77 protein-coding genes (1 of these 77 running past the window's edge) are annotated in these 115,343 nt (G+C 68.6%); 43 read left to right on the top strand and 34 right to left on the bottom strand.

Annotation, left to right across the window (positions count from 1 at the left end; all coding sequences use genetic code 11):
• Nucleotides 1-785, bottom strand: partial view of a formate/nitrite transporter family protein gene (locus ACFULV_RS20010; protein WP_378658668.1) — the 5' portion only. 55 nt of this gene lie to the left of the window's left edge; 785 of the gene's 840 nt are visible here — the first part of the coding sequence; its start codon is at nucleotides 783-785; its stop codon lies off the left edge, out of view.
• Between the two features lie 158 nt (nucleotides 786-943).
• Here ACFULV_RS20010 and cynS point away from each other — a divergent pair, with 158 nt between their 5' ends.
• Complete coding sequence (cynS, locus tag ACFULV_RS20005) at nucleotides 944-1,393, top strand: cyanase (protein WP_378634279.1); 450 nt, start codon at nucleotides 944-946, stop codon at nucleotides 1,391-1,393.
• An 18-nt stretch (nucleotides 1,394-1,411) separates the two neighbouring features.
• Here the strand turns inward: cynS and ACFULV_RS20000 are convergent, their stop codons facing one another.
• Complete coding sequence (locus ACFULV_RS20000) at nucleotides 1,412-2,413, bottom strand: DMT family transporter (RefSeq protein ID WP_378634281.1); 1,002 nt, start codon at nucleotides 2,411-2,413, stop codon at nucleotides 1,412-1,414.
• A 38-nt stretch (nucleotides 2,414-2,451) separates the two neighbouring features.
• Between ACFULV_RS20000 and ACFULV_RS19995 the strand changes: the two genes are divergently transcribed.
• Nucleotides 2,452-2,982, top strand: a complete 531-nt coding sequence (locus ACFULV_RS19995) for a CGNR zinc finger domain-containing protein (RefSeq protein ID WP_378658665.1) — start codon at nucleotides 2,452-2,454, stop codon at nucleotides 2,980-2,982.
• A 57-nt stretch (nucleotides 2,983-3,039) separates the two neighbouring features.
• Here ACFULV_RS19995 and ACFULV_RS19990 read toward each other — a convergent pair whose 3' ends face one another.
• A complete protein-coding gene (locus tag ACFULV_RS19990) occupies nucleotides 3,040-3,753 on the bottom strand; it encodes a hypothetical protein (RefSeq protein WP_378634287.1) in 714 nt (237 codons plus the stop codon).
• 55 nt (nucleotides 3,754-3,808) lie between these two features.
• Nucleotides 3,809-4,819: an aldo/keto reductase gene (locus ACFULV_RS19985; protein ID WP_378658662.1), complete on the bottom strand. Its 1,011-nt coding sequence runs from the start codon at nucleotides 4,817-4,819 to the stop codon at nucleotides 3,809-3,811.
• 100 nt (nucleotides 4,820-4,919) lie between these two features.
• Between ACFULV_RS19985 and ACFULV_RS19980 the strand changes: the two genes are divergently transcribed.
• Nucleotides 4,920-5,765 carry a helix-turn-helix transcriptional regulator gene (locus tag ACFULV_RS19980; protein ID WP_378658660.1) on the top strand — a complete coding sequence of 282 codons (846 nt, stop codon included), beginning with the start codon at nucleotides 4,920-4,922 and terminating at the stop codon, nucleotides 5,763-5,765.
• Between the two features lies 1 nt (nucleotide 5,766).
• On the opposite strand, the gene ACFULV_RS19975 is transcribed toward ACFULV_RS19980, so the two are convergent.
• Both ACFULV_RS19975 and ACFULV_RS19970 read right to left on the bottom strand, forming a co-directional pair.
• Nucleotides 5,767-6,408 (bottom strand): hypothetical protein, encoded by a 642-nt coding sequence (locus ACFULV_RS19975; RefSeq protein ID WP_378658657.1) that lies wholly within the window; start codon nucleotides 6,406-6,408, stop codon nucleotides 5,767-5,769.
• Between the two features lie 111 nt (nucleotides 6,409-6,519).
• Complete coding sequence (locus tag ACFULV_RS19970) at nucleotides 6,520-7,776, bottom strand: FAD-dependent oxidoreductase (protein ID WP_378658654.1); 1,257 nt, start codon at nucleotides 7,774-7,776, stop codon at nucleotides 6,520-6,522.
• A 124-nt stretch (nucleotides 7,777-7,900) separates the two neighbouring features.
• On the opposite strand from ACFULV_RS19970, the gene ACFULV_RS19965 reads away from it, so the two are divergent.
• Together ACFULV_RS19965 and ACFULV_RS19960 are read left to right on the top strand one after the other, a co-directional pair.
• A complete protein-coding gene (locus tag ACFULV_RS19965) occupies nucleotides 7,901-8,233 on the top strand; it encodes an ArsR/SmtB family transcription factor (protein ID WP_378634300.1) in 333 nt (110 codons plus the stop codon).
• Nucleotides 8,230-8,709 carry an SRPBCC family protein gene (locus tag ACFULV_RS19960; protein ID WP_378658652.1) on the top strand — a complete coding sequence of 160 codons (480 nt, stop codon included), beginning with the start codon at nucleotides 8,230-8,232 and terminating at the stop codon, nucleotides 8,707-8,709. The genes ACFULV_RS19965 and ACFULV_RS19960 overlap by 4 nt, the downstream gene beginning before the upstream one ends.
• A gap of 102 nt (nucleotides 8,710-8,811) precedes the next feature.
• On the opposite strand, the gene ACFULV_RS19955 is transcribed toward ACFULV_RS19960, so the two are convergent.
• The 5 genes from ACFULV_RS19955 to ACFULV_RS19935 all read right to left on the bottom strand — a co-directional run bounded on the left by ACFULV_RS19955 (nucleotide 8,812) and on the right by ACFULV_RS19935 (nucleotide 12,178).
• A complete protein-coding gene (locus ACFULV_RS19955; protein ID WP_378658649.1) occupies nucleotides 8,812-9,801 on the bottom strand; it encodes a pirin family protein in 990 nt (329 codons plus the stop codon).
• The gene (locus ACFULV_RS19950; RefSeq protein ID WP_378634307.1) at nucleotides 9,798-10,112 is read right to left on the bottom strand and encodes a GNAT family N-acetyltransferase; all 315 of its coding nucleotides are present in this window, start codon (nucleotides 10,110-10,112) and stop codon (nucleotides 9,798-9,800) included. The genes ACFULV_RS19955 and ACFULV_RS19950 overlap by 4 nt, the downstream gene beginning before the upstream one ends.
• 97 nt (nucleotides 10,113-10,209) lie before the next feature.
• Nucleotides 10,210-11,259 carry an aldo/keto reductase gene (locus tag ACFULV_RS19945; RefSeq protein ID WP_378658647.1) on the bottom strand — a complete coding sequence of 350 codons (1,050 nt, stop codon included), beginning with the start codon at nucleotides 11,257-11,259 and terminating at the stop codon, nucleotides 10,210-10,212.
• Nucleotides 11,256-11,720: a MerR family transcriptional regulator gene (locus ACFULV_RS19940; protein WP_378634312.1), complete on the bottom strand. Its 465-nt coding sequence runs from the start codon at nucleotides 11,718-11,720 to the stop codon at nucleotides 11,256-11,258. Before ACFULV_RS19940 ends, ACFULV_RS19945 begins: the two co-directional genes overlap by 4 nt.
• 89 nt (nucleotides 11,721-11,809) lie before the next feature.
• Nucleotides 11,810-12,178 carry a VOC family protein gene (locus ACFULV_RS19935; protein ID WP_378634314.1) on the bottom strand — a complete coding sequence of 123 codons (369 nt, stop codon included), beginning with the start codon at nucleotides 12,176-12,178 and terminating at the stop codon, nucleotides 11,810-11,812.
• 48 nt (nucleotides 12,179-12,226) lie between these two features.
• Between ACFULV_RS19935 and ACFULV_RS19930 the strand changes: the two genes are divergently transcribed.
• A complete protein-coding gene (locus ACFULV_RS19930; protein WP_056816178.1) occupies nucleotides 12,227-12,430 on the top strand; it encodes a hypothetical protein in 204 nt (67 codons plus the stop codon).
• 16 nt (nucleotides 12,431-12,446) lie between these two features.
• Here the strand turns inward: ACFULV_RS19930 and ACFULV_RS19925 are convergent, their stop codons facing one another.
• A complete protein-coding gene (locus tag ACFULV_RS19925; protein ID WP_378634316.1) occupies nucleotides 12,447-12,938 on the bottom strand; it encodes a SixA phosphatase family protein in 492 nt (163 codons plus the stop codon).
• A 155-nt stretch (nucleotides 12,939-13,093) separates the two neighbouring features.
• Between ACFULV_RS19925 and ACFULV_RS19920 the strand changes: the two genes are divergently transcribed.
• Nucleotides 13,094-14,761 carry an FAD-dependent oxidoreductase gene (locus ACFULV_RS19920; protein ID WP_378658644.1) on the top strand — a complete coding sequence of 556 codons (1,668 nt, stop codon included), beginning with the start codon at nucleotides 13,094-13,096 and terminating at the stop codon, nucleotides 14,759-14,761.
• 103 nt (nucleotides 14,762-14,864) lie between these two features.
• Here the strand turns inward: ACFULV_RS19920 and ACFULV_RS19915 are convergent, their stop codons facing one another.
• Entirely contained in the window at nucleotides 14,865-15,635 is a 771-nt protein-coding gene (locus ACFULV_RS19915) for an acyl-[acyl-carrier-protein] thioesterase (protein ID WP_378634320.1), read from the bottom strand.
• Nucleotides 15,636-15,822: 187 nt separating this feature from the next.
• On the opposite strand from ACFULV_RS19915, the gene ACFULV_RS19910 reads away from it, so the two are divergent.
• From ACFULV_RS19910 to ACFULV_RS19870, 9 genes are all read left to right on the top strand, one after another.
• The gene (locus tag ACFULV_RS19910; protein ID WP_378658641.1) at nucleotides 15,823-17,673 is read left to right on the top strand and encodes a protein kinase; all 1,851 of its coding nucleotides are present in this window, start codon (nucleotides 15,823-15,825) and stop codon (nucleotides 17,671-17,673) included.
• A 53-nt stretch (nucleotides 17,674-17,726) separates the two neighbouring features.
• Nucleotides 17,727-18,701 carry an NADPH:quinone oxidoreductase family protein gene (locus ACFULV_RS19905; RefSeq protein ID WP_378634324.1) on the top strand — a complete coding sequence of 325 codons (975 nt, stop codon included), beginning with the start codon at nucleotides 17,727-17,729 and terminating at the stop codon, nucleotides 18,699-18,701.
• Nucleotides 18,702-18,767: 66 nt separating this feature from the next.
• Nucleotides 18,768-19,880: a winged helix DNA-binding domain-containing protein gene (locus tag ACFULV_RS19900; RefSeq protein WP_378658638.1), complete on the top strand. Its 1,113-nt coding sequence runs from the start codon at nucleotides 18,768-18,770 to the stop codon at nucleotides 19,878-19,880.
• 127 nt (nucleotides 19,881-20,007) lie between these two features.
• Nucleotides 20,008-21,321 (top strand): amidohydrolase family protein, encoded by a 1,314-nt coding sequence (locus tag ACFULV_RS19895; protein ID WP_378658636.1) that lies wholly within the window; start codon nucleotides 20,008-20,010, stop codon nucleotides 21,319-21,321.
• Nucleotides 21,322-21,433: 112 nt separating this feature from the next.
• Nucleotides 21,434-22,219, top strand: coding sequence for an ABC transporter ATP-binding protein (locus ACFULV_RS19890; RefSeq protein ID WP_378658633.1), 786 nt, complete (start codon nucleotides 21,434-21,436; stop codon nucleotides 22,217-22,219).
• The gene (locus ACFULV_RS19885) at nucleotides 22,219-23,061 is read left to right on the top strand and encodes an ABC transporter permease (RefSeq protein ID WP_378634334.1); all 843 of its coding nucleotides are present in this window, start codon (nucleotides 22,219-22,221) and stop codon (nucleotides 23,059-23,061) included. The genes ACFULV_RS19890 and ACFULV_RS19885 overlap by 1 nt, the downstream gene beginning before the upstream one ends.
• 16 nt (nucleotides 23,062-23,077) lie before the next feature.
• Nucleotides 23,078-24,247, top strand: coding sequence for an ABC transporter substrate-binding protein (locus tag ACFULV_RS19880; RefSeq protein WP_378658631.1), 1,170 nt, complete (start codon nucleotides 23,078-23,080; stop codon nucleotides 24,245-24,247).
• A 10-nt stretch (nucleotides 24,248-24,257) separates the two neighbouring features.
• Entirely contained in the window at nucleotides 24,258-25,250 is a 993-nt protein-coding gene (locus ACFULV_RS19875; RefSeq protein ID WP_378658629.1) for an isopenicillin N synthase family dioxygenase, read from the top strand.
• Between the two features lie 29 nt (nucleotides 25,251-25,279).
• Nucleotides 25,280-25,918: a GntR family transcriptional regulator gene (locus tag ACFULV_RS19870; protein ID WP_378634342.1), complete on the top strand. Its 639-nt coding sequence runs from the start codon at nucleotides 25,280-25,282 to the stop codon at nucleotides 25,916-25,918.
• 34 nt (nucleotides 25,919-25,952) lie between these two features.
• On the opposite strand, the gene ACFULV_RS19865 is transcribed toward ACFULV_RS19870, so the two are convergent.
• Nucleotides 25,953-26,468 carry an Lrp/AsnC ligand binding domain-containing protein gene (locus tag ACFULV_RS19865; protein WP_364408533.1) on the bottom strand — a complete coding sequence of 172 codons (516 nt, stop codon included), beginning with the start codon at nucleotides 26,466-26,468 and terminating at the stop codon, nucleotides 25,953-25,955.
• Between the two features lie 132 nt (nucleotides 26,469-26,600).
• On the opposite strand from ACFULV_RS19865, the gene hppD reads away from it, so the two are divergent.
• The 7 genes from hppD to tuf all read left to right on the top strand — a co-directional run bounded on the left by hppD (nucleotide 26,601) and on the right by tuf (nucleotide 33,429).
• Nucleotides 26,601-27,743, top strand: coding sequence for a 4-hydroxyphenylpyruvate dioxygenase (hppD, locus tag ACFULV_RS19860; RefSeq protein ID WP_378634347.1), 1,143 nt, complete (start codon nucleotides 26,601-26,603; stop codon nucleotides 27,741-27,743).
• 31 nt (nucleotides 27,744-27,774) lie between these two features.
• Entirely contained in the window at nucleotides 27,775-28,305 is a 531-nt protein-coding gene (locus ACFULV_RS19855) for a DUF3558 domain-containing protein (RefSeq protein WP_378658625.1), read from the top strand.
• Nucleotides 28,302-28,847, top strand: a complete 546-nt coding sequence (locus ACFULV_RS19850) for a DUF3558 domain-containing protein (protein WP_378634352.1) — start codon at nucleotides 28,302-28,304, stop codon at nucleotides 28,845-28,847. The genes ACFULV_RS19855 and ACFULV_RS19850 overlap by 4 nt, the downstream gene beginning before the upstream one ends.
• A gap of 272 nt (nucleotides 28,848-29,119) precedes the next feature.
• The gene (gene rpsL, locus ACFULV_RS19845) at nucleotides 29,120-29,494 is read left to right on the top strand and encodes a 30S ribosomal protein S12 (protein WP_056814220.1); all 375 of its coding nucleotides are present in this window, start codon (nucleotides 29,120-29,122) and stop codon (nucleotides 29,492-29,494) included.
• 1 nt (nucleotide 29,495) lies between these two features.
• Complete coding sequence (gene rpsG / locus ACFULV_RS19840) at nucleotides 29,496-29,966, top strand: 30S ribosomal protein S7 (protein ID WP_056814216.1); 471 nt, start codon at nucleotides 29,496-29,498, stop codon at nucleotides 29,964-29,966.
• 33 nt (nucleotides 29,967-29,999) lie between these two features.
• Complete coding sequence (gene fusA, locus ACFULV_RS19835; RefSeq protein WP_301903670.1) at nucleotides 30,000-32,102, top strand: elongation factor G; 2,103 nt, start codon at nucleotides 30,000-30,002, stop codon at nucleotides 32,100-32,102.
• A 136-nt stretch (nucleotides 32,103-32,238) separates the two neighbouring features.
• Complete coding sequence (gene tuf, locus ACFULV_RS19830; RefSeq protein WP_358109020.1) at nucleotides 32,239-33,429, top strand: elongation factor Tu; 1,191 nt, start codon at nucleotides 32,239-32,241, stop codon at nucleotides 33,427-33,429.
• 75 nt (nucleotides 33,430-33,504) lie between these two features.
• Here tuf and ACFULV_RS19825 read toward each other — a convergent pair whose 3' ends face one another.
• Together ACFULV_RS19825 and ACFULV_RS19820 are read right to left on the bottom strand one after the other, a co-directional pair.
• A complete protein-coding gene (locus ACFULV_RS19825) occupies nucleotides 33,505-33,861 on the bottom strand; it encodes a nitroreductase/quinone reductase family protein (RefSeq protein ID WP_378634355.1) in 357 nt (118 codons plus the stop codon).
• Nucleotides 33,862-34,070: 209 nt separating this feature from the next.
• Nucleotides 34,071-34,502 (bottom strand): PPOX class F420-dependent oxidoreductase, encoded by a 432-nt coding sequence (locus ACFULV_RS19820; RefSeq protein WP_378634358.1) that lies wholly within the window; start codon nucleotides 34,500-34,502, stop codon nucleotides 34,071-34,073.
• Between the two features lie 271 nt (nucleotides 34,503-34,773).
• Between ACFULV_RS19820 and fusA (ACFULV_RS19815) the strand changes: the two genes are divergently transcribed.
• On the top strand, nucleotides 34,774-36,852 hold the full coding sequence (gene fusA / locus ACFULV_RS19815; RefSeq protein WP_378658622.1) for an elongation factor G: 2,079 nt from the start codon (nucleotides 34,774-34,776) through the stop codon (nucleotides 36,850-36,852).
• 53 nt (nucleotides 36,853-36,905) lie between these two features.
• Here fusA (ACFULV_RS19815) and ACFULV_RS19810 read toward each other — a convergent pair whose 3' ends face one another.
• Nucleotides 36,906-37,808: a helix-turn-helix transcriptional regulator gene (locus tag ACFULV_RS19810; RefSeq protein ID WP_378634363.1), complete on the bottom strand. Its 903-nt coding sequence runs from the start codon at nucleotides 37,806-37,808 to the stop codon at nucleotides 36,906-36,908.
• Nucleotides 37,809-37,910: 102 nt separating this feature from the next.
• Between ACFULV_RS19810 and ACFULV_RS19805 the strand changes: the two genes are divergently transcribed.
• On the top strand, nucleotides 37,911-39,425 hold the full coding sequence (locus ACFULV_RS19805; protein ID WP_378658619.1) for an MFS transporter: 1,515 nt from the start codon (nucleotides 37,911-37,913) through the stop codon (nucleotides 39,423-39,425).
• A 13-nt stretch (nucleotides 39,426-39,438) separates the two neighbouring features.
• On the opposite strand, the gene ACFULV_RS19800 is transcribed toward ACFULV_RS19805, so the two are convergent.
• Nucleotides 39,439-40,056 carry a TetR/AcrR family transcriptional regulator gene (locus tag ACFULV_RS19800; protein ID WP_378658616.1) on the bottom strand — a complete coding sequence of 206 codons (618 nt, stop codon included), beginning with the start codon at nucleotides 40,054-40,056 and terminating at the stop codon, nucleotides 39,439-39,441.
• A complete protein-coding gene (locus ACFULV_RS19795) occupies nucleotides 40,056-40,412 on the bottom strand; it encodes an SPW repeat protein (protein ID WP_378634370.1) in 357 nt (118 codons plus the stop codon). Before ACFULV_RS19795 ends, ACFULV_RS19800 begins: the two co-directional genes overlap by 1 nt.
• A 218-nt stretch (nucleotides 40,413-40,630) precedes the next feature.
• On the opposite strand from ACFULV_RS19795, the gene ACFULV_RS19790 reads away from it, so the two are divergent.
• From ACFULV_RS19790 to ACFULV_RS19780, 3 genes are all read left to right on the top strand, one after another.
• The gene (locus tag ACFULV_RS19790) at nucleotides 40,631-41,830 is read left to right on the top strand and encodes an NAD(P)/FAD-dependent oxidoreductase (protein ID WP_378634373.1); all 1,200 of its coding nucleotides are present in this window, start codon (nucleotides 40,631-40,633) and stop codon (nucleotides 41,828-41,830) included.
• A gap of 66 nt (nucleotides 41,831-41,896) precedes the next feature.
• Nucleotides 41,897-42,667 (top strand): glutamate racemase, encoded by a 771-nt coding sequence (locus tag ACFULV_RS19785; RefSeq protein WP_378658614.1) that lies wholly within the window; start codon nucleotides 41,897-41,899, stop codon nucleotides 42,665-42,667.
• A gap of 80 nt (nucleotides 42,668-42,747) precedes the next feature.
• The gene (locus ACFULV_RS19780; protein WP_378658611.1) at nucleotides 42,748-43,488 is read left to right on the top strand and encodes a DNA alkylation repair protein; all 741 of its coding nucleotides are present in this window, start codon (nucleotides 42,748-42,750) and stop codon (nucleotides 43,486-43,488) included.
• Here the strand turns inward: ACFULV_RS19780 and ACFULV_RS19775 are convergent.
• Both ACFULV_RS19775 and mftR2 read right to left on the bottom strand, forming a co-directional pair.
• Complete coding sequence (locus ACFULV_RS19775; protein WP_378634380.1) at nucleotides 43,485-44,540, bottom strand: 2Fe-2S iron-sulfur cluster-binding protein; 1,056 nt, start codon at nucleotides 44,538-44,540, stop codon at nucleotides 43,485-43,487. The two genes, ACFULV_RS19780 and ACFULV_RS19775, sit on opposite strands and share 4 nt — an antisense overlap.
• Nucleotides 44,541-44,571: 31 nt before the next feature.
• The gene (mftR2, locus tag ACFULV_RS19770) at nucleotides 44,572-45,210 is read right to left on the bottom strand and encodes a mycofactocin system transcriptional regulator MftR2 (RefSeq protein WP_378658608.1); all 639 of its coding nucleotides are present in this window, start codon (nucleotides 45,208-45,210) and stop codon (nucleotides 44,572-44,574) included.
• A 185-nt stretch (nucleotides 45,211-45,395) separates the two neighbouring features.
• Between mftR2 and mftA the strand changes: the two genes are divergently transcribed.
• The 9 genes from mftA to ACFULV_RS19725 all read left to right on the top strand — a co-directional run bounded on the left by mftA (nucleotide 45,396) and on the right by ACFULV_RS19725 (nucleotide 72,826).
• Nucleotides 45,396-45,500: a mycofactocin precursor MftA gene (gene mftA, locus ACFULV_RS19765; protein ID WP_101468422.1), complete on the top strand. Its 105-nt coding sequence runs from the start codon at nucleotides 45,396-45,398 to the stop codon at nucleotides 45,498-45,500.
• Between the two features lie 2 nt (nucleotides 45,501-45,502).
• Nucleotides 45,503-46,978: a mycofactocin radical SAM maturase gene (gene mftC, locus ACFULV_RS19760; protein WP_378658714.1), complete on the top strand. Its 1,476-nt coding sequence runs from the start codon at nucleotides 45,503-45,505 to the stop codon at nucleotides 46,976-46,978.
• A 141-nt stretch (nucleotides 46,979-47,119) separates the two neighbouring features.
• Nucleotides 47,120-48,517, top strand: a complete 1,398-nt coding sequence (gene mftF / locus ACFULV_RS19755) for a mycofactocin biosynthesis glycosyltransferase MftF (RefSeq protein ID WP_358060798.1) — start codon at nucleotides 47,120-47,122, stop codon at nucleotides 48,515-48,517.
• A 10-nt stretch (nucleotides 48,518-48,527) separates the two neighbouring features.
• On the top strand, nucleotides 48,528-49,919 hold the full coding sequence (gene mftG / locus ACFULV_RS19750; protein ID WP_378658604.1) for a mycofactocin system GMC family oxidoreductase MftG: 1,392 nt from the start codon (nucleotides 48,528-48,530) through the stop codon (nucleotides 49,917-49,919).
• Nucleotides 49,920-50,024: 105 nt separating this feature from the next.
• Nucleotides 50,025-51,389 carry a GAF domain-containing protein gene (locus ACFULV_RS19745; RefSeq protein ID WP_378634389.1) on the top strand — a complete coding sequence of 455 codons (1,365 nt, stop codon included), beginning with the start codon at nucleotides 50,025-50,027 and terminating at the stop codon, nucleotides 51,387-51,389.
• 424 nt (nucleotides 51,390-51,813) lie between these two features.
• Nucleotides 51,814-69,786 (top strand): non-ribosomal peptide synthase/polyketide synthase, encoded by a 17,973-nt coding sequence (locus ACFULV_RS19740; RefSeq protein ID WP_378658602.1) that lies wholly within the window; start codon nucleotides 51,814-51,816, stop codon nucleotides 69,784-69,786.
• Nucleotides 69,786-71,912 (top strand): AMP-binding protein, encoded by a 2,127-nt coding sequence (locus ACFULV_RS19735; protein ID WP_378658600.1) that lies wholly within the window; start codon nucleotides 69,786-69,788, stop codon nucleotides 71,910-71,912. The genes ACFULV_RS19740 and ACFULV_RS19735 overlap by 1 nt, the downstream gene beginning before the upstream one ends.
• Nucleotides 71,909-72,124 carry an MbtH family protein gene (locus tag ACFULV_RS19730; protein WP_056814159.1) on the top strand — a complete coding sequence of 72 codons (216 nt, stop codon included), beginning with the start codon at nucleotides 71,909-71,911 and terminating at the stop codon, nucleotides 72,122-72,124. The genes ACFULV_RS19735 and ACFULV_RS19730 overlap by 4 nt, the downstream gene beginning before the upstream one ends.
• Nucleotides 72,125-72,172: 48 nt before the next feature.
• The gene (locus tag ACFULV_RS19725) at nucleotides 72,173-72,826 is read left to right on the top strand and encodes a hypothetical protein (RefSeq protein WP_378658598.1); all 654 of its coding nucleotides are present in this window, start codon (nucleotides 72,173-72,175) and stop codon (nucleotides 72,824-72,826) included.
• A 19-nt stretch (nucleotides 72,827-72,845) separates the two neighbouring features.
• Here ACFULV_RS19725 and ACFULV_RS19720 read toward each other — a convergent pair whose 3' ends face one another.
• The 8 genes from ACFULV_RS19720 to ACFULV_RS19685 all read right to left on the bottom strand — a co-directional run bounded on the left by ACFULV_RS19720 (nucleotide 72,846) and on the right by ACFULV_RS19685 (nucleotide 83,786).
• Nucleotides 72,846-74,261 carry a DUF1254 domain-containing protein gene (locus ACFULV_RS19720; protein ID WP_378658597.1) on the bottom strand — a complete coding sequence of 472 codons (1,416 nt, stop codon included), beginning with the start codon at nucleotides 74,259-74,261 and terminating at the stop codon, nucleotides 72,846-72,848.
• Nucleotides 74,262-74,342: 81 nt separating this feature from the next.
• Nucleotides 74,343-75,458, bottom strand: coding sequence for a TetR/AcrR family transcriptional regulator (locus ACFULV_RS19715; RefSeq protein ID WP_378658595.1), 1,116 nt, complete (start codon nucleotides 75,456-75,458; stop codon nucleotides 74,343-74,345).
• Between the two features lie 111 nt (nucleotides 75,459-75,569).
• Nucleotides 75,570-77,513: an acetoacetate--CoA ligase gene (locus tag ACFULV_RS19710; RefSeq protein WP_378658594.1), complete on the bottom strand. Its 1,944-nt coding sequence runs from the start codon at nucleotides 77,511-77,513 to the stop codon at nucleotides 75,570-75,572.
• Nucleotides 77,514-77,569: 56 nt separating this feature from the next.
• A complete protein-coding gene (locus tag ACFULV_RS19705; protein ID WP_378658592.1) occupies nucleotides 77,570-78,385 on the bottom strand; it encodes an HpcH/HpaI aldolase/citrate lyase family protein in 816 nt (271 codons plus the stop codon).
• A gap of 43 nt (nucleotides 78,386-78,428) precedes the next feature.
• Nucleotides 78,429-78,911, bottom strand: coding sequence for a MaoC family dehydratase (locus tag ACFULV_RS19700; protein ID WP_378634408.1), 483 nt, complete (start codon nucleotides 78,909-78,911; stop codon nucleotides 78,429-78,431).
• Nucleotides 78,908-80,068 (bottom strand): acyl-CoA dehydrogenase family protein, encoded by a 1,161-nt coding sequence (locus tag ACFULV_RS19695; protein ID WP_266293533.1) that lies wholly within the window; start codon nucleotides 80,066-80,068, stop codon nucleotides 78,908-78,910. Before ACFULV_RS19695 ends, ACFULV_RS19700 begins: the two co-directional genes overlap by 4 nt.
• Nucleotides 80,065-82,173 (bottom strand): biotin carboxylase N-terminal domain-containing protein, encoded by a 2,109-nt coding sequence (locus ACFULV_RS19690; protein WP_378658590.1) that lies wholly within the window; start codon nucleotides 82,171-82,173, stop codon nucleotides 80,065-80,067. Before ACFULV_RS19690 ends, ACFULV_RS19695 begins: the two co-directional genes overlap by 4 nt.
• 5 nt (nucleotides 82,174-82,178) lie before the next feature.
• On the bottom strand, nucleotides 82,179-83,786 hold the full coding sequence (locus tag ACFULV_RS19685) for a carboxyl transferase domain-containing protein (RefSeq protein WP_378658588.1): 1,608 nt from the start codon (nucleotides 83,784-83,786) through the stop codon (nucleotides 82,179-82,181).
• 87 nt (nucleotides 83,787-83,873) lie between these two features.
• On the opposite strand from ACFULV_RS19685, the gene ACFULV_RS19680 reads away from it, so the two are divergent.
• On the top strand, nucleotides 83,874-84,473 hold the full coding sequence (locus ACFULV_RS19680) for a TetR/AcrR family transcriptional regulator (RefSeq protein ID WP_378658585.1): 600 nt from the start codon (nucleotides 83,874-83,876) through the stop codon (nucleotides 84,471-84,473).
• A 20-nt stretch (nucleotides 84,474-84,493) separates the two neighbouring features.
• Here the strand turns inward: ACFULV_RS19680 and ACFULV_RS19675 are convergent, their stop codons facing one another.
• The 4 genes from ACFULV_RS19675 to ACFULV_RS19660 form a co-directional block, all read right to left on the bottom strand.
• Nucleotides 84,494-85,804 carry a chloride channel protein gene (locus tag ACFULV_RS19675; protein ID WP_378658582.1) on the bottom strand — a complete coding sequence of 437 codons (1,311 nt, stop codon included), beginning with the start codon at nucleotides 85,802-85,804 and terminating at the stop codon, nucleotides 84,494-84,496.
• Between the two features lie 47 nt (nucleotides 85,805-85,851).
• A complete protein-coding gene (locus tag ACFULV_RS19670) occupies nucleotides 85,852-86,283 on the bottom strand; it encodes an NYN domain-containing protein (protein WP_378658579.1) in 432 nt (143 codons plus the stop codon).
• A 29-nt stretch (nucleotides 86,284-86,312) separates the two neighbouring features.
• Entirely contained in the window at nucleotides 86,313-87,023 is a 711-nt protein-coding gene (locus ACFULV_RS19665; RefSeq protein ID WP_378658576.1) for an ABC transporter ATP-binding protein, read from the bottom strand.
• An 85-nt stretch (nucleotides 87,024-87,108) separates the two neighbouring features.
• A complete protein-coding gene (locus ACFULV_RS19660) occupies nucleotides 87,109-88,149 on the bottom strand; it encodes an ABC transporter permease (RefSeq protein ID WP_378658573.1) in 1,041 nt (346 codons plus the stop codon).
• A gap of 130 nt (nucleotides 88,150-88,279) precedes the next feature.
• Here ACFULV_RS19660 and ACFULV_RS19655 point away from each other — a divergent pair, with 130 nt between their 5' ends.
• The 3 genes from ACFULV_RS19655 to ACFULV_RS19645 are packed head-to-tail and all read left to right on the top strand — an operon-like array spanning nucleotide 88,280 to nucleotide 90,560.
• Nucleotides 88,280-89,461 (top strand): histidine kinase, encoded by a 1,182-nt coding sequence (locus tag ACFULV_RS19655; protein WP_378658570.1) that lies wholly within the window; start codon nucleotides 88,280-88,282, stop codon nucleotides 89,459-89,461.
• Complete coding sequence (locus ACFULV_RS19650) at nucleotides 89,458-90,075, top strand: LuxR C-terminal-related transcriptional regulator (protein WP_378634431.1); 618 nt, start codon at nucleotides 89,458-89,460, stop codon at nucleotides 90,073-90,075. Before ACFULV_RS19655 ends, ACFULV_RS19650 begins: the two co-directional genes overlap by 4 nt.
• 59 nt (nucleotides 90,076-90,134) lie before the next feature.
• Nucleotides 90,135-90,560, top strand: a complete 426-nt coding sequence (locus ACFULV_RS19645) for a PPOX class F420-dependent oxidoreductase (RefSeq protein ID WP_378634433.1) — start codon at nucleotides 90,135-90,137, stop codon at nucleotides 90,558-90,560.
• Here ACFULV_RS19645 and ACFULV_RS19640 read toward each other — a convergent pair.
• Entirely contained in the window at nucleotides 90,557-91,246 is a 690-nt protein-coding gene (locus ACFULV_RS19640) for a DUF3105 domain-containing protein (protein WP_378658567.1), read from the bottom strand. The genes ACFULV_RS19645 and ACFULV_RS19640 overlap by 4 nt on opposite strands.
• A 92-nt stretch (nucleotides 91,247-91,338) precedes the next feature.
• Here ACFULV_RS19640 and cobM point away from each other — a divergent pair, with 92 nt between their 5' ends.
• Together cobM and ACFULV_RS19630 are read left to right on the top strand one after the other, a co-directional pair.
• The gene (cobM, locus tag ACFULV_RS19635) at nucleotides 91,339-92,082 is read left to right on the top strand and encodes a precorrin-4 C(11)-methyltransferase (protein ID WP_378658564.1); all 744 of its coding nucleotides are present in this window, start codon (nucleotides 91,339-91,341) and stop codon (nucleotides 92,080-92,082) included.
• Nucleotides 92,083-92,499: 417 nt separating this feature from the next.
• A partial coding sequence (locus tag ACFULV_RS19630; RefSeq protein WP_378658562.1) for a non-ribosomal peptide synthase/polyketide synthase occupies nucleotides 92,500-115,343 on the top strand: 22,844 nt, incomplete at its 3' end.

The raw sequence follows: 115,343 nt of genomic DNA, 5'->3' as shown, positions 1-115,343 counted from the left end.
CGGGCGTGGGTGGCGTAGAGGGTCAGGCCGACGAAGGTGAGTCCGCCTACGAGGTTGCCGAGGACGGTGGGGATTTCGTTCCAGATCAGGTAGTCGCCGAGGGAGAAGTCACCGCCCAGGAGCAGGCCGGAAGGGAACAGGAACATGTTGACGATGGAGTGTTCGAAGCCCATGTAGAAGAACAGCATGATGGGCATCCACATCGCGATCACCTTGCCCGACACCGAGGTCGACATCATGGCGGCGACCACGCCGGTGGAGACCATCCAGTTGCACAGCACGGCGCGGATGAACAGCGTGAGCATGCCCGCGGCTCCGTGTTCGGCGTAGCCGAGGGTTCTGGATTCGCCGATCTCGCCGAGCTTCTCGCCGACGGCGCTGGGATCGACGGAGAAGCCCATGGTGAGGATGATGGCCATCATCACCGCGACGGTGAACGCGCCCGCGAAATTGCCGACGAAGACCAGCCCCCAGTTGCGCAGCATCGAGCGGACGGTGACGCCGCGGCGTTTGTCGATCAGGGCCAGCGGAACCAGCGTGAAAACGCCGGTGAGCAAGTCGAATCCGAGCAGGTAGAGCATGCAGAACCCGACCGGGAAGAGCACGGCTCCGAGTAGTGGTTCGCCGGTGTTCACGGTGATGGTCACCGCGAACGCGGCGGCGAGGGCGAGGATCGCGCCCGCCATGTAAGCGCGGATCACGGTGTCGCGGGTGGACATGAAGGCTTTGGCCTCGCCCGCGTCGATCATCTTCTCGACGAAGTCCGCCGGTGTGAGATAGGACATGGAAAACCCTTCGTAGTGCTTCTAGCGCAGGAGTTTTCGCTGTCGAGGTTGCCTCGCGGTCACCGGACGTTGCTCCCACGTAAATAGTGGTATTCCACTATGGCGGCGAGTGCCTCCGACTGGCAGGCTGGCTGCGACCCCGACCCTAGGAGCCCTGCATGCAACCGATCCTGAGCAAGTCCGCCGCCGCCGACCTCATCGTCGCCGCTCGTATCCGCAAGGGTATGACGTGGGCGGGCATCGCGGAATCGATCGGCGCACCCGTGGTCTGGACGACGGCGGCCCTGCTCGGCCAGCACCCGATGACCGAGGAACAGGCCGCCGCCGTCTGCACCCTGCTGGACCTCGACGACACCGTCGCCGAAAGCCTGCGTCTGCAACCCTCCCGCGGCGCCGACCCGGCGAAACTGTCCGACCCCACCATCTACCGCCTCGTCGAAGCCGTCTCGGTCTACGGCCCCGCCCTCAAGGAACTCATCCACGAGGAATTCGGCGACGGCATCATGAGCGCCATCAACTTCAACATCGACATAGCCCGCCGCCCCCACCCCGACGGCGACCGCGTCGTCATCACCCTGGACGGCAAATTCCTCGACTACCGCTGGTGACTCGGGTTCTGTCGACGGTCAGGATCCTTGCTCGGTCCGAGTCCGCGGGATTTCCGTCAGGGTGTCTGCCGGTGTCTCGGGGTCGCCGAGCGCGGGTGAGGTGGGCTCGCCGAGGCGGACGGCGACGACTCCGATGAGGATCAAAGCGCCGCCGAGTAGCTGGATGGGCCGGGGGGCTTCGGCGAGCAGGATCCAGGCGAAGATCAGGGCGGCGAGGACTTCGGTGAGGGCTACGAAGGAGGCCAGGCGGGAGCCGAGGCGGCGGGTGGCGGCGATGCCGGTGACGTAGGCGATGGCGGCGGTGACGATGCCGATGAAGAGGATGGGGATCCACCAGGGGGTGGTGAAGTCGGCGAAGGCGACCCGGTGGGTGGTGGCGTGCAGGGGGACGATGCCGAGGGCGCCCGCCAGGATCAGGGTGAGGCCGCCGATCAGGAGTCCGCCGCAGGCCAGGACGGTGCCGGGGAGGTCGCCGCCCTGGGCGGAGAGGACGAAATAGGCCGCGGCGCCGAGCATCGCGGCCAGGGCCCAGGCGATGCCGATCGGGTCGGTCGACAGGCCGGAGGTCACATCGAGGACGAGCAGCAGGCCGGTGATCCCGAGGGCCGCGCCTGCGATGGTGGCCGCGCCGGGCTGTTGCCGGTGGCGCACCCACAGCCAGCCGACCACGACGATCGGCGCGGTGTATTCGATCAGCAGCGCGGCGCCGACCTCCATGTGCGCGACGGCGTTGAAGTAGGCGAGCTGGGTACCCGCCACGGCGATCAGGCCGTACGCGACGATGAGATTCACGTTGGCGCGCAATAGTTTCCGATTTTCCCGCAGGTGGGGGAGTGCGAGCGGTACGAGAACCACCCCGGCCAGCAGCACGCGCGCGGCGACAACGGCGGCGGCGCTCCAGCCCGCGTTCATCAGCCCACGCGCGAGTGGACCGGACAGCCCGAACGAGGTGGCCGACGCCAGCGCGAGCAGCAGCCCGGACCGCATCCGGATCGCGCTGTCATGAGTCAAAGTCGCCATGACTAATGACGGTAAGCAGCCTGCGGTAATATGTCAATGTGGTTTTTGCTCATGACACCGAGGCGGCCCTGCTGGCGGCGGTCGAACTGGTCAATTCCGCCGAAGACCCCGACACCCTGACCGAGACGGCCCAGCTCGCCGAGTTCTTCGAACGACACGTCTACACGGGCGCGTACACCGGCGACGCGGCCGAACTGACCGCTGTCCGGGCCCTGCGCGCGCCGCTACGCGCGATGCTCACCAGCGACCGCGATGCCGCCGTCACCCTCGTGAACGAGACTCTCGCCGGGCACCGCGCCGTACCGCAGTTGGTCCGTCACGGCGACGTCGACTACCACGTGCACGCGGTCCCGCCGCAAGCCCCACTCCCGGTTCGCATCGCCGTCGAAACCGCGATGGCGATGATCGACCTGATCCGCGCAGACGATCTGAGCAGGCTCTCGATCTGTGCCGACGCGGACTGCGCGGGACTGGTACTCGACCTGTCCCGCAACCGTTCCCGCCGCTATTGCAGCACCGCATGCGGCAACCGCAACGCCGTCGCCGCCTACCGCGCGCGTCAGCGCTGAGTGCCGCAGAGGCGCACGAAAAGCTGCGACGACTGGGCTCGTCGCTTCGGCCGTGCATCAGCCCAAAGTGCGCACCTTAGGGCACTTCTTGCCCGCCAGATGGCACTTGTCCTCGAATCCCGCGGGCAGCCAGGTACCGGTCTTCAGCAGCGGGTGATGCGGGAAGTGCCGCAGGGCGGCGGTGACGAAAAGTAAGACTGCCCAGGGGCTTTGGATCTGGATCTGCTGCAACTTGCCGTCTCGGTCGGGGAATCGGCAGCCGACGCGATCCGGCGCGGTGAGGTCGATGGACTCGAGCGCGGACCAGTACAGCGAGAACGACCGGTCGGGGTTGGTGAGGTGCAAGCGCCGGTCCGAGATCATCACCGACCCCGGCCGTTCCGCCACCCACCGCGGTTGCGCGGCGGCCGCCGCCTGAGTGCGCCGGGTCCGGTTCACGACGGCATTACCCAATTGTGCGGCCGCGACGATCGGGGCCGGACCGGCGACAGGGCCCCGGCTCCGAGTCCAATTGCCGTCGCCGGTCGCCCGCCACGTGTACCAGTTGACGGCTCCCTCGGCGAGACCGACCTCGCCGGGCTCGATCCGCACCCGCGTCGCCGTGTGCGGGATCAGTCCCACCTCGCCGCGCGCCAGCAGATCGGCCACCCCGCAGGTGTACAGCAGGTAGTCGTCGAACCACGTCCACCCGGCCTGTTCGGCCAGGGCGCGTTCGATATCGGCCAGCGGGTCGAACACCACTCTCATCACCACCCACCCGTGCGGACTCACTGGTGTCAACGGTAGCGGAGACCGGCGGCAACGCGCGGTCGGCGGACAGCGAAAATCAGCGTTCGCTGTCCAGCATCGCCATCTGCTCGGCCGCGTACCGCTCGCCCGCGACGGCGTCGGCCGGTGCTGCCGCCTCGATCACGGCCAGCTCGTCCGGCGTGAGCGAGATCGCGAGCGCCCCGAGCGTCTCGTCGAGGCGCGTCCGGCGGCGCGCGCCGATGACCGGCACGATGTCCTCGCCACGGCTCAGTGCCCAGGCGATCGCCAGCTGGGCGACCGAAACCTGTTTCGTGGCAGCGATATCGGCCAGCGCCTCGACCAAGCGCAAGTTCCTGGTGAGGTTTTCGCCCTGGAAGCGCGGGCTGTGAGCACGGAAGTCGCCGGCCGTCGCAGGCCTGCCGTTGCGGAAGGTATCGCTGAGCAGCCCCCGCGAGAGCACGCCGTAGGCGGTGATGCCCGTGCCGAGTTGCCTGGCGACCGGGAGGATTTCCTGTTCGATGCCGCGGGAGATGAGCGAGTACTCGATCTGGAGGTCGGCGATCGGATGCACGGCGGCGGCCCGTCGCAACGTGTCGGCACCGATCTCGGAGAGTCCGATGTGCCGCACGTATCCCGCCTCGACGAGTTCGCCGATCGCGCCGACGGTTTCCTCGATCGGCACTTCGGGATCCAGGCGCGCGGGCCGGTAGATGTCGATGTGATCGACACCGAGTCGAGTGAGTGTGTAGGTGAGGAAGTTGCGGAGGGCGGCCGGTCGCCCGTCGAAGCCGCCCCATGTTCCGCCCGGCCCGCGCAGCGCGCCGAACTTCACGCTGAGTACCACGTCCTCGCGGGCGCGTTCGGCGATGGCCTTGCCGACCAGCATCTCGTTGTGGCCGGCGCCGTAGAAGTCACCGGTGTCGATGAGGTTGATGCCCGCGTCGATGGCGGCGTGGAGGGTCGCGACCGATTCACGGTCGTCGGAGGCGCCGTATATCCCGGACATGCCCATCGCGCCGAGGCCGATGCGGCTGACGCGGGGGCCGGTGTCGCCGAGGACGACGGTGGGGAGCTGTGAGTTCGTCATGCTTCGAGCCTGCGCCGCGAGCGCGGCTCGCGGCAGAGATCGTTCATCGGGGGATCGCCGGTCCCTGGCTGGGCGCCGCCGTGAAGCGCACCATGGAGACATGGACCGATCCGAGCTGGCCGACTTCCTGCGCCGTCACCGGGAACTGCTCACCCCCGCCGACGTGGGCCTGCCGCCCGGCGTGCGCCGGCGCACCCCCGGTCTGCGACGCGACGAGGTAGCTCTGCTCACGGGCATGTCGACCGACTACTACACCCGCCTCGAGCAGGCGCGCGGTCCACGCCCGTCCACCCAGGTCCTCGCCGCGCTGGCTCGCGCGCTGCGCCTGAGTGCCGACGAGCGCGACCACCTGTTCCATCTGTGCGGTCACCCGTCACCGGACCGTGGGCTGCGCGACAAGCACGTCGGTCCCGGGCTGCTGCACATGCTGGACAAACTCGACGACGTCCCCGCCGCCGTGATCACCGATCTCGGCGAGGTCCTCGTCCAGAACCGCATGCACAGTCTGCTGGCCGGTGACCACGGCACCCGCAGGGGCCTCGAGCGCTTCTATTCCTGGCGCTGGTTCACTGATCCGTCGGCGAGAACGCTGTTCCCCGAGTCGGATTGGGCCCGTATGAGCCGCAGCCATGTGGCCGATCTGCGTGCCACCGCGGCACGTCGCGCCGACGATGCCGAAGTCACCGGCTTCATCAACGAGTTACGCCGCAACAGCACGGAATTCGAAGAGCTGTGGAACGAACACGAAGTGGCCGTACGGATCTCCGACACCAAACAGTTCCTGCATCCGGAGATCGGCCTGATCGATACGATCTGCGAAACCCTGCTCACCCCGAACGCCGCCCAGCGACTGCTGGTCTACCTCCCGCGTCCCGGCACCGACGCGGTGGAGAAGATGGCGCTGCTGCGGGTGATCGGCACCCAACTCCTCGGTCCGACACAGTGATTCAGGGCGCTCCGGTGACATAGGCCAGCGCGGTGTCGATCGCGGGCTGACCTCCTGCCAGCGCGTACCCGGCGAGCGCGCCGATCGCCGCCCCTGCCACGGTGGCGACCGGGACGGTGATGAAGTCCAGGATGAACAGGCCGAGCGGGAAGCCGAGTACGAAACCGATGGCAGCCCCGATGGCGGCGCCTTCGATGATCTTCGGTTGCAGGCGTTGGGTTTCGGCGAAGAAGCGTTCCTGTGCGCTGATGTCGCGCACCGGTGTGGTGGATTCGCTGATCGGGGTGAGGGTCAGGCTGGTGCCCCGCTCGTCGATCGACGGCGTGAGCGGCACCGCGTGCGCACCGACGCGCACGACCATCGGCAGCGCCGCGAGGACCGCACCCGATTCGTCGGTGATCGCGACGACTGTCGCGTCGTGTACGAGCTCGAACCGTCCCGTGTCGATGGTGGTGACCACCGCGCGCCGGTCATCGGTGGCGCTCACCTGGTAGTTCACGCCCTTGTCGATGCCGCGCAGCGAGGGCGCCTCGACCGGCTGCTCGGCGACTACCGGGGCGGGCTCGGCGTGCCCGTTCCCGGCTGCCGCCACGATGACCCCGATCGCGAGCAGTGCCGCCCCGACCCCAGTGCCGATCCTCATCCCGCAAGCCTCCCGCTGCCTCACCCGGGACCGATTCGTCCCGTTCGTCGCGGCAAACCTAGCTGTTGCGGCCCCGTTCGGAAAGTCCACAGCCAGTGGGGCCGTAACGGATCAGCGCCGCGCGTTCGACGGTTCGACGCCGGTCTGTGGACGTCGGGCGAAATCCGGCGCGTGCTCGGGGCGCAGCCCGATACCGCCGAGATAGGCGGTGATTCCGGCGAGCGCGGGCACGGCGTCGACAACCCGCAGCGGCAGGGGCGCGGTGTGCAGGGTTCCCCGCAACGCGGGCGCGATGAGCATGTCGTGTTCGCCGCGCTGGGATCGCTGCGTGAAGCTCGCGGGCAACATCCGCCTGCGCTGCACCTTTTCCAGGTCGGCGGTCTGCACGGTGCCGTCGAGCAGCGGCTGGGCCAGGATGCGCGCGGCCGCGACGGCGTCCTGCACCGCGAGGTTGACGCCGACCCCACCGACCGGTGACATGGTGTGCGCGGCATCGCCGATGCACAGCAGGCCGGGGACGTACCACCGGTCGAGCATGCCCACCGTCACCTCGAGCAGCTTGACGTCGTCCCAGGTCCGGATCGCCGCTGTCGCCTCGGTGGACCAGCCGAACAGTTCGCTGACGCGATCGCGCAGCCACCGCACATCGTGGGCGGCGCGAAGCTCTGCGTCACAGCCCTTTTCGATGATGTAGCCGGTCTGGTAGTAGTCGCCGCGGTCGATGGCCACCGCGGAGTTGCCGTTGGTGAAGCGGGCCTGCACGGCACCGCCGTCGGTGTCGTTCTCCGATTTCGGGATGCGGAAGAACCACATGTCCATCGGTACGTCCTCCATGCGCCGGCGCAGGTCCGCGGCCTCGCGTGTCACGGAATCGCGTCCGTCGCAGGCGATCACGAGATCGGCGCGCAGGGCGTGTTCGGCACCGTCGGCATCGAGATAGCGCACGCCTGCCACCCGGCCGGCCTCCTCGATCAGTCCGGTCGCGGTCGAGCGCATGTGCAGGGTGAAGGTCGGTTCCTCGGCGGCGGCGCTGGTGAGCAGGTCGAGCAAGTCCCATTGCGGCACCATGGCGATGTGCCGGTACTTGCCGGGAATTCGGGTGAAATCGGCGGCGACCACCATGCGGTCGCCGGCGTGCATGCACATCCGGGTGAGCTCGGAGCGAGGCAACCGGGCGAAGTCCGCGCCGAGCCCCAGTTCGTCGATCAGTCGCACCGTAGACGGGTGCACCGTATCGCCGCGGAAATCCCGGAGGAAGTCGGCGTGCTTTTCCAGCACGGTCACTTCGACGCCTGCTCTGGCGAGCAGGAGACCGGCCATCGTGCCCGCGGGGCCGCCGCCGACGATGCAACAGGTGGTCTTGTCCATGAGTGTTCCCCCTCGATGATTCCCGCCAAGTTCTACGACAAAGCGTAGTAGTGAATTCGTCGGCCCGTCCAGGGTTTTCCGAAAGGGGTTGACCAGATGACGTCGCCACGCAATACTGAACTAGATGGTTCAGTATGACTTCCTAGACGCCTCGTTCGGGGCGCTCGCGGACCCCACACGGCGGGGCATCCTCGAGCAGCTCGGGCGTGGGCCCGCGAGTATCAGCGAGTTGGCCGAGCGTTTCGAGATGACCTTGACCGGCATCAAGAAGCACATCGGCCTGCTCGAGGACGCGGGCATGGTGGTCACCGAGAAGCGTGGGCGGGTGCGGTACTGCCGGATCTGTGAGCACGTCTTCGATCGTGAGGTGGCCTGGATGCAGGGTTATCGGCAGATGCTCGAAGCCCGGATGGACCGTCTCGGTGAATTCCTGCAACGAACGGAGCCAGAGCAATGAGCACCACCACCAACGACGCCGTCATCACCTCCACCTCGGACCGCGAAGTCCACATCGAACGCGATTTCGACGCCCCACTGGACCGGGTATGGGACGCCTACAGCCGCATCGAGCAGCTCTCGCGCTGGTGGGGTCGCGGCCATGTGGTCGACGTCGAGCGCTGGGAGTTCCGCAAGGGCGGCCACTGGCGTTTCGTCGAACACGACGGCGACGAGTCCTACGGGTTCGAGGGCCGATTCCGCGAGATCACCCCGAAGGAACGCATCGTGCAGTCCTTCGAGTGGGACGGCATGCCCGCCCATATCTCCATCGACTCCACCACCTTCATCGATCTCGGCGACGGCCGCACCCGGGTCGCCACCGACAGCATCTTCCACACTGCCGAGGAATGCGCGGGCATGCTGGCCTCTGGCATGGAGGGCGGTCTCAACGACAGCTACCGCGCCCTCGACGCCCTGCTCGCCGACGGTCGCTGAGCGTGCGAACCCGATGCGGCGCCCGGGAGCCCCGCATCGGGTGACAGCGCGGCCCGTTGCGGCGCAGGCTGTTCGGGAGTGCGATTCGGCCTCGGTGCCGAGTCAGAGGTGAGTGCAGCCGGTCGCTCGTTTGCGCGGCTTCAAGCGCAACGGCGGTAGCGGCGGAGCGGGTATCCGCTCCTCAGGGGCGTGGCCGACGACCAGCGGAAAACGGCTGGTGTCGTGGGCTTCCCACGCCTCGCGCGCGTCGACGATCTCCTCGTGACTGCGGCCGACGAAGTTCCACCACATCACCAGCTCCTCGGCGAAGGGCTCGCCGCCGACCAGCGCGAAATGCGCACCGCCGGTGCTGGACAGGCGCAATTCGGTGCGGTCGGTGCCCAGGTACAGCAGCGGGCCAGGGGTGAGTTCGGTGCCGTCGATCGTCACCGTGCCTTCGATCACCAGCACGGCGTGCTCGAACGCGCGGTCCAGCGGGAGCGACACCTCGGCGCCGGAGTCGAGCACGATGTCGGCCCCGACGATCGGCGTGTAGGCCTTCGCCGGTGACGCGACACCACCCAGCGCGCCGATCAGGACGGTGGCGCGCAGTCCCGGCGCCGCGTAGCTCGGCAGTTCGCGATGCTGCTCGAAATGCGGGTCGATGCCGGTGGCGGAGCCGGGCAGCGCGATCCACAACTGGAGGCCGTGGCCCGCTTCGGCGCCGGGCACGCCGAACTCCGAATGCGCGATACCGCGACCGGAGGTCATCAGATTCAGCTGCCCCGGCTCGATCTCGACGTCGGAGCCCACCGAATCGCGATGCCGGATGCGGCCGTCGAGCGGCCAGGTCACCGTCTGCAAGCCGATGTGGGGGTGGGGCAGGATGTCGGGCGAGGCGCCGGCCTCGGTCGCGGTGGCCGAACCGAACCGGTCGAGGAAGCACCACGCACCGACGGTCGGCAGATCCCGCTGCGGCAGAGTGCGTTCCACGTACACCCCGCGCACCCCGCCGAGTGGGACCTCCCTGGCCGGATACAACTCGGTGATCGGACCCGGGCGGGGCGACGGCTCACACAGCGCCTCGTCCGGGTCGATCTCCATGTCGCTCATCCGGTGATGCCCTTGCCCACCACGTGCGCGTCGTACTCGGGGTGCTTGTCCAGCCAGCCACGAATGAACGGGCAGTGCGCGGTGATGGTGCGCCCGCGCGCGATCACGTCCTCGACGGCCTGGCGGGCGAGGACGCCGCCGAGTCCCTTGCCCGCGAACGCGTCATCGATCTCGGTGTGGATGAAATCGGTGTCGTTGTCGCGCTCGATGTATTCGGCGAAGCCGGCGAGCTCATCGTCGAAGAACACGTCGTAGCGATTCTTCTCGACATTGCGCACGACGCGGCGCTGTGACTCTGCTGTCTCGGTCATCGGCAAACGCTCCTTCCGCACCGACGGCGGTGCGCTGAGGGTCGGCGCGTCGTTGCGTCGACCGTGACGGTAAACAGAACCATTCTTCGGCCGCAGCCTATTCCGCGCGATCGCCGGTCGTCGCGGGACTCTGTTCGCGTCCTGCCGAGGTGAACGTCATATCCGCGTACCGGCTGCCTGCCACCTGTTCGGCGATCGGCTCCAGCGCCGCCAGTTCGTCCACAGACAGGCGTACCGATGCCGCGGCGACGTTCTCGGCCAGTCTGGTCCGCTTGCGGGTGCCGGGAATCGGCACCACGGACAAGTCGTGCACACCCGCCCTCGCGTGTACCCACGCCAGTGCGACCTGGGCCTGGGTGATGTCGTGCGCGGCGGCGATCGCGGCCAGCGGCGTGAGCAACGCGGCGTTGTGCTGAGCGTTGTCGCCGGTGAAGCGGGGCTGGAACTTGCGGAAGTCCTGGTCGCCGAGCTCTGCCGCCGAGGTGAAAGCACCGGTGAGAAAGCCACGGCCCAGCGGCGAGTACGGAACGAACGCCACACCCAGTTCGGCCGCGGCGGGCACCGCGGTGCGTTCCACGTCGCGGGAGAACAGCGACCACTCCGACTGCAACGCCGCGATCGGGTGCACCGCGTGCGCGGCCCGCAGCTCGTCACCGGTCACCTCGGACAATCCGAGCGCCCGCACCTTGCCCGCCGCGACGAGTTCGGCCATGGTGGCGACGGTCTCCTCGATCGGAACCCGCGGGTCGCGCCGGTGCATGTAGTACAGGTCGATCGTGTCGACGCCGAGCCTGCGCAGGCTGGCCTCGACCGACGCGCGAATGTAGGCGGGGGAGTTGTCGAAGCCGCGGAACGACGGATCGTCGGCCTTGCGCACGATGCCGAATTTCGTGGCGATGAGCAGATTTTCGCGGTTGGCGCGGACGAAGTCGGCGAGGAATTCCTCGTTGTGGCCGGATCCGTACACATCGGCGGTGTCGAACAGGGTGACGCCGAGTTCGAGCGCGTGGTCGAGGGTAGCTCGCGATTCGGCCGCGTCGGTATCACCGTAGAACTCGCTGATGCCCATGCAGCCGAGCCCCTGGGTGCCGATCAGCGGCCCGTCGGCGCCCAGAGTCGTGGTCGGCAGTGTCGCGGTGGTGCTCATGTGTCGCTTCCTTCGCTCGTGTGCACGGTGATCGTGGCGGGACGGACCACATCCGATCGGCCTTCGTAGACGGCGATCTTGTAGTCGAGAACGGCCACGGTCTGCTGCAGCTCCGCGATCTTGTCGAGCACGTCGGATCTGGTCTGCCGGAACATCTCCAGCCGATCCGGGTAGGTCTGCTCGCCTGCCCGTACCAGTTCGGCGTAGCGGATCATGTCGGCCACCGGCATGCCGGTGAGCCGCAGCCGCGCGATGAGCGCCAGCCACTCCAGATCGCGGTCGCTGAACCGGCGGTTGCCGGTGTGATCGCGACCGACGTAGCCCATCAGCCCGATCCGCTCGTACCAGCGCAGGGTGTCGCGGCTCAGGCCCGAGCGATCGGCCACCTGGCCGATCGAATACCTCGGGCGTTCGTGCTCGTCGTCGCCGCTCTCGGCGCGCAGCGCCGCGTCCTGATCCATCGTGCTCGTCCCTTCCCGTGGAACTTCCTAGACGGTATCCACCTGGAGTGCACTCCAAGCAAGACCTGTTCGCACGGGGACGAGTGAAGTCAGCTGTAGTTCGGCAGCTCCTGGATCGCCCACTTGTTGCCGTCGGGGTCGGCGAAGAAGGTGAACCGTCCCCAGCCCATGTCCTCGACGGGGGTGGCCGCCACACCCGCGGCGATCAGCTGTTCATAGGCCTTGTCGGCGCTGGCCACGACCATCTGCATGCCCTCGACGCTGCCCGGCGCGGCGCTGGTGAGCCCGCGGCCGATGCAGATCGAACACCCCGAACCCGGCGGTGTGAGCTGGACGAATCGGATCTCCGGCGACGGCGTGTGGTCGTGATCGGCGTTGAAGCCGATGCTGGTGTAGAAATCCTTGGCCCGGTCGACATCGGTGACCGGGATGGCAACGAGTTCGATTTTCCAATCCATGTGGTCGAGCATGACACGGTGGTCCGACGGAAACGTAGTGTGGATCACATGGCTGGTAAGGACATCGACCGCGTCAGGGCCCGCTCGGCTTGGGAAACGGTCAAGGAGAGCCCGGTGATCACCGCGATCGCGGTGGCCCCGGTGGTACTCGTGCTCGGCGTGGTCTGGGCGCTGACGAACGGATTCGTCGCGTTCGTGCTCCTCGTGCTGCTGGGGGTGGGCATCGTCGTCGGCGGCAAGCTGCTCAAGTGAGCGGCATCGAGTGAGATCAGCGCGGGACGTGGAACGTCGTGAGTTCGCCCGTGCCGGGGCCGAGCTGTGCCCATGGCCGATCGAATTCGAGCACGGCCAGCGCCGAGGTGGGGAACTTGCGGCTGAGTTCGGTCGCCTGATCGGATTCGCGGTTGCCCGCCAGCTCCCACGCGGTCCAGGGAATCCCGGGCACATGGCCGACGATGAGCAGCGTCGAGATCGTGTCGTCGGTGAGCCCGATCAGTTCCATGAGGGTGTGCGGGTTCGCGTCGTAGATGTCGTCGGTGTACTCGACGGGCGCGGTGATGCCGGTGGCCGCGAGGGTCTGTCTGGTGCGCTCGGCCGTCGAGCAGCGCACCGCGTCGATCGGCGGCGCGGCGGCGCGCAACCAGTCCCCGGCCAGCGCCGCTTCGCGCTCGCCACGCGGTGCGAGCGGGCGCGCGTGGTCGTCGACGTTGTCGGGATAGGCCGATTTTCCGTGCCGCATCAGGATCAGGGTCGCCACCATGAGACCACCGTAATCCTGGGCAGCGGTGAGGTAGCAGTCACACTCGAGGCACACTGAAAGCTGCGTCACCATCGATGGGTTCGTGGTTCACCCGCCACGGGCCTTGATAGGGGGCGTCTCGAGCCACCGACCACACATTTCGAGGATCTGCACCTATGGCCTACGTCATCACGCAGCGTTGTTGCAACGACGCCAGCTGCGTCACCGAATGCCCGGTCGACTGCATCCGCCCGACTCCGGATCAACCGGAGTTCGCCACGGCGGAGATGCTGTACATCGACCCCGACACCTGCATCGACTGCGGTGCCTGCGTTGACGCGTGCCCGGTGGACGCGATCTTCTCCGAAGATGACCTGCTGGCCTCGCTGTCCAGATATCGCGAGATCAACGCCGCCTACTTCCAGCGTCACCCGCTCGAGTCGAACTTCGACCCGCTGAGCACGCCGGTCCGCCCGCCCAAGAGCCTGGGCACGCTGCGCGTCGCGATCGTCGGCGCGGGCCCCGCTGCCTGCTACGCCGCCGACGAACTGCTGCGGCGCAGCGATGTCGAGGTGGAGATGTTCGACCGGCTGCCGACTCCGTGGGGTCTGGTGCGCGCGGGCGTCGCCCCCGATCACGCGGGCACCAAGGGCGTCGCCGAGATGTTCGAGTCGGCGTTCCGCCGCGACACGCTGCAGTACTACCTCAATGTCGAGGTCGGTGAGCACATCGATCACCAGGAGCTCCTCGATCACCACCACGCGGTGATCTACGCCGTCGGCGCCTCGAGCGACCGCGCGCTCGGCATCCCCGGTGAGGACCTGCCCGGCAGCCACTCGGCCACCGAGTTCGTGGCCTGGTACAACGGCCACCCCGACTTCGCCGAGCGTGAGTTCGACCTGTCCGGTGAACGCGCGGTGATCGTCGGCAACGGCAACGTGGCCCTCGATGTGGCGCGCGTGCTCACCGGTGACCCGGACGAGCTCGCCAAGACCGACATCGCCGACCACGCGCTGGACGCCCTGCGGCGCAGCAACATCCGCGAGGTGGTGATCCTCGGGCGACGCGGGCCGCTGCAAGCCGCCTACAGCTCGCCGGAGTTCCTGGCGCTCACCCATCGCACGGGCGTCGATGTGATCGTCGACCCCGCCGATATCGAACTCGACCCGCACAGCCGCGCGTTGCTCGAAGATCCGAACATCGAACCCTCGTTGCGCCTGAAGTACGAGCTCGCGCAAGAGTATTCGGCGGCCGCGCCCGACCTGTCGAACAAGCGGATCGTGTTCCGCTACCTCGCCACGCCGACCGCCGTGCACGGCACCGACGCGGTCACCGCGATCGAGTTCGCGCACAACGAATTGACCGAGGAGAACGGGCAATTGGTGGCCACCGCCACCGATCGCACCGAGACCATCGAGACCGGCCTGGTGCTGCGCTCGATCGGCTACCGCGGCGAACCCGTCGCCGGCCTGCCCTTCGACGAGCGCCGTGGCACCGTGCCGAGCGAGCACGGCCGGGTCATCGACGCCGCCGAGCCCGTCCCCGGCGTCTATGTCTCCGGCTGGATCAAGCGCGGCCCGCGCGGGGTGATCGGCTCCAACCGGATCGACGCGGAGGAGACCGTCGAAGCGGTGATCGCCGACTTCATCGCGGGCAAACTCACCGCGCCGACCGGCGACCGCGCCGCACTGCGGGCACTGCTCGCGCAGCGCCAGCCCGATCTGGTCGACCGCAAGGGCTGGAAGACCATCGACCAGGCCGAGAAGACCGCGGGCAAGGCGGCAGGCAGGCCGCGGGTCAAGTTCACCACCCGCGCCGATCTGCTCAAAGCAGCCAAGGGCTAGGTGCAGAGCCGGCACGGGACCCGCGGCGCCGGGTTCCCGTGCCGGCCGCGCCATAGCAACGGCCGCAGGCCGGGTTGAGAGCACGCGGCGCCGGCCCCCGAAATCACGGTAGCGGCATGATCCGGACGACGGTGGTGGTGACGCCGCCGACCACGAACCACAGTCGCAGCACCATCTGCCCGGTCCGGTCGCCCGGTTCGTGGCGGGCGCGCACGGTGATGTGCTCGCGGGCCAGCACCGGCGCCACGTACTCGATCACGGCGCGATGCGGTCCGGCGACCAGCTTCGGGAAGTCGACCAGGAACTGTTCGACGGCCTGCCAGTAGCAGGCGTTGTTGACGTGGTTGTACTGGTCGATATCGGTCGCCCGCACCGGGAACGGCAGGTCGGCGTCGGATTCGCGCGGCGCCGGATCGGTGAGATAGGGCCGCCAGCGCAGGCGATGCTCGTCGGTGGATCGGGCCAGGTAGGCAAGGCCGTCGTCGCTGATCCGGGCGGGCAGATTGCTCGACTCGCTGAGGTTGATCCAGAATCCCTCGGTCTCGATCAACCCACCGCGTTCGCTGGTGATCCGCGTGCGCATATTCGTCCACCGAGTGGACATCGACGAACACCAGCGCTCGAGATGCACGTGATCGGGCCACACGACCGGGCGGATCACGTCGATGACGGTGCGGCGCACGATCCAGGTGGGGTCGGTGAGGTGCAGCGCGGTCTGATTGAGCTCGTCCCAGGCGATGTCGGACAGGTAGCGCGCAACGGCGTCCAGACGGAGTCGTTGATAAGGATCCACGTCGCCTGCCCGGACGGGCCACGCCGTGGCGAAACCCGTGCCCTCCTCGGGAAGCGGGGCCAGTGGCTGATCGAGTGACACGTGTGCTCCTTGCGCGACACACCAGTGCGCCGCGACTTCTTGCGTAGTTCTGTAGACGACTTTACGGGTCGCAGATCACACCCTCGCGCCGAGCCGGGAGTAGCGGTACCAGGTGTGGGTCACCAAGGGCGTCGCAGCGGGGTTGTCCTACATGACAGACCTATCCGCGCCCAGGTAGCCTGCTGTAATGGCCGGCGGAGCGATGGCGGGCTCGATGTTCGGGCGCTATGAAATTCGCAGACTTCTCGGAGTCGGCGGTATGGGGGAGGTCTACGAGGCCTACGACACCTCCAAGAATCGTGTTGTCGCCCTCAAGATGCTCAACCGTGAACTCGCCGGTGATCCCACCTTCGTGCAGCGCTTCCGCCGTGAATCGCAGGCCATGGCGAGCGTGCAGGAGCCCCACGTCATCCCGGTGCACGACTGGGGCGAGGTCGACGGCGTTCTCTACATCGACATGCGCCTGGTCAAGGGCGTCGATCTCAAGGAGCGCTTGCAGCAGCACGGCAGGCTCACGCCGGTCGAGGCGGTGCAGGTGGTCGAGCAGATCGCGTTCGCGCTCGACGCCGCCCACGAGGTCGGCCTGGTCCATCGCGACGTGAAACCGGGCAACATCCTGCTCACCGGCAACCTGTTCGCCTACCTGGTCGACTTCGGCATCGCCCACACCGCCACCGACCCGCAGCTCACCAGCGCGGGCAGCGCGGTCGGCTCGATGGCGTACATGGCGCCGGAGCGGTTCGAGAGTGTGCCGATGTCGCCGTCGGTGGACACCTACGCGCTCACCTGTGTTCTCTACGAATGCCTGGTGGGCCGGGTGCCGTACCCGGTGAACAGCCTCGCGGGCGCGATCGGCTCGCATCAGATGGCGCCCGCCCCGCGCCCCAGCGCCGCCGACGCCACGCTGAGTACCTTCGACCCGGTCGTCGAACGGGGCATGGCCAAGCGCCCCGACCAGCGCTACGCGACCCCCGTCGACCTGGCCAGGGCCGCCAGAGCGGCGCTGATCCAAGCCGAACGCTCTACTCCCGCAACGGTATCCGGGCCCCGGATCGAGATCACCGGCCCGCAGACACCGCCGAGCCGGTCCGGCGATCTCGCTTCCCCGCCGACAACCCGCGGCTCTGCCGTCGTCTCGGCCGACTCGCAAGCCCCGCCGACCCGCGACTCCGTGGCCCTTTCGCCCCCCACCCGGGATTCCGCGGCGCTGTCGCGTGACTCGCCGTCGCGCCCGACGATCCACGGCGCGGCAGCCTATTCCGCCGAACCGTATTCGCCGCGTCGTGTGACCGGCCCGCAATCCGCCGGCCCGCAATCCGCCGGACCGCAGCCGACGCGCCGGGTGACCGGACCCCAACCCACAGGTGCGTACCGGGCAGCGGGGCACGAGCCCACGGTCCTGCGCGCCGCACCCGGGGTGACCGGTCCCGGCCAGGGGAGTGGCTACACCCATCCGTCGGCACCGCTACCGATTCCCCCGCAACGTAGTTCGGCCACCCCGGTGCTGGCCGGTGCGCTGGGTTCGCTGATCGTGTTGGCGGCGGTCGGGATCGGGGTGTGGTTCATGATGACCGTCGACGACCGCCGCGATGTGGCCGTGCCGCCGCTGCCGTCCGGCGTCGTCGATCCCTCGGTGATCGAGACCGTCAGCCAGACGGTCCCCACCACGGAACAATCGCCGATCACGACCACCGTCCCCCCGCTGCAATCGAGTGTCTCCGGCGCCGACGGCCAAGGTTTCCTGACCGCGGGCCCGCGGTGCAACGACAACGACGCCGCGATGTCCATCGCCCGCACCACCAGATCGCGTGTCGTCATCTGTCACACCGGTGACCAGCGGTATTACTACAAGGGTGTACGCGCCAGCGACGGCGCCGGCATCGAACTCGATGATCCGGTACCGAACGGCGGTGGCGCGTACACCGTCACCAACCCGACCGACGGCACGCAGTACCAGCTCGACTCCTCCGGTCTGACGATCATCAAGGCCGGTTCGGTGCTCGCCAGCGAGCCGGTCACCGAGTTCGCCCATCGCTGATCCCACCGGCGGGTTATGTTCGCGGGTGAATGTCATCAAGAGAGGTGTCGGAAATGCGCGCAGCCCAGGTCGGCAAGTTGGACGGACCGTCGGCGATCGAGATCGTCGATCTGCCCGAGCCGGTGGCCTATCCGGGCGGTGTGCTGATCGACGTGCACGCCGCGGGCATCGCCTTCCCCGACGTGCTGATGACGCGCGGTCTCTACCAGATGAAGCCGGGCCTGCCGTTCGTCGTCGGCGGCGAGGTGGCCGGTGTCGTGCGCGAGGCTCCGGAGGGTTCGTCGCTGCGCCCCGGTGACCGGGTGGCCGCGCTGACCATGCTCGGCAACGGCGTCGCCGAGGTGGCGGTCTCGCCGGAACACGCGGTGTTCGCCCTGCCGGACAACGTCTCTCTCGAAGCCGGCGCGGGCGTGCTGTTCAACGACCTCACCGTCCACTTCTGCCTGACCAAGCGCGGCAGGATGGCCGAGGGCGAGACGGTGCTGGTACACGGCGCGGCAGGCGGAATCGGCACCTCCACGCTGCGCATGGCCAGGGCGCTCGGCGCGGGCCGGGTGATCGCGGTGGTCAGCACCGATTCCAAAGCCCAGGTGGCCAAGGCCAATGGCGCCACCGATGTGGTGCTGACCGAAGGCTGGCTCGCCGCGGTGAAGGACCTGACGGACGGTCGTGGCGTCGACATCGTCCTCGACCCGGTCGGCGGCGACCGCTTCACCGACAGCGTCCGTTCCCTGGCGGGCGGCGGCCGCCTGCTGGTCGTCGGTTTCACGGCGGGGGAGATCCCGACGGTGAAGGTGAACCGCCTGCTGCTCAAGAACGTCGAGGTCGTCGGCGCGGCCTGGGGCGAATGGGTGATGAGCCACCCCACCTACCTCGCCGAGCAGTGGGCCGAGATCGCCCCGCTGCTGGCATCCGGCGCGATTCCGGCTCCCGACCCGGTGCTGTACCCGCTGGAGCGCACCGCCGAAGCCGTTGCGGCACTGGACAACCGGACCGCCACCGGCAAGGTGGTCGTGCGGCTGCGCTGACCGCGCCGACTGTCACAGGTCGGCGGTAATGTCGGTGGGTCATCGCGGGTCGACGAAGGAAACCGAATGCAGCTGTCGAACAGAACGCTCAACCGGACGTTGCTGGCCCGGCAGCATCTGCTGGAGCGCTCGACGCTGACCACCGACCAGATGTGCGAGCACCTGGTCGGCTTGCAGGCCCAGGACGTACCGCCGCCGTTCATCGGCTTGTGGAGTCGGATAGCCGATTTCGATCCGGCGACGGTATCGAAGGGCCTCGATGATCGGTCGCTCGTGCGGATCACCCTGATGCGCGGCACGATTCATCTCGTCACACCGCTCGACGCGTTGCGGATCGCGCCGCACATTCAGCCCGAGCTCGAGAAAGCCCCGTTCCGTAAGGGTTTCAACTACGGCGCGATGGTCGGCCTCGACCCCGACGAGGTGCGCGTGCACGGGGAGGCGGCGCTCGGCGACGAACCGATGTCGGCGGCGGATCTGCGCGCCGAGGCCACCCGCCGCTTCCCCGACCGCGATGCCGGTGCGGTCGTGCAGACCTGGCTGTACCAGCTTCCCGTGCTGCAGACCCCGCCGCGCGGCCGCTGGGGCGACAACAGCCGCCCGGTGTGGTCGCGCGTGCAGCCCTGGCTCGGCGCACCACTCGACCCCGGCTACCCGGTGTCGGAACTGATCCTGCGGTACCTGCGCGCCTTCGGTCCCGCGAGCACGATGGACATGCAGGCGTGGTCACGCCTGCCCGCCATGAAGAAGGCCGTCGCCGAACTGGGCGACCGGGTGCGCACCTACACCGACGCCCGCGGTCGCACCCTCTACGACGCGGCCGACCTCGAACTCGCCGATCCCGACCTGCCCGCGCCGGTCCGGCTGCTCGGCTGGTACGACAACGCGCTGCTGTCGCACCAGGACCGCGCGCGGATCACCGGCCACGACAACCCGCCGACCCTGCGCGCCTTCGCCACCAATGTCTCGCCGATCCTGATCGACGGTTTCGCGGCCGGGGTGTACAAGATCTTCGTCAAGTCCGGTACCGCTCGTCTGCGGATCAGTCCCGCCCGCCCGTGGACGAAAACCGAAGCGGCGCAGGTGGAAGCGGAAGCGGGTGCCTTGCTCGCCTTCCTCGAGGCCGAATCCGAACCCGTCGTCGAGATCCTCGAGCCCGGCGCCGACCTTCGCCCGTGACATCGCTTTAACGTCGGGGCAACAACGGCTTCCTAGGGTCGGTCCCACGTCGTTCATGGCTGCAACGGATGACGCGCTCCGCTGAAAACGGCGAGCTGTCCAGCCGCATCCCGAAAGAGGTGCGCGCATGGATTCTGCCGCTTCCGTCGTCATCACCGATGTCACCGCCTACACCGAAACAGGCTGGACACCGGCCGAAATCGTGGTGCGCGACGGCATCGTCGTCGCCCTGTGGGCCGGTCCCGAGCACGCCGATCTGCCCCGTTCGGACGGTGGCGGTGGCTACCTGCTCCCCGGCTTCGTCAACACCCACACCCACCTCCAGCAGGCTGTCCTGCGTGGGGTCGGCGAGGGCCTGCCACTGCTGGAATGGCTGCGCTGTGTCGGCGAACACACCGTGGCCGCCACCCCGGAACGGACCTACCTGTCGGCGCTGGCCGGCGGTCTGGAACTGCTGCGCAGCGGCGTCACCACGGTCGTCGAACACCTGTGGCCCAACCCGTCCGACGAGGTCCACCAGGCGATGCTCCGCGCCTTGCGGGAACTGGGCATCCGCGTGGTCTTCGGTCGCGGCATCGCCGACCGGGCCGACATCACCCGCAAATGGGGCCTCGACCCGCGCCTGCTGCAACCACTCGACGAGGCGCTCGCCCACGTCGACGAACTCGACAAGCAACTGCTCGGCACCCGCATCACCACCGCGCTGGCCGTCCCCAACCCGCGCTGTCTCACCCCCGACGGCATGGCGGCCGCTCGCGAGTACGCGCAGTCCACCGGCAAGACGGTGTCGATACATGTTCTCGAGACCACCACCGACGACGACATGTGCCGATTGCACGCAGGCGCAGGCGCCGTCGACTATCTCGACGCGAGCGGTTTCCTGTGGGATCGCACATTGGCCGTGCACTGCGTCAACCTCGACGACCACGGCCGCGAGGTCTTCGCCGAGCGCGGCGTCGCGGTCTCCTACAACCCGGTCTCGAACATGCGCCTCGGCAGTGGCGTCGCCCCCGTTCCGGCAATGCTCGAAGCAGGCATCGATGTCACCCTCGGCGTCGACGGCGCCGCCAGCAACGACACCCAGGACATGCTGCTGGCCCTGCGCATCGGCGCATACCTGCAGCGTGCGGCCCACAAGAAGGCCGATCTGCTCGGTGTCGAACAGATGCTGCACATGGCGACCGGCGCGGCAGGACGAGTGCTCGGCCGCCCCGCGCACGCCGGCATCGCGATCGGTGACCGCGCCGACCTCACCCTGGTGCGATTCGACCGCGACTTCGCCTGCCTGCCGGTTCTCGACCCCGGTGCCACCCTGCTCACCGCCGCGTCACCGCGCGTGATCGACACCGTGTGGGTCGACGGCGAGGCCGTGATCCGCGACGGCCTCAGCACCCGCGTCGATCATCAGGATCTCGCGCGACGTCTGATCCGCATGCGATGACTGTTAATCCATCGGAAACGAACGACACATTGCATGTAATTCAGCTAGATCAAACTGAATCCACCTCAAGGTTGCACGCAAAACCGATATACCGCAGGAGAAGGTGATCACGGTGACGCTCTACGACACGGTGAACGACGCCGACGCGAGGACGCTGCTGTCCGGCATGGAGGTTTCCTTCGCCGGTGTGAGCAAGCGCTTCGGTGGCGAAGGCGGCACACTCGCCCTGACCGATGTCGACCTCGACATCCGCGAAGGCGAATTCGTCGCGGTGGTCGGCCCGTCCGGCTGCGGTAAGTCGACGCTGCTGCGCCTGGCGGCCGGTCTCGAGCCGGTGAGCTCGGGAGCCGTTGCGGTGCGCACGAATTCGATCGGCTTCATCTTCCAGGAAGCCACGCTGCTGCCGTGGCGCAAGGTTCGCCGCAATGTCGAACTCTCGGCCGAACTGGCCGGGGTCGATCGCAAGACGCGCCGCGACCGGGTCGAGCGGGCGATCGAAGCTGTCGGCCTGGCCGACTTCGCGAACAAGCTGCCCAGCCAGCTCTCCGGCGGCATGCGCATGCGCGTCTCGCTGGCCAGGGCGCTGTCGCTGGAACCGCGCCTGATGCTCCTGGACGAACCGTTCGGCGCGCTCGACGAGATGACCAGGCTGAACATGCAGGAGGAGCTGCTTCGCCTCTACCGCGACAACGCCTTCACCGCCCTGTTCATCACCCACTCGGTCTCCGAGGCCGTATTCCTCGCCTCGCGGGTGGTGGTGATGTCGGCCAGGCCGGGCCGCATCCACGAGGTGATCGACGTCGACCTGCCCTACCCGCGGGAACGCGAACTCCGCTTCGAACCCGCGTTCACCCAACTCGTCTCGCGCATCTCGCGCTCGTTGAAAGAGGCTGCCTGATGGTGAGTGTCGCGGCCCGTGTTCCCGCCGCCACGAAGATGCAGCTGCCCACCGCGCACCTGCGCAAATTCGGCAGTTCGCTGGTAGCGCCGATTGTTTCGATCACCTTGGCGCTGGCCGCCTGGTACGCGGTATCGATGCTGATCCTCAGCGAGGGCCGTCGTTTCCTGCTGCCACCGCCGCACGTGGTGTTCCGTGAATCGCTGGCCGATCCGAAGAAGCTCGAGGTGATGCTCGAGGCGCTGGCCGTCACCGCCAGGGTCGCGATCACCGGCCTGCTGATCTCGGCGGTGCTGGGGGTGGCGATCGCGGTCCTGATGAGTCAGGCCAAACCGATCGAGAACGTGGTCTACCCGTACGCGGTTGTCCTCCAAGCGATCCCGGTGCTGGCAGTGGTCCCGCTCATCGGCTTGTGGCTGGGCTACGGCTTCGCCGCCCGCACCACCGTGTGCGTGCTGATCGCGATCCATCCGATCATCGCGATGACCCTGTTCGGTATCAAATCCGTCGACGGCAATCTCCAAGAGCTGTTCACCCTCGGCCGAGCGGGCCGTCTGCGCCGCCTCTGGTCGCTGCAACTGCCTGCCGCGCTGCCCTCGACACTGACCGGATTGCGTACCGCCGCAGGACTTTCTGTTACCGGCGCCATCATCGGCGACATGTTCTTCGCGCAGGGCAAACCCGGCATCGGCACCCTGCTCGACACCTACCGCGCCCGCTTGCAATCCGAGGATCTGATCGGTGCGCTGCTGCTGGCCGCCCTGTTCGGCGTGCTCGTGTTCACCGTGTTCACGGTCATCCAGAAGGTCAGCGTCGGCCGCTGGCACAACTCCGCCCAATAGCTCGACAGGACTCCCCATGAAGACACCTCCCTTGCGCCGCCTCGGTTTCGCCGCGCTGGCCGTGCTGCTGGCGGGCACCGCGTCCGCCTGTTCCGACGACACCACCGCCGCCCCCGCTGTCGCGCTCGAACCCGCGCCTGCCGAACAACAACTCGCCGGCGCCTGCCCCGCCACCGTGGTCGTTCAGCTCCAGTGGGCACCGGAAACCGACTCCGGCCCCATCTTCGGTCTGCTCGGGCCCGGCTACACGGTCGACGCCGACAACAACAAGATCACCGGCCCGCTCGTCGCCGACGGCAAGGACACCGGCGTGAAGCTGGAGATCCGGGCGGGCGGCCCGGCCATCGGCTTCCAGACCGTGCCGTCGCAGATGTACGTCGACCAGAGCATCACCCTCGGTCTCGCGCACTCCGAGCACGCCATCGCCGCCGCGGGTCAGCAGCCGATCGTCGCCGTCACCACGCTGCTGCGCAACAGCCCCCAGATGCTGATGTGGGACCCGAAGACCAACCCGGACTGGAAGGGCATCACCGATATCGGCAAGTCCGGCAAACCGGTGGTGGTCTCCAAGGGCCAGCTGTACCCGGACTGGCTGGTCGCGCGCGGGCTGGTGAAGAAGGAGCAGGTCGACGCCTCCTACGACAACTCGCCCTCGCGCTTCGTCACCGATCCGTCCTTCGCTCAGCAGGGCTTCGCCAATGCCGAACCCTTCACCTACGAGCACGAGGTGCGGGCCTGGAACAAGCCGGTCGGCTACCAGCTGCTCAAGGATGTCGGCTACGAGGGATATGCCCGCACCGTCAACGTGCGCGCCGACAAGCTCGCCGCGCTGCGTCCGTGTCTGCGGAAGCTGGTGCCGATGATCCAGCAGGCCACGGCCTCCTTCAAGGCCGATCCCAGCCACGTCAACGACGTCGTCGTCGATGTGGTCGAGCAGAACCCCAAGCTCAATCCCTACAGCGCCGAACTGGCCGAATTCGGGTCGAAGGCACTCATCGACGGCGGCCTGATCGGCAACGACACCGACGGCGTGCTCGGCAGTTTCGACGAGGCCCGCGTCCAGCGCATCATCGACGAATTCGGCCCCATCCTGCGAGCGGGCGGCGCGAACGTGCCGAACGGCCTGACCGCGAAGGACCTGGTCACCAAGGAATTCCTCGACCCCGCCATTTCCGTCACCGGCTAAGGAGACACCCATGACCACCAGCTACGACCTGTCCGAAGTCTCGCGCGAGAAGCAGATGGGTGGTCTCGGCAAGGAGACCACCGACCGCGAGATCCGCGTCATCGACCTCACCGACTTCGACAACCGTCGCGCCGAGATCACCGAGGAACTGTGGGCCGCCGCCACCGAGATCGGTTTCTTCCAGCTCTCCGGCCACGGCATCCCGCAGGACCTGATCGACGAAATGTTCGGCACCACAGCCGATTTCTTCGCCCTCCCCGAGCAGATCAAGGGGCAGTACCCCCTGGTCAAGCAGAACAACGCGGGCTGGGAGAGCCTGAGTCAGGTGCGCCCGTCCATCGGCGTGCCCGATCAGAAGGAGTCGTATCAGATCACCCGGCCGCACATGGACGAGTTGTGGCCCAGTGAGGCCGAGCTGGCCGGATTCCGTTCCCGGGTCCTCGATTTCGAGAGCCGGGCCTGGGAAGTGGCGATGCGGGTGCTGTCCTGCTTCGCCGACCGCCTGGGCTTCGAACGCGAACACTTCACCGCCGCACACGATCCCGGCTCCGAGAGCTACCAGAGTGCCCTGCGGCTGCTGCACTACTTCGCTGTTCCCGAGGAGCTGCGCGGTGTCCCCGGACGGTGGCGGGCCGGCGCGCACACCGACTTCGACTGCCTCACACTGCTTTTCCAGCGGGACGGACAGGGCGGACTCCAGGTGTGTCCCGGCAAGGAGATGGAAGAGCAGGAGTGGACTTCCATCACTCCTTCGTCGAGCCTGATCACCTGCAATATCGGTGACATGCTCACCCGCTGGAGCGACGACCTGCTGCCGTCGAACTTCCACCGCGTGCGCAGCCCCGGCGAGGGCGAATACCAGGGTGAGCGCTACAGCATCGCCTACTTCGCCCAGGCCGACCGCGATGCCGTCATCCAGGGGCCCGCGGGCAAGTACCCGCCCGTCACCGCGGCCGACTTCCTGACTCAGCGGGTACAGGCGAACTACCGCCCCCAGGGATAATCACCGCAACCAACGGAAAGGGCACTGCGATGACCGAAGCCTCGCTGCTCGGCCAGTCTGTCCATCGACGGATCCGGCAGATGGTCCTCTCCGGCGAGCTGACCTCGGGCCAGTCGCTCAGCGTGCCCGCGCTGGCGACCGAGCTCGGGGTCAGTCGCAGCCCCGTCCGCGAGGCGGTGCAGCAGCTGATCTACGAGGGTCTCGCCGTCAGCGCGCCGCACGCCGGGGCGAAGGTGGCCGCCGTCGACGACGACCGCATCCGCGATGTCCTGGCGGTCCGCGCCGCCCTCGACGGCCTCGCCGCCGCCGCGGCCGCCACCCGGCTCACCGAGGCCGATCTCGACAAGCTCAGCGGCATCATCACCGCCCAGCAAGCGCATCTGGACGACCCGGCCGACCCCGCTCGCGACGCCCAGCTCGACCTGGAATTCCACACCTTCATCCGCGACGCCTCCGGCAACGCGTGCGTCGTCGACGAACTGGCCCGCCTGGAAGCCCAGGCCCACCTCTACCGGGGCGACCTGTGGTGCTCGGCCCGCAACCGCCGCGTCGCCCTGCGCGAGCACCGCCGCATTGTCGAAGCCCTCGAATCCGGCCACCCCGAGTCCGCCCGCGCGGCCGCCGAGGCGCACGTGCAGGGTCTGCTCACCCGCCTCGCCAGGCAATAGCGGCTCCGCCCGAGTCGGCTCCCGGCAGTAACCGTCAGCGATGATCGCGGTACGCGGGGGCCTTCGCGGTCCCCGCCGGGGTCAAGGTGTGCAGCAGCGGCATGGTCCGATGCGCGACCACCGTCGACAACACGATCACACTGTGCGACCGCACCACCGAGCCCGTCCGATCGATGCTCAGCAACACCGCCTGCAAACCGGCATGGGAATCGGCCCCGATCCGGCACAGCACGTCACCGGAGCCGGTCGTCGCGTACGCCTCGAGCACTCCCGGAATCGCCGCCAGCTCCGCGCTCACGGTATCCAGCGCGCCCTGCGCGATCTCCAGGGTCACGAACGCCTGCACATCGAAACCCGCTGCGGTGACATCGATCTGCGGATCGTAGGACGCGATCACCCCGGATTCCTCCATCCGGTTGATCCGCGCCTGCACCGTCGCCCGCGCGACCTTCGTCCGCCGCGACAGTTCGAGAATTCCGGCCTTCTGGAACTCGTGCATCGCGGTGAGGATCGCCAGGTCGAGTTCGTCCAATTTCGCGGGGGTGCGCATGCGAAGACCTCCATGTCCGGTTGCTATTCAAATTGTCCACCATTTGCGGGCATCTGGTGGCTTCTCGAGCCAGCCTGCTCAGACAAAGATGGAGTAGTTGCTCACCTGCGGCCCGGCGCGATTTCCTAGGTCATGACCATTGAGCAGCAGCTCGTCGGGCTGATCGAGCACGACGACAGTGTGGATCCGTTTCCGGTGATCGGGTGGGACGCCCTCGTCTGGGTCGTCGGCAACGCAACCCAGAGCGCCCACTTCCTGCAATCCGCGTTCGGCATGCGGCTGGAGGCGTACTCGGGCCCCGAGACCGGCAATCGCGACCACAAGTCGTTCGTGCTGCGCAGCGGGGGAGCGCGGTTCGTGATCACCGGCGCGGTCGACCCCGACAGCCCGCTCGTCGCCCACCACGACCGCCACGGTGACGGCGTCGTCGACATCGCGCTCGAGGTCCCCGACGTGGACCGCTGCATCGCCTGGGCTCGCGATCACGGCGCGACCGTCCTCACCGAACCGCACGACGAGACCGACGAATTCGGCACTGTGCGCTCGGCCGCGCTGGCCACCTACGGCGACACCAGGCACACCCTGATCGACCGCTCCGGCTACGCGGGCCCCTATCTCCCCGGCTATATCGCGCGCACCTCCACCCGCGAGCCGGGTAAGCGCGTATTCCAGGCCATCGACCACGTGGTCGGCAATGTCGAGTTCGGCATGATGGACCGCTGGGTCGACTTCTACCGCGACGTCATGGGATTCACGAACATGGCCGAATTCGTCGGCGACGACATCGCCACCGAGTACTCCGCACTGATGAGCAAGGTCGTCGCCAACGGCAATCACCGGGTGAAGTTCCCGCTCAACGAACCGGCGGTGGGCCGCAAGCGTTCTCAGATCGACGAGTATCTCGAGTTCTATCGCGGCCCCGGCGTCCAGCACATCGCACTGGCCACCGGCGACATCCTCGAAACCGTCGACGCCCTGCGCGCCGAGGGCGTCGAATTCCTCGCGACACCCGACACCTACTACGAGGACCCCGAACTGCGCGCTCGCATCGGCGCCGTGCGCGTTCCGGTCGACGAGCTCCAGCGCCGCGGCATCCTGGTCGACCGCGACGAAGACGGCTACCTCCTGCAGATCTTCACCCGCCCGCTCACCGATCGCCCCACCGTCTTCTTCGAGCTCATCGAGCGACACGGCTCACTCGGTTTCGGAAAAGGCAACTTCAAGGCTCTTTTTCAGGCCATCGAACGCGAACAGGAGGCTCGCGGCAATCTGTGACCGGGTCCGCGGACCTACTACAGTTCATGCCATGCGGATCCCCTCGGCGATCATCACCGGCATGACCTTGGTCGTCATGCTGACGTCGTGCGGATCGGGGGGCGACTCCGATACGCCGACAGGGCCCAACCGTCCACCACCGAAGGTCGCCTCACTGGGCCCCTTCGTCGGCGAGTGCGGTCATGTCACCGACGACGAAGTGCGCACTCTCGCCGGTCTCGGCCAGATCGCGCGGGTCTACAAGAACGCGACCGGCTGCAATTGGCAATCTGCCGGATTATCTTCGCCCAGCGTCACTTTCGCCTCGTACCGTGGCAGTCCGATCGAACGTGAGAAGGCGTGGGTGTCCAACGTGGGCCGTGCGCCGGAGACCATCGACGTGGGTGGGCATACCGGCTTCATGGCGCTCGACCCGCAGAGCGGCACAGTCTGTGACCTCGCCGTGCAACTCGACGACGACTTCTTCGAGTGGTCGATGTCCACCGGCCTGTTCGCCACCGGCGGCAACCCGTGCGACCGGACCAGGAAACTGGCCGAGCTGACCGTGGGACGGCTGCGGTGAGCGCGGGCAAGGTCGCCGCCGCGGCGCTGATGCTCACCCTCGCGCTGGCGGGCTGCGGCCAGAAGATCGAGGGCAGTGCCCAGCCGCTGGGGAAGGGTGGCGGCGGTGAGACGATCAACACCGACTTCGACAAGCTGCTGCGCGAGTGCGAGGTGGTGGCCGCGGACAAGATCGGCGAGATCATCGGCAACGCCAAGAGCGTGAGCGCCTCGTTCAGCGGTGCCGTGTGCATGTGGGACATCGAGGACGCACCCGGTGGTGGCGCCATGGCCAGCCTCAACTGGTACGAGATGGGTACGCTGAACAACGAGAAGACCACCAACGACAAGTTGGGCTACACCTCCGGCGACATCACCGTGCAGGGCCGCAGGGCGTTGCAGGTGCGCAGACCGGGCGACAACGACTCCTGCGGCGTCACCGCACCGGCCGCCGATGTCGGCGTCGTCGGGTGGTGGATCAACTACCGGCCCGGCTCGGCGCACCCCGATCCGTGCGCGGCCGCCCAGAAATTGGTCGAGCTGACCCTGGATCTCGCCCGGTAGAAGGCTTGACGCGGCCCCCCGCTTTGACCCCGAATCGGGCACGCGGGTATCGTGGATCCCTGTGCCCGGATTACTGCGGGCAAGTTCGTGTGTGAACGTAGGCCAGCGAAAGCGGCCGATACGTTCCAGCGTGCCTTGAAAAGGGCACTGAGCGCCTCAGCGACACGCCCGACCACGGGTTAACGGAAACGTGGTCTGACGTGCGGGTGAAAGCTCGATGAACTGCAAGACACTGCACACCAAGCGCAATTACCAATAAGGAAAGCCGGTCTATGCCAACCATCAACCAGCTGGTCCGCAAGGGTCGCCGCGACAAGGTCACCAAGACCAAGACTGCGGCCCTGAAGGGGAGCCCGCAGCGTCGTGGCGTGTGCACTCGCGTGTACACCACCACCCCCAAGAAGCCGAACTCCGCGCTCCGTAAGGTCGCGCGTGTTCGCCTGACCAGCGCGATCGAGGTCACGGCGTACATCCCCGGTGAAGGCCACAACCTGCAGGAGCACTCCATGGTGCTCGTTCGCGGCGGTCGTGTGAAGGACCTCCCGGGTGTCCGTTACAAGATCATCCGTGGATCGCTCGACACCCAGGGCGTGAAGAACCGCAAGCAGGCGCGCAGCCGCTACGGCGCCAAGAAGGAGAAGAGCTGATATGCCACGCAAGGGCCCCGCACCCAAGCGTCCGCTGATCAACGACCCGGTCTACGGGTCCCCGCTGGTCACTCAGCTGGTCAACAAGATCCTGATGGACGGCAAGAAGTCCACCGCCGAGCGCATCGTCTACGGTGCCCTCGAGCAGGCGCGTGAGAAGACCGGCACCGATCCGGTCGTCACCCTCAAGCGCGCGCTGGACAACGTCAAGCCCGCCCTCGAGGTGAAGCCCCGCCGTGTCGGTGGCGCCACCTACCAGGTGCCGGTCGAGGTCCGTCCGGGCCGCGCCAACACCCTGGCGCTGCGCTGGCTGGTCAGCTACTCCCGCGCCCGTCGCGAGAAGACCATGGTCGAGCGTCTCGCCAACGAGCTCCTCGATGCCAGCAACGGCCTCGGTGCCGCCGTGAAGCGTCGCGAGGACACCCACAAGATGGCCGAGTCGAACCGGGCCTTCGCGCACTACCGCTGGTGATAGCCCGGCCCGTCACTTAAAAGGGAGAATTTCGTGGCACAGGACGTGCTCACCGACCTGAACAAGGTCCGCAACATCGGCATCATGGCCCACATCGATGCGGGCAAGACCACCACGACCGAACGCATCCTGTTCTACACCGGTATCACGTACAAGATCGGTGAAGTTCACGATGGCGCGGCCACGATGGACTGGATGGAGCAGGAGCAGGAGCGTGGTATCACCATCACCTCCGCGGCTACCACCTGCTTCTGGAAAGACAACCAGATCAACATCATCGACACCCCCGGGCACGTCGACTTCACCGTCGAGGTGGAGCGTTCGCTGCGCGTGCTCGACGGCGCGGTCGCGGTGTTCGACGGCAAAGAGGGTGTCGAGCCCCAGTCCGAGCAGGTGTGGCGTCAGGCCGACAAGTACGACGTGCCGCGTATCTGCTTCGTGAACAAGATGGACAAGCTCGGTGCGGATTTCTACTTCACCGTGCAGACCATCAAGGACCGTCTCGGCGCTCGTCCGCTCGTGATCCAGCTGCCGATCGGCGCTGAGAACGACTTCGAGGGCATCGTCGACCTGGTCGAGAACAACGCCAAGGTCTGGAAGGGCGAGACCAAGCTCGGCGAAGAGTACGAAGTCGTCGAGATTCCGGCCGACCTCAAGGAGAAGGCCGAGCAGTACCGTCAGGAACTGCTCGAGACCGTCGCCGAGTCCGACGAGGCACTGCTCGAGAAGTTCTTCGGTGGCGAGGATCTCACCATCGAGGAGATCAAGGGCGCCATCCGCAAGATGACCGTCAACTCCGAGTTGTACCCGGTGCTGTGCGGTTCCGCGTTCAAGAACAAGGGCGTTCAGCCCATGCTCGACGCGGTCATCGATTACCTCCCTTCCCCGCTGGACGTCGAGGCCACCACCGGCCACGTGCCCAACAAGGAAGACGAGCTGATCACCCGCAAGCCGAACGTCGACGAGCCGTTCGCGGCGCTGGCGTTCAAGATCGCGGTGCACCCGTTCTTCGGTGAACTCACCTACGTGCGTGTGTACTCGGGTCAGGTCGCCTCCGGCGCCCAGGTCGTCAACTCGACCAAGGGCAAGAAGGAGCGTCTGGGCAAGCTGTTCCAGATGCACTCCAACAAGGAGATGCCGGTCGCCACGGCTTCGGCCGGCCACATCTACGCGGTCATCGGCCTGAAGGACACCACCACCGGTGACACCCTGTCCGACGCGCAGAACCAGGTCGTCCTCGAGTCGATGACCTTCCCGGATCCGGTCATCGAGGTCTCGATCGAGCCCAAGACCAAGTCCGACCAGGAAAAGCTCGGCACCGCGATCCAGAAGCTGGCGCGCGAAGATCCGACGTTCTCGGTCAAGCTCGACCAGGAGACCGGCCAGACCGTCATCGGCGGCATGGGCGAGCTCCACCTCGACATCCTCGTCGACCGTATGCGTCGCGAGTTCAAGGTCGAGGCGAACGTCGGCAAGCCGCAGGTGGCCTACCGCGAGACCATCACCAAGAAGGTCGAAAAGCACGAGTTCACCCACAAGAAGCAGACGGGTGGCTCCGGCCAGTTCGCGAAGGTCATCATCGCCCTCGAGCCGTTCGTCGGCGAAGACGGCGCGACCTACGAGTTCGAGAACAAGGTCTCCGGCGGTCGCGTGCCCCGTGAGTACATCCCGTCGGTCGACGCGGGCGCTCAGGATGCCATGCAGTACGGCGTGCTCGCCGGCTACCCGCTGGTGAACCTGAAGGTCAGCCTGCTCGACGGCGCGTACCACGACGTCGACTCCTCGGAAATGGCGTTCAAGATCGCGGGTTCGCAGGCCCTCAAGGAAGCGGCCCGTAAGGCCGGTCCGGTGATTCTCGAGCCGCTCATGGCGGTCGAGGTCATCACGCCCGAGGAATACATGGGCGACGTGATCGGCGACCTCAACTCCCGCCGTGGCCAGATTCAGGCCATGGAGGAACGCAGTGGTGCCCGTGTCGTCAAGGCGCTGGTTCCGCTCTCGGAGATGTTCGGTTACATCGGTGACCTGCGGTCCAAGACCCAGGGTCGCGCGAACTACTCCATGGTGTTCGCCCAGTACGCAGAGGTTCCGGCCAATGTGTCCAAGGAGATCATCGCCAAGGCGACCGGCGAATAAAACCCTCTTGCGGTCCAGTGGCACACTGGACCGCAAGTGCCGGGCGTCAAGTAATACCCCCGATCCCCGCCTCCAGCGGGGATGACACACGCACTGCTGCAAATGCACGCACCAACAAGTCCAGGAGGACCCAAAAGTGGCGAAGGCGAAGTTCGAGCGGACGAAGCCGCACGTCAACATCGGCACCATCGGTCACGTCGACCACGGCAAGACCACGCTGACTGCAGCGATCACCAAGGTGCTGGCTGACAAGTTCCCGGATCTGAACGACGCGTTCGCGTTCGATCAGATCGACAAGGCGCCGGAGGAGAAGGCTCGTGGTATCACGATCAACATCTCCCACGTCGAGTACCAGACCGATAAGCGCCACTACGCGCACGTCGACGCCCCGGGCCACGCGGACTACATCAAGAACATGATCACCGGTGCGGCGCAGATGGACGGCGCCATCCTCGTGGTCGCGGCCACCGATGGCCCGATGCCGCAGACTCGCGAGCACGTGCTGCTCGCCCGTCAGGTCGGCGTGCCCTACATCCTGGTCGCGCTGAACAAGTCGGACATGGTCGATGACGAGGAAATCCTCGAGCTCGTCGAGATGGAGGTCCGCGAACTGCTGGCCTCGCAGGAATTCGACGAGGACGCGCCGGTCGTGCGTGTCTCCGGTCTGAAGGCCCTCGAGGGCGACGAGAAGTGGGCCGAGGCCATCGTCGAGCTCATGCAGGCCGTCGACGACTCGATCCCGGACCCGGTCCGCGAGACCGAGCTCCCGTTCCTGATGCCCGTTGAGGACGTCTTCACGATCACCGGTCGTGGCACCGTCGTCACCGGTCGTGTCGAGCGCGGCATCGTCAACGTGAACGAGGAGGTGGAAATCGTCGGCATCAAGGAGAAGTCGACCAAGACCACCGTCACCGGCATCGAGATGTTCCGCAAGCTGCTCGACCAGGGCCAGGCGGGCGACAACGTCGGCCTGCTGGTTCGTGGCATCAAGCGCGAAGATGTCGAGCGTGGCCAGGTTGTCGTCAAGCCGGGCACCACGACTCCCCACACGGAGTTCGAGGGCCAGGCGTACATCCTGTCGAAGGACGAGGGCGGCCGCCACACCCCGTTCTTCAACAACTACCGCCCGCAGTTCTACTTCCGTACCACGGACGTGACCGGCGTCGTTACCCTCCCCGAGGGCACCGAGATGGTCATGCCCGGCGACAACACCGAGATGCTGGTCAAGCTGATCCAGCCGGTCGCCATGGACGAAGGCCTGCGCTTCGCGATCCGCGAGGGTGGCCGCACCGTCGGTGCCGGTCGCGTCACGAAGATCATCAAGTGAGTCGGTAAGACCCACTGCACAACCTGAACGGCGTCGCTCCCCCGGGAGCGGCGCCGTTCGGCGTTTTCCGGAGGGTCAGCCGGCCGCGGCGAGCCGCACGCGGACGGTGACCCGGCCCCGGGGATCGCGATGGGCGACCGCGTGGCCGGCATGGTCCGTGCCGTCGATGCGGAGGGTGACGGGGCCGCCTTCATCGAGAAAGTTGCGCCACCACTTCTTCTTGTCGGGCATCGCGGCGCCGATGACGTACTCCTCGCCGGAACGCCGATAGTTCACCGGCGTGGTGAACGTCCGCCCGGAACGCCGACCCACATAGCTGATCTGCGCGAACGACTTACCCAGGACCTTCCCGATGACAGGCGCTTCGGTCAACGCCACCACCCCGGCGTTCATCCCCTGCAATCCCCGACGCAACAACGATTCCTGAATCAACGGCTTCTCCTGCCTGATGAAGAACGGACGTGCTGTTCCTCAAGCTACCGAGGTTCCTTGGCAATGGGCTGAGAGTCGTTGTTGCGCAATCGCCGGCCCGGCCACGCCGATCCGCCTGATCATCTACCCCGCGACAAGCCACTCGGGTGCGATCAGACCTGCCCGGTTCGCCCCGGATGTCACCGAGTTCCTTTCGGCGACAACCTGACTCAGCGGATCTTGGCGCCGTAGACGTGCTCGACGGACAACGCCATGAGCACGCGGCGGTCGGCGACCATGACCTCGCGGTACTCGTTCCAGTCGGGGTGCTCGCCTGCGGCCGCGCGGTAGTAGTCGACCAGGGCTTCGACTTCTGGGCCGTTCGGGTCCGTGCCGGGGCCGGTCAAGGTAGCGGTGCCTTCGGCGGTGGCCCACGACCAGCCGTCGGCGCTGGTGACCTCGAGCGCAGCGCGCGGGTCGCGGCGGAGGTTGATCGTTTTGGCGCGGCCTTCGGTCATGGAGACGTAGATGATGCCCGCGGCGCGGTCGTAGTACGGGGTGACGGGGGAGAGCTGGGGGCGGCCGTCGGACTTGATGGTGGCCAGGATGCCGATGCGGGAGTCGGCGATGAGGGCGTGCAGGTCGAGCGGGGTTTCGGGCATCGATCGGCTCCTAGGGGGTGGCGGGGCTGTTCGTTGTGACGAACCGCCGTGGTCGCGCGTTTATGCCCGGGCTGCGGAAATCCCGTCGACACCGCGCGATCGGGCGCGTAGAACTTGTCGCATGGTTACAGCACGTCCGCAGTCGCGGTTCTAGCTCGCATCGAGTCGTTCGGCGCCGGTGCGGCGCCGCGTGATCCGACGCCCGTGCCGTCCCAGGAACGCACAACTGGCGAGCGTCGATTCCTCGACCGGACCAGCCTGGGGGATTCCCATGACCAGAATCGATCTCGCCCGAATACGCAATATCGGCATCGCCGCCCACATCGACGCGGGCAAGACCACGACGACCGAACGGGTGCTGTTCTACACCGGTGTCACCCGGACCCTCGGCGAGGTGCACGACGGCACCGCGGTGATGGACCGGATGATCCAGGAGCGCGAACACGGCATCACGATCGCGGCGGCGGCGACCACCTGCTGGTGGAACGAGCACCAGATCACCATCCTCGACACCCCCGGCCACGTCGACTTCACCGTCGAGGTGGAGCGTTCGCTGCGGGTGCTCGACGGTGCGATCGCGGTATTCGACGCCAAGGAGGGCGTGGAGCCGCAGTCGGAACAGGTGTGGCGCCAGGCCGACAAGTACGGCGTCCCGCGGATCTGTTTCGTGAACAAGATGGACAAGCTCGGTGCCGATTTCGCGTTCACCGTGCGGACCATCGCGGAGCGACTCCGGGTGCGCCCATTGGTGATTCAGCTGCCGATCGGTGCGGAACGCGAGTTCGACGGCATCATCGACCTGGTCGAGATGACCGCCAAGGTGTGGCGTGGCGACACCGATCGCGGTGCTCGCTTCGAGACCATCGAGATTCCGGAAGACTTGCGTACCAAGGCCTTCCAGCATCGGGATGCGCTGGAGGCCGCGGTCGCCGAGGCCGACGAGGAAGTGCTGGAGCGCTATCTCGCGGGCAAGGCGATCACCGTCGACCTCCTGAAAGCCGCCATCCGGCGGATGACGATCGACGCACAGGCCTACCCCGTGCTGTGCGGCTCGGCGCTGGCCAACATCGGCGTGCAGCCACTGCTGGACGCGGTTGTCGACTACCTGCCGTCGCCGCTGGATGTCGTGGCCGTGCACGGGTTCTCGCCGGAGGGCGAGCACATCCACCGCGCGCCCGATATCGCCGAGCCGTTCGCGGCGCTGGCGTTCAAGGTCACGCTGCACCCGTTCTTCGGCAAGCTCGTCTACCTGCGGGTGTACTCCGGTACCGCCGAACCCGGTGCGACCGTGCTGAATTCGACCAATGGACGAAAGGAGCGTCTCGGCACACTGTTCCAGATGCATTCGAGCACCGAGATCGCCGTCGAGCGGGTGCAGGCCGGGCAGATCTGTGCCGTGATCGGCCTGAAGGCGACGGGAACCGGCGACACCCTGTGCGATCGGGCAGCCCCCGTCGTCCTGGAGTCGATGACCTTCCCCGACCCCGTACTCGCCGTCTCGATCGAACCGAGGACCCGCGCCGACCAGGACAAGCTGGGCACCGCCCTGGCTCGGCTGGCCGACGAGGACCCGACATTCACGGTGCATGTCGACGTCGAAACCGGTCAGACGGTTATCGGTGGCATGGGCGAACTGCATCTGGAGATCCTGGTCGACCGGATGAAACGGGAGTTCCGGGTCGACGCCGACATCGGCGCCCCGCGTGTGGCCTATCGCGAAACCATCACCGCGGCAGTCGATCTGTTCGAATACACCCACCGCAAGCAACAGGGTGGGCACGGGCAGTTCGCCAAGGTGGTGATCGCGCTGGAACCTCACGTAGCCGATGACGACGCGATCTACGAATTCGAGAGCCGGGTCACCGGCGGGCGCGTACCGCGGGAGTACATCCCCGCGGTGGACGCGGGCGCGCAAGACGCGCTGCGCGTCGGCACGCTCGCCGGCTTTCCGCTGGTGAACGTGAAGGTGACGCTGCTCGACGGCGCCGCCCACGTGCAGGATTCGTCGGAACTGGCGTTCCGTCTCGCGGGAGCGGCGGCGGTGCGCGCGGCGCTCGCGCGAGCGAAGCCGGTGCTGCTCGAACCGGTGATGGCCGTGGAGGTCGTGACGCCGGAGGAGTACGTCGGCGAGGTGATCGGTGATCTCAACGCCCGTCGCGGCCGGGTCACCGAGCTCACGGAACGGGGCGGCGCGCACATCATCCGCGCGCTGACCCCGCTCCAGGAGATGTTCGGCTACATCGGGGATCTGCGCTCGAAAACCCGTGGCCGAGCGAACTACTCGATGGTGTTCGACTCCTACGCCCCGGTCCCGCCGGGTGCTGCGGAGTCGATCATCGCGGGCAGTTGATCGACACCGGTGACGCCGCGATCCACGCGGCGTCACCGGTTCGTCGACGGGGCCTAGGTGGGGCTTCCGTCCGGTGTCTCGGAGTCGACCATCGCCGGCACCCGGCGCGTCCTGGTGGATCCGGCAGTGAGCAGGCGCAGCGCGTCTGCCGAACTCGCATCGCGCGCGGTGTACACCTCGAGCCGGTGGTCAGGACTGTCGGGCTGCAACCACACCTGATAGTCGACGTCGACACGCCCGACCGTCGGATGACGCAGATCCATCGGCCCGACGGTGCAATCGGCGACCTCCGCGCCGGCCCACAGCGTCGCGAAGGTCGTACTGCGCATGGCGAGTTCGCCGATCAGTTCGGCCAGCCGCGCGTCGGTGGGGTAGCGCCCCGCGGTCAGCCGGAGGTAGCCCACGTGAATGCGGGCGAGCTCGTCCCAGTTCCGGTACAGATCCCTGGCGAGCGGATCGAGGAAGAACAGTCGCGGAATCGAGGGACGTCGTGTGGGGTCCTCGGGCGCGGTGAAGTCGAGGTGCTCGCCGACGAGCGCGTGCCCGGCGTGATTCCAGGCGAGCACATCGCCACGGCGTCCGAGCACGACAGCGGGCATGGTGTCGCCGAGCGAGCTGAGCAGCGTGAGAACCCGCGGGTGTGGCTGTTCCGGTTCGGTCCGGACCAGATGCGGCACGGCCGGTTGACCTGCGAGGTTGTGCAGATGGGCCGTTTCGGCGGGATCGAGCTGGAGCACCCGGGCGATGGCGTCGATGACCTGTGCGGAAACGGTCCCGGCCTGATCTTGTTCGAGGCGTGTGTAGTACCCGGCGCTGACTCCGGCGAGCTGAGCGAGTTCTTCGCGGCGAAGCCCGGGGACGCGGCGGGTGACGCCGAAGGTGCGTAGGCCGATCCGCTCAGGGGTAGTTCGGTCGCGGCGGGACTTGAGGAACGTTCCGAGGCTTTCCAACTCCATCGTTCCGATCGTAGGCACCACCGGGCTGTCCTGCCTATCCCGGCCGGGTGTACCCACGTCAGGGGTCTGGTTGCCGCTCGCACGCGATCGCAGGGTGAGGACATGAATCGAATCGATATCGAGCTGCGGTCCTGGCTGGGCCTGCTGGTGGTGCTCGGCCCCGTACTGCTCGTCGCCATGGACGGCTCGGTGCTGTTCCTGGCCATGCCCGCCATCACCGAGGCGCTGTCACCCTCGGCCGACGAATCGCTCTGGATCCTGGACAGCTACGGCTTCGCGGTCGGCGCCCTGCTGATCGCGTTCGGCACCATCGGCGACCGTTACGGCCGCAAACGCCTGCTGATGATCGGAGCGGCGATGTTCGGCCTCGGCTCGGTAGGGGCGGCCTTCGCCACGAGCCCCGAACTGCTGATCGCCTTCCGCGTCCTGATGGGTGTGGCGGGCGCGACGCTGTTGCCGTCGGCGCTCGCCGTACTCGGCACACTGTTCACCGACCCGCGCCGACGCGCGCAGGCCATCGGTATCTTCGCCGCCACCTTCGCCGCGGGTTTCGCGATCGGCCCGATCGTCGCCGGGCAGCTGCTCACCCGGTTCTGGTGGGGGTCGGTGCTGCTGATCAATGTGCCGGTGGTCGTGGCGTTCCTGGTGCTGGCGCCGATCCTGCTCGGTGAGGTACACGCGACCGGTGGCGGCCGCATCGATGTGGCGAGCGTGGTCACCTCGTCCGCCGGGTTGCTGAGTGCCATGTACGCCGTGAAACACAGTGCCGCGCAGGGCATATCCATGTCGTCGGTTGCGGCAGGGCTGGCCGGGGTGGCATTGCTCGGGTGGTTCGGCCGCAGGCAACGGCGCATCGGCAATCCGCTCATCGACTTCACCTTGTTCGGCAACCCGGTCTTCGCCATCGCGATGGTCACCGGGTTCCTGCCGCTGGCAGCTTGGTCGGCGACCGCGTATCTGGCGGCTGTCTACCTGCAATCCGTTCTGGGCATCTCTATCGCCGACGCCGCGTTGCTCGCGGTTCCGGGTGCCCTCGTTCTCACTGTGGCCGCTGTGGTCACCCCGGCCGTCGTGGCCCGCGTCGGCCGCTCGGCCGCCTTGATCACCGCCCACTTCACGATCGCGATGGGGCTGTCGCTGCTGCTGCCGACCGGCACCGGCGGCGGGCTCGGCTGGTACATCGCCGCGACCGTGGTCGCCGGTTTCGGTTACGGCATCTCGTTCAGCGTGGTCGCCGACATCGCGGTCGCTGCGGTTCCGGCGGAACGGGCGGGCGCGGCCGCCGCGCTGGCCGAAACCGGCAACGAACTCGGCAACGCCCTCGGCATCGCCCTGTTCGGTTCGCTGGCCGCCGTGCTCTTCCGCATCCACGGCCCGGACCTCGCGCCGACCCTCGGTGAAACGCTGCGTCTGCCCGGGGTGGCCTCCGCCGAGCTCGACGACGCCCGCGGCGCCTTCGTCAGCGGATTGCACGTCGTCGCCGCTACCGCGGCCACCTTGCACGTGGTCCTCGGCTCGGTGGCCATTCGCGTTCTCCGGAGCAGGGCACTCGCCGTACGCAGATCGGACCCGGTCTCGGCCTCTCGTCCAGGAGGCGCGGTACACAGCCGAAGCTGATGTATCGACGCCCTCAGCCGAGGTGGGTCATTCCCGCCGCGACCACCTGGGCGACGTTCAGCAGGTCGTCGGCCGTCGGGACGGGGAGGTCGTCGAGAGCGTGGAGGCGGTCGGTGCTGGCGATCGCGAACATGGCGGACACCCAGGCCGCGGCGCAGGCGTGGAGGGTGCCGGGGCGGACGGGGACCGGGGTGCTGGCTTGCAGGACGCGGGTGGTGACATCGAGGAGCTGATCGCGCAGCGCGCGGAGTTTGCGGCGCACGTCGGGGTGGGTGTCGGCTTCGCGCCACATGATCACCCGCAGCACCGAGGAGTGATGGTCGCGCAGGTTGATCGCGGTGTCGAGGTTGATCAGGCTGGCGGCCGGATCGCCGGGGGACACCAGGGCGGCGAGGTCGTCGATCGGGTGTTCGGGGACGCGTTCGCGCATGAGCGCGGACAGGATCGCGTTCTTGGTGGGGAAGTAGTAGAAGACCAGTCCTTTCGGCACATCGGCGGCCGCGGCGACGGCCGCGGTCGGCGTAGCGTCGAATCCCTGTGCGGCGAACAGGGTCTCGGCGGCATCCAGGATGAGTTGCCGGGCGTCGCCATCGCGTTTCGCGTTGCGGCGCCCGACTCGTCGGCCCGGCATCAGTGATGTGGAGCCATGTTGTGCAGGCGCTGGTTCATGGCAGGCAGCGCGGCGACCGCCACCACCGCCGTCACCACTCCGACCACCCAGGCCGTCCAGGACGCGCCGCTGAACGCGGTGAAGTCCATGGCCCACGGCGAGATGAACAGCAGCACGCCGAATACGCCCATCGCGTAGTCGGCGACGATCAGGTCGTCCCTGGCCATCTGGATCAGACCCGTCGCGGCGATGAGTACGCCGAGCACGATCAGGGTCCAGCGGGCGTTGTCGTTGGTGTCGAGCCACAGGGGCGACAGTGCGGTGAATGCGCCGAGCACAACGGCCAGAAAGTCCTGTGCGCGACTGTTGGTGAACATGGGAAATGCCTCCTCGTTGAGACGAAAAATACCTCTGACCTCGGTCTACTCCTGATTGACCGCCCGGTCGACATCGGAAGCGGCACGGTTGTGTTGCGACGTGGGTGTCACAGGTGACCCGGCGCACTGGTACAAACATCTGGGGGCCGTAGTGGTCCGCGACACAGCAGAAACATGGCACGAGCGGTCAGCGACCGAGCATGCCGAGAGGACACAATATGAGCGCGCCCATCGTGATCGTCGGAGCGGGTCTGGCAGGCCTGCGCACGGCCGAGGAACTGCGTCGGGCCGGATACGAGGGCGGTGTGCTGCTGCTCGGCGACGAGACGCGCGCGCCGTACGACCGCCCGCCGCTGTCGAAGCAGTTCGTGCGCGGCGAGACCGACGACACCACCCTTCGCCCGCCGGAGTTCTTCGCGGACAAGAACATCGAGCTGCGCCTCGGCACCGCCGTCACCGGTGTCGACACCGCCGCGCGCACCGTCACCCTGGCCGACGGTGCCACCATCGCCTACGACCAGCTGATCATCGCGACCGGTCTGCGCCCCCGCAGGCTCCCCGGTCTGCCCCAGGTCGGGGGAGTGCACGTGCTGCGTGCCCACGAGGACGCCGCGACCCTGCGCGCCGAACTGGACGGTGCGAACCGGGCCCTGATCATCGGTGCCGGTTTCATCGGCTGCGAACTCGCCGCCAGCTTCCGTGCCGCCGGAGTCGAGGTCACCCTCGTCGAACCCCAGCCGACCCCGCTGGCCTCGGTCCTGGGCGAGCAGATCGGTGGCCTGGTGGCGCGCCTGCATCGCGACGAAGGCGTCGACCTGCGCTGCGGTGTCGGCGTCGACACCCTGCGCGCCGACGATTCCGGCCGGGTGTGTGGCGCGGTCTTCACCGACGGCACCGACATCGACACCGACCTGGTCGTGGTCGGCGTGGGCTCGGTCCCCGTCACCGACTGGCTGGCCGACTCCGGTATCGAGCTGGCCGACAGGTCCGCGGGCGGTGGCGTGCTCGCCGACGAGGTCGGCCGTACCTCCGCCGACGCCGTCTGGGCGGTCGGTGATGTCGCCGCCTGGCAGCACGACTCCGGCGTCCGCAAGCGGGTCGAACACTGGACGAGCGCGGGTGAACAGGCAAAATTGCTGGTCACCGCCCTCCTCGGCGGTACACCGCCCACCATGGCCCGCGTGCCGTACTTCTGGAGCGACCAGTACGACATCAAGATCCAGGCCCTCGGCACCCCCTCGCCCCACGACGACGTCACCGTGGTCACCGACGACGGCCGCAAGTTCCTCGCCTACTACTCGCGCGACGGCATCCTCACCGCCGTGCTCGGTGCGGGCCTGACCAGCCAGGTGATGAAACTGCGCGCCAAACTGGCCACCCCCACTCCGGTGGCGGACCTCCTCGCCGCGGCAGGCTGAGCCCGCTCGGGCCGGTGCGTACGTGGTCGCGATCGGCCGAGCTCGCCGCTGTAATACGGTGTAGCGGTGATCGTCGCGCTCATCGATTCCGGCCTCGGCCTGTTGCCTACGGCTTCGTGGTTGCGCAAGCTGCGGCCCGACGTCGACTTGCTGCTGCTGCTCGACCCCGATGGCGCGCCCTGGGGGCCCAAGCCGGAGCAGTGGGTGGTCGAGCGGGTCGTCGGCACGGCACGGCAGGCGATCGAGGCGGGGGCCGAGGTGATCGTGCTGCCGTGCAATACCGCGAGTGTCACCGCGTTGGCGCATGTGCGGGCGGAGGTGGGGGAGTCGGTGCCGGTGATCGGCACTGTTCCCGCGATCAAACCTGCTGCCGCACAATGTAATTCGGTAGCCGTGTGGGCGACGGCGGCGACCACTGCCAGCCGCTACCAGGCCGATCTGATCGCCAGGTTCGGCGGTGACGCGAAGGTCGTCGGGGTCGCCTGCCACGGGCTGGCCGACGCGATCGACCGCGGCGACATCAAGGCGATCCGCGAGTCGATCGCCGACTCGGCCGCGCGCACCCCGGCCGACGTCGAGGGCGTTGTCCTCGGCTGCACCCACTATCCACTGGTCATCGACGCCATCGTCGCCGCACTACCCGACGGTGTGCGCCTGTTCGACAGCGCCCAAGCCGTCGCCGCCCAGACCGTCCGCAAGATGGACGAACTCGGCCGCCCCACCACCGGCACCGGCACCGGCACCGTCACCGTCCGCACGAGCGGTCGGCCGGGCGAGTTGCCCTCCGGTGCGGCGACATTCGAGTCGGGCCGCCTGCTCGGCGCACTACCGGCCTGACCGGACGGCGGGGAGCCTGCGCGGGCATGTCACCGCACCAGTGTTGAATGCGGAGGGAATCCGCCGACCCGGAGGTGCGTGTGTCCGAGCTTCCCACCGCTGCACAGGTGCGTAAGGCCCTCGCCGACCTGGCGAACCCCACTGACGCGCATCACCTGCAACGCTTCTTCAAGACCGGCCCCGGCGAATACGGCGAGGGCGACATCTTTCTCGGCATCCGAGTCCCCGTCACCAGAAGAGTGGCGAAACAGTTCCCCGCACTGCCGCTTTCGCAGATCGACGAACTCCTCGACAGTCCCCTCCACGAGGAACGCCTGGCCGCCCTGTTCATCCTCAACGCCCGCTTCGCGGCGGTATCGAAACCGCGTGCCCTCGACGACAAGGCCCGTCAGGAGATGGTCGATCTCTACCTGGCGGCCGTCCGGCGCGGCCGGGTCAACAACTGGGATCTGGTCGACGCCTCCGCCGAGAACATCATCGGCCCTTGGCTACTCGACAGAGACCGCACGCTGCTGTTCGAACTGGCCGAACAGGATTCGCTGTGGGAGCGCCGAGTCGCGCTGTTGTCGACGTTCGCGTTCATCAAGGCGGGCGACCCGAGCACCACCTTGGAACTCGCCGAAATCCTTCGGACCGACCGCCGAGATCTGATCCAGAAGGCGCTGGGCTGGATGTTGCGCGAAATCGGCAAGCGCGTCGACCAGACCGCACTCACCGATTTCCTGAACAGGAACGCACCCGAACTGGGCCGCACCGCGTTGAGCTACGCGACCGAACACCTCGACCCCGAGCAACGCGCCGCCTACCGCGCCATGCGTTAGAACTGGATCCGCAGCCGATCGGTCACCGGACGCGCCTGGCAGCCGAGGATGTACCCGTTCTCGATGTCCTCGGGATCGAGGATCTCCGAATTGGCCATCTCCACTTTGCCTTCCAGCACGGTGCAGGCACACGACCCGCACTCGCCCTCCTGGCAGGAGTAGGGCACGTCGAGGCCCTTGTCGAGCATGATGTCGACCAGCGTCTGCTTGCGTGGCCACGACATCTCGTGCACCTGGCCGTCGAGCTCCACCTCGACCGTCGCCGCGTCGGCCGCTTCGGCCTCGGACACCTCGGCGGGCGCGTGGTCGGCGAACGGATCTCCGGCGAGGGAGTTGAAGACCTCGGCGTGGGTGCGGTTGCGCGGGACCTCGAGCGAGGCCAGCGCGTCGTGCACCAGGTCCATGAACGGCTTGGGCCCGCACATGAACGCCTCGTAGGCGGTGTAGGGCCGGACCAGGGTGGCCAGCATGTCGGCGGTCGGCAGGCCGAGCAGCGGTTCGAGCCAGTGGATGACGGTGAGTCGCTGGGGATGCTTACCGACGAGATCGCGGAGTTCGTCCGCGAAGATCACCGAGGTCGCGTCGCGATTGGCGTAGACCAGCACGACCTTGCCGGAACCCTGCGACAGTGCCGACTTCAGGATCGACATCACCGGCGTGATCCCGCTGCCCGCGCCGAACAGCAGCATGTCCTCGTCGAGATCCTTGGGCGTGAACACACCTGACGGCGGCAGCACCTCGACCTCGTCGCCCGCGGCGATGTTGTCGCACAGCCAGTTCGAGCCGTATCCGTCCACGGTGCGCTTGACGGTCACCTTCGGCAGGTCATCGGTGAACGGCGAACTGGCCAGCGAATAGCAGCGGGCGACCGATCCGGTCTGCTCGCTCGGGATGCGCAGCGTCAGGAACTGGCCGGGGGAGTAGGCGAAGCGCTCGCGGAGTTCGGCGGGCACCTCGAAGACCACGGAGTTGGTGTCGGCCGTTTCGGCGATCACCGCGGCTACTCGCAGCACCACCGAGCGCGAGCCGTGCGGAACCTCGACTGTGGTCATGTCGTCCTCTCGGGCAAAACTAGAACGTGTTTCAGTTTCGTGCTAGGCCGGGACGCGCCTGCAGGGCAAGCTGCGCCTCGAGTCCGGCGACCAGCACCTCCATCCCGAAGTCGTAGGAGTACTTGCCGCGCAGGTCGGACATGTACTTCGTGGCTCGGGCCACCGCCTCGGGCAGCAGCACGTCGGCCGGCGCGGAACGGTCGCGCGGGTTCACTCTGCTGCGGCCGAACAGGTAGGTGTGGATGGTCGCGTAGGCGGCCAGCACGTTGCGGTCGCTGAAGCCCGCGTCGAACAGGATCTCCATCACGGCGTCGATCAGGTCGAGCTGCTTGCCGAGCATCTGCTCGAGCAAGATGTCGCCCAGGCCGGGATGCGTGCGCAGTTTATCGTCTATCTGATCGATCAGATCGCGCAGGCGCTCCTGCCACGGACCGGACTCGCGCGAGGGCTTGCGCACCCCGGCCAGTGCGGCGCTGGCGACCAGATCGAGTAGCTCGCGCTTGTCGGCCACGTAGTAGTACGGCGCCATCGGCGACACCCCGAGCTCGCGCGAGAGCCGTCGCATCGACAGCTTTTCGACCCCGTCCTCGCGCACCACCCTCAGTGCCGCGTCGACGATCTCTGCCTCGGACAGTGTCGAACCAGCACCCGCCCCACCATGGTTACGCAAGCCTCTGCCTCACCTCTGCTGCCACCGGGCCATCAGCCCTTTTCCCATCCCTGCCTCCGGAAGTCTAGAGGGGTTCGCAGCCGAGGGGGGCGGGGTGTGCTCAGAGAAAGATTTTCCGATTTCGCCCTTTATGGCAGTCACTGACGTTAAGGTGCGTGGTGACCGGCAACACAATGGAGGTAGTCATGCCTGAGAACACCACGCCCGCGACCGTCGAATCCGACGAGGACCTGGTCACCGAGACGCTGATCGAAGAGGTCAGCATCGACGGCATGTGCGGCGTGTACTGACCATGCTGGACCTCGACACCCGCTGGACGCTGCACCCTCGGGTCTCGTTGCGCCCGGAATCCTTCGGCGCGCTGCTGTACCACTTCGGGACCCGCAAGCTCTCGTTCCTCAAGAGCCGCGATCTCGTCGATGTGGTCCGGTCGCTTCCCGCGCACTCCTCCGTGCGCGACGCGCTGCGTGCCAAGGGCGTAGACGCCTCCGACGCGCACGTCGCAGCGCTCGCGCAGCTGGCCGACACCGACATGATCGTGGCCTCGCCCGGCCCGGTCACCGCCGCGCCGACAGCCTTGGGGGCGGGCGACGCCACCCAGGGCGGCAGGCTGATCGACCGTTTCGAATCGGGCCTCGCCGCACCGATCTGCCTCACCTGGGAACTCACCTACGCCTGCAACCTGTCGTGCGTGCACTGCCTGTCGTCCTCGGGTCGCCGCGACCCGAACGAACTGAGCACCGAGCAGTGCAAGGCGCTGATCGACGAGTTCGAGCGCATGCAGATCTTCTACGTCAACATCGGCGGCGGTGAACCGACTGTGCGCCCGGACTTCTGGGAACTGGTCGACTACGCCACCGCGCACAATGTGGGGGTCAAGTTCTCCACCAACGGCGTTCGCATCAACGAAGAGGTCGCCGCGCGTTTGGCGGCCAGCGACTACGTCGACGTGCAGATCTCCCTCGACGGCGCCGATGCCGCGGTCAACGACGCCGTGCGCGGTCCCGGCTCCTACGACACCGCGATCAAGGCGCTGTCGAACCTCGCCGCGGCGGGTTTCAAGGACGCCAAGCTCTCGGTGGTCGCCACCCGGCACAACATCTCCCAGCTCGACGAGTTCAAGGCCATCGCCGACAAGTACGGCGCCACCTTGCGACTCACCCGCCTTCGTCCCTCGGGTCGCGGCGCGGACGTGTGGGACGAGCTGCATCCGCTGCCCGAACAGCAGCGCGAGCTCTACGACTGGCTCGTCCGCAACGGCGAGGGCGTCCTCACCGGCGACTCGTTCTTCCACCTGTCCGCATTCGGCTCGGCCCTACCGGGTTTGAACATGTGCGGTGCGGGCCGGGTGGTCTGTCTGGTCGATCCGGTCGGCGACGTCTACGCCTGCCCGTTCGCCATCCATGACCGCTTCAAAGCCGGAAACATCGTCGCCGACGGTGGTTTCGAGGCGGTCTGGACCGACTCCGAGCTCTTCGCCGAGCTGCGCGAGCCGGTCGACGGTGGCGCGTGCACGAAGTGCTCGCACTACGACTCCTGCCGTGGTGGCTGCATGGCCGCGAAATTCTTCACCGGCCTGCCCGCCAACGGACCGGACCCGGAATGCGTTCAGGGCTACGGCGAAGCGGCGCTGTCGGCGCCGGGACGCACCATTCCGCGCCCCGCCGTCGACCACTCGCGCCCGGTTCGCAGTCGGGGCAGGGTGTCGCTGCCGTTGACCGTGAAGCGCCCACCTGCCAAGGCGTGCAACGAGAGTCCGCTCGGCTGAGGCGCGGCCGGTTGCCGGAAATGCGCTGCCGATCTTGTTGACGCGTCCGGCAACCGGTCACAGCGGCATTTCAGGCAGACTTTCCTCCTTTTTTGTGGGGTGATGATGTCTGAGAGCTCAACTGCGCATAGCATGCGAGGAATGCGCCATGATCGTCTGCCCGACGGCTTCGGGGTACGGATCGATCCACGGGTACGCGCATTTTCCGGGGGTCGGATCCTGATCGGAGGATCGCCCGCACGGATGCTGCGCTTGGCCCCGGAGGCCGCCGAGTTGATCGGCGACGGATACCTGGAGGTGACCGACACCAAGTCCGCGATCGTCGCCCGCCGGCTGCTCGATTCCGGCGTGGCCAACCCGCGTCCGCGGCTCGAACCGTCCCTCGACGACGTCACCGTCGTCATCCCGCTCTACAACAACGCCGACGGGCTGCTACGTCTGCTGGCAGTGCTGCGTGGGCACAATGTGATCGTCGTCGACGACGGCTCCGACGAGCCGGTCCGCATCCCGCCGCGACCAGGCCGCGGTCAGGTGACGGTGCTGCGGCACGAGAGCCCGCTCGGTCCCGCCGCCGCCCGAAATGCCGGATTGCAGGCGGCGACAACGGGCTTCGTGGCGTTCCTCGACTCCGATGTGGTGCCGCGCAGCGGCTGGCTCGAGGTCATGCTCGGACATTTCAGCGATCCGCAGGTCGCGCTGGTCGCGCCGCGCATCGTGGCCCTCGATTCCGAATCCAACGCGCTCGCTCGCTACGAACACACCCGCTCCTCACTCGATCTCGGCCGGCGCGAATCGGCGGTGCACGCCCGCGGCATCGTGTCGTACGTGCCGAGCGCGGCGCTGCTGGCCAGGCGCGCGGCGCTGCTCGGCGAGGGCGGATTCGACGAATCGATGCAGGTGGCCGAGGACGTCGACCTGTGCTGGCGGCTCGAACGCGCGGGCTGGCGGTTGCGCTACGAGCCCGCCGCGCACGTCGCCCACGATCACCGGGTCGCCTTCCGCGCCTGGTTCGGGCGAAAGCTGTTCTACGGCACGGGCGCGGCACCGCTCGGGAAGCGGCACTCGGGCTTGGTCTCGCCGCTGTCGGTGCCGACCTGGACCGTGCTGGCCAGTCTGCTGTTCGCGACACTGTCGAAATGGGGTCTGCTCGGCGGACTCGTCACCCTGGCCACGGCCCTGGTTCGCCTGCGCCGGGTCTTCACCGAACTGGACAACCCGACCCGGATCGCGGCGGTCTACCTCGCGCGCGGTTACTTCGCCGGGATGTGGCGACTGGCTTCGGCGATGTGCCGGGACTATTGGCCGGTGACGCTCCTCGCGGTGATCGCGTCGAGCCGGATCCGCAAGATCGCCATCACGATGGCACTCGCCGACGGTCTCGCCGACTGGTTCACCCATCGCGACTCGGGCGGGCTCGACCCGGTCCGCTATGTGGCCTACAAGCGTCTCGACGACGTGGCCTACGGCACGGGCCTGTGGCTGGGCGTCATCCGGGCGCGCAGTTTCGAAGCGCTCAAGCCGAGCGTGCCGCCCCGCTGAAGACGACTGCGTGACGAGCACTCTCATCGTCGGAGCCGGGTCGGCGGGTTGCGTGCTCGCCGCGCGGCTCAGCGCCGATCCGGCGCGCTCCGTGCGTGTCTTCGAAGCCGGACCGGTTTTCGCCACGATGGGGGAGCTGCCTGTCGAACTGCTCGACCCAGGCCATCTCCCGGTCGGCCCCGAGTCCCGGCTGGTGTGGCGTTATCCGGGAAATCTGGTGCGGGGCAAAGTGATCGGTGGCTCCGGTGCGATCAACGGCAGCTACTTCATCCGCCCACCCGCCGACGACTTCGCCGCCTGGAGCGCGGTGGCGGGCCCGCGCTGGTCGTTCGAATCGGTCCTCCCGGTGTTCTGCGCGCTGGAAGACGACGCGGATTTCGGCACTGTGCCCGGTCACGGAATCGGCGGCCCGATCCCGATCTCACGAACCTGCGACCCGTCCGAGTTCAGCGTCGAATTCGCGCGACAGTGCGTGGCAGCGGGATTCACCGAAATTCCCGACCTCAACACACCGGCAGATACCGGCGTGGGATTCGGGCGCGTGCCGTTGGCGATATCGCGAGGTCGCCGCGCCGGGCCCGCGATCACCCATCTCTATCCCGGACTCCACCGAAGCAATCTGATCCTCACCGGCGAAACAATGGTGACCCGGCTATTACTGCGTGGCACGCGGGTAATCGGTGTGGAGTGGGCTCGCGGGCGAGAACGCGGGACGACGTATGCCGATGAGGTGGTGTTGTGCGCGGGTGCGGTGGAGTCGGCCGCGCTGCTGATCAGATCCGGGATCGGCCCCGAACCGCTGCTGCGCTCGCTCGGCGTTCCGGTGCTGCGACCCGCTCCGGTGGGCGCGTGGTGCACCGATCATCCGGAGATCGGTATCGAATTCGCCGGTGCGGAACCCGCGCGGTCGACCGTCGCGCTCGAGTACGTCCTCGAAATGGACGACCTGGAACTACGCCCGTACACCGCGATGTTCACGCCGGGTCTTCGCCGGGTGGGGGTCGCCCTGATGCGTCCCGAGTCGACCGGCGAGCTGACCCTGGTTTCGACTGATCCGGCTGTCGCGGCCCGCGTCGACCAACGCTATCTGCGCGCCGGGCAGGACCGAGCCCGGTTGCGCGAGGGCGTAGCGCGCACGGCGGATCTCCTGGGTCGGCGCATCGGACCCGTCGACGACTCCTGGCTGCGCGCCAACCTCGGCACGTCTCAACATCTTTCCGGTACCTGTCGCATGGGCCGCGCGGGGGACGAGCGCGCGGTGGTCGACGAACGGGGGCGTGTGCACGGCATCGAGGCACTGACGGTGGCCGATCTGTCGGTCGTCCCGGTCCCGCTGCGGCGCGGTCCACAGGCCACCACTGTGATGCTCGCCGCGTCCATAGCGGACCACATGGTCGTGTGACGAAGTGACGATTGATACCACGATGTGACCTGCGGGACAAACCCCGACTTCTGGCGGTTGGCCTGATATCTGCCCGGTACAGTTTGTAGCGGGAAAGAAAGGCAAATGGTCAGCAATCTTGCAGGTGGGAGGCCCCCACGGCAGGCATCGGAGTCGGGCGCACAGCTCGGTGCTCTGGAAGCCTATGCCGCACAGGCCCATGGATTTCTCAGTGCCGGTGGTGAACAGCTTACCCAGCTGGCCGGTCTTCTACGTCCGCTCGTTCTCGAATCATGGCTGCGCAGTGTGCGCGGCGGTGTCGACCCGACGGACGTCATCGACGGTCGCGGGCTGCGCGGCGCCGATCTGGAGCGTTATCGCGACGCCCACCCTATCGCCGCGCTCATGCCGCTGATCGACAAACTGCTGGTCCAGGACGCGTCGCACGCCGGATTGATCGTGACCGTGGCCGACCAGTTCGGTCGGGTGCTGTCGGTGCACGGGCATCCGGAGCAGGTCGCCGCCGCCGCCGAGATCGGCGTGCGCGAGGGCGACGATCTCAGCGAGCGCCGGATCGGCACCAATGCCGTCGGCCTCGTCGTGCGCACCGGCCGCGCCACCTGGATCCACGGACCCGAACATTTCCTGCATCGTATGCACCAGATCACCGGCGCCGCGGCTCCCGTGCACGAGCCGGACGGCCGGCTGATCGGCGTTCTGATGATTGCCGGCGGGATGCGGGTGGCCAAGCCCGAAATTCTCGCATTGGTCAAAGCCGCCGCGACCGCGGCCGAGATGGACCTGGTGCTGCGAGCCATGCGCGCGAGCCACGGCATCAAGGCGCCGGCTCCGGCGAACCGCGACGGCAGCGGACAAGCCAGGCTCGGCCTGGACGTCTTGGGTCTGGGTCAGCCTCAGTTGAGCATCGCGGGGGAGCGGGTGCCGCTCTCGCAACGCCATGCCGAGATCCTGCTTTTGCTCACCGAACACCCCGAAGGTCTCGGCGCCGATCATCTGGCGCTACTGCTGGACGACACCGATCTCGACAACGGCACGATCCGCGCGGCGATGTCGCGGCTGCGGTCGGTGATCGGCGCCTCGGTGGTCGGTTCGCGCCCATACCGTCTCCGCGTGCATGTCGCAACCGATGTGGAGGAGCTGCGGGCCGCACTCGACTCCGGTGATACCGCATCCGCATTGAACTTGTACGCGGGTCCGGTGCTGCCACGCTCCTCGGCTCCCGGCATTTGCGACATCCGCGACGAGCTGCGAGTCCGATTGCGGACCGCCGTGCTCGCCGCGCCCGACGCCGCCGTGCTGCGCCGATGGACGTCGTGTCCGGAAGGCCGCGACGATGCCGCCGCATGGGCCGCCTATCGGTCGACCGTCGATCGTGATTCGCCGCTGTATGCGCAGATAGAAGCCAAGATCCGGGTACTCGACCGGCGCATCGGCGCCGATGCAACGCAGATGCAACGTTTCGGCTCATAGTGTCCCGGTCTGAAGGTGTGGTGGCTCACATATGGATGGCCGATGTGTTGGAGCCCACACTCATGCCCTGGTCGTGGGTACCCATCGGTACAGACTGGACGGCCGACCGATTTTTTTAGCGGAAAAAGTTTCTTTTTATTAACTGAGGGCCTACTGTCGGCACTGCATGGACAGGCACCCATGTGATGTAACTGACAAAGCCGTTGGAGGAACGATCAACAGCTAGGCACCCGCGACGGACCCAGTGTCCGTTGCCTCGGCGACCCCTCGGTCGCCGATCTCGTCCACATGATCTGTCGGGGATCTTGCGCGAGTGTGGCGGCACGCCCACCGCGTTCATATCGAATCTTTCGCTGCGCGAGGTGTATTCGTGCTGCCCGAAAACATTCGATCTGCTGTTCTTTCGCGATACGAGGAGGCTCTGGTGCACGGTACGGAGTTGGGTGGGTTCAGTGCGCGACCACAGGAAGCACGGGTCGTCGGTCTGCCGTTTCCGCTGACCCCGGCCCAGCTGGGTGTCTGGTACGCACAGCTGCTCGACCCCGATGTCCCGATCACCATCGCCCAGTACGTCGATATCGATGGCGAGCTCGATGCCGCTGTGCTGCAGCAGGTTACGGCCGAGGCCGCGCACACCTACGGCTCGCCGCTGGTGCGCATCGGCGAGTTCGACGGTGTCCCGCACCAGTACGTCGACCACACCATCGCGGTCGAGCAGGAGCTGCCGCTGATCGATCTGCGCCACCACGACGACCCCGTGGCCGCCGCGCAGGAATGGATGCGCGCGGAATTCGGCGCCCCCATCGACCTGCTCACCGACCGGCTGGTGGCGGGCGCGGTGCTGCGCGTCGGCGAGACCCGCTGGTTCTGGTACCTGCGCGGCCACCACATCGTGCTCGACGGGTACGGCGCGTTCACCAACTCCCAGCGCATCGCCGAGCTCTACACCGCGCGGATGCTCGGTACCCCGGCGCGCGAGGTGGTGCCGGGTGAGCTGTCGGCGCTGGTCGAGGGCGAACAGCGCTACCGCGAGAGCACCCGTTTCGTCGGCGATCGTGAGCACTGGGCTCAGCGGATCGCGGGCCTGGACAGCCCCACCGCGCTCGACGGCCGCACCGCGCCGCGTTCGGCGATCAACCTGGTGACCGGCGGGCGCCTGTCGGAAAAGCTGGTCGACCGGCTGGAAACCATTGCCGCCAGCGATGATTCGACCATCTCCGCGGTACTGCTGGCCGCCTTCGCCGCCTATCTGGGCCGCCTCACCGACCGGCCGGACGCGGTACTGAGCCTGCCCGTCACCGCCCGCACCACCGCGGTCATGCGCCGCTCGGCGGGGATGCTGTCCAATATCGTGCCGCTGCGACTGCCCACGGGTGCGGCGGGATCACCCGCCACCTGGGGTGAACTGCTGCGCGCGGCCCGGGTCGAGGTGGCGGGTGCGCTGCGTCATCAGCGTTACCGCGCCGAGGACATCCGCCGCGACGCCGAGGACGACGGCCGCCCCGCCCGGCGCGCACTGTTCGGCCCGCTCGCCAACTTCATGCTCTTCCGCAGTGACCTCACCCTCGGCACCACCACCGGTCGCTACCGGGTGCTGTCCACCGGTCCGATCGAAGACTTGAGTCTCAACGTCTACTACGGCGATCGCGACCGGGTGCACGTCGATTTCGAGGCCAACCCGCACCTCTACGACGCCGACACCCTGGCCAGGCACCACGCCCGCTTCCTCGGCTTCCTCGAGCGCCTGGCCGCCACCGATCTCGACACCGCGCTCGGCGCGATCGAGGTCGCGACCGAGCTCGAGCTACAGGTCAGCACCCGGATCTGGAACTCCACCCGATTCGACGTGGACGCCGCGCTGGCCGAGCGTTCGGTGCGGGCCGCGACGCTGCCCGCCATGTTCGAGGCCCAGGTCGCGCGCACCCCCGACGACGTGGCCGTGCGGATGGCGACGTCCTCGCACACCGACGCTGTTCGGGATGCCGCCGCCGTGGCTTCCGAGGGCGCGACCCTCACCTATCGCGAGCTGGCGCAGCGCGTCAATCGACTGGCCCGGCGGCTGCGCGCGGACGGTATCGGACCGGAATCGCTGGTGGCGCTGAGCATTCGGCGTTCACCCGAACTGGTGGTGGCGATGTACGCGGTGCTCGCCGCCGGCGCGGCCTACGTGCCGATCGACCCCGATCATCCGGCCGAGCGCATCGCCCACATCCTCGCCACCGCCGCCCCGGCGGCCGTGCTCACGACCACCCGCGACGGTGCGCCTGTCGACGGACTGCCGGTGCTGGCTGTCGACGCCCTCGATCTGAGCGGCTACGACGACGCCCCGCTGACCGATGCCGACCGCACCGCGCCGCTGCGCCCCGGCCATCCCGCCTACGTCATCTTCACCTCCGGCTCCACCGGTCTGCCCAAGGGCGTCGCGGTCGAGCACGCCGCGATTGTGAACCGCCTCGTCTGGATGCAGCACACCTACCGCCTGCACGGGGTCGACGTGGTGTTGCAGAAGACGCCGATGACCTTCGACGTCTCGGTGTGGGAGTTCTTCTGGCCCTTGCAGATCGGTGCGACACTGCTGCTCGCCGAGCCGGACGGGCACCGTGATCCCGGCTATCTGCGCCACGTGATCAGCGAATACGGCGTCACCGTCGCGCATTTCGTGCCGTCGATGCTGGAAGTGTTTCTCGCCCAACAGGAAATCGCCGAACACACCTCGCTGCGGCTGGTCTTCGCCTCCGGTGAGGCCTTGCCCCCCGCGCCTGCCCAGCGGCTGCGGCTGCTGACGGGCGCTCGCCTGCACAATCTCTACGGCCCGACCGAGGCCGCCGTCGACGTCACCTTCCACGAGGTGAACGACAGCGACCGGGTTACGGTGCCCATCGGCGCGCCGGTGTTCAACACCCGGCTCCATGTTCTCGACTCACGGCTGCGGCCCGTTCCGGTCGGGGCTCCGGGTGAGCTGTATCTGTCGGGGGTACAGCTCGCCCGGGGTTATGTAGGACGTCCCGAGCTCACCGCCGGACGTTTCGTCGCCGCGCCCGCGGTGGTCGCCGCCGACTCCGGGCGTGTGCTGCCCGACGGTGGTTCCGGCAGCACTGCCACGCATCCACTGCCGGGTGAGCGGATGTACCGCACCGGTGACCTGGTCCGCTGGACCACCAACGGCGAGCTGGAATACCTGGGGCGCACCGACTTCCAGGTGAAGCTGCGCGGCCTGCGCATCGAGCTCGGCGAGATCGAGTCCGTGTTGGAGAGCGTGGACGCCGCGGCGCGCGCGGTAGTGCTGGTCCGTGACGACGCGGGCGTCGGCGAGCAGTTGGTCGCCTACGTCGTGGAAGCCGAGCCGGGCTCGGTGTCGATCGACGATCTGCGCGAGACCGCACTGCGCGCGCTGCCCGCCTACATGGTGCCCGCGGCGTTCGTGCTGCTCGAAGCCCTTCCGGTGAACGCGTCGGGCAAGCTGGACCGCAAGGCCCTGCCCGCTCCCGCCCGCACGGTCGTCACCTACGCCGAACCGGTCGGCCCGGTGGAGCAGACGGTGGCCAGGGTGTTCGGCGAGGTCCTCGGCCTCGACCGCATCGGCCGCGACGACGACTTCTTCGCCCTCGGCGGCAACAGCCTGGTCGCCACCCAGGTCGCGGCCCGCCTCGGCGCCGACCTCGGCTGCCGCCTCGGCGTGCGCGATCTGTTCGGCGCGACCACCGTCGCCCGCCTCGCCGCCGCCATCGCCGATCGCGACGACACCGGCGTCTCGGCCCAGCTCCCGGTGCTCACCGCGGGCCCCCGCCCGGCGCTGATCCCGCTGTCGCCCGCGCAGCAACGGATCTGGTTCCTCAACCGCTTCGATCCCTCGGCGCCCGGCTACAACATGCCGTTCGTCATCCGCTTGCGCGGCACCGCCGATCTGCCCGCCCTGGTCGCGGCCCTGCACGCGGTGATCGAGCGCCACGAGGCGCTGCGGACCGTGTTCCCCGCGGTCGGCACTCCCGGTGGGGAGGTGGCCGAGCAGGTCGTCCGCGATGCCGGGCTGGTCCGCATCGGCGACCCCATCGAAGTGGCGGCCGCGGACCTCGACGCGGAGCTGACCCGATTCGCGCGTGCCGGGTTCGACCTCGAACGCGAAGCACCGGTGCGTGCGGGCATCTTCGTTGTTCCGGCCGCCGACACAACTGTGGACAACTCGGCACCGCGGCGATCGAGCGTCGCGGCACAGGAGTGTGTCCTCGCTGTCGTGCTGCATCATATTGCGGCAGACGGTGTTTCGCTGCAGGTGCTCGTGCGTGATGTGCTCACCGCGTACGGTGCCGCCACCGACGGCGTCGCGCCCGGCTGGTCGCCGCTGAGCGTGCAGTACGCCGACTACGCCCTCTGGCAGCGCGAGCTCCTCGGCGCCGAAACCGATCCGCAGTCGCTGGCCTCCCGCGAAATCGCTTTCTGGGAGCGGACCCTGGCTGGTCTGCCCGACCAGCTCGAGCTGCCCTCGCGTCGCCGGCGGCCGGTCGAGCCGAGCATGCGCGGCGCGCGCACCGCCTTCACCATCGACGCCGATCTGCACCGTCAGCTCGCCGACCTGGCTCAGCGGGCAGGCGCCTCGCTGTTCATGGTTGTGCACACCGCGCTGTCGGTGCTCCTCGCCCGACTGTCGGGCACCGCCGACATCGCCATCGGCACCGGCGTCGCGGGCCGCGGCGACCGCGCCATCGACGACCTGATCGGCATGTTCGTCAACACCCTGGTGCTGCGCACCGAGGTCGACCCCGCCGCGAGCTTCGTCGCCGCGCTCGAGCACACCCGCGAAACCGACCTGGCGGCCTTCGCGCACGCCACCGTTCCCTTCGATCGTCTGGTCGACGTGGTCAACCCGGCCCGCTCGCAGTCCCGGCACCCGCTGTTCCAGGTGGCGCTGAACTTCCAGGCGGTCCTCGACACCACCTTCGACCTGGCGGGCTCGCCGGTGACGGTGCGCGAGATCGAGCTCGACATCACCAAGTTCGACCTACAGCTCACCCTCGCCGAACGACGCGATGCCGCAGGCGAACCCGCAGGTATCGACGCCGTCACCCTGTACTCCGCCGACCTGTTCGACGAGTCCGAGATGCGCGCCCTCGGTGCCCGTTTCGTGCGGCTACTCGCCGCGGCTGTCGCCGCGCCGAACACCGCGGTCGGTGACCTACCGCTGCTGTCGGCGACCGAACACTCCCAGCTCACCGGCATGCGCGGCGCACCGGTCACCGCCACCGGTCTGCTACCCGACCTCCTGGCCGGCGCGGTCGCCGCCGACCCGGATCGCGATGCCGTCACCGACGGCGACCGCACCCTCACCTACCGCGAACTCGACCGGGCGTCGTCACGCCTGGCCAGGGTCCTCATCGACAGCGGCGTCGGCCCCGACGACGTGATCGCCGTGGGCATCCCCCGCTCCATCGAGTCGGTTCTCGCGGTGTGGGCGATCGCCAAGTCCGGTGCCGCCTGGTTGCCCGTCGACCCGAGCTACCCGCTCGATCGGATCACCCATATGGTGACCGATTCCGGTGCCCGACTTGGTCTTACAGTGTCCGAGTCGCTGTCCGCGCTGCCCGGTCCGCTCGATTGGCTGGCCCTCGACGAGCTGAAGCTGATGGCCGAATGCGCCGGGCGTTCCAGCGATCCCGTCACCGACTTCGACCGCGTGCGGCATCTGCGCGCCCAGCACCTCGCCTACGTCATCTACACCTCCGGCTCGACCGGCCTGCCCAAGGGTGTGCTCGTCACCCAGGCGGGTATCGCGGGTTTCGCCGCCGAGGAGACCGCGCGCATGTTCGGCACCGCCGACGCCCGCGTCCTCCAGGTCGGGTCCCCGTCCTTCGACATCTCGGTGATGGAATTGCTGCTCGCGGTGAATTCCGCCGCGACCCTGGTGATCGCCCCGCACGGGCGTCATGTGGGAGCCGAACTGGCCCAACTGCTTTCGGAACAGCGCGTCACGCACGCCCTGATGACCCCGTCCGGCCTGTCCGTGCTCGACCCCGCCCCGCTCGATGCCCTTCGCATGGTGATGGTCGGCGGCGAAGCCTGCCCGCCCGACCTGATCGCCCGCTGGACCGCCGGACCCGTTCCCCGCGCGTTCGTGAACGCCTACGGCCCCTCCGAGACCACGGTCGCCACCAACATCAGCGCCCCGCTCACCGCCGATTCCCCGCTGACTCTCGGCACGCCGCTGCGCGGCATCACCCAGTGGGTCCTCGACTCCCGGCTGCGGCCGGTCCCTGTCGGCGTCGCGGGCGAGCTGTACGTCGCGGGTGCCCAGCTCGCGCGCGGCTATTGCTCGCGCGCCGCCCTCACCGCGACCCGCTTCGTCGCTTGCCCGTGGGCGTCGTCCGAGCGCATGTACCGCACCGGAGACCTGGTCCGCTGGACTCCGGAGGGCACCCTCGACTACCTGGGCCGCAACGACGACCAGGTCAAACTCCGGGGTTTCCGCATCGAACTCGGCGAAGTCGAATCCGCCCTGCTCGCCCAGCCCTCGGTCCGCCAGGCCGCGGTGCTGGTGCGCGCCGACCCGCACCGAGGCGATCAGCTCATCGCTTACGTCGTGCCCACCGCTGAGGCCGACGAGCCGATCGATGCGATCGCCGCCGCCCTGCGCGGCACCCTCGCCGCGCACATGGTGCCGTCCGCGTTCGTGATGATCGATGCCCTGCCGCTCACTCCCAACGGCAAGCTCGACCGCAAGGCCCTGCCGGAGCCGGTGTTCGCCGCGCGTTCCTTCCGCGCGCCCGCCGCCGGGACCGAGTCCGTGGTGGCCCAGGTCTTCGGCGAGGTGCTCGGTGCCGCGCGGATCGGCGCCGACGACGACTTCTTCGCCCTCGGCGGCAACTCGCTCGTCGCCACCCAGGTGGTGTCCCGCCTCGGCACGGCACTCGGCCGCACGATCTCGCTGAAGTCGCTGTTCGAGGCGCCGAGCGTCACCGCGTTCGCCGCCCTGCTCGGCACCGCCGACGCGGTCGCGCCGAGGCCCGCGCTGGTGGCAGGCGAACGACCGGACCGGATTCCGCTGTCCTACGCGCAGCAGCGCATGTGGTTCCTGAACCAGTTCGACGCCGAATCGGTCGCCGACAATATCGCCGCCGCCATCCGCCTCACCGGCGTCATCGACTACGCCGCGATGAACGCGGCCGTCGCCGCGGTCTTCGCCAGGCACGAGGCGCTGCGGACGCGCTACCCCGCCGTCGACGGCATCCCGTTCCAGCAGGTGCTCGACGCCGACCAGCTGACGATCGCCCTCGAACCGCGCGCGATCGCCCCGGTCGACCTCGGCAGCCGGATCCGCGCGCTGGCCGCCGTCCCGTTCGCGGTGGACCAGGAACCCCCGGTCCGCCTGCACCTGCTGCACACCGACACCGACGAGCACGTACTGGTCCTCGTGCTGCACCACATCGCCGCCGACGGCTGGTCCGTCGCGCCACTGACCCGCGATGTGATGGTCGCCTACGCCGCCCACCTGGCCGCGGCCGCGCCCCAGTGGACGCCGCTGCCGGTGCAGTACGCCGACTTCGCCCTCTGGCAGCGCGATGCGCTCGGCGCCGAGGACGACGCCGAATCCGCCCTGTCGCGCCAGCTCGCGTTCTGGACGGCGGAACTGGCCGACCTGCCCGACCTGCTCTCGCTGCCGAGCGATCGACCGCGCCCGGCCGTGGCCTCGGGTCGCGGTGCCCGTCAGGCGTTCACGGTGCCCGCCGAGATCGTCGAACGACTGCGCGGCATCGGTGCGCGAGCCAATGCCTCGCTGTTCATGGTGCTGCACACCGCCTTCGCCACCACCCTCGCCGAACTGTCGGGGCAGCAGGACATCTCGATCGGCACACCGGTCGCCGGCCGCGGTGACCAGGCGCTCGACGACCTGGTCGGCATGTTCGTCAACACGCTCGTGCTGCGCACCCGGATCCGCCCCGACGCCACCTTCGCCGAACTGCTCGGCACCGTTCGCGACAGCGACCTGCGCGCCCTCGCCAACGCCGACGTCACCTTCGACCGGCTCGTGGAGGTGCTCAACCCCGAGCGATCGACCGCCCGGCACCCGCTGTTCCAGGTGATGCTCGACTTCCAGAACAACTCCCGAACCGAACTCGAACTCGCGGGCCTGACCGCCTCGGAGATCGAGATCGATACCCACACAGCCAAATTCGATCTGCACCTCACGCTGCGCGAGACCACCGACGGCCTGCTCGCCCGCTTCGAGTACGCGACCGACCTCTTCGACGCGCAGACCATCACAGATTTCGGCGCCCGCTTCCTGCGGACGCTGAATACGGTGACCGCCGATCCCAACGTCGTGATCGGCGACATCGACCTCCTCGACGCCGATGCGCGTATTCGCGTACTCGGCACCTGGAACGCCACCGAGTACCCGGTCGACGAACGCATGACGCTGGCCTCGCTGTTCGCGGCGCAGGCCGAACGCACTCCGGACGCGACCGCGGTGACCCTCGAGGGCGAATCGCTGAGCTATTCCGAGTTCGCGGAGGCAGTGAATCACCTTGCCCGCCTGCTGATCTCGATCGGCGTCCGCCCCGACCGCACCGTGGCTCTCGGCATGCGCCGTTCCATCGACTCGGTCGTGGCCATGTACGCCGTCATCGCCGCCGGTGGCGCCTACGTGCCCCTCGACCCGGAGCACCCCGCCGAGCGCATCGCCCAGGTGATCGCCGCCGCCGACCCGGTCTGCGTCCTGACCCGCCGCAGCGACGACCTCGACCTCACCGGCCTGGAGCAGGCGGGCGAACAGCGCGCGGTGCTCGATCTCGAGCAGATCGACGCCACCGACTACTCGGCCGAGCCGATCACCGACGCCGACCGGCTGGCCACCCTGACCCGGGACAACGCCGCCTACCTGATCTTCACCTCCGGCTCCACCGGCACGCCCAAGGGCGTTGTCGTCTCCCACGCCGCGATCGTCAACCGTCTGGTGTGGATGCAGGACGCCTACCGGCTCACCCCCGACGATGCCGTGCTGCAGAAGACCCCGGCCACCTTCGACGTGTCGGTCTGGGAGTTCTTCTGGCCTTTGCAGATCGGTGCCCGACTCGTGCTCGCACGCCCGGACGGTCACCGCGACCCCTCCTATCTGATCCGGCTGATCGCCGACGAACAGATCACCGTCGCCCACTTCGTCCCGTCGATGCTGTCGGTCTTCGTCGCGGTGCTCGACGGTGCGCACGCCGCCGACGTGCGGACAGCTGGGGACTGCGCATCGCTGCGTCTGGTGTTCGCCTCCGGCGAGGCGCTGGCGCCCGCGCCCGCCCAGCTGCTGCGCCGGCTCACGGGGACGGCTGTGCACAACCTGTACGGCCCCACCGAGGCCGCGGTGGACGTGACCTTCCACGAGGTGATCGACGCCGACACCGTCACGGTCCCGATCGGTGCGCCGGTGCACAACACCCAGGTATACGTCCTCGACGGCCGCCTGCGCCCGGTCCCCGTCGGCGTGCCCGGCGAGCTGTACCTGGCGGGCGCCCAGCTCGCTCGCGGCTACGCGGGCCGCGTCGATCTCACCGCCGACCGCTTCGTCGCCAACCCGTTCACCCCCGCCGAGCGCATGTACCGCACCGGTGACCTAGTCACCTGGACGTCGGCCGGCGAGCTGGAGTACCTGGGCCGCACCGACTTCCAGGTGAAGCTGCGTGGTCTGCGCATCGAACTCGGCGAGATCGAAGCCGTGCTCTCCGGGGTTGCCGAGATCACCCAGGCCGCGGTGATCGTCCGCGATGACACCCTGGTCGCCTATCTCGTCGCCGCACAGCACGTCGACGTGGATGCGGTGAAGTCCACGCTCATCCGCACCCTGCCCGCCTACATGGTCCCCGCGGCTTTCGTCGTCCTCGACGAGTTCCCGCTCAACTCGTCCGGCAAGCTCGATCGAAAGGCGCTGCCCGCACCGAGTTTCGAGGCGGCCGTCTTCCGTGCGCCGTCCACCGAGGTCGCTCGCATCGTCGCGGCCACCTTCGCCTCGGTGCTCGGCTTCCCCGCCGACCGCGAAGTCGGTCTCGACGACGACTTCTTCGCCCTCGGCGGCAACTCCCTCAACGCCACCCAGGTCGCCGCCCGTCTCGGCGCCGCCCTCGCCACCCAGATCCCGGTCCGGCTGCTGTTCGACGCACCGACGGTGGCCGATCTGGCCGACCGGTGCACCGCCCTGCGCGGCACCGGCGGGCGGCTCGAACTCACCACGCGGGAACGGCCCCGGCGGATTCCGCTGTCCGCGGCGCAGCGCCGGATGTGGTTCCTCAATCGCTACCTCGCCGATGTCGACGGCATCGGCGACGCTGTCGACAACATCCCCGTCGCGCTGCGGCTCACCGGCGACCTCGACCTCGCCGCCCTCGAAGCCGCCCTCGCCGATGTGGTCGCCCGGCACGAAACCTTGCGAACCAGCTACCCGGAGGGGCCGGAGGGCGCCGAACAGATGATCTCGGACGCCACCGCGATCACGCTGCGGCCCGAGGCGATCACCGAGACGGAACTGCCCGAACGCCTGCTGGCGTGCGCCGCGGTCCGATTCGACCTCACCGCCGAGATCCCGCTCCGCGCGGCCTTGTTCGCGCTGAACACCGACCACGTGCTGGTCCTGGTGGTCCACCACATCGCCGCCGACGGCTTCTCGCTCGGCCCGCTGGCCGCCGACCTGATGGCGGCCTACGCCGCCCGTCACGCGGGCACCACCCCCACCTGGACGCCGCTGCCCGTCCAGTACGCCGACTACGCCCTCTGGCAGCACGAAAACCTGGGCGAGACAGCCGATCCCGCGTCGCTCGCGCACACCCAGCTGGCGTTCTGGCGCCATGGCCTCGCCGGTCTCCCCGAGCAGCTCGACCTGCCCGCCGACCGTCCCCGCCCCGCCGAGTCCACCTTCCGCGGCGCCGTCCACCGCTTCCAGATCGACTCCGATCTGCACAGTGAACTGCGCGAACTGGCCCGCAAGCACGAGGCCACCCTGTTCAGCACGGTGCACGCCGCGCTCGCGGTCCTGCTGGCCCGCCTGTCCGGCGGCAGCGACATCGCCATCGGCACACCGGTCGCCGGCCGCGGCGAGGCCGCCCTCGACGGGCTGATCGGCATGTTCGTCAACACCCTGGTACTGCGCACCCAGATCGACCCGCGCGCCGAATTCGAAACCACCCTCGACGCCGTCCGTGCGGGCGATCTCGACGCCCTCTCGCACGCCGACGTCCCGTTCGAGCAGGTCGTCGATGCCATCGACCCGGCGCGAGCCCGCAACCGCCACCCCCTGTTCCAGGTGGCGCTGGCGCTACAGAACTTCACCGTCCCCGCGCTGGAAGCCGCGGACCTGCGCGTGCAACCCCTCGATTTCGATGCTGCCGTGGCGAAGTTCGACCTGCAGTTCACCCTCGGCGAATCCGACGACATCGACGGTCGCGCGAACGGCATGGCCGTCGAGATCGCCTACGCCACCGATCTGTTCGACGAGGGCAGCGTCGCGGTGCTGGCCCGTCGCTTCACACAGGTGCTGGCCGCGGTCGTCGCCGACCCGACCGTCGTGGTGGGCGATATCCAGTTGCTCAGCGCCGAAGAACAGCAGCGCACCCTGCACGAGTGGTCGTCCACCGGCGAATCGGTGGCCGCCGCCGACACCATGGTGGACCGGTTCGCCCGCGTCGCCGCCCTCGACCCCACCGCCATCGCGGTGAAAGCGGGCGAGCGCACGCTGACCTACGGCGAGCTCGACGCCTGGTCCAACCGTCTGGCCCGCCGACTCGTCGCCGCGGGCGTCGGCCCGGAATCGCTGGTAGCGGTGGCGCTGCCGCGGTCGGTGGAGTTGCCGGTCGCGCTGCTCGCCGTGCTGAAGGCAGGCGGGGGCTACCTGCCGATCGACCCCAACTACCCCGCCGATCGCATCGAATACGTCCTCGACGACGCCCGCCCGCAGTGCGCGATCACCAACGACGACACCGGCCTGGCGCACGACTGGTTCGGTGGTCCGGTCATCGATCCCGGCGCGGAAAACCTGTCCGACTTCGGCACCGAAGCCCTGACCGACGCGGACCGGCGTACGCCGCTGGCTCCCGCCAACACCGCCTACGTCATCTACACCTCCGGCTCGACCGGCCGCCCCAAAGGTGTCGTCGTCCCGCACACGAATGTCATCGCGCTGCTGGACAACACCGCGCGGCGCTTCGGCTTCGGACCGTCCGACGTGTGGACGATGTTCCACTCCTACGCCTTCGACTTCTCGGTGTGGGAGCTGTGGGGCGCCCTGCTCCACGGCGGCTCGATCGTCCTCGTCGACTACTTCACCTCCCGCTCGCCCGAACAGTTCCGTGAACTGCTCCGCACCGAACGCGTCACCGTTCTCAACCAGACGCCGTCCGCGTTCTACCAGCTCATCGCCGCCGACCTGGCCGCCCCCGCGCCCACCGAATACGCCCTGCGCACAGTGATCTTCGGTGGCGAGGCGCTCGAACCGCAACGTCTCGCCGGCTGGTTCGCCCGCTACCCGGACTCGCCCCGCATGGTGAACATGTACGGCATCACCGAGACCACCGTCCACGCCTCCTACCGGGAGATCACCCCGCACACCGGCTCGGCCAGCGTGATCGGCGGTGCTCTCGCGGGACTCACAGTGCGCGTACTGGATTCGCGCCTGCGCCCCGTCCCGCTCGGCGTTCCCGGCGAAATCTACGTCTCCGGACCGCAATTGGCGCGCGGCTACCTGGGCCGACCCGACCTGACCGCGAGCCGCTTCGTCGCCGACCCCTACGGTCCTCCCGGATCCGTCGCCTACCGGTCCGGTGACCTCGCCCGCTGGACGGTCGTGGCCGACGACGCCACCGGGGCGCTCGCATCGTCGCGCGCCACGCACGTCGACCTCGAATACCTCGGCCGCGCCGACCAGCAGGTCAACCTCCGTGGCTTCCGCGTCGAGCTCGGCGAGATCGAAGCGGCGCTGCTGCACAGCTCGATCGCACCTCGCGAAGTCGCCGTGCTGGTGCGGACCGACCTCGTCGACGAGCCGCGCATCGTGGCCTACGTGGTCGGGGAGTTCGCCCACCTCGACACCGCCGCCCTGCGCAAGGAGCTGGCGCGCACCCTGCCCGAGCACATGCTCCCGGCGGCCGTCGTGGCGGTGGAGCGCATTCCGCTCACGGTCAACGGCAAGCTCGATCGCGCGGCCCTGCCCGCCCCCGTCTTCGAGACCACCACCTACCGCAGGCCGGCCACCGTCACCGAGCAGATCATCGCGGCCGTGTACACCGAGGTGCTCGGCCGTGCCGACGATCAGCCGATCGGCGCCGACGACGACTTCTTCGCCCTCGGCGGCAGCTCGCTGCTGGCAGCCAAGGCCGTGGCCCGCATCGGCGCCGCGCTCGACCGGCGCGTGGGTGTACGGACGCTGTTCGAGGCGCCGAGCGTCGCCGAACTGGCTGCCGCGATCGACGCCCAGTCGAAGGTCGATCGCCCCGCGCTGGTCGGCCGGGCTCGCCCCGACCTGCTCCCGCTGTCGCCGGCCCAGCAGCGGATGTGGTTCTTCAACCGCTTCGACCGCGCCTCGGTGGCCTACAACATCCCGTTCGCGCTGCGCCTGAGTGGGGCGCTCGACGTCACCGCGCTGCGCGCCGCGATGGCCGACGTGGTCGCCCGCCACGAATCGCTGCGCACCGTGTACCCGGAAGTCGACGGCACCCCCGTGCAGTCGATCGTCGCTGCCGCCGAAGCGATGCCGGCGCTGGCTCCACCGGTGAACGCCGAAGCCATGGGCGAAACGCTCACACCGGTAGCGACCGGCGAGGCAGCGCTTCCCGCCGCGATTCGCGAGCTGGCCGAGACCACCTTCGACGTCACCACCGAGATCCCGGTATGCCTGCGGCTGTTCCAGGTGGACGACACCGAATTCGTGCTGGCCGGCGTCCTGCACCACATCGCCGCCGACGGTTCCTCGATCGCCCCCTTCGTCGCCGACCTCATGCGGGCCTATACCGCCCGGCTCGCCGACACCGCCCCCGGCTGGGCCCCGCCCGCCGTGCAATTCGCCGACTACGCGCTGTGGCAGCGTGACCTGCTCGGCGACGAAGCCGACCCGGAATCCCTCGCCGCCCAGCAGGTCGGCTACTGGCAGACCCAGCTCGCCGGACTTCCCGATCAGCTGGCCCTGCCGACCGACCGTCCCCGCCCCGCCCGCCAGACCCTGCGCGGCGACAAGGTGAGTTTCACCGTCGACGCCGACCTGCACGCCGCGCTGTGCGCGCTCGGGCGCGACAACGGCGCCACCCTGTTCATGGTGGTGCACGCGGCGTTCGCGGCCCTGCTGGCCCGCATCTCCGGCACCGCCGACATCGCCGTCGGCACCCCGAACGCGGGCCGCGGCGAAGCCGAGCTCGACGAGGTCATCGGCATGTTCGTCAACACCCTGGTGTTGCGGACCCCGGTCGTGAGCGACGCCCCGTTCACCGCACTGCTCGCCACCGCGCGTGCCGCCGACATCGCCGCGTTCTCGCACGCCGATGTGCCGTTCGAGCGGTTGGTCGAGGTGCTCAACCCCGCCCGCTCCACCGCGCGACACCCGCTGTTCCAGGTCGGCTACTCGTTCCAGAACCACGACCGCGCCCAGCTCGAACTTCCCGGCCTGTCCGTCTCCGCTGTCGAATTCGATGCCGGTGTCGCGCAGTTCGACCTGCATCTGTTCGCCCTGGACAACTACACCGCGGATGGCACCCCGGCGGGAATCGAGATGGCCCTCGGCTACGCCACCGATCTGTTCGACGCCGAAACCGCCGAACGCTTCGCCGGTCAGCTGTGCCGGATCCTCGCATCCGTCAGCGGTGCGGCGGAGACCGCCATCGGTGACCTCGACCTGCTCGGTGCCGACCGCGAGCTGCTGCTCGGGACATGGAACGACACCGCCCGTCCCGTCGAGTCCACCACCCTCGCCGAACTGGTCGCGCGCCAGACCGACCTGACTCCCGACGCGCTCGCGCTGGTCGACGACGAAACCGGCGAGTCCCTGGATTACGCCACCTTCGACGCACAGGTCAACCAGGTCGCCAGGCTCCTGATCGCCGAGGGAGTCGGCCCGGAGCGCACCGTCGTACTGGCCATGCGCCGCGGCATCGACCTCGTCATCGCCATGCACGCAGTAGTCCGGGCGGGCGGCGCGTACGTGCCGATCGACCCCGACCACCCGGCCGACCGTATCGCCTACATCGTCACCACCGCGGCGCCCCTGTGCGTGCTCACCACAGCCGCCGACGGACTGCCGATCTCCGTGGATGTTCCGGTCTTCGAGCTGGATCACCGTGCGCTGCGGGAACTGTCGACGGAGCCGGTGACCGATGCCGAGCGCATCGCCCCGCTGCGCCCCGAACATCCCGCGTACATCATCTTCACCTCCGGCTCCACGGGCGTGCCCAAGGGCGTCACCGTCCCGCACGCCGCGATCGTCAACCAGCTCGGCTGGCTGCGCGAGCGCTTCACCATGACCGCCGCCGACCGGGTGCTGCTGAAGACCCCCGCCACCTTCGACCTCTCGGTCTGGGAGTTCTGGTCACCTCTCACCTCCGGCGGTGCCCTGATCGTCACCCGCCCCGGCGACGAACGTGACCCGGACCGCCTGCGCGCCACCATGACCCGGCACGGCGTCACGGTCTTGCATGCCGTTCCCTCGCTCGTCGGCATGCTCCTGGCCACCGAAGCGACCCCCGCACTGCCTGTTTCGTTGCGCGCCGTCCTCGCGATCGGTGAAGCACTGCCCGCGGCGACAGCCACCGAGTTCCGTGCCGTCGGCACCACCGCCGTCCTGCACAACCTGTACGGCCCGACCGAGGCGGCCGTCTCGATCACCGAATACGAAGTGGCGCAGGATCTATCGCACGTCGTGCCGATCGGTACTCCCGTCTGGAACAGTGCGCTCTACGTCCTCGACGCCCGGTTGCATCCGGTCCCGATCGGCGTCGCGGGCGAGCTCTATCTGTCCGGCGATCAGCTCGCCCGCGGGTACCACGGGCGCCACGCCCTCACCGCCGACCGGTTCGTCGCGAACCCCTTCGCCGACACCGGCTCGCGGATGTATCGCACCGGCGACATCGTCCGTCGGCGCGCCGACGGTACGGTCGAATACCTCGAACGCGCCGACTTCCAGGTCAAGATCGGTGGCTTCCGCATCGAACTCGGCGAGGTCGAAACAGCGCTGCTGCGCTGCGCCGATGTCCGGGCGGCAGTCGCGATCGCCACGACCGACGAGCGTGCGGGCGCCCGCCTGATCGCCTACGCGGCGGTCGCGGACCTGGCCCCGGGCAGCGAGCCCGCCATCGCCGCCCGGCTGCGCGGAGAACTCGCCGCCGACCTGCCCGCCTACATGGTTCCGGCCGCGCTGGTGGTGCTCGACGCGCTGCCCCTCAACGCCAACGGCAAAGTCGACCGGAAGGCGCTGCCCGCACCGCAGTTCGCCGAAGCGGCCTTCCGCGCTCCGGTCACCGCGGTCGAACAGCTTGTCGCCCAGACGTTCACCGAGGTGATCGGCTGCGCGGCCGCCGGGCTCGACGACGACTTCTTCGCCCTCGGCGGCAACTCGCTGATGGCGACCCGCCTGGCTGCCCGCCTCGGCGCCGCGCTCGGCGTCCACGTCGCGGTGGCCGCGGTCTTCGACGCACCGACAGTCGGCGCACTGGCCGCACACCTCGCCACCGCCGATCGCTCCATCGCCCGACCCCCGCTGACCAAGCGCACCGGGGAAGGTCCCGCGGTGCTTTCGCCCGCGCAGCAGCGCATGTGGGTGCTGCACCAGCTCTCGCCACAGTCCTCGGCCTATCACATCCCGGCCGCCATCCGACTGACCGGCGAGCTCGACCTACCCGCCCTGCAGGCGGCCGTCGCCGACCTGCTGGCCCGCCACGACACCCTGCGCACCCGCTACCCGGACACCACCGACGGCCCGATCCAGCAGGTGATGCCCGCCTGGTCCGCCGCTGTCGACCTCACCCCCCTCCCGGTGGCGCCCGCCGATGTCGAAACCCGGATCGCGGCACTCGTCGCCCAGCCGTTCGACATCACCGCCGCGCCCCCGATCCGGGTCGCCCTCTACCGCCTCGGCGACAACGATCATGTCCTCGTCGTCGTGGTGCACCACATCAGCGCGGACGGATACTCGATCGACCCGCTCACCCGGGACCTGGTGCGCGCCTACGTGGACCGCAGCCAGGGCCGCGAACCGGGCTGGGTTCCCCTGACGATCCAGTACGGCGATTTCAGTGCCTGGCAGCGCGACCTGCTCGGCTCCGAGTCCGACGCCGGCAGTGTGCTCACCCAGCAGCTCGCCTACTGGACCCGCGAGCTCGCCGGCGCACCCGAACTACTGGCGCTGCCGACCGATCGCCCGCGCGCGGCCCGTCGTGAAATGCGCGGCGCGACGATCGAATTCGACATCGATTCCACACTCGCCACCCGCCTCGACGACGTGGCCCGCGCCAACGGAACCACCCTGTTCACGCTGATCCACAGCGCGCTGGCCGTGCTGCTGGCCAAGCAATCCGGCAGCGCGGACATCACCATCGGCGCACCGGTCTCCGGTCGTGGCGCCCGCGAACTCGACGACCTCGTCGGCATGTTCGTCAACACCGTCGCCCTGCGCACCGAGGTCGACGCCCGCGCACCGTTCACCGACCTGCTCACCCAGGCGAAGCGCCGCGACCTGGCCGCGCTGTCCCATGCCGATGTTCCGTTCGAGCAGGTGGTCGATGCCGTGGGTCGCGCCCGCACCGGCGCCTACACCCCGCTGTTCCAGGTGATGCTGACCTTCCAGAACATGCCGCCAGGCGGTATCGAGCTCCCCGGCCTCCACGTCCAGACCTTGGACCCCGGACTCACCGAAGCCAAATTCGACCTGCACCTCACCGCCCTGCAGCGCTATCGCGACGACGGCGCGCTGGACGGTCTCGACGTCCACTTCGGCTACGCCACCGACCTGTTCGACGCGTCGACGGTCCGGACCATGGCCGAGCGATTCCGCAAGGTACTCACCGCCGTCGCCGCCGACCCCACCGTGGCGGTGCGCGCGATCGACCTGCGCACCGATGCGGAGAAGACCCCGACCACCTACACAATCGCCGATCTTCCGGGCCTCGTCGGCTCGGCAGCTCGGCTCGCGCCGGCGACCGTGGCATTCACCCACGGCGAGCACGCCATCTCCTACAGAGCACTCGACGCCAAGCTCGCCGCGGTGAGCAGGGCGATGGGCGCGAAGATGAAACCTGAAGCGTTGGTGAACGTCGCGCTGGCCGGCCTCGTGCCCGGTGTGCTCGCCGCACTCGGCGCGGCCGGTCTCACTTCGACTCTGCAAACACTGGTGACCGATGCGGCCGCGGTAATCGCCGGGACAGCGTCGGTTGACGACTCGGAAGGACAACTCTGATGTCGCACACGGATTCGGTCACGACCGCTGCCACCCTCGCCGCGCTCCTGCGTGACCTGGACGGCGATCGACCACGTGACCCGGCGACCCTGCTCGCCGCCTTCTCCACCTACGCCGACCGCGAACCCGACCTCCTCGCGGTGCGCGACGGCGAAACCGGTCTCACCTACGGCGAACTGGCCGAGCGAGTCGATGCGCTGGCCGCCGCGCTCCTCGAGCACGGTGTCGGACCCGAAACCACTGTGGCGGTGTCGCTTCCGCGTTCGGTGGAGTTGGTGGTCGCGGTGCACGCGGTGCTCGCCGCCGGTGGCGCGTTCGTGCTGCTCGACCCCGCCGCCCCCGGTGACGTGCAACGACGCACTGTCGCGCTGGCCGCGCCCGTCCTGATCCTCACCAGCGACGGAACACCGCACCCCGCCGGGTTCCCGGTCGTGCACACCGACGCCACGGTCGACGTCACCCCCGATGAGCTACCGGGGCCGGGCGCGGACAACCCCGCCTACCTGGTCGTCGATGTCGTTGCCGCGACCGCCGTCGTCGTCGGACATCGCGCGGCGCAGGCCAATTCGAGCTGGCGCCAGCGCCTCTGCGGTGTCGGGGTCGGCGACTCGGTGCTCTGGCACGCACCGCTGGCAGGCCAGGCGGCGGTCGGGGAGATGCTGCTCGCGTTGCAAACCGGCGCGACGCTGGTGGTCTCGCCGTCGGCGGTGCTCGCCGACGCGATCGCCGAAACACAAGTGACCGCAGCCTGTTTCGATCATGTCGAGCTCGCCGAGCTGGCAGCACTGCCCGATGCCGAAGAGCGTCTGGATTCGCTGCGCGTGGTGCTCGGCTCGGGTGGGCCACTGCTCGCGGAAACCGCCGCCGCCTTGCGCGCGGTGAGCGGCGCGACCCTGTGGCACGTCTACGGCAGGCCCGAGACGGCGGGCGAGTTCGTCGCGCACGAGGTGACCGGCGCCGACCTGGAGGTGGTTCCGTTCGGATCGGCCGCCGACGATGTCGAACTGCTGATCCTCGACGAGCACCTGTGCCCGGTAGCCGACGGCGAAATCGGTGAACTCTACGTCTCCGGTGTGCAACTGGCGCGCGGGTACGTCGGCAGACAGGCCACCGCGGCGACCTTCCTCGCGAACCCCATCGGTCCGGTGGACGACCGCATGTTCGCCACCGGCGACCTCGTGCGCCGCAGGCCGCCGGGCGACGCCTGGACGGCCGAGATCGAATTCGTCGGCCGTATCGACGACGGGCCCTACGCCCGCGCAACCGGGCTCGCCGACGAACTGCTGCTCGACGAGTTCGAAGCCCAGGCTGCCGCAACCCCTTTCGACCCGGCCGTCGTCCATGCGCCGACCGACGGCCCGACCGCGATCATCACCTACGGTGATCTCGACCGGCGCACCAATCAGCTCGCCCGGCATCTGACCGCGCTCGGCATCGGCCCGGAATCGGCTGTGCTCGTGGATGTCCCGCGTTCCGTCGAGTTCGTGGTCGCGGCATACGCGGTCCTCAAAGCCGGTGGGACCGTGGTGCCGATCGACACCGCGAACCCCCGGCTCCCACCGATCGTCAACCCGGCACTGGCCCTGACCATCGCCGCCCGCGAGCACCTCGGCACCTACGACATCCCGACGGTGACGATCGATCGGGCATCTCTGTCCGGCTATTCGAGCGAACCCATCGCCCGCGGCGAACATCGCGCCCCGATCCTGCCGCAGCACCCCGCATTCGTGCTGTTCCCTCCCGGCGCAACGCACAGCGTCACCATCAGCCATGCCGCCGCCGTGCACCGGGTCACCGCCATGCAGGCCCGCCACCACCTCACCACTCGCGATGTCTATCTGCACCAATCCCATACCGGTGACGCCACCGCTTGGCACGGCTACCTGCTTCCCCTGCGGGTCGGCGCGACCGTCGTTCTCACCGAACCGCCCGACCCCACCCGGTTAGCCGCCCTCATCGCCGCCTACGGCGTCACCACCACCGACTTCACCCCCCACTTCACGCCCGCCCGCACCAGCCACAGCGACCGCCTTTTCCGCACGAGCGAGCTCGCCCACCACGAAATCGAAGGCACCCCGGCAGCATTAGCCCACCTTGGCACCCTCCTCGGAAAGGCCACCCCATGACCAACCCGTTCGACGACGACAACGCCCAGTTCTACGTCCTGGTCAACACCGAAGGCGAACACTCCCTCTGGCCCACCTTCGCCGCCGTCCCCGGCGGCTGGTCGGTAGCCTTCGGCGCCGCCCCCCGAACCTCCTGTCTCCACTACGTGGAATCCCACTGGCTCGACATGCGCCCCAACTCCCTCATCGCCGCCATGTCCAACAAACCCTGACCTGCGACGCCCGGATAGCTGTCAGACGGGCGGGCTAGCTTTGCGACCATGGGACTTTCAGTGGGAACCGGGGGGCTGGCCTTTGCCGTGGCAGACGGTAGTGACCCGGAGTATCTCGATGCGCTGACCGAGCAACTGCGTGCGCTCAGTGAATTACTGGTGCGGGAGGGGCTTGCTCCGCACGACGAGCCGAGGGCTGCGGGACCAGCGGTGGACCGCGCTCGGATAGGGAGCGTGCCCTACTCTTTCGTGCACTATCTGCGACGTGCGTATGCCCGAGCGCGTGAGTATCCCGAGCAGCCGCTCACACCCGTCGCCGACGGCGACAGCGCTTCGGATGATCCAGCCATCGACCTGGTCGGATCCACCTTCGACTCCCACCTGATCTGCCATTCGGATTGCGAAGGGTTCTACGTACCGGTCGATTTCGACGAAGTGCTTTTCGTCGGCGAGGACGTCGACATCGCCGGTGGTATGGTCGGGTCGAGCACGGCGCTGATGCGCGAACTCGTCTATGTCGCACCGTATTTGGGTATCGAGCTGGTCGATGGGGTGCTCTCCGACGCCGAGATCGGCAGGATCCGGACGATGCTGGACAGCGATTCGCCGCACCCGTTCGACCGGGAGTTGATCACCTGGCTGCTGCTGTTCGAGGCCGCGAGGGTGTCGATCGAGAACGGCACCGTTGTCGAGTTCGGGTGATCGGCACACCGTGCCCGGCTCAGTCGACCAGGGTCATCGGCGGCGGCTCCCACTTGCCGTCGAGGGCGTTCTCGCGCGGTGCGTAGAGGCGCAGGGTGAGGGAGAAGTCGCCGGTGGCGGGGATGGGGAGCCAGTTGCCGGTGGGGACGGCGGGACGTGGGTCCTGGTGCTGGACCGCTAGTTCCACGGATCCGTCGGGGGCGGGGACAACGGCGGGGAAGTGGCCTACCGAGTAGATCGCGTCGGGGTTGGGGACAAGGAAGCCTTGCGTGTCGTAGGCGGTGATCGAGGCGAAGGCGTGGACAGGAGGCCATCGGCCCGGTTCGAAGCGGATTCGGTAGCGCAGTGGGTTGCCCCGGTCGTCGGTGGTAGGGGCGTCGCGGTTCGCGTAGAGCACGTCACGGACGGGGGCAAGGGCGGGGGAGCGCTTGGTGGTGGCCGCGCGGCGGAGGTAGTCGGTACCGAAGGTGCCGAGGTCGATGGGGATCTCCCAGCCGTTGACGGAGCGGGCGGTCGGGTCTGTCCAGTCGGCGATGCGGCGGTGGGCCTGGCGCACCGCCTCGTCGAGGATTTCGGCGGGCTGGTCGTCGACGACCCCGCCGGGCTGGACACCGATCGTGGCCAGTTGCGTCATCAGTGGCGCGTCGGCGGCAGCGGGGGGATCGGTGAGCATCAGCCGGCACAGGCGGTTGAGATAGGTGCGGCCGTCCAACGCGGCGATCCGCTTCGTCGGTGGCTCGGGTCCACGGTCTATCGCGTGGACGCGGCTGACCGTCCCGGCGAGTTCACCGCGATCCCAGGCGCTGAGCGGGATCAGCTTCATCTTCTCCTGCCACTGGTGGACCGTCGGCGCGTCCCCGGTGCCGTTGATCTGGACCCGCGCGACGATCGTGCACATCGACGACGGCATGTGCAGCCGGGTCACTTTCGCGGGCAGCGCACCGGTCCACTGCGGCCCGGTGAGGACATAGGTGAAGGGTGGACCGTCGGCGTCCACGGTGGTCCGCGGGGTCGTACTGGTCAGGTCGTGCACGGTGTTCGCCCACCCGTCGACCAGCTGGAACAGCCAGAACCGGTCGGGCTCCATCCCGGGGATCTGGAGCACGATCGGCTCTTCGGTGAGGTCGAGCCACGCCTGCGAATACACCATGTCGTGGCTGAGCCTGGCCACCCCGCGGTCGTCGGGATCGGGCAGGACGCTGTGATCGAAGCCGTTGATCGGCCCGCTCGCCGCGCGCATCATGTCCAGCAGGATCATCGGATAGCCGTAGATGTAGGCGTCGATCGCCCGGGCGAGCACATCCGGGCGACCGGTGGTGCGGATCGGCTCGGGTACCGATTCGTCACCGCATCCGGGCAACGCCGCCGCCGTGGCGGCCGCGGCGGCGAGCCCGAGCAACGACCGCCTGGTCAGCGCGCTCGCGCGAGAATCCATGCACGCTCCGTTCGAAGGCCTGATCGCCGAGCGTATGACCAGTCAGCAACGCAACGCCTCATACGCGACGGGTGAATTGCCTCAGCCGAGCAGCACCCGCCGCATCAGGTATCCGACCCTGGCCCGGCCTGCGATCGGGTCGTCGCCGAAGCGCTGACCGAGGTCGATGACCATCGCGAACGCCGCGTGTACCAGGAAACGTGCCTCGGCCGCGGAGAGCTCCGGCCGCATATCGCGCACCAGCCGCGCCCACTCCTGCACGCTCAACCGCTGGATATTGCGCAGGACGGCACGTTCCTCGGCGGGCACGTGCCCGAATTCGGCGTAGTAGACGACGGCGAGCGCTCGCTCGTCGAACGTGTCGGCGACGAACTGGTCGACCAGCACGCCGAGCGCGGCCCCGCTGTCGGGTGTGCTCGCCACCGCGGGCCCGATCGCCCCCGACACCCGGTCGGCCGCGCGTCGAAACGCCGCGGCGAGGATGTCGCTCTTGCCGCGATAGAACCGGTACACCGCCGATGCCGCCGACAATCCCGCCGCCGAGGCGATGTCCTCCACGCTCACATTCGGATAGCCGCGTTTGTGGAACAGCTCCACCGCTTTGCGCAGCAGCAGTTCGTGTTTGAACGAGTCGGGAATCTGGGCGCGGGCGCCGAGCTCCGAAACGGTTGCGGCAGGTGGCAATACGGTGTCGGTGAGCGCCATACACGCCGAGCCGAGCAACTTGTTCAGCGTGCGAAGGGGCAGCGCGGCGTGATGATCGGCGACGCTGGTGACCACACCGAGAATCGCCGTGGAGATCATCCGCAGCTCGGCCGTGGTCAATTCGGGACGCAAGATCGCCAGCTGTTCGTCGAGCGCGACCAGCACCGAACCCTGCTGCTCGTCGAGCACCACCCGGTCCGTCGGCTCGAGGTAGCGGCCCTCCCATCGCACCAGCCGTACCGTCGCCCGATTCTCGACGGTCGCGCCGATCAGCCCGGTCAGCATGTGCCGCAACCGTTGCGCCGCGGGCAGGGTGTCTTCGGCCGACACCACGATCGATGCCGTGAACGCCTGCCCGACCCGAAGTAACTCCTCCCGGAACAACGCGTACTTACTGGGGTAGTGCCGATACAGCGCGGCCGAACTGATCCCCAGCCCGGACGCGATGTCCTCCATACTCACCCCGTGATATCCGGCGGCGCCGAACGCCACCGCCGACGACGCTGCGATCTGCGCCCGGCGATTCTTCGGCCGCCGCCGAACTTCAGTCCCAGCTACCCCACGCGCCCCACGAGACTCGCTGACATTCATAGTTCAAGTGTATTAGCCCTTGTCGGGTGGGCTTATCCGGGCATACCAGTCGAGGAGTGCGGGGTCGTCGACGGCGCTGCGTTCGACGACACGAGCGGGATCGGCGCCCTGGAAGAGCTTTTTGACGGGGACTTCCAGTTTCTTGCCGGTTCGGGTGTGGGGGATGCCGGGGGCTTCGCGGATCTCGTCGGGGACGTGGCGCGGGGAGACCTCGGTGCGGATCGCGGTGGCGAGACGGGTTTTCAGGTCTTCGGTGAGTTCCGCGCCGGGGGCGAGCACGACGAACAGGGGCATCCAGTAGCCGCCGTCGGGTTGTTCGGCGCCGATCACCAGGGCCTCGGCGATCTCCGGGAACTGTTCGACGACCTGGTAGATGTCGGCACTGCCCATGCGGATGCCGTGGCGGTTGAGCGTCGAATCGGAGCGACCGTGCACGACGATGCTGCCGTGTTCGGTGAGGGTGATCCAGTCGCCGTGGCGCCATACGCCGGGGTAGGTGTCGAAATAGGCCGCGTGGTAGCGCTTTCCGTCGTCGTCACGCCAGAAGCTCACCGGCATCGACGGCATCGGCGCGGTGACCACCAGCTCGCCGACCTCGCCGCGCACGGGGTTGCCCTGCTCGTCGAAGGCATCGAGGGCGACGCCGAGATAGGGCGCCGACAGCTCACCCGGCCACACCGGCACGGTCGGGACGCCGCCGACGAACGCCGACACCACATCGGTGCCACCGCTGATCGAGTTCACCTGAACGTGGTCTCCGGCATTCTCGTTCAACCACAGCGCGCTCGACACCGGCAGCGACGAACCGGTGATACCCACGGAGCGCAGGGCCGAAAGGTCGTGCTCGGCGCGTGGCACCGACCCTGCCTTGACGCAGCCGAGAACATAGCCGGGGCTGGTCCCGAAAACGGTAGCGCCCACCTGAGCGGCGATGCGCCACAGCGCATCCGGGCCGCCCGCGGTGGGGCTGCCGTCGTAGGTGACGACGGTGGTGCCGGTGAGCAGACCCGCTACCTGAAAGTTCCACATCATCCAGCTCGGGCTGGTATACCAGAAGAACGTGTCCTCGGGGCCCATGTTCGATTGCAGCGCTACGGCTTTGAGATGCTCGAGCAGCACGCCGCCGTGGCCGTGGACGATGCCCTTGGGCAGCCCGGTGGTGCCGGAGGAGAACACGATCCACAACGGATGATCGAAATCGACGGGGACTGTTTCGATGACACCGAGTCCGGCATCGGCGACCGAGTCCGTCCAGGACAGCGTGTCGGGGACCTCGAGTCCGAGTTGCGCGACGACGACGGTGGCGCGCAGGTCGGGCAGCCCGTCGCGCAGTGCCGCGATGTCGGCCCGTTTGTCGTGTGCCTTGCCGCCGAACCGGTAGCCGTCGGCGGTGACCAGCACCGTCGGGTCGAGCTGGCCGAGCCGGTCCAGCGCGGCCTTGGCGGAGTAGTCCTGACCGCAGGCGCTCCACACCGCGCCGATACTGGCGGTGGCGAGGAAGGCGACGATCGCTTCCGGGATATTGGGCAGGTAGCCCACCACCCGGTCGCCCGCCTCGACGCCCTGCTCACGCAAGGTGCGCGCGAAAACCGTGACCTGTTCGATCAATTCGGCCCAGGACACCTCCTGCGGCTCGGCCTCCTCGTGCAGGGCGATCACCGCGGGGCGGCCGAACTGGGCCATCCGGATGATCTGGTCGACGTAGTTCAGCCGGGTGCCGGGAAACCATTGCGCGCCCGGCATCTCCCGCGAGCCGAGCACTTCACCGGCGGTCTCGCCGAGCTCGAAGTAGTCCCACACGGCCTGCCAGAAGCCGGCGATGTCGTCCACCGACCACTGCCACAGTGCCTGGTAGTCGGGATACTGGTCGCCGGTTCGCGTGGAGACGAAGGCGGCGAAGTCGGTGATTCGGGCCGACGCGATATCTTGCGCGCTCGGGACCCATTGCGGTTGCACTCCGATGTCCTCCTCGAACTGGACTACTCGTGTATCGGGGACGGGTTACCCGATGATCAGCTGGGCACGCCTGCGCGCCGGACGATCTGTTCGGCATGCCGGAGCACCGGCGCGTCGACCATACGGCCCTCGAACGCGAAGACGCCACGATGGTTGGGCACCTCCGCCAGCACCCGATGCGCCCAGTCGAGCTCGGCGGGGTCGGGTGCGTAGCCGTCACGGATCACCGCGACCTGACTCGGGTGGATGGCGACCTTGGCGTCGAATCCGACGGCGACCGCATCGCTCGTCTCCACGGCGAGGCCGTCGAGATCCTTGATGTTCAGATACACCGAGTCCAGCGCGAAGCGACCGAAGGCCTTGGCCGCCAGCAGAGTCGACGAACGCACCTGACGGGCGACATCGCGGTAGCTGCCGTCGGCATGCCTGCTCGAGTTGCCACCGAGTCCGGCGACCAGATCCTCGGCACCCCACATCACGCCGATGGCATTGCCGGCCTGCACCGACTCGGTGATCCGCACCGCCCCGAGCGGCGATTCGACCAGCACGATCACTTCGTAGCCGTCGAGGCTGCGAACCTGGTCGGCCGACTCGCATTTGGGCAGCATGACCCGGCGGTAGGCGGTCTGCGCGAGCGCCGCCAGATCGGCCGCGTAGTCGTCGGTGTCGGCCGCGTTGACCCGGATCACGGTGTGCTGCGGGTCGAGCGGGGTGTCGATGAGCGCCTGCCTGGCCGCGGCCTTGTCACCCGCCGCGACACCGTCCTCGAGATCGAGGATCACCACATCGGCCACCGCGGCGGCCTTGGCGAAGCGTTCGGGGCGGTCGGCCGGGCAGAACAACCACGCGGGACCACTCGGTTGCCAGCTCATACTGCGTCCTTTCGACGGTGCCCGGTGGCGGGGTGTCGGCCGCTCATGCCCGCGGTGCCTTGCGGACCAGTGTCTTGCGTATCGCGGTCGCCACGATCACGCCGTGCTGGTTGCGTGCGGTGTGGGCCAGGCTGACGATGCCCTCGCCGGGACGGCTCTTGGATTCGCGCTTGTCGGTGACCAGTGTTTCCGCGTACATGGTGTCGCCGTGGAACAGCGGAGCGGGCGTGGTCATCTCGGAGAAACCGAGGTTGCCGACCAGCGTGCCCTGCGTGAGCTGGGCGACGGAGAGCCCGACCAGCGTCGACAGCGTGAACATCGAATTCACCAGGCGCTGGTTGAACGGCGGCTGCGCGTCGGCGAAGGCCGCGTCCAGGTGCAGGGCCTGGGTGTTCATGGTCAGCGTGGTGAACAGGACATTGTCGGCCTCGGTGATGGTGCGGCCGGGCCGGTGCTCGTAGATCGTGCCGATCTCGAACTCCTCGAACCACAGCCCGCGCTGGACCACCCGCCTCACTTCGCTCACAGACCCAGCTCCCTTGCGATCAGCATCAGCTGTACCTCCGTGGTGCCCTCGCCGATTTCCAGGATCTTGCTGTCACGGTAGTGCCTCGACACCGGGTATTCGTTCATGAAGCCGTTGCCGCCGAAGATCTGGGTGGCGTCGCGGGCGTTGTCCATCGCGGCCTCGCTGGCGACCATCTTCGCGATCGAGGCGGCCTTCTTGAACGGTTTGCCCGCCAGCATCAGCGCGGCGGCGTCGTAGTAGGCGGTACGCGCGACGTGGGCCCGCGCCTCCATTCGGGCGATCTTGAACGCGATGGCCTGGTTGCGGCCGATCGCCTGTCCGAAGGCTTGACGTTCGCCCGCGTAGCGCACGCTCTCGTCGACACAGCCCTGCGCGGCGCCGACGGCCAGCGCGGCGATGGCGATGCGTCCCTCGTCGAGGATGCGCAGGAAGTTGGCGTAGCCGCGACCCCGCTCGCCGAGCAGGTTCTCCTGCGGCACCCGCACGTCGGTGAAGCTCAGCGGATGGGTGTCGGAGGCGTTCCAGCCGACCTTGTTGTAGGCGGGCTCGGCCACGAAACCCGGGGTGGAGGTCGGCACCAGGATGGTGGAGATCTCCTTCTTGCCGCCTGCCTGTCCGGTGACCGCGGTGACGGTGACCAGGCGGGTGATGTCGGTGCCGGAGTTGGTGATGAACTGCTTGCTGCCGTTGATCACCCAGCTCTCGCCGTCCTGCACGGCGGTGGTCCTGGTGCCGCCCGCGTCGCTGCCCGCGTCGGGCTCGGTGAGGCCGAAGCCCGCCAGCGCCTGTCCGCTGGTGAGCTGGGGCAGCCATTCGGTGCGCTGCTTGTCGTTGCCGAAACGGTAGATCGGCATGGCGCCCAGCGACACCCCCGCCTCGAGGGTGATGGCCACGCTCTGGTCGATCTTGCCGAGTTCCTCGAGCGCCAGGCACAGGGCGAAGTAGTCGCCGCCCATGCCGCCGAACTCCTCGGGGAACGGCAGGCCGAACAGGCCCATCTCGGCCATGCCCGCCACGACCTCGTACGGAAAGCTGTGTTCGGCATCGTGTTTCGCCGACACCGGCGCGACGACCTGGTTGGCGAAATCGCGCACGGTGAGTGCGAGCTGGCGGTATTCCTCCGGCAGCGAACCGGTGGACAGGTAGTCGGTCATGCGGGGGTTCCTTCGGGCTCGGTCGGTGCCGCGGCGGTCTCGGCGACGGCGGGTTCTGTCGCGGTAGCCGCGACGACGGTTTCTGCGGGGTGGGCGACGACGCGCACCAGCACCTGGTCCAGCTTCACCTGGGCGCCGGGGACGGCGAGCACCTCCACCGTGCCTGCCACCGGCGCGGTGAGCGCGTGCTCCATCTTCATGGCCTCGATCACGATCACCGGATCGCCGACGGCGACGGTCGCGCCGTTCTCGACCGGCGTGGCGATCACCGAACCCGGCATGGGACTGCGGATTTCGGCATCACCCACGTGGGCGGCGTCGCCACGCGCGCTCGCCTCGGCGACCTCGCGCAGAACCGCGAGGCCGCCGTCGTGGCTCACCCACAGCTGGCCGTCGGCCTCGGCGATGCGGTAGGTGCGTCGCAGACCGTCGAGCGTCGAGGCGAGACCGTCGGCCGAGACGGCGGCGGTGAGCGTGCGGGGCTCGGGGCGGCTCGTCAGTCCGCCGGACTCCGGCTCGTCGAGCCATACGGTCGCCGAAGCCGGTGTGCCGGTGATGAACACGTGGCGCGCCTGGTCGCCCGCGGACAGCCTGATCGATGTCGGGGCGGGTTCGCCGAGCCGCCATCCCGAAGGGGTCGACCAGGGGTCGCCGCCGGTGGCGGGCCAGCGTCGCAACCAGTGATGTGTCGCGGCCGCGATGAATTCGTCGTCGGTCACCTCGGCGGGTACGAAGTCGGCGACGCGGCGATCCAGCAAGGCGGTATCGAGACGGCCCGCCTGTACATCGTCGTCGGCGAGCAGGAACCGCAGGAATTCGATATTGCTCGTGACGCCGAGCAGCACGGTCTGTTCCAGCGCGCGGTCCAGCGCGGCGAGCGCGTCGGCGCGAGTATCGCCGCGCGCGATCACCTTCGACAGCATCGGGTCGTAGTCGCTACCGACCACGGTGCCCACCGAGAGCCCCGAATCCACCCGCACGCCGGCGCCTTCCGGCTCCGACAGCGCGAGCACGGCGCCGCCCGTCGGCAGGAACCCGCGACCCGGGTCCTCCGCGTAGACGCGTGCTTCGATCGCGTGCCCGACGAGGTGGATCTCGTCCTGGGTGCGCGCCAGTTTCTGGCCCGCGGCGACCCGCACCTGGCATTCCACCAGGTCGATACCGGTGACCATCTCGGTCACCGGATGCTCCACCTGCAGACGGGTGTTCATCTCCATGAAGAAGAACTCGTCGGGCTGGTCGGCCGAGACGATGAACTCCACGGTGCCCGCGCCCACGTAGTCCACGCTGCGGGCGGTATTGCAGGCGGCGGTGCCGATCCGGGCCCTGGTCCGCGCGTCCAGCAGCGGTGAGGGAGCCTCCTCGATCACCTTCTGATGCCTGCGCTGCAAGCTGCATTCGCGCTCACCCAGGTGCACCACATTGCCGAACTTGTCGGCCAGGATCTGCACCTCGATGTGGCGGGGCCGGTTGACGAACCGTTCCAGGAACAGGGTGTCGTCACCGAATGCCGCAGCGGCTTCGCGCCGGGCGCTCACCAGCGCGGCGGGCAGATCGGCGGCGTCGGTGACCCGGCGCATGCCCTTGCCGCCACCGCCCGCGGACGGTTTCACGAGCACCGGGTAGCCGATGTCCGTCGCGGCGGCGATCAGTTGGTCATCGGTCAGGCCGGGTTCGGCGATGCCGGGCACCACCGGAACCCCGAACGCCGTCACCGTCTTCTTCGCGGTGATCTTGTCGCCCATCACCTCGATGGCCTCGGCCGGCGGGCCGAGGAACACGATGCCCGCATCGGCCAGTGCCGCCGCGAAGGCCGAGTTCTCCGACAGGAAGCCATAACCCGGGTGTACCGCCTGCGCGCCCGAACGGACGGCGGCATCGACGACCTTCTCGATCGACAGGTAGCTCTCGCGCGCCGGCGCCGGTCCGAGCCGCACCGCGACATCGGCCTCGCGCACATGGCGCGCGTCCGCATCGGCGTCGCTGTACACCGCGACCGAGCGAATGCCCATGTCGCGCAGGGTCTTGATCACACGCACCGCGATCTCGCCGCGGTTGGCGACCAGGACGGTGTCGAATTCGACGAGTTGGTTCTTGTTCAGCATGTCGGTCACATCCGGAAGACGCCGTAGGAAACGGGTTCGAGCGGCGCTTGCGCGCACACCGAAAGGGCAAGGCCGAGTGCGGTTCTGGTGTCGGTCGGCGCGATGACGCCGTCGTCCCAGATCCGGGCCGTCGAATAGTAGGGGTTGCCCTGGGTCTCGTACTGGTCCCGGATCGGCGCCTTGAAGGCCTCCTGATCCTCCTCGGACCACGGCTTGCCCGCGCTGTCGAGCTGATCGCCGCGCACCGTGGACAGCACCGAGGCAGCCTGCTCGCCACCCATCACCGAGATGCGCGCGTTCGGCCACATCCACAGGAAGCGCGGCGAATACGCGCGCCCGCACATGGAATAGTTGCCCGCGCCGTAGGAGCCGCCGATCACCACGGTCAGCTTCGGCACCCGTGCGCATGCGACCGCGGTGACCATCTTCGCGCCGTGCTTGGCGATGCCGCCGGCCTCGTAGTCGCGCCCGACCATGAAGCCGGTGATGTTCTGCAGGAACAGCAGCGGGATCTTGCGCTTGTCGCACAGTTCGATGAAATGCGCGCCCTTCATCGCGGACTCGGCGAACAGCACGCCGTTGTTGGCGACGATGCCGACCGGATGGCCGTGGATGCGAGCGAACCCGGTGACCAGGGTCTTGCCGTATTCGGCCTTGAACTCGTGGAATCCGGCCTCGCCGTCGACGATCCGGTCGATCACCTCGCGCACGTCATACGGCGTGCGCGGGTCCACCGGGACCACGTCGTAGAGCTCGTCCTCGTTCTTGGCGGGCGGGGTGCTGGGCAGCACCTCCCACGGCGCCTCCGGCTTCGGGCCGAGCGTGCCGACGATCTTGCGGACGATCCGCAGCGCGTCGCGATCGTCGTCGGCCAGATGGTCGGTGACGCCGGAGGTCCGCGAATGCAGCAGGCCGCCGCCGAGCTCCTCGGCGGTGACGACCTCACCGGTCGCGGCCTTCACCAGCGGCGGGCCGCCGAGAAAGATGGTGCCCTGATCACGCACGATGACGGCTTCGTCGGCCATCGCGGGCACATACGCGCCGCCCGCGGTGCACGAGCCCATGACCGCCGCGATCTGGGCGATGCCCTTGGCGCTCATGTTCGCCTGGTTGTAGAAGATGCGGCCGAAGTGCTCGCGGTCGGGGAACACCTCGTCCTGGTGCGGTAGGAAGGCGCCGCCGGAGTCCACCAGGTACACACACGGCAGGTTGTTCTGCGCGGCCACTTCCTGCGCGCGCAGGTGCTTCTTCACCGAGATCGGGTAGTACGTGCCGCCCTTGACCGTCGCGTCGTTGGCCAGGATCAGGCACTCACGGCCCGAGATGCGGCCGATGCCGCCGATCATGCCCGCGCCGGGGCACTCGTCGCCGTACATGCCGTTGCCGGCCAGCGGCGCCAGCTCGAGGAACGGGCTGCCCGGGTCGAGCAGCTGCTCGACGCGCTCGCGGGGGAGCAGCTTGCCCCTGGCCACATGCCGTTCGCGGGACTTCTCCGGACCGCCGAGCGCGGCTGCGGCAAGCCGCTGCCGCAGATCCGCGACCAGGGCGCCGTGTGCGTCCCGGTTGCTCGTCACGGCCACGGTGCCGTCTTCGGTCTCGTGCGTAACCGTCATCGCGCCATTCTCCCACTCGGTTAATCGCCAATAACTGAAATTCAGGTTAATCTTGGCTAACCAAGTTGTCCAGAGGGGGCGGCCACAATGTCGACTACCGAGCCTGTCCAGGTGACCCGGCGCGAGCAGCTCAAAGCTCAGCGTCGCGAACAGTTGCTCGCCGCGGGCGCCCGTCTCATCGCCGACCGCGGCTTCTTCGGCGTGCGTCTGGACGACCTCGGCGCGGCGGTCGGCATCAGCGGCCCCGCCGTCTACCGGCACTTCGCGAACAAAGAGGCACTGCTGGTCGAACTCCTGGTCGGCATCAGTGAGCGCCTGCTCACGGGCGGTCGCGCCGTTGTCGACGAATCGCCGTCGGCCGCCTCGGCGCTGACGGCCCTGGTCGACTTCCATCTCGACTTCGCCTTCGGTAATCCCGAACTCATCCGTATCCAGGACCGCGACCTCGACAACGTGCCCGCCAACGACCGCCGGATCTTGCGCCGCACCCAGCGCCAATACGTCGAGATCTGGGTGGGTGTCCTGCGCGAACTGAACCCCGCTCTCCCCGAGGAAGCCGCCCGCATTCAGGCCCACGCCGCCTTCGGCCTGATCAACTCCACGCCGCACAGCGCGTCGGCGGCGAGCGCTTCGCGGGCCCGTCCGGTGCTGAGGCAGATGGCTTTGGCAGCGCTGTCGGCCGGGTAGTTCTCCGGTCGGAAGCGCCGTCAGCCGGTTTCTTCGGCTGGGGTGGTCGGGAGGACATTGATCAGGACAAAGGCCACGGCCACAGCGACGACCACCTGGGGAGTCACCGATATGCCGTCGGTACCGAGCAGCAGAACACCCAGGAGCGCTGAGGTCAACGGCAGGCGCAGCATCACCGCGCACATCGCGCCGATGCCCATCGCGATCGCCGGACCCATACTCATGCCCGGCAGTCCGCTCATCGCGATGCCGAGAACGGCGCCGATGAAGATCGACGGGAACACCGGTCCACCACGAAACGCACTCAGCGAAATCGAATAGGCGACCGTTTTGCAGAGACCGAGCAGAAGCAGGACACCCACCGAATAGTCGGCGGCGTGGGCGACGAGTTCGGGTAGGGCGTCCTGGCCGGAGAACAGCACCTGGTTGAAGCTGTTCCCGGAAATCAGTTGGTAGGCGGTGGCGGCAAGACCGATGAGCAACCCGAGCATTGCCGTCACGAGAATGCGATTGGTGTGGACGAGCGGTCGAAGTGCCAGCCCGGCCCAGCGGATCGCCCAGCCGAGGAGTGCCGCGATCCCGCCGACGACGACAGCCCAGCACATCGTGGCCAGAGTCGGGTTCACCGCCGCCGGAACGGATGTCAGCGCGAGGGAGAACGTGCCGAGTCCAGTGAGACTGTCCAGTCCGACGAAGACGACGGCACCGATACCGGAGGCGAGCAGTCCCGGTACCGCGACGAGACTCAGCGTCGCGCCACCGATTCCGGCGGCTTCCATGATCAGGAACGCTGCCAGGATCGGCGAGCCGAACAGGGTGCTGATGGCGGTGAAGCTGCCCGCCGACGCCATGATCACCAGCGCCATCGGGGGCGCGTCCTTCTTCAGCAGGTGCACCGCGAGCACCGCGAGTCCGCCGCCGATCGCGATCAGCGGGGCCTCCGGACCGAGGACGGCCCCCAGGCTGAGCGTGGCCAGTGCCGCCAGGATGATGCCCGGCATTTCCTTGTCGACCGGCGTGCCTCCGGCGTGGAACCCGAATGCCGGAGAGTGACCGGCGTTGCCTGGCAGGTAGCGGATGGTCGCACCGGTCAACACGCCGCAGAGCACCAACCAGGGCAGTGGCCACCATGATGGCGTGCCACCGGAGAAGACGTCGCCCGGGAGGTCGCTGAACAGGAACTGCTGGATCTTCGTTACCGCGGCCAGGAAGCCATACGCGACCAAAGAGATCGGTATGCCCAGAGCCGCCGCCAGCAGTAGAGCCACGAGGTACCGCTTGGAGCGCATGACCGCAACCGGATCGACGTCCGGGGCATGCGTATCCGCCATCACACCTCCATGACCGAATCCCCGCGACGAGGAGCGAAGTCAGCCTGTCAGCTCGACTCGGTCCTGTCCTCACCCGAAGCGGGTGAAGCTTCGATCTGGTTCCAGAACCAGCCGGGGCCGACGGTTTCGGCGCCATGGGCTTCGACTCTGGTGCGGAGTTCGCGGTCGGCGGTGACGACGGTGATCTGTTCGTGGGAATCGGACTCGGCGACCACGTCGACGATCTTGTCGTCGCCCGAGCGTTCGGCGAGGACCACCTTCATCCGCGGCGCGGAGGGTTCGGCGCCGTCGGCGGCGGCTTTGGCCGCGCCTTCGAGGACGACGGTGACCTCGGTGGTCTCGGGCAGGCGACTCGTCAGGTTCGCCAGGCCGGCGAGAAGCCTGCGCGCGGCGCCCGCGCGGTCCTTCCACCAACCGTTGGGGCGCGAGCCGATGACATTGGCCGCATCCACCACGATGAGATGCCTCGGATCGCTCATGGGGCCCAGTCTGCCCGGTGGCAGCAGCGTCAGGCAGGCGTGGGGACGGCGACGCCGGTGAGGCGGCCGTCGGTCATGCGGTAGACCGCGTCCATGCGGTGCAGGTGGGTCGGGTCATGGGTGACCAGGATGGTGGCGGCGCGGTGTTCGCGGGCGATGGTCGTGATCAGGGCGATGATCGCGGCGCCGCGTTCGGAGTCCAGCGCGCTGGTGGGTTCGTCGACCACGAGCAGGGCGGGGTCGTTCATCAGGGCTCGGGCGATGTTGACGCGCTGGCGTTGGCCACCGGAGAGCTGGGCGGGACGTTTGTGAGCCTGTTCGGTCAGACCTACCGCTTCGAGTAGTTCCCGTGCGCGGGAACGGGTTTCACTACGCGATGCCCGCTTCGGGCCGCCGAGGTGGGTGGTCACTTCCAGCTGCTCGACGGCGGTGAGCGACGGGATGAGATTCGGTTGCTGGAAGACGATGCCCATCGAGGTCCGGCGAGCTGCTGCGGCTGCTCGACGGCTCAGCGTCGCCAGATCGGTAGTGGCCGAATCGGTTTCGAGCACGACCGTGCCCGAGTCGGGCCGGATCAGGGTCGCGGCGACGGCCAGCAGGCTCGACTTCCCTGATCCGGACGCGCCGGTCACCGCGGCGATGGTGCCGCCGGGGACGTGCATGTTCACCCGGTCGAGGGCGGTGAGACGGCCGGTGCCGTCGGGGTAGGTGAGGGTGACGTCGGTGAGAGTGATTGCCACGGTGGATCCTTCGGTTGGTCGCGCGGTGCACCGGATCGGCGGCGCGACTGCGGCATCGGTGCGGGCGACGGTCGTCATGGGTTCGTCAGCGGGTCGCGCCGAGCGCGGTCAGCGGGTCGGTGGTGAACAGGAAGCGCAGGGCGACAGCGGCGCCGGCGAGGCCGAGGACGATCAGGGCCAGCGCGGGGACCAGGGTCGTCGCGGGGCTGAGCACGAAAGGCATCGCCTCGCCCAGGAACACTGAGGCCAGGGCGGTGATCGCGAGGCCCGCCGTGATGCCCGCGGTCAGGACGATCGCGGCTTGGGCGAGGGCGTCACGAACCAGGGAGCCGGTGGTCGCGCCGAGCGCTTTCAGCGTGGCGATGTCGGGTTGGCGCTGCACGGTCCAGACCGTGAAAAAGGCCCCGATCACCAGCGCCGAGATGGCGAACAGCAGCACTGTCATCAGCGTGAGTGAGCTGTTCTCGGCCTGGTAGGAGCCGATCGCCTGGACGGCATCCTTCGCGGGCAGCGAGTGTGTTCCGGCTTCGGCGTCGAGGCCGCCGGGGACATCGCCGGTCACCGCGAGCACGGTCGCGTCGCCGGCGCGCGGGCTGGCCGCCTGCCAGTCCTGCATGCTCGTCCAGATCACGGGGGTATGGCTGTACCACTCGTCACCGGCTACGTCGGCGACGGTGAACTCGTGGCCCGCCAGCAGGACGACATCGCCGGTGCCCGCGGACAGTTCACGAGCCGCCGCCGAACTCAGCACCACCGCACCGGGTTCGGTAGCAGGGCGATTGCTGAACGCCGACGGGTCGCCGCCGAACAACGCGACCTGCGTCGGGCTGGCACCAGCGTGCTCGGCCCTCGTGCGCGAGATCCCGATCGGGGTCGCGTCCGCCGATTTCCACTGCGCGATCTGCTGCTCGGTGAGCACCGACGAGTCGAAAGACGGGTCGGCCCCGGTCTCGGCGAAAACGACCCGGTCGGCGTCGATCCGCTGGACGGCGGAGATGTTCTGGTGCGCCAGCCCAGCGGTGAGGCCACTGAGGAAGCTCACCAGCACCGCCACCAACAGCACGACAGTGGTGATGAGCAGGAAGCGGCCACGGGCGGCTCGCAGATCTCGGAGTGCGACGAACATGACTCCACTCTGTCGTTCTTGTCGGTCGACGCCATCGCACCGGCGCACGAAACGCCGTCCATCCAAGGTCTGGCGGCGTTTACATCTTTCGATGGATGCCCGTGTAGTTGCCGCACATAAGCTGGTCGACGTGCACTCGTCCCCCCTGACCCCGGTGGTCACCACCCTGCGCCTCGGCCTGCATGTGCTGGTGACGGTGCTGGCGGCGGTGGTCGCGGCGCGGGCGTTGCTGCCCGGCGGCGGCGGTCACGGTATCGCGGTGGTCGCGCTGACGGTGGTGTGGTTGCTGGTGTATTTCGCGGGGGCCGAGTTCCCGCGCTCGCGTTCGCAGGCGAATCCCGGCGGGGCGGTGTGGGTGTGGCTGGCGGCGCTGACCGTGTTGTGGCTGGTCCTGCTCGCGCTCACCCCTGACGCGGTCTACCTGGCGTTCGGGCTGTTCTTCGTCTACCTGCACCTGCTGCCACGGCCGTGGAATCTGGTCGCGGTGGTGTCGGCGACGGCGGTCGGTGTGATCGGGTTCGCGGCGCATCGTGGTTGGTCCGCGGGTGCGGTGGTGGGGCCTGTTCTCGGCGCGCTGGTGGCGATCGGGATCGGGCTCGGCTATCAGGCACTGCGCCGTGAGGCGGTCGAGCGGGAGCGGCTGATCGACGAATTGATCGGCACCAGAGCGATTCTCGCGGAACAGGAACGGACAGCGGGCAAGCTCTCCGAGCGCGAACGCCTGGCCAAGGAAATCCACGACACCGTCGCCCAGGGCCTGAGCAGTATCCAACTGCTCCTGCACAGCGCTGAGCAGGCCGCACCGGATCATCCTGCGCTGGACCGTATTCGGCTCGCGCGCGAGACCGCCGCCGAAGACCTGGCCGAAACCCGAAGGCTCATCGACGAATTGTCGCCCGCCGCACTGGACGGGCAATCGCTGGCCGAAGCGCTGGAACGCATTTGCCTGCGCGCGCAGTCGCCGGCACTGACCACGCAGCTGCTCGTCGAGGGTGAGCCGGAACGACTGCCGATGCCGGTCGAGGCGGCGCTGGTGCGGATCGCGCAGAGCGCGGTGGCGAATGTGGTCCAGCACGCGCAGGCTGAGCGCATGCGGGTCACCCTCACCTACGACGACACCGACGCGCACCTGGATATCGTCGACGACGGCATCGGCATCGATCCGGATACGCTGCGCCACCCCCGATCCGGGGCCTTCGGCCTCGCGGCCATGCGCAGCCGCGTCGAGCAACAGGGCGGTGCGATGACGGTCGAATCCGAGCCCGGCCACACCGCCGTGACGGTGACCTTCCCGCTCGGAGCGGCCTCATGATCCGCCTTCTCCTCGCTGACGATCACGCCATCGTCCGTGCGGGCCTGCGCGCGCTCCTCGACGCTGCCGCCGACATCACCGTCGTCGGCGATGTCGCGGATGCCGACGCGGCGGTGGCCTTTTGCGCCGCCACGCCCGTCGATCTGGTCCTGATGGACCTGCGCTTCGGCGACGGCCGCTCCGGAGCCTCCGCCACCGCGGGCCTGCGGGCGCTGCCCACCCCACCGAATGTCCTGGTCGTCACCAACTACGACACCGACGCTGACATCCTCGGCGCCATCGAAGCGGGCGCCGTCGGCTACCTCCTCAAGGACACCCCGCCCACCGAACTCCTCGCCGCCGTCCGCGCCGCCGCAGCGGGCGAAAGCGTCCTCTCCCCAACAGTCGCTTCCCGCCTGATGACCAGGGTCCGCCGAGCCGACACCACTCTGAGCCCCCGCGAAGTAGAAGTCCTCCGCCTGGTAGCCGCGGGCCTGTCCAACCGCGACATCGCCAAACAACTGTTCCTCAGCGAAACCACCGTCAAGTCCCACCTCGTCCACATCTACGCCAAACTCGGCGTGAAGTCCCGAACCTCCGCCGTCGCCACGGCCCGCGAAAGCGGCGCGATCTGACTGTCGACATGCTGATTCACCTTCGACGCCCCCGCCGCCGCTGCGTTTACCCTGGGCGCATGGCCTCTCTGTCTGATCCCAAGGTGCGCGAATTTCTTTCCCACGGAACGCGAACGGGCAAGGTGGCGTTCGCGGCGGCGGACGGGCGTCCGCTGGTGACGCCGGTGTGGTTCGTCGTCGAAGGTGACGAGCTGGTTTTCAATACGGGGAAGAACACGGCCAAGGGGCGGGCTTTCGCGCGTGATCCGCGTGTCGCGGTGTGCGTCGACCTCGAGGAGCCGCCGTACGCGCTGGTGGAGGTGCAGGGGACGGTCACGCTGTCCGAAGACCTCGATGAGCTCGTGCGAACCGCTACCGCCATCGCCGCCCGGTACATGGGCCCGGACAAGGCGGACGAATTCGGTCAGCGCAACGGGGTCGCGGGCGAACTGGTGGTGCGGGTGCGGCCGACGAAGATCATCGCGCAGTTCGATATGACGGGCTAGCGGGCGCCGGTCATCGGGACCGCGTCCGGGCCGGGCGGGGTCGGGTCGTACGGCGGGGGATCGGTGCGATCGAAGAGCGGAGACGAGCAGGTCGCGCCGACTTCCGGGGTGGTGTACGGGTTTTCGCGGAGGGCGACGATGAACTGGTCGATGCGTTCGTCGGTGGCGGAGTCGACGGCGAGCTGGTGGCCCCACGACTGCAGTGAGATCGGGTGGTTCATGTCGGGTATGGGCGACATCAGGGTGTACTGGCGGTCGGTGACCCTGGCGCTCAGCACCGCCTGATCCTGCGCGCTCACCTTCGCGGGGTCGTAGGCGATCCACACCGCGCCGTGTTCGAGCGAGTGGACCGCGTTCTCGGTGCGCAGGGCCTTCGAATAGACGACGCCGGTGCAGGCGGCCCACTGCGCGTCGTGCGGTCCGCCCACCGGGGGGATCGCCGGGTAGGCGACTCGCTGGTTCGGCCGCACGTGCTGCTGGCCGGGCGCGATCTCGGTGACGACGACGCCACGAATCTGTAGCGAGGGGTCACGGTTGTCCGAGGACGGGGCGAAGCTGTCCGCGGTGGCGGTCGCCTGACCGGCGACCTTCTCACCCGAGCACCCGGTCGCCAGCGTGGCGGCCACGACCACGACCGCGCAAGCACCTGCGCCGCGCACCCCACCGGACCTACTCGAAACCCGCATCGCGGACCCCCGTCTCCTCGTCGCCGACACCTGCCGTCCGACACAGAACCTACTTGTCTGCCCGCGCCGGGGGCACTCCTAGACTCCCGACTATGACTGTGCACTTCATCGGGGCAGGCCCCGGCGCCGCCGACCTGCTCACGGTGCGAGCGGTCAACCTCCTGCGCGACAGCCCCGTCTGCCTCTACGCGGGCACCTACCTCGACCCCGAGGTCCTCGCCCACTGCGCGCCCGGCGCCGAACTGATCGACACCCAGCACCTGAACCTGGACCAGATCATCGACCACCTCGTGCGCGCCACCGAGGCGGGCAAGGACGTGGCCCGGCTGTGTTCGGGCGATCCCTCGCTCTATTCGGCTCTCACGGAGCAGACCCGCAGGCTCGACGCCCGCAACGTGGCGTGGGACATCACCCCCGGCGTCCCCGCCTACGCGGCCGCGGCGGCCGCCCTCGGCACCGAACTGACCGTTCCCGAGGTCGTCCAGTCGGTAGTCCTCACCCGGACCCAGGCCCGCTCCACCGTGATGCCGCACGGTGAGGCGCTGGCGAACTTCGCCGCCACCGGTGCCACGCTCATCCTGCATCTCGCGATCACCCGGATCAGAGTGCTGGCACACGAGCTGGTCGCCGAGTACGGCGCGGACTGCCCCGTCGCCGTCGTCTATCGCGCCAGCCAACCCGAACAGCTCGTCCTGCGCGGCACCCTGTCCGGCATCGCCGACCAGGTGGAGGCGGCAGGGCTTCGTCAAGCCGCGGTGATCCTGGTCGGCCGCGCGCTGGCCACGTCCATCGACTGCGCCCAGTCGCACCTCTACGACCCGGCCAGGGCCCGGTAACACCCACTCCAGCACAGCAGACCAATCGGTGTGATCCATCACTCAGTCGCCGCGGTGCACAGGTCATCCAGCGGGGATGTGAGAACGCAGACAAGCGTCAGCAAACGTGGCTCGCAGGCTTTACCTGGGCCGATGCTCGGCGGCTATGGAGGTGGTTGGTTGCGGGGCGAGCACACCGGTAGATTGGTGCGATGGTTTGCGACGAGTAGACCGGCGCTGGCGGCCGGACGGTCAGGTGCATGGTCTCGGCCGTGTAACGAGACCAGCCTGGGTGACAGATAGTGCCAATGGACATTTTTGCCTGATTGATTCGAGAACTGAACCCGAGACGCGGGCGCCACGCTTATTCAGGTGGGCGCTCGCGTTCCGGTGTCGTCGGGGAGCGCCTGACCAGGTGTTCCGGAAGCGAGGTTTGGGTTGGACCGGCTGGATTTCGGCGGAAACGGCGAAACTGGTGACGGACGTGGAGGCTCTTCGGAGTACTTCCCGCTCTCGCCCGCACAGCTGGGTATCTGGTACGCGCAGCACGTCGACCCACAGGTGCCGATCAACATCGCCCAGTACGTCGACCTGCGTGGACACCTGGATGTCGCCGTGCTCGAGCGCGCGAGCGCCGACGCGGCCACCGACCTCGAATCGGGCTGGCTGCGCATCGTCGAGGTCGACGGTGAGCCGATGCAGACCATCGACCCCACCCAGGACGCGACGCTGATCTATGTCGATCTGCGTGGCGAGGCCGACCCCGAAGCGGCCGCCGCCGCCTGGATGCGGGCCGAGTACAGCCGCCCGCTCGACATCGTCAACGACCGCCTCGTCCAGGCCGCCGCGCTGCAGCTCAGCGATGACCGCTGGTACTGGTATGCCCGCGTCCACCACATCGTGCTCGACGGTTTCGGCGCCAACAATTTCGTCAACCGCACGGCACAGCTCTATACCGCCGAGGTCACCGGCACCCCGGCCCCGCCGAACAAAGCCACCGATCTGCGCGCGCTCTACGAGTCCGAGCTCGTCTACCGCGACAGCACCCGCTTCCAGTCCGACAAAGAGCATTGGGCTCAGCGGGTAGCGGGCCTGGAAGAGGGCAGCAGCCTCACCGGCCGCTCGGCCCCGCCCTCGCCGGTCAACGACGTCACCAGCGCGGCGCTGAGCACCGCCCAGGACGAGCTGCTCACCGCGGCGATCGCCCGCCACGACAGCACCGCCGCACCCCTGCTGATCGCCGGTTTCGCGGCCTATCTAGCCCAGATCACCGGCACCGAAGACGTCATCCTCAGCCTCCCGGTCACCGCCCGGACCACCGCGGTGATGCGTCGCTCGGGCGGTGTGACCTCGAACATCGTCCCGCTGCGCCTGCGCGTCGGCCACGACACCACGGTCGCGCAGCTGCTGCGTTCGGTGACCACCGAGGTCTCCGGCGCCCTGCGCCACCAGCGCTACCGCCACGAGGACATCCGCCGTGATTCGGCGGGCGAGGGCATGGTCTCCACGGAGTTCTTCGGCCCGTGGGTCAACATCATGCTGTTCGACAACCACCTGAGCTTCGGCGGCATTGAGGGCACGCTCAACGTGCTGTCCACGGGCAGCATCGAAGACCTGGGCGTCAACTTCTATCAGTCGCACGGTGGCACCCGGTCCCATATCGACTTCGAGACCAACCCGAACCTGTACTCGGCCGCCGACGCGCAGACTCATCACGGCCGGTTCCTGGAGTTCTTCGACCGGTTCCTGGCCGCCGATGCCGAGCTGCCGGTGTGGAACCTGCCGGTCACCGGCACGGCCGAGCTGGAACGCTCACTCACCGAGTGGAACGACGCGGCACACGAGGTCCCCGCGACCACCCTGCCCGCACTGCTCGACGCGCAGATCCCGCTGACCCCGGACAACATCGCCCTGGACTTCGAGGGCGAAACCCTCACCTACGCCGAATTCGGCGCGAAGGTGAACCGGCTGGCCCGCTTCCTGATCGCCGACGGCGTCGGCCCGGAATCGCTCGTAGCGCTCGGCATGCGCCGCTCGCTCGATCTCGTCATCGGCATGCACGCCGTGCTGCGAGCCGGTGGCGCGTACGTGCCGATCGACCCGGATCACCCGGCCGACCGCACCGCCTACATCCTCGAGTCCGCGGCACCGGTCTGCGTCCTGACCACCACCGGCGACGACCTCGACCTGCCCGGCACCGTCGCCCGCGTCGAGATCGATCGACTCGACACGACCGGTTTCGACGCCACAGCTCTCACCGACGCCGACCGCCTGTCCCCGCTGCGTCCGGACAACACCGCCTACGTCATCTACACCTCGGGTTCGACCGGTCGCCCCAAGGGCGTCGCGGTCACCCACCACGCGATCGTCAACCAAGAGCTGTGGATGCTCGACGAGTACCGGTTGACCGCCGACGACGTCTACTTACAGAAGACCGCCACCACCTTCGACGTGTCGCTGTGGGGTTACTTCCTGCCGCTGATGGTCGGCGCGAAACTGGTCATCGCGAGCCCCGACGGCCACCGCGACCCGCTGTATGTCGCGGACATGATCGAACGTCACGGCGTGACCGTGACCGACTTCGTCCCGTCGATGCTCACCGTCTTCGTCTCGCACGCCACGCAGGTTCAATGCGCCTCGCTGCGTGCGGTTTTCGTCATCGGTGAAGCGCTGCCCCCGGAGACCGCCGCGGGTCTGCGCGCGATCTCCGACGCCGGCCTGCACAACCTGTACGGACCCACGGAGGCCGCGGTCTCGGTCACCTACTGGGAGGCCACCGAAGCCGACACCACACAGGTGCCGATCGGTATCCCCGAGTGGAATGTCGAAGTCTACGTACTGGATTCGCGGCTGCGCCCGGCTGCGATCGGCGCCCCCGGTGAGCTGTATCTGGCCGGTCGGCAGCTGGCCCGCTGCTACCGCGGCCGCCCCGACCTGACCTCGGACCGATTCGTCGCCAACCCCGTCGGCGCCCCCGGCGAGCGCATGTACCGCACCGGCGACCTCGTGCGCTGGAACGCCGAGGGCGTGCTGGAGTACATCGGCCGCACCGACTTCCAGGTGAAGTTCCGCGGCCAGCGCATCGAGCTCGGCGAGATCGAGACCGACCTGCTCGCGCACCCGACCGTCAGCCAGGCCGCGGTGCTCGTGGTCGACACCGCGACCGGCCAGCAGCTCGTGGCCTACATCGTGCCCGCGCCGGGCCAGTCCGCCGACCCGGCGACGCTGACTCGTTTCGTGTCCGAGAAGCTGCCCGCCTACATGGTGCCCGCGTCGATCATGGTGCTCGACGCGTTCCCGCTCAACACCTCCGGCAAGCTGGACCGCAAGGCGCTGCCCGAACCCGTCTTCACCGCTGCCGCAGGCGATTTCCGCGCACCGCGTACCCCGGCCGAGCAGATCGTGGCCGGCATCTTCGGCGATGTGCTGAGCCAGGAACGCGTCGGCGCCGACGACAACTTCTTCGAACTGGGCGGCAACTCCCTGGTCGCCACGCAGGTCGTCGCCCGCATCGGCGCCGCTTTCGGTATCCAGCTGGGTGTGCGCGCGCTGTTCGAGACCCCGACCGTGGCCGGACTCGCCGCGCGGGCCGAATCCGTCACGCCCGCCGATGTTTCCGCCGCGCGTCCGCCGCTGGTCGCGCAGCCGCGTCCCGAGCAGGTGCCGCTGTCGCTGGCCCAGCAGCGGATGTGGTTCATCAACCAGTTCGACCCCACCGCACCCACCTACAACCTGCCGTTCGTGGTGCAGATGAAGGGCAGCGTCGACGTCGATGCCCTGATCGCCGCGCTCAATGATGTTGTGGTGCGCCAGGAATCGCTGCGCACGATCTTCCCCGACGCCGACGGCGGTTTCCAGCACGTCCTGGGCGCCGACGAGTTCGACCTCGGCATCGCGGTGACCCCGATCGACCAGTCGCGGCTGCGCGACGAGCTGATCGACTTCGCCTCCACCGGCTTCGATGTCACCCTGGAACTGCCGATCCGTGTGCAGATCTTCAAGGTGGCCGGTGGGACCGCCGAGTCCAACGGTCACGGTGCGGGCACACCGGAATACGCGGTCGCCTTCGTCGTGCACCACATCGCGGCCGACGGTTTCTCCTTCGGCCCGCTGGCCCGCGATGTCGCCACCGCCTACCTGGCTCGCGCCGCTGGCCAGGCTCCGGCCTGGCTGCCGCTGCCGGTCCAGTACCGCGACTACACCCTGTGGCAGCACGAACTGCTCGGCGCCGAATCCGACCCGGCCTCGATGGCCGCGCGTCAGCTCGACTACTGGAAGAGCGCCCTCGAAGGCCTGCCCGACCAGCTCGACCTGCCCAGCGACCGCCCGCGCCCGCAGCAGCAGAGCTTCCGTGGCGCGCGCGTCGGTTTCGAGATCGACGCCGACACCCACGAACAGCTCGCCGCCGTGGCCCGCGCCAACGGCGTCACCCTGTTCATGGTGGTGCACGCCTCCCTCGCGGTGCTGCTCGCGCGCCTGTCGGGCACCACCGACATCGCCGTCGGTACGCCCATCGCCGGTCGTGGTGAGCAGGCCCTCGATGACCTGATCGGCATGTTCGTCAACACCCTGGTGTTGCGTTCGGACGTCGATCCCACCCAGCCGTTCACCGAATTCCTCACCCGCACCCGCGAAACCGACCTGAGCGCGTTCGCCAACGCGGATGTGCCGTTCGAGCGGCTCGTCGACGTGCTCAACCCGTCGCGTTCTCAGGCCCGCCATCCGCTGTTCCAGGTGGTGCTGTCGTTCCAGGAGATGTCGCACGGCACCCTGGAGCTGCCCGGTCTCACGGTCACGGCCGACGAGGTCGAGGTCGACATGGCCAAGTTCGACCTGCAATGGACCCTCACCGAGGAACACACCGGCACCGGTTCGCTGTCGGGCATGACCGGCGTGCTCACCTACGCCATCGACCTGTTCGATCAGTCGACCGTCGAAGAGCTGCTGCTGCGCTGGCGGCGCGTGCTCGACGCGATCCTGGCCGACCCGGCCGTCACCGTCGGCGCGATCGACGTGCTCGACGACGCCGAACGCGCCGACCTGGTCACCCGTTTCGGCGCCCCCGCCGCGGTGGCGCGCACGCTGCCGCAGCTGATCGCCCAGGCCGCCCGCGACACCGAGGCGACCGCCGTGGTGTTCGAGGGGACCGCTGTCTCCTACGGCGAACTCGATCGTCGCTCGAACCAGCTGGCGCGCTTGCTGATCCAGCAGGGTCTGGGCGCCGAGGACTTCGTCGCCGTCGCCGTGCCGCGTTCGCTGGAATCGGTGCTCGCCGTGTGGGCGGTCACCAAGACCGGTGCCGCGTTCGTGCCCGTCGACCCGAACTACCCGGCCGACCGCATCGCCCACATGATCACCGACGCCGGTGTGTCCGTTGGCATCACGGTCACCGGTGAAGCCGACGATCTCCCTGATTCGGTGAGCTGGGTGGTGGTCGACGACATCGACCTCACCGGTATCTCCGATGCCGCCCTCGCGCCGCGTGAACTGGTCCGCCAGACCGATCCCGCGCAGCCCGCGTACCTGATCTACACCTCCGGTTCCACCGGTGTGCCCAAGGGCGTCGTGGTCACCCATGCCTCCGTCGCCAACTTCTGCGCCGAGCAGATCGACCTCTACTCGCTCGACTCCACTACGCGCGCACTGCATTTCGCCTCGCCCTCGTTCGACGCGTCGGTGCTGGAAATGCTGCTCGCGATCGGTCGCGGCGGCACGCTCGTCGTCGTCCCGCCGGGTGTGTACGGCGGTGAGGAACTGCGCGACATCCTCATCACCGAACAGGTCACCCACGCGTTCGTGACCCCGGCCGCGCTGGCCACCTTCGACGCCCGCGGCCTCGATCACCTGCGGGTGCTCGCCGCGGGTGGTGAAGCGGTCCCGCCGGAACTGGTCGCCAAGTGGGCCGTGCGCCTGCCCGACGGCTCGCGCCGCATGCTGGGCAATGTCTACGGACCCACCGAGACCACCATCGCGTCCAACCTCAGTGAAGGGCTGATCCCGGGGGAGCGGGTCGTCATCGGCGGCCCCATCCGCGGCGTCCACACCCTGATCCTCGACGACCGCCTTCGCCCCGTGCCGGTCGGTGTCGCGGGTGAGCTCTACATCGGCGGCGTCGGCATGGCGCGGGGGTACCACGCGCGCGCCTCGCTCACCGCCGACCGTTTCGTCGCCAACCCCTACGCCCCCGGTGCGCGGATGTACCGCACCGGTGACGTGGTGCGCTGGACCGCCGACCGCAACGTGGAGTACGTCGGCCGCTCCGACTTCCAGGTGAAGGTCCGCGGTTTCCGTATCGAACTGGGCGAGATCGACTCCGCGCTCGCCTCGCACGAGACAGTCGACTTCGCGGTCAGCATCGGCCACAAGAACAAGGGCGGCAGCACCTCGCTGGTGTCCTATGTCGTGGCGGTGCCGGGCAGTTCGATCGATATCGCCGAACTGACCGACCATGTCGCACAGCGTCTGCCCGCGTACATGGTGCCCTCGTCGATCATGGTGCTCGCCGCGGTCCCGCTGACCGTCAACGGCAAGCTCGACCGTCGCGCGCTGCCCGCGCCGGTGTTCGAGGTGCGCGAGTTCCGCGCGCCGACCACCCCGATCGAGCAGATCGTCGCGCAGGTCTTCGCCGACGTGCTCGAACTCGGCCGGGTCGGTGTCGAGGACGACTTCTTCGAACTGGGCGGCAACTCGCTGATCGCCACCCAGGTCGCGTCCCGCATCGGCATCGCCCTGGACACCCGTGTCCCGGTCCGCATGCTGTTCGAGGCCCCCACGGTGGCGGCGCTGGCCGCCCGGGTGGAGTCGCAGGCCGGTGACGGCGCGCGCAAGGCGCTGGTCGCCCGCGAACGCCCCGACCGGGTGCCGCTGTCGCTGGCGCAGCAGCGCATGTGGTTCCTCAACCGCTTCGACACCGCGTCGGCGGTCAACAACATCCCTGTCGCGATCCGGCTGTCCGGTGACCTCGACGTGGCAGCCCTGCAGGTCGCGGTCATCGACGTGATCGACCGCCACGAGTCGCTGCGCACCGTGTTCCCCGACTCCGGCACCGGCCCCGTGCAGGTGATCCTGGATGCCGCGCAGATCGTTCCCGACCTCACCCCGTACCGGGTGACCGAGGACAACCTCATCGATCACCTGATCGATCTGGCGTCGATGGCGTTCGACGTGACCAGCGAAGTGCCACTGCACGCACGGCTTTTCGAGGTGTCCGAGTCCGAGTACGTGCTCGGCATGGTGGTGCACCACATCTCCGCCGACGGCTGGTCGATGGCGCCGCTCTCGCGCGATGTGATCATGGCGTACGCGGCCCGCACCTCGTGGGAGGCGCCGACCTGGGCCGAGCTGCCGGTCCAGTACGCCGACTACTCGCTCTGGCAGCGTGAGGTCCTCGGCTCCGAGGACGATCCGCAGTCGTTGATCTCGTCCGAGATCGCCTACTGGACAAAGGAACTCGCGGACCTGCCCGACGAGCTGGTGCTTCCGGCCGATCACCCGCGCCCGCCTGCCGCGTCCTACCGGGGCGGCACGTACAGCTTCGTCATCGCGAGCGAAACCCAGCGTGCCCTGGTCGAACTGGGCCGCCGCTACAACGCCTCGCTGTTCATGGTCATGCACAGCGCCCTCGCGGTGCTGCTGGCCAGGGCCAGCGGCTCCAGCGATATCGCGATCGGTACCCCGGTGGCGGGCCGTGGCGATCAGGCGCTCGACGACCTGGTCGGCATGTTCGTCAACACCCTGGTGCTGCGCTCGCAGGTCGACGGCGCCACCCCGTTCGCCACCCTGCTCGCCCAGGCCCGCGAGACCGATCTGCAGGCCTTCGCGCACGCCGACGTGCCGTTCGAGCGCCTGGTCGAGGTGCTCAACCCGGCCCGTTCACAGTCGCGCCACCCGCTGTTCCAGGTGATGCTGTCGTTCCAGAACAACAAGCAGGCCTCGCTGCAGCTGCCCGGTCTCGCGGTGAGCGGAATCGACTACGACCCGCAGCTGGCCAAGTTCGACCTGCAGCTCACGCTCACCGAGGTCCAGGACACCGACGGTGATGTCGGCGGTATGGCGGCCGAGTTCTCGTACGCGCTCGATCTCTTCGACGAATCGACGGTCGCCGCGTTCGCCCGCAGGCTCGACAACATCTTCGCCGCGGTGGTCGCCGATCCCGAGGTGTTCGTCGGCGACATCGATCTGCTCGCACCCGAGGAGCACGCGCAGGTCCTCGTCGACTGGAACGACACCGCGCACGCCGTCCCGCACGCGACGCTGATGTCGCTGTTCGACGCGCAGGTGGAGCGGACCCCGGACGCCGTCGCCCTGGTCTTCGAGCAGCAGGAGCTGTCCTACCGCGAGCTGCAGGAGCGGGCCAACCGCATCGCCCGCCGCTTGATCTCCGACGGCGTGGGCCCCGGTGACAATGTGGCACTGGCGATCCGGCGCTCCACGGAGCTGGTCGTCGCCATGTACGCGGTGCTGCAGACCGGCGCCGCCTACGTACCGCTCGACCCGGATCAGCCCGCCGACCGCATCGGCCACATCATCGAGACCGCGCAGCCGCGACTGGTGCTCACCAGCCGCCGCGACGCGTTCGAGGCCGACGGCGTCACCGTGCACGCGGTCGAGAACATCTTCTCGCCCGCCGACTTCAGCGGTGCGCCGATCACCGATGCCGAACGGGTGCAACCGATTCGGGCCACCAATACCGCCTACGTGATCTTCACGTCCGGCTCGACCGGCCGCCCCAAGGGCGTCGCGGTGGATCACGCGGCGATCGTCAACCGCCTGCTGTGGATGCAGCACGAGTACCCGATCGACGCCGCCGACGCCGTCCTGCAGAAGACCCCGGCCACCTTCGACGTGTCGGTGTGGGAGTTCTTCTGGCCCTTGCAGACCGGCGCCCGCCTGGTCGTCGCCAAGCCCGACGGCCACCGCGACCCGGTGTACCTGGCCCAGATCATCGCCGAACGCGACATCACCACCGCGCACTTCGTGCCCTCGATGCTGTCGGTGTTCGTCTCGACCCTCGGCAGCAACGGCAACGGTGACGCGGTGCGCCTGCGTCAGGTGTTCGCCTCCGGCGAGGCGCTGCCCGCGCCCACCGCGCAGCGGCTGCGCGAGCTCACCGGCGCCCGGCTGCACAACCTGTACGGTCCCACCGAGGCCGCGGTCGACGTCACCTATCACGAGGTCGTCGACGCCGATGTGGAGTCGGTGCCGATCGGGCGCCCGGTGTGGAACACCCGGGTGTTCGTGCTGGATTCGCGCCTGCACCCCGTGGCCCCCGGTGTTGCGGGAGAGCTCTATCTGGCGGGCGATCAGCTGGCTGTCGGCTATCTCAACCGGGCCGACCTCACCGCCGACCGCTTCGTCGCCAATCCGTACGGCGCGGCGGGCTCGCGCATGTACCGCACCGGTGACTTGGTCACCTGGACCGCGGTGTCGGGCGAGAACGGTCTCACCTACGGCGAACTGAACTACCTGGGCCGCACCGACTTCCAGGTGAAGCTGCGTGGTCTGCGCATCGAACTCGGTGAGATCGAGGCGACCCTTTTGGCTCAGCCGGGTGTCGCGCAGTCGGTCGTCGTCGTCCGCTCCGACGCGCACGCCGGTGACCAGCTCGTCGGTTACCTGGTGCCAGAGGCGGGCTCGGCTCTCGACGTGGCCGCGGTGAAGGCGGGCATCACCACCGAACTGCCCGCCTACATGGTGCCGTCGGCCCTGGTCGTGCTGGAGGCCTTCCCGCTCAACGCGTCCGGCAAGCTCGACCGTAAAGCGTTGCCGGCGCCCGTGTTCGAGGCGAAGGTGTTCCGTGCGCCCTCGACCCCGATCGAGGAGATCGTCGCCGAGATCTTCGCCGACCTGCTCGGCGCCGAACGCGTCGGCGTGGACGACGACTTCTTCGCCCTCGGCGGCAACTCGCTCGTGGCCACCCAGGTCGCGGCGCGCCTGAGCACGGCGCTCGACACCGAGGTCGGCGTGCGCACGCTGTTCGAGGCGCCCACCGTCGGCGCGTTGGCCGCCCGCGTGGAATCGCACGCGGGCACCGGTCTGCGTGCCGAGCTCACGGCCCGTCAGCGCCCCGAGTATCCGCCGCTGTCGCTCGCGCAGCAGCGCATGTGGTTCCTGAACCGTTTCGACGTCGCCGACACCGGCACCTACAACATCCCGGTCGCGGTCCGCCTGCAGGGCCTGCTCGACCTGCCCGCGCTGCGCGGCGCGGTCGCCGATGTGGTCGCCCGCCACGAAACCCTGCGCACGGTGTACCCCGTGTACGTCGCCCCCGAGTCGGGGCGCGCCGCCATGGCCGACGGCACCGCCTACCAGAAGGTGCTCGCCGCCGCGGGCTCGATTCCGGACGTCGAGCTGATCGAGGCCGACGAGACCGACATGGCGACCTCGCTCTACGAGTTCGCCCGTCGCGGGTTCGACGTCACCGCGAACGCGCCGGTGCGCCTTCGGGTCTACGAGCTCAGCGAGCGCGAACACGTGCTGGTGATGGTGGTCCACCACATCGCCGCCGACGGTTTCTCGCTGCGTCCGCTGGTGCGCGACTTGATGACCGCCTACGTGGCCCGCACCGCGAACACCGAACCCGGCTGGCCGCCCCTGAACATCCAGTACGTCGATTACGCGCTGTGGCAGCGCGAGGTCCTCGGCGACGAAACCGATCCCACCTCGCTGATCTCCGAGCAGCTCGAGCACTGGCGCGGGGCGCTCGCCGATCTGCCCGACGAGCTGCGCCTCGGCCACAAGTCGCGGCCCGCACAGGCCAGCTACCAGGCGGGCACGCACCGTTTCGAAGTGCCGGGCGAGCTCGTCGAGGCATTGAACCGGGTCGCCCACGAGCACAGCACCACCCTGTTCATGGTGGTGCACAGCGCTTTCGCCGTCCTGCTGTCGCGTCTGTCGGGCACCCCCGACATCGCCATCGGCACCCCGGTCGCGGGCCGTGGTCAGCAGGCACTCGACGACCTGGTCGGCATGTTCGTCAACACCCTGGTGTTGCGCGCGCAGGTCGATCCGGGCGCCACCTTCGCCGAGTTGCTCGGTCAGGTCCGCGAGCACGACTTGGCCGCCTTCGCGCACGCCGACGTGCCGTTCGAGCGCCTGGTCGAGGTGCTCAACCCGGCGCGCTCGCAGTCGCGCCATCCGCTGTTCCAGGTGATGCTCTCGTTCCAGAACCTGGGCCGCACCACCCTGGAACTGCCCGGCCTCACGGTCTCCGAGCTGGGCATCGACCAGCACATGGCCAAGTTCGATCTGCAGCTCGCGCTCAGCGAGGTCCCCGCCGACGACGACAGCCACATGGATGCCGAACTCGTCTACGCGACAGACCTTTTCGACGCGGGCTTCGCCGCGACCTTCGGCGCTCGCCTGCTGCGCGTGCTCACCGCCGTCGTGGTCGACCCCTCGGCTCCCGTGGGTGACATCGAACTTCTCGACTCCGCCGAGCGCGCCCTGGTGCTCGATCGCTGGAACGACACCGAATTCGCCGTCGACGCCGCGCTGAGCACCCCGAGCGACGACGAGCCGGCCACGCTGCACGCGCTGTTCGAGGCTCAGGTCGCCCGGACCCCCGACGCGGTCGCGCTCACGTTCGAGGGGACGAGTCTGTCCTACGCCGAGTTCGCGGGTCGCGTGCGTCAGCTGGCGCGCTGGCTCAAGGACGCCGGGGTCGGCCCGGAATCGTATGTGGCACTCGGTATGCGGCGCTCGATCGATCTGCTGGTCGGCATGTACGCCGTGTCCGCCGCCGGTGGCGCGTACGTACCGCTGGACCCCGATCACCCGGCCGAGCGCATCGAGCACATCCTCGAGACCGCGCAACCGGTCTGCGTGCTCACCTCCGGCGAGAGCCTGCCCGCGGCCGCCGGTCGCGAGGTGCGCATCGACCAGCTCGACCTGTCCGGCCACTCGGCCGAGCCGGTCACCGACGCCGACCGGCACCGCCCGCTGCGCTCGGACAACACCGCCTACGTCATCTTCACCTCCGGCTCGACCGGTCGCCCCAAGGGCGTGGCCGTGAGCCACGCGGCGATCGTCAACCGCCTGGTGTGGATGCACGCCGCCTACGGCCTCGCCGCCGACGACGTGGTGCTGCAGAAGACCCCCGCCACGTTCGACGTGTCGGTGTGGGAGTTCTTCTGGCCCTTGCAGGTCGGCGCGCGCCTGGTCGTCGCCAAGCCGGACGGGCATCGCGACCCGGCCTACCTGGCCCGGCTGATCGTGGCCGAACAGGTCACCACGGCGCACTTCGTGCCGTCGATGATGGCCGTGTTCGTCACCGAACCGCTGGCCGCCGAGTGTGTTTCGCTGCGCAATGTGTTCGCCTCCGGCGAGGGTCTGCCCGCGCCGACCGCGCAGCGTCTGCGCGAATTGACCGGCGCCGCGCTGCACAACCTCTACGGCCCCACCGAGGCCGCGGTCGACGTGACCTATCACGAGGTCACCGATGCCGACATCGAGACGGTGCCGATCGGCGCCCCGGTGTTCAACACCCGTCTGTACGTGCTGGATTCGCGGCTGCGACCGGTTCCGGTGGGTGTCGCGGGTGAGCTCTACCTCGCGGGCGTGCAGCTGGCCCACGGGTATGTGGGCCGCGCCGACCTGACGATGGACCGTTTCGTCGCCGACCCGTTCGCGCCCGGCGAGCGCATGTACCGCACCGGTGACCTCGTCACCTGGACGCCGACCGGCGAGCTGGAGTACCTGGGCCGCACCGACTTCCAGGTGAAGCTGCGTGGTCTGCGCATCGAGCTCGGCGAGATCGAGGCGGCGCTCACGGCGCTGCCGGAGATCGCCCAGTCGGTGGTCGTGGTCCGTGCCGACGAGCACACCGGCGATCAGCTGGTCGCCTACGTCGTCCCGCAGACCGGCGCCACCGTGGACACCGACGTGGTGAAGGACGCACTCGGCGCGGAGCTGCCCGTCTACATGGTGCCCGCCGCGTACGTGGTGCTGAACGCGTTCCCGCTCAACGCTTCCGGCAAGCTCGATCGCAAGGCGCTGCCGTCGCCGGTGTTCGCCGCGCGCACCTTCCAGGCGCCGGTCACCCCGGTGCAGCAGATCGTCGCCGCCACCTTCGCCGAGGTGCTCGGCGCCGGTCAGGTCGGCCTCGACGACGACTTCTTCGAGCTCGGCGGCAACTCGCTGGTCGCCACCAGGGTCGCGGCCCGGCTGTCGGAGGCGCTCGATACCCAGGTGCCGCTGCGCGCGCTGTTCGAGGCGTCGACGGTGGCCGCGCTGGCGGCTCGGGTCGAAACGCACACCGGTCGTGGTGGCCGCATCCCGTTGGCTCCCCGCCCGCGGCCCGAGCTGGTGCCGCTGTCGCAGGCGCAGCAGCGGATGTGGTTCCTCAACCGCTTCGACAACCGCACCGCGGTCAACAACATCCCCGTCGCGATCCGCCTCACCGGTGACCTCGATGTCGCCGCGCTCGAGGCGGCCATCGCCGACGTGGTCGCCCGGCACGAGTCCCTGCGCACCTTCTACCCGGCGGCCGATGTGGCCGCGGGTGCGGTCGAGGAAGGCGCGGGCTACCAGCAGATCCGGCCCGCCGACGAGGTCCGTGTCGCGCTGGCCACCCAGCCGGTCGCCGCGAGCGACGTGGTGGCCAGGGTGATCGAACTGGCGAGCGTGCACTTCGACGTGACCCGCGAAGTCCCGTTCCGCGCGACCCTGCTGCGCGTCGACGACCGGAACCACGTGGCCGTGCTGGTCATGCACCACATCAGCGGTGACGGTTTCTCGTTGCGTCCGCTGCTGCGCGATGTCGTGATCGCCTACACCGAGCGCACCCGCGGCGAGAACCCCGCCTGGGCGCCGCTGGAGGTCCAGTACGCCGACTACACCCTGTGGCAGCGTGAGGTCCTCGGTGAGGAGTCCGATCCCGAATCGGTCGCCGCGAGCCAGCTCGCCTACTGGACCGAGCAGCTGCGCGATCTGCCCGATCAGCTCGAGCTGCCCGCCGATCGGCCGCGCCCCGAGGTCGCCACCAATGCCGGTGACCTGCACCGCTTCTCGGTCGACGCGCAACTGCACCACGCGCTGACCGAGATCGCCCGCGCCCGCGGCGTCACCCTGTTCATGGTGATGCACGCGGCACTGGCCACCTGGGCCGCGCGCCTGTCCAACAGCACCGACATCGCCATCGGCACCCCCATCGCCGGTCGCGGCGAGCGCACGCTCGACGACCTGGTCGGCATGTTCGTCAACACCCTGGTGCTGCGCAGCGAGGTCGACTCGAGCGCGAGCTTCAGCGACCTCCTGGATCAGGTCCGCAAGGTCGACCTGTCCGCCTTCGCCAACGCCGATGTGCCGTTCGAGCGCCTCGTCGACGTGCTCAGCCCCACCCGTTCACAGGCGCATCACCCGCTGTTCCAGGTGGCGCTCACCTTCGAGGCGGCCACCGCCGCCGACGCGGGCACCATCGCACTGCCCGGCCTCGATCTCGAGGTCGTCGACTTCGATCCGGGCACGGCGAAATTCGACGTGCAGCTCACCGTGGGCGAAGCCGCCGACGGCTCGCTCGCGCTGTCGTGGAACTACGCCACCGATCTGTTCGACGCCGAAACCGTCGCCGCCTTCGGCGACCGCCTGGTCCGCATCCTGCGCAGCGTGGCCGAGAACCCCGACGTGATCGTCGGCGACATCGACCTGCTCGGCGAGGCCGAACAGCGTGATGTCGCGCAGCGCTGGGTGTCCTCCGGTGTCGACGCCATCGGTCTGCCGGTCATCCACGACGCCAGCACCCCCGCCGGCTACCGGCGTGGCCTGTTCGGCAACAAGCACACGACCCTGGTCGACCTGTTCGACGCCGCGGCCGCCGCCTACCCCGACCGGATCGCCGCCAAGTTCGGCGTCGAGTCGCTGACCTACGCCGAGCTCGATCGCCGTGCGAATGTGCTGGCGCGCAGGTTGATCGACGACGGCGCAGGCCCGGAATCGCTGGTCGCGGTGATCTTGCCGCGTTCGCTCGATCTCGTGGTCGCGCTGCTCGCCGTCGTCAAGACCGGTGCGGGCTACGTGCCGGTGGATCCGACGTACCCGGCCGAGCGCATCGCCTACGTGCTCGAGGACTCTCGCCCCACCAGCGTCGTCCTCGATTCCACCGTCCAGGTGCGGGTGCCCGAGCACCTGCCCTCGGTGGTGCTCGACGGGTTCGCCGTGGAAACCGGCAATATCGAAGACGCCGACGACGCCCCGATCACCGACGCCGACCGGCTCGCCCCGCTCTCGCCGGACAATGTCGCCTACGTCATCTACACCTCCGGCTCGACCGGCCGCCCCAAGGGTGTCGCGGTCGCGCACCGCAATGTGGTGCGCCTGTTCGCCAACACCGATCGCGACTTCGGCTTCGGCCCGCGTGATGTGTGGACGCTGTTCCACTCCTACGCCTTCGACTTCTCGGTGTGGGAGCTGTGGGGGCCGCTGCTGTTCGGCGGCTCGCTGATCGTCGTCGACTACTACACCTCGCGTTCGCCCGAACAGTTCCTGGAACTGCTGCGCGTGGAGCAGGTGACGGTCCTCAACCAGACACCGTCGGCGTTCTACCAGCTGGCCGAGGCCGACCGCAACGCCGGACCGGGCCTGGAGCCGCTGGCCCTGCGCTACGTGGTGTTCGGTGGCGAGGCCCTCGAGCTGCGCCGCCTGTCGGATTGGGTCGCGCGCCACGGTGACAGCTCGCCGACGCTGGTCAACATGTACGGCATCACCGAGACCACGGTGCACGTGTCGTTCCGTGCGCTCGACGCGAAAACCATTGCCGCCGCTGCCGGTTCGGTGGTCGGCCGGGCGATCGCGGGTCTGGGCGTGTACGTCCTCGACAACCGGTTGCGGCCGGTGCCGGTGGGTGTCGCGGGCGAAATGTATGTCGCCGGACCGCAGCTGGCGCGTGGCTACCTCGGTCGCCCGGACCTGACCGCCACCCGCTTCGTCGCCAACCCGCTCGCGGGCCCGAACCAGGGTGGCTCGCGCCTGTACCGCTCGGGCGACCTCGCGCGCTGGAACCGTTTCGGCGAACTCGAATATCTCGGCCGCGCCGACGACCAGGTGAAGGTTCGCGGCTTCCGCATCGAGCTCGGTGAGATCGAAGCCGCCGTGCTCGCGCAGCCGGGCATCGCCCAGGCCGCGGTCATCGTGCGTGAGGATCAGCCGGGTGACCAGCGGATCGTCGCCTACGTGGTCGCCGAGGGCGACCTCGAACCCGACCTCGAGACCATCCGTAGCGGTGCGGCCGAACAGTTGCCCGCCTACATGGTTCCGGCGGCGCTCGTGCGCCTCGAGTGGATCCCGCTGACGGTCAACGGCAAGCTGGACCGCCGCGCGCTGCCTGCTCCCGCGGTGCAGGCGCGGGCCTTCCGCGCACCGGTCACACCGGTGCAGGAAGCCGTGGCCGCGGTCTTCGCCGATGTGCTCGGCTTGGATCGCGTCGGTGTCGACGACGACTTCTTCGACCTCGGCGGCAACTCGCTCATCGCCACCCGCGTCGTCGCCCGCATCGGTGCGGCGCTCGGCGCCACGGTGCCGGTGCGCGCGCTGTTCGAAGCGTCCACCGTGGAAGCCCTCGCGGCACGGGTGGAATCGCACACCGGCGGTACCGCTCGCGCGGCGCTGGTCGCCCGTGAGCGCGCCGAAGGGGAACTGGTTCCGCTGTCGTTCGCGCAGCAGCGGATGTGGTTCCTCAACAAGTACGACACCACCTCGGCCGCCTACAACCTGCCCGTCGCGATCCGGCTCACCGGTGAACTCGACACCGAGGCACTGGCACTCGCGCTGGCCGACCTGGTCCGCAGGCACGAATCGCTGCGCACCCGCTACCCCGAGCACGGCGGCACCCCGGTGCAGCAGATCGTCGCGGCGGAACGCATTTCGCTGGACCTTCGCCCGATCGCGATCGCTCAGGACGAGCTGTTCGAGACCGTCACCGAGTTCGTCTCCACTGGTTTCGATGTGGCCGAACAGGTTCCGATGCGCGCCCGCCTCTTCCGGGTCGCCTCCGCCGGACACACAGGTCGCACCGCCGACACAGAGCAGGCCGCGGGTGCCGAGCACGCCGATGGTGGCGTCACCGAACACGTCTTGGTCGTGGTCGTGCACCACATCGCCGCCGACGGTTTCTCGATCGCGCCGCTGACCCGCGATGTGATGCGCGCGTACACAGCCCGTGCCCAGGGCACTGCCCCAGGTTGGGCGCCGCTGCCGGTGCAGTACGCCGATTTCGCGATCTGGCAGCGCGCGGTGCTCGGCACCGAGGACGACGCCGACTCGCTGATGTCGCGCCAGGTCGGCTACTGGCAGTCCCAGCTCGCCGGTGTCCCCGACGAACTGACCCTGCCGTTCGACCGCCCGCGTCCGGCCATCGCCTCGCTGCGCGGTGCCACCGTGCACCGCGAGCTCTCGCCCGAACTCGTCGCCGCGCTCGACGAGATCGCCCGCCGCCAGGGCGCGTCGCTGTTCATGGTCATGCACACCGCCCTCGCGGTGCTGCTGGCCCGGCTGTCCGGCTCCGACGACGTCGCCATCGGCACCCCCATCGCGGGCCGCGGTGAGCAGGCCCTCGACGACCTGGTCGGCATGTTCGTCAACACCCTGGTGCTGCGCACCGGCGTGCGCCCGGCCGAGACGTTCACCGACCTGCTCGAGCAGGCCCGCAAGACCGACCTCGACGCCTACGGCAACGCCGACGTGCCCTTCGAGCGCCTTGTCGAACTCCTCGCACCGGAGCGCTCGCAGTCGCGCAACCCGCTGTTCCAGGTGATGCTGGCCTTCCAGAACCTGGACCGCACCACCCTGGAACTGCCCGGCCTGGCAGTGTCGGCGCTCGACCTCGACGAGAGCGTTGCCCGCTTCGACCTGCAGTTCACCCTCTCCGAGCTGGGCGAACCCGGCCACGGCGGGATGGCGCTGGCACTGAACTACGCCACCGAACTATTCGATGAGGACACCGTCGCCGGCATCGCCGTGCGCTGGCAGCGAGTGCTCGAAGCGATCGCCGCCGACGCCTCGATCACGGTCGGCGCGATCGATGTGCTCGACGCCGCCGAGCGGGCCGACCTGGTGTTCCGGGTCGGCGAACCGCCGGTACCCGCCCGCACCCTGCGCAGCTTGCTGTCCGAGGCCGTCGCTCAGAACCCGACGGGCCCGGCCGTGGTGTTCCAGGGGACGAGTGTGTCCTACGCCGAGCTCGACGAACGCTCGAACCGCCTGGCGCGCTTGCTGATCGCCGAGGGGATCGGCGCCGAGGACCTCGTCGCGATCGGCGTCCCCCGCTCGGCCGACTCGGTGCTGGCAGCGTGGGCCGTCGCCAAGACCGGCGCGGCTTTCGTCCCGGTGGACCCGACCTACCCCGCCGACCGCATCGCCCACATGGTCACCGACTCCGGTTCGCCGCTGGGCATCACCGTTTCCTCTGTGCTGGGCGGACTTCCGGACATCGCGGTGCGCGATGCGGCCGGTATCGAATCCACGCCGCACGCGACGGCTGGTGCGCAGGAATCCGCAACGGCGCCGGACGGCCAGGCAGCGACCGCGCCGACACTCGACAGCGCTGCCGCGGATGCTTCTGCCGCCGGCTGGCTGGTACTCGACGAGCTGGACCTCGCTCGTTTCGACGGCGGGCCGATCGCCGACACCGAACTGGTCCGCGCGACCACGCCCGAGCAGCCCGCCTACGTCATCTACACCTCCGGCTCCACCGGCGTGCCCAAGGGCGTCGTCGTCACCCATGCCGGTCTCGCCAACTTCGGCGAGGAGCAGGCCCAGCGCTATGCGCTCGATTCCGACACGCGCGCACTGCATTTCGCCTCGCCCTCGTTCGACGCGTCGATCCTCGAACTGCTGCTGGCGCTGGCCCGCGGCGGTGCGCTGGTCGTCGTCCCGCCCGGCGTCTACGGCGGCGACGAGCTGTCCGAGCTGATCCGCACCGAGCGGGTCACGCACGCCTTCATCACCCCCGCTGCCCTCGCGACCTTCGACCCCAGCGGGCTCGACTCGCTGCGCGTGCTTGTCGCCGGTGGCGAAGCGGTGCCCGCCGACCTGGTGTCGAAGTGGGCAGTTCCTTTGGCGGACGGCACGACTCGCGCCTTCCACAACGGTTACGGCCCCACCGAGACCACGATCATGACGAACATCAGCGCCGCGCTGGTGCCGGGCGAGCTGGTCACCATCGGTGGGCCGACTCGCGGCATGCGTTCACTGATCCTGGACGCCCAGCTCCAGCCGGTACCGGAGGGTGTCGCGGGTGAGCTGTATCTGTCGGGCATCCAGCTGGCCCGTGGGTACCACGCCCGCGCCGGACTCACCGCCGACCGTTTCGTCGCCGACCCGTTCGTTCCGGGCGAGCGGATGTACCGCACCGGTGACGTGGTGCGCTGGACCGCCGAGCGCACCGTCGAGTACGTCGGCAGGTCCGACTTCCAGGTCAAGATCCGTGGCTTCCGGATCGAACTGGGCGAGATCGACTCCGCCCTCGCCTCGCACGAGACCGTCGACTTCGCCACCACCGTCGGCCACAAGAGCACCGCGGGCGCCGTCTCGCTGGTCGCGTATGTGGTTGCCGCGCCGGGCCATTCGATCGATGTCGCGGCGCTGACCGCGCACGTCGAGGATCGTCTGCCCGCGTACATGGTGCCGTCGTCGATCATGGTGATCGACCACGTGCCGCTCACCCCGGTCGGCAAGCTCGACCGAAAGGCGTTGCCGGAGCCGGTGTTCGCCACCGAGGTCACCTTCCGGGCCGCGCGCAACCCGATCGAGCAGACCATCGCCGAGGTCTTCGCCGAGGTGCTCGGGGTGGAACGCGTGGGTGTGGACGATTCGTTCTTCGCCCTCGGCGGCGACTCGATCGTCTCCATCCAGCTCGTCTCCCGTGCCAAGGCGCGCGGCGTGCTGTTCTCCCCGCGCAACGTGTTCGAACAGCGCACCGTCGCCGGCCTGGCCTCGGTCGCCGAAACCGCCGATGTCGCGGCGGCGACCGCGATCACCTTGGCCGAACTGCCGGGCGGTGGCGTCGGCGAGATGCCGCTGACCCCGGTCGTGCGCTTCATGGCCGAGCGTCCCGGTTCGTTCAACCGGTTCAACCAGACCATGGCGCTGGAACTGCCGGTCGGCATCGACCGTGCGGGCATCGCCGCCACCGTCGGCGCGGTCATCGATCGCCACGACATGCTGCGCTCGCGTCTGCATCAGGTCGACGGCCGCTGGGTCGTCGACACCGCCCCCACCGGCACTGTCGACGCGACCGCGCTGATCGACCACACCACGTTCGACCCGAACGTCTCGGACGCCGAACTGGTCGAAATCGCCTCCGCCGCACTGGACACCAGCCTCGATCGGCTCGACCCGGCCAACGGCGTCGTCGTGCGCTTCGTGTGGCTCGAGCCGGACCTGAACAACCCTCACACGGACGCTGCCGCGGCGAGCGACGCTGCCGCTGAAAAGGTCGAGGGCGCCAGCGAATCCGCTGCGGCCGCGACCGGTGCGTCGAATGCCCGTCGCGCGGGTCGACTGATCGTTGTCGCTCACCACCTCGTCGTCGACGGCGTCTCGTGGCGCATCCTGGTGCCCGACTTCGTTTCCGCGTGGGGTCAGCTCTCCTCGGGCCAGCAGCCGGAACTCGGTGCCCCCGCCACCTCCATGCGGGCCTGGGCGCATGCTCTCGCCGACGAGGCGAAGAGCGCCGACCGCGCCGCCGAACTCGACTTCTGGCGTGAGGTCGTCGCCACCCCGGACCCGCTGCTCACCGCGCGGCCCATGGACCCGGCTGTCGATGTCTCCGGCGTCATCGAGAAGCTGCCGGTCGAGGTGTCCGCCGAGGTCACCAAGGCCCTGCTCACCACCGTCCCCGCGTTGTTCCACGGTGGCGTCAACGACGGTCTGCTCACCGCGCTGGCGCTGGCCGCCGCCAAGTGGCGTTCCACCCGCACCGGTCCCGGCGCGCTCGGCAACGGCCACCGCGCCGACCCGAACAGTGACGCGCTGCTCGTACGCCTGGAAGGCCACGGTCGCGAGGAAGAGGTCGCGCCCGGCGCCGACCTGTCGCGCACCGTCGGCTGGTTCACCGCCATCTTCCCCGTCCGCCTCGACCTGGCCGGCATCGACATCGATGCCGCGCTCGCCGGTGGTCCGGCGCTGGGACAGGCCGTCAAGGCGGTCAAGGAACAGCTGCTCGCGGTGCCCGACAAGGGCATCGGTTACGGCCTGCTGCGGTACATGAACGCCGAGACCGCCGTCGAACTGCCCACGCAGCTCCCCGGCCAGATCAGCTTCAACTACCTCGGCCGTGTCGCCGACAGCGACGTCCCCGACGCCCTGCGCGGCTTCGGCTGGATTCCCGCGCCCGAGCTGGCCGCCCTCGGTGGCGCCTACGACGCCGACATGCCCGCGATGGCGCCCCTCGATGTCAACGCGATCGTCGTCGGCGACAAGCTCAGCGCCAATATCGGCTACCCGAGCACCCTGCTCGCCGAGGCCGAGGTCCGCGAATTCGCCGATCTGTGGATCACCGCGCTGGAAGCTGTCGCCCGGCATGCCAATTCGGCCGATGCGGGCGGTCACACACCGTCCGACTTCGCCCTGGTTCGCTCCACCCAGCGCGACATCGACACCTGGGAGAAGCGCTACCCCGAGCTGACCCAGGTGTGGCCGCTCGCCGCGCTGCAGGCAGGTCTGTTCTTCCACGCCCGTCTGGCCGCCACCTCGGTCGACGTCTACACCGCCCAGGCCGTCCTCACGCTCACCGGTCGCGTCGACGCCACCCGTCTGCGTGCCGCCGCCCAGGCGCTGCTCGACCGCCACGAAACCCTGCGCACCGCGTTCGTCACCGACCACGACGGCAACGCCGTGCAGGTCGTCCTCGACACCACCCGCGTGGCCTGGGCCGAACACGACCGCATCGAGACCGGCGAATACACCGACCTCGTCGAGGCCGACCGCACCGCCCGCTTCGACCTGGCGAACCCGCCGCTGATCCGCTTCACGCTGATCCAGATCGCCGAGCACGAATGGCGCTTCGTGGTGTCCAACCACCACATCCTGCTGGACGGCTGGTCGACGCCGCTGGTCATGCGCGACCTGCTCGCCCTCTACGCCCTGCACGGCGACGCGAGCGCGCTGCCCGCCGTCCGCTCCTACCGGCACTTCCTGGAATGGGTCGGCCGTCAGGACCATTCGGTCTCGGTCGAAGCCTGGTCGCACGCGCTGCGCGGCGTCACCGAGCCGACCATGCTGGCCCGCCCCGACGCGAGCCGCGAGATCGCCGCGTTGTCCGACGAGTACCTGTTCGACCTCGACGAGCCCACCACGGCGCGGCTCGTGGCGCTGGCCGCCGACCTCGGCGTCACCCCGAACACCGTCCTGCAGGTCGCCTGGTCGATCGTGCTCGGCCGGATGACCGGCCGCGACGACGTGCTCTTCGGCACCACCGTCTCGGGTCGTCCCGCGCAGCTGTCCGGCGTGGAATCCATGGTCGGCCTGTTCATCAACACCGTCCCGGTGCGCGTGCGTTTCGACGCCGCCGAATCGGTGCGCGAGGTGCTCACCCGCACCCAGGGCGAGCAGGCCGACCTGCTCGACCACCACTACATCGGCCTCGCCGAGATCCAGTCGGCGGCCGGAATCGGTGGCCTGTTCGACTCGCTGGTCGTCTTCGAGTCCTACCCGGTCGACGCCGAGGGCATCAAGGCCCAGGCCGCCGACATCGACGGCATGGCCGTCACCGGCCTGGACGCCGCCGACGCCACCCACTACCCGCTGTCGCTGATCGCCCAGCTCGACACCCAGCTGCGCATCCGCGCCGGTTATCTGAGCGACCTGTTCGACGCGGCCACCGTGCACCGCATCGCCGATCGCCTGATCCGGGTGCTCACCGCGATCACCACGGAACCGGCTGTCGCGGTGGGCGATATCGAACTGCTCGATGCCGCCGAACGCGAACTCGTCGTGCGCGAGTGGAACGCCACCGCGCACGAGGTCGATCAGCGGGCCACCCTCGTCTCGATGTTCGAGGCCCAGGTTGCCCGCACGCCGCAGGCCACCGCCCTGTCCTTCGAGGGCACGAATCTGGCCCACCCGTCGCCCGACCACCGCCCCCCACGGAGTCTCTCCGAGACGCTGAACTATTCCGAGTTCGCCCAGCGGGTCTACCGCCTGTCGCGCTGGCTGATCGATCGCGGCGTGGGCCCGGAAACCTATGTGGCACTGGGCATGCGCCGCTCGCTCGATCTGGTGATCGGCATGTACGCGGTGAGCGTGGCCGGTGGCGCCTACGTGCCGCTGGACCCCGATCACCCGGCCGA

Origin of the sequence: Nocardia sp. NPDC057272 (assembly GCF_042668615.1) — a bacterium.
Taxonomy (GTDB): domain Bacteria; phylum Actinomycetota; class Actinomycetes; order Mycobacteriales; family Mycobacteriaceae; genus Nocardia.
The sequence above is the reverse complement of the archived record's forward strand: the minus strand, read 5'-3'. Positions and strand labels throughout refer to the sequence as shown.

What these genes read in the sequence shown, in the direction of transcription:
- ACFULV_RS19650 (WP_378634431.1), top strand. Translation starts at nt 89,458, where the DNA reads ATGATCCGCCTTCTCCTCGCTGACGATCACGCCATCGTCCGTGCGGGC.
- ACFULV_RS19745 (WP_378634389.1), top strand. Translation starts at nt 50,025, where the DNA reads ATGGTCAGCAATCTTGCAGGTGGGAGGCCCCCACGGCAGGCATCGGAG.
- ACFULV_RS19945 (WP_378658647.1), bottom strand. Translation starts at nt 11,259, where the DNA reads ATGAGCACCACCGCGACACTGCCGACCACGACTCTGGGCGCCGACGGG.
- ACFULV_RS19920 (WP_378658644.1), top strand. Translation starts at nt 13,094, where the DNA reads ATGGCCTACGTCATCACGCAGCGTTGTTGCAACGACGCCAGCTGCGTC.
- ACFULV_RS19725 (WP_378658598.1), top strand. Translation starts at nt 72,173, where the DNA reads ATGGGACTTTCAGTGGGAACCGGGGGGCTGGCCTTTGCCGTGGCAGAC.
- ACFULV_RS19730 (WP_056814159.1), top strand. Translation starts at nt 71,909, where the DNA reads ATGACCAACCCGTTCGACGACGACAACGCCCAGTTCTACGTCCTGGTC.
- ACFULV_RS19805 (WP_378658619.1), top strand. Translation starts at nt 37,911, where the DNA reads ATGAATCGAATCGATATCGAGCTGCGGTCCTGGCTGGGCCTGCTGGTG.
- ACFULV_RS19975 (WP_378658657.1), bottom strand. Translation starts at nt 6,408, where the DNA reads ATGAGGATCGGCACTGGGGTCGGGGCGGCACTGCTCGCGATCGGGGTC.
- ACFULV_RS19885 (WP_378634334.1), top strand. Translation starts at nt 22,219, where the DNA reads ATGGTGAGTGTCGCGGCCCGTGTTCCCGCCGCCACGAAGATGCAGCTG.
- ACFULV_RS19695 (WP_266293533.1), bottom strand. Translation starts at nt 80,068, where the DNA reads ATGACCGACTACCTGTCCACCGGTTCGCTGCCGGAGGAATACCGCCAG.
- ACFULV_RS19660 (WP_378658573.1), bottom strand. Translation starts at nt 88,149, where the DNA reads ATGTTCGTCGCACTCCGAGATCTGCGAGCCGCCCGTGGCCGCTTCCTG.
- ACFULV_RS19895 (WP_378658636.1), top strand. Translation starts at nt 20,008, where the DNA reads ATGGATTCTGCCGCTTCCGTCGTCATCACCGATGTCACCGCCTACACC.
- mftA (WP_101468422.1), top strand. Translation starts at nt 45,396, where the DNA reads ATGCCTGAGAACACCACGCCCGCGACCGTCGAATCCGACGAGGACCTG.
- hppD (WP_378634347.1), top strand. Translation starts at nt 26,601, where the DNA reads ATGACCATTGAGCAGCAGCTCGTCGGGCTGATCGAGCACGACGACAGT.
- mftC (WP_378658714.1), top strand. Translation starts at nt 45,503, where the DNA reads ATGCTGGACCTCGACACCCGCTGGACGCTGCACCCTCGGGTCTCGTTG.
- ACFULV_RS19775 (WP_378634380.1), bottom strand. Translation starts at nt 44,540, where the DNA reads ATGACCACAGTCGAGGTTCCGCACGGCTCGCGCTCGGTGGTGCTGCGA.
- ACFULV_RS19795 (WP_378634370.1), bottom strand. Translation starts at nt 40,412, where the DNA reads ATGTTCACCAACAGTCGCGCACAGGACTTTCTGGCCGTTGTGCTCGGC.
- ACFULV_RS19875 (WP_378658629.1), top strand. Translation starts at nt 24,258, where the DNA reads ATGACCACCAGCTACGACCTGTCCGAAGTCTCGCGCGAGAAGCAGATG.
- ACFULV_RS19980 (WP_378658660.1), top strand. Translation starts at nt 4,920, where the DNA reads ATGGACCGATCCGAGCTGGCCGACTTCCTGCGCCGTCACCGGGAACTG.
- ACFULV_RS19685 (WP_378658588.1), bottom strand. Translation starts at nt 83,786, where the DNA reads ATGACGGTTACGCACGAGACCGAAGACGGCACCGTGGCCGTGACGAGC.
- ACFULV_RS19735 (WP_378658600.1), top strand. Translation starts at nt 69,786, where the DNA reads ATGTCGCACACGGATTCGGTCACGACCGCTGCCACCCTCGCCGCGCTC.
- ACFULV_RS19930 (WP_056816178.1), top strand. Translation starts at nt 12,227, where the DNA reads ATGGCTGGTAAGGACATCGACCGCGTCAGGGCCCGCTCGGCTTGGGAA.
- ACFULV_RS19870 (WP_378634342.1), top strand. Translation starts at nt 25,280, where the DNA reads ATGACCGAAGCCTCGCTGCTCGGCCAGTCTGTCCATCGACGGATCCGG.
- ACFULV_RS19720 (WP_378658597.1), bottom strand. Translation starts at nt 74,261, where the DNA reads ATGGATTCTCGCGCGAGCGCGCTGACCAGGCGGTCGTTGCTCGGGCTC.
- ACFULV_RS19800 (WP_378658616.1), bottom strand. Translation starts at nt 40,056, where the DNA reads ATGCCGGGCCGACGAGTCGGGCGCCGCAACGCGAAACGCGATGGCGAC.
- ACFULV_RS19705 (WP_378658592.1), bottom strand. Translation starts at nt 78,385, where the DNA reads ATGAGCTGGCAACCGAGTGGTCCCGCGTGGTTGTTCTGCCCGGCCGAC.
- ACFULV_RS19820 (WP_378634358.1), bottom strand. Translation starts at nt 34,502, where the DNA reads ATGCCCGAAACCCCGCTCGACCTGCACGCCCTCATCGCCGACTCCCGC.
- ACFULV_RS19985 (WP_378658662.1), bottom strand. Translation starts at nt 4,819, where the DNA reads ATGACGAACTCACAGCTCCCCACCGTCGTCCTCGGCGACACCGGCCCC.
- ACFULV_RS20000 (WP_378634281.1), bottom strand. Translation starts at nt 2,413, where the DNA reads ATGGCGACTTTGACTCATGACAGCGCGATCCGGATGCGGTCCGGGCTG.
- ACFULV_RS19640 (WP_378658567.1), bottom strand. Translation starts at nt 91,246, where the DNA reads ATGCGGGTTTCGAGTAGGTCCGGTGGGGTGCGCGGCGCAGGTGCTTGC.
- ACFULV_RS19940 (WP_378634312.1), bottom strand. Translation starts at nt 11,720, where the DNA reads ATGGATCAGGACGCGGCGCTGCGCGCCGAGAGCGGCGACGACGAGCAC.
- ACFULV_RS19965 (WP_378634300.1), top strand. Translation starts at nt 7,901, where the DNA reads ATGGTTCAGTATGACTTCCTAGACGCCTCGTTCGGGGCGCTCGCGGAC.
- ACFULV_RS19675 (WP_378658582.1), bottom strand. Translation starts at nt 85,804, where the DNA reads ATGGCGGATACGCATGCCCCGGACGTCGATCCGGTTGCGGTCATGCGC.
- ACFULV_RS19950 (WP_378634307.1), bottom strand. Translation starts at nt 10,112, where the DNA reads ATGACCGAGACAGCAGAGTCACAGCGCCGCGTCGTGCGCAATGTCGAG.
- ACFULV_RS19960 (WP_378658652.1), top strand. Translation starts at nt 8,230, where the DNA reads ATGAGCACCACCACCAACGACGCCGTCATCACCTCCACCTCGGACCGC.
- ACFULV_RS19905 (WP_378634324.1), top strand. Translation starts at nt 17,727, where the DNA reads ATGCGCGCAGCCCAGGTCGGCAAGTTGGACGGACCGTCGGCGATCGAG.
- ACFULV_RS19680 (WP_378658585.1), top strand. Translation starts at nt 83,874, where the DNA reads ATGTCGACTACCGAGCCTGTCCAGGTGACCCGGCGCGAGCAGCTCAAA.
- ACFULV_RS19880 (WP_378658631.1), top strand. Translation starts at nt 23,078, where the DNA reads ATGAAGACACCTCCCTTGCGCCGCCTCGGTTTCGCCGCGCTGGCCGTG.
- ACFULV_RS19645 (WP_378634433.1), top strand. Translation starts at nt 90,135, where the DNA reads ATGGCCTCTCTGTCTGATCCCAAGGTGCGCGAATTTCTTTCCCACGGA.
- cobM (WP_378658564.1), top strand. Translation starts at nt 91,339, where the DNA reads ATGACTGTGCACTTCATCGGGGCAGGCCCCGGCGCCGCCGACCTGCTC.
- ACFULV_RS19925 (WP_378634316.1), bottom strand. Translation starts at nt 12,938, where the DNA reads ATGGTGGCGACCCTGATCCTGATGCGGCACGGAAAATCGGCCTATCCC.
- fusA (WP_378658622.1), top strand. Translation starts at nt 34,774, where the DNA reads ATGACCAGAATCGATCTCGCCCGAATACGCAATATCGGCATCGCCGCC.
- ACFULV_RS19670 (WP_378658579.1), bottom strand. Translation starts at nt 86,283, where the DNA reads ATGAGCGATCCGAGGCATCTCATCGTGGTGGATGCGGCCAATGTCATC.
- cynS (WP_378634279.1), top strand. Translation starts at nt 944, where the DNA reads ATGCAACCGATCCTGAGCAAGTCCGCCGCCGCCGACCTCATCGTCGCC.
- ACFULV_RS19955 (WP_378658649.1), bottom strand. Translation starts at nt 9,801, where the DNA reads ATGAGCGACATGGAGATCGACCCGGACGAGGCGCTGTGTGAGCCGTCG.
- ACFULV_RS19690 (WP_378658590.1), bottom strand. Translation starts at nt 82,173, where the DNA reads ATGCTGAACAAGAACCAACTCGTCGAATTCGACACCGTCCTGGTCGCC.
- rpsL (WP_056814220.1), top strand. Translation starts at nt 29,120, where the DNA reads ATGCCAACCATCAACCAGCTGGTCCGCAAGGGTCGCCGCGACAAGGTC.
- ACFULV_RS19810 (WP_378634363.1), bottom strand. Translation starts at nt 37,808, where the DNA reads ATGGAGTTGGAAAGCCTCGGAACGTTCCTCAAGTCCCGCCGCGACCGA.
- ACFULV_RS19865 (WP_364408533.1), bottom strand. Translation starts at nt 26,468, where the DNA reads ATGCGCACCCCCGCGAAATTGGACGAACTCGACCTGGCGATCCTCACC.
- ACFULV_RS19935 (WP_378634314.1), bottom strand. Translation starts at nt 12,178, where the DNA reads ATGGATTGGAAAATCGAACTCGTTGCCATCCCGGTCACCGATGTCGAC.
- ACFULV_RS19970 (WP_378658654.1), bottom strand. Translation starts at nt 7,776, where the DNA reads ATGGACAAGACCACCTGTTGCATCGTCGGCGGCGGCCCCGCGGGCACG.
- ACFULV_RS19910 (WP_378658641.1), top strand. Translation starts at nt 15,823, where the DNA reads ATGGCCGGCGGAGCGATGGCGGGCTCGATGTTCGGGCGCTATGAAATT.
- ACFULV_RS19855 (WP_378658625.1), top strand. Translation starts at nt 27,775, where the DNA reads ATGCGGATCCCCTCGGCGATCATCACCGGCATGACCTTGGTCGTCATG.
- mftF (WP_358060798.1), top strand. Translation starts at nt 47,120, where the DNA reads ATGCGCCATGATCGTCTGCCCGACGGCTTCGGGGTACGGATCGATCCA.
- ACFULV_RS19900 (WP_378658638.1), top strand. Translation starts at nt 18,768, where the DNA reads ATGCAGCTGTCGAACAGAACGCTCAACCGGACGTTGCTGGCCCGGCAG.
- rpsG (WP_056814216.1), top strand. Translation starts at nt 29,496, where the DNA reads ATGCCACGCAAGGGCCCCGCACCCAAGCGTCCGCTGATCAACGACCCG.
- ACFULV_RS19790 (WP_378634373.1), top strand. Translation starts at nt 40,631, where the DNA reads ATGAGCGCGCCCATCGTGATCGTCGGAGCGGGTCTGGCAGGCCTGCGC.